The organism is Geodermatophilus sp. SYSU D00705 (assembly GCF_054050135.1).
Map to the genome: position 1 here is coordinate 168,107 of NZ_JBJGYT010000002.1, position 109,585 is coordinate 277,691.

Sequence of the window (109,585 nt, forward strand, 5' to 3'; positions counted from 1 at the left end):
CTGGACGCGGCGGACCGGGCGGCGCTCGGGACGGCGGCCGACCGCTTCCCGCTGTTCGGCTGAGCGCTGCACCGGCCGGTGGCCCCGACCAGGGACACTGGCCGGGTGACCGCCGACGCCGCCGCCCCGACCGCGACCGACGTCCTGGTCGTCGGAGCGGGCCCCGCGGGCGCCGCCGCCGCGGCCTGGGCGGCGCGGGCCGGGCACGACGTGGTGCTCGCCGACGCCGCGGTCTTCCCCCGCGACAAGACCTGCGGGGACGGCCTCACCCCGCGCGCCATGGCCGAGCTCGACCGCCTCGGCCTCGGCGACTGGGCCCGCGGCCACGCCCGCAACCGCGGCCTGCGCGCCGCGGGGTTCGGCCGGGAGTGGCAGCTGCCCTGGCCCGGCGGGGAGTTCCCGGCCCACGGCAGCGCGGTGCCCCGCACCGAGCTCGACGCGCGGATCCGCCGGGTGGCGCTGGACGACGGCGCGACCCCGCTGGAGGGGGCGCGTGCCGTCGACGTCGAGCGGGACGGCGACCGGGTGACCGGGGTGGTCTTCGAGGTCGGCGACGACACGGTGACCGTGGGCTGCCGCCGGCTCGTCGTCGCCGACGGCGCTCGTTCGCCGCTGGGCCGGGTGCTCGGCCGCGAGTGGCACCGGGGGACCGCCTACGGCGTCGCCGCGCGCGGCTACGTGCGGTCCGCGCGGGCGGACGACGAGTGGATCTCCTCCCACCTGGAGCTGCGGGGGGCCGAGGGGGAGTTGCTCTCCGGCTACGGCTGGGTGTTCCCGCTCGGGGCGGCCTCGGGGCAGGTCAACATCGGCGTCGGCACCCTCGCCACCGCCCGCCGGCCGGCCGGGGTGCAGCTCAAGGCGCTGCTGGAGACCTACGCCGACGCCCGCCGGGACGACTGGCGGCTCGACGGGCCCGTGGAGGCACCGGCCTCGGCGCTGCTGCCGATGGGCGGGGCGGTGTCGAACGTCGCCGGGCGGAACTGGGCGCTGATCGGTGACGCCGCCGGCTGCGTGAACCCGCTCAACGGCGAGGGCATCGACTACGGCCTCGAGACCGGCCGTAGCGTCGCCGGGCTGCTCGACGAGGACGACTGGACGGCGGCCTGGCCGGCGTCCCTGCGGCGGCACTACGGGGAGGCGTTCTCCATCGCCCGCCGGCTGGCCGGCCTGCTCACCGTGCCGCGGTTCCTGCCCGCCGCCGGGCCGGTGGGGATGCGGTCACGGGCGCTCATGACCGTCGCGCTGCGGGTGATGGGCAATCTGGTCACCGACGCCGACCGCGACCTCGTGGCCCGCGCCTGGCGGACGGCGGGCCGGCTCAGTGTACGGGTGGACGAGCGGCCACCGTTCAGCTGAGCCGGGGCCCCGGAGGGGTCCCCGGTGACATGGCGGTCCTCCGGACCGCACCGCGACCAGGTGCCGTGCCCCGGTGGCGTCGAGCCGGCCCCGTCCGACGTCGGGGAGCCCTCCGGGCTCCCGCTCCGCCGGACCGCGGCTCACGCCGCGGGTTCCGCCTCGGCTCACGTCCCGTTCGTCTTCGGGGGGTCCTCCGGACCCCCGCTCAGACGAACGGACTGTTGTAGAGGGCGAAGTAGACGGCGATGTAGTGGCAGATCGCGGCCACGATCGTCATCGCGTGGAAGACCTCGTGGTAGCCGAACACCCCGGGCCACGGGTTCGGCTTCTTGATCGCGTAGGTGACGCCGCCGGCCGTGTAGAGCAGGCCGCCGACCGCCAGCAGCACCAGCGAGGTCACGCCGGCGATGTGCAGGATGTCGGTGAGGATGAACACGGCCACCCAGCCGAGGCCGAGGTAGAGCGGCACCCCCACCCAGCGCGGCGCGGTCGGCCAGCTCAGCTTGAGGAACACCCCGGCGAGCGCACCGGCCCAGACCCCGGCGAGGATCCAGTACCCCGTCGGCTGGTCGACGGCCAGCAGGGCGAAGGGCGTGTACGTGCCCGCGATGAACAGGAAGATCATCGAGTGGTCGAGCCGCTTCATGATCTTCCAGCCGCGCGGTGACCAGCGGCGCCGGTGGTACAGCGCGCTGATGCCGAACAGGCCGCAGATGGTCAGGCAGTAGAGGGCCACCGAGAACCCCGAGCGGGCGCCGAGGACCGCGGCCAGGGGCACCAGCACGGCTCCCGCCACGATCGCTCCGAAGAAGGCGAACAGGTGCAGCCAGCCGCGCAGCCGCGGGCGGGTGTCGGGGTGGTCCCAGTCGTCGTCGGCGAAGTCCGCCGCCGTCCAGGTCTGCTCGACGCGCTCGCCCTCCTCGAGGACGGCGCTCACGGCCTGGCCGCGGGGGGCCTGCAACTCGGCGCCGTCCGCCTCGATCCGCACCGGTTCACGGTTGTCGGGGAGAGCGCTCATGACCCGAGGTTACGCAGCCGTAGGTGGACCCGCAGGGGCGCGCACGTGAGCTGCCCGAAGCTCCCGGGGGCCTTTCGTGCAGGTCGCTGACGGGTGCCCGGAGCGCCCGGGCGAGGGGCCTAGGGTGACGCCTCGTGGGGGTTCGGCAGTGGGTGCGTGACGTCCTCACCGAGATCTACGAGCGCCGGCTGGCCCGGGCCCTGGTGGGCGCCGACATCCCCCGCCACGTCGGGGTGATCGTCGACGGCAACCGCCGCTGGGCGCGGGCCATCGGGCTGGAGGACCCCAACGCCGGCCACCGGCGCGGAGCCGACAAGATCGCCGCCTTCCTCGGCTGGTGCGACGAGGCGGGCGTCGAGGTGGTCACGCTCTTCCTGCTCTCCACCGACAACCTGTCCCGGCCCGAGCCCGAGCTCGTCCCGCTGCTGCGGATCATCGAGGGCGTCGCAGAGGACCTCGCCGCGCCCGACCGGCGCTGGCAGCTGCGCCCGGTCGGGGCCCTGGAGCTCCTCCCGGCCGAGACCGTCGCCGTCCTCAAGCAGGCGGAGGAGACCACGCGCGACCGGCCGGGGGCGACGGTCAACCTCGCCGTCGGGTACGGCGGACGGCGCGAGATCGCCGACGCCGTCCGCTCGCTGCTGGCCGAGCACGCCGAGCGCGGGACGTCGCTGGACGAGCTCGTCGGCGTGCTCGACGTCGAGCACATCGCCGAGCACCTCTACACCCGCGGCCAGCCCGACCCCGACCTGGTCATCCGCACCAGCGGCGAGCAGCGGCTGTCGGGCTTCCTGCTCTGGCAGACCGCGCACTCGGAGTTCCACTTCACCGACGTCTACTGGCCCGACTTCCGGCGGGTGGACTTCCTCCGCGCCCTGCGTGCCTACGCCGCGCGGCACCGTCGGTTCGGCAGCTGAGAAACTCCCTGCTCATGGCGGCCCGACCTCTGGACGTCCCCCAGGCCTACGTGGAGCTCGGGCTGCGGTTCGACCGGCTGGAGTCCGGCTTCGTCGACGCCTACACCGGCGACCCGCGCGTCCGGGCCGCGGTGGACGACGAGCCGGCGCCCACCCCGCAGGCCCTGCGCGACCAGGCCCGCGCGCTGCTGGGGGAGCTGGGTGCCTCCGGCCTCCCGGCGGACCGGGCGGAGTTCCTGCGCGGCCAGCTGGTCGGCCTGGAGTGCAGCGCCCGGAAGATGAGCGGCGAGCCGGTGGCCTTCCTCGACGAGGTGGCCAGCTACTTCCAGGTCGAGCTCACCCTCGGCGACCCCGCGGCCTACGCCGCCGCCCACGCCGAGCTCGACGCCCTGCTGCCCGGCAGCGGGACCCTCGCCGAGCGGTACGCGGCGTACCGGCGTCGCGAGGAGTGCCCGCCCGAGCGGCTGGCCGAGGCGGTGCACGCGCTGTCCAGCGCGCTGCGCGACGAGGTCCGCGGGGAGTACGGGCTGCCCGAGGCCGAGACGGTCCGGTACGAGGTGGTCACCGACAAGCCGTGGTCGGGCTTCAACTACTACGAGGGGGACTACCGCTCCCGCGTGGCGATCAACGCCGACCTGCCGCACCGCCTGGGCCAGCTGCCGCACCTGGTCGCCCACGAGTCCTACCCGGGCCACCACACCGAGCACTGCCGCAAGGAGCAGGGGCTGGTCGAGCGGGCCGACCGGGTGGAGCACACCGTCTTCCTGGTCAACACCCCGGAGTGCCTGATGGCCGAGGGGCTGGCCGACCTCGGGGTGCAGGCCTCGATCGGCGAGGGCTGGGGGCCCTGGGCCGCCGAGGTGCTCGGCGACCTGGGGCTCCGCCTCGACGGGCACCTCGCCGAGCGGGTCGCGGCCGCGGCCGCCCCGCTGAACCGGGTGCGCCAGGACGCCGCCGCCCTGCTGCACGACCGGGGCGCCGACGCCGACGAGGTCGTGGCGTACCTGCAGCGCTGGTCGCTGGTGAGCGCCGACCGGGCGCGCCAGCAGCTGCGCTTCCTCACCCACCCGCTGTGGCGGGCCTACATCACCACCTACGTCGAGGGCTTCGACCTGCTCTCGTCGTGGCTGGACGCGCGGCCGGCGGGCCAGCGCGTGGCCGACCGGTTCGTGCGGCTGCTGGACGAGCCGCTGACCCCGGCCGCCGTCACCGCCGAGCTGCGTGCCGCCTGATCGCATGGCGTCCCACGACCCCGAGGAGGCCCGCGACCTGGGCCTGTGGACGGCGGGCTGGCTGGCGGTCCTCCTGGTCGGCGGCCTGTGGTGGGTGGGCGATCTCCGGCTGCAGTGGCCGGTGCTGCTGGTCCCGCTGACCTGGGCGCTGGTCGCCGTCCGCCCCCGCCGGTCGCGCTGATGCGGCTGGTGCGCGTGGTGCCTCGTCAGGGTGACACGACGCCGTTTCGACACGTTCCTGTCACCTCCCGGGCCTAACGTCCGCGGTGGACGACGAGCTCACCTCGTCGTCCACGGGAGGCCCGGTTGGTGCGACAGCGTTCGTCGACCAGAGGGGCCGGTGCCCGGCCCCTGTGCCGGGGCCCGGCCGCCTTCGAGCCGGGGCGCAGACAGCGCCCCACGGGAGTCGACTCGTGACCACTCGCCGCACGTTCGTCCTCGACACCTCCGTCCTGCTCTCCGACCCCGGTGCGCTGCTGCGCCTCGGCGACTCCGACGTGGTGCTCCCGCTCGTCGTGATCGGGGAGCTGGAGGACAAGCGCAACCACCCCGAACTCGGCTGGTTCGCCCGGCAGGCGCTGCGTCTCCTCGACGACCTGCGGGTGACCCACGGTCGCCTCGACGCGCCGGTCCCCGTGGGCGACGAGGGCGGCACCTTGCACGTGGAGCTCAACCACAGCGACCCGTCGGTGCTGCCGGCCGGCTTCCGCAACGACAGCAACGACAGCCGGATCATGGTGGTGGCGCTCAACCTGCGTGCGGAGGGGCGCGACGTCTGCCTGATCACCAAGGACGTCCCGCTGCGGGTGAAGGCGGCGGCGGTCGGTCTGGAGACCGACGAGTACCGGGCCCTGGACGCCGTGGACGCCGGCTGGACGGGGATGGCCGAGCTGTCCCTGGAGGACGACGAGCTGTCGGCGCTCTACGACCAGGGCGAGGTCTACGTGCCGGCGGCGGCCGAGCTGCCCCCGCACACCGGGCTGGTGCTGCTGTCCTCCCGCGGGTCGGCGCTGGGCCGGGTCACGCCGGACAAGCAGGTGCGGCTGGTCCGCGGCGACCGGGAGGCGTTCGGCCTGCACGGGCGGTCGGCCGAGCAGCGGGTCGCGCTGGACCTGCTGCTGGACCCGGAGATCGGCATCGTCTCCCTCGGCGGGCGGGCCGGCACCGGCAAGTCGGCGCTGGCGCTGTGCGCGGGCCTGGAGTCGGTGATGGAGCGGCGGGCGCACAAGAAGGTGGTCATCTTCCGCCCGCTGTACGCCGTCGGCGGCCAGGAGCTGGGCTACCTGCCGGGCAGTGAGGGCGAGAAGATGTCGCCCTGGGCGCAGGCGGTCTACGACACGCTGGGCGCGCTGGTCTCCAAGGAGGTCCTCGAGGAGATCGCCGGGCGCGAGCTCATCGAGGTGCTGCCCCTGACCCACATCCGGGGCCGGTCGCTGCACGACTCCTTCGTGATCGTCGACGAGGCGCAGTCGCTGGAGCGCGGCGTGCTGCTCACCGTGCTCTCGCGGCTGGGCTCGGGGTCGCGGGTGGTGCTCACCCACGACGTCGCCCAGCGGGACAACCTGCGGGTGGGCCGACACGACGGCATCGCGGCGGTGGTCGAGCAGCTCAAGGGGCACCCGCTGTTCGCGCACGTCACCCTGACCCGCTCCGAGCGCTCGCCGATCGCGGCTCTCGTGACTGAGATGCTGGAGGACATCCCGCTCTGAGTGCCCCGCGCCGCCCGGCGCCGCCTCGCGACTCCTGTGGTCTCTCCTCCCCTCTCGCGGTGCAGCAACACCGCGAGAGGGGACGGAAGACCGCAACAGCGCGCTCACGCGGCGCGGGCGCCCCTCGCGAAGGCCCGGCGCAGGCGGACGCCGACCACCGGGGGGCGATCCAGGTCCGCCCACGTCCAGCGGGCCATCTCCCAGCCCGCGTCGCGCATCGCGTCCTCGCGGAGCTTCTCCTCGAACACGACGTCCCCGGGATGCTGCCCCGGACGTAGGGCCCGCCCGTACTTCACCCGGCCGTCGAACTCCGCCAGGGTCCGGTGCTCGTGCCACCCGAAGTCACTCCGGCCGATCAGGTCGCCGTCCAGGTGGTGGACCCGGACCTGGAGATCCGGCGCCGGTAGGCCGAGCCGCCGGATCAGGACACGGCTGCGGCTCTCCCCGACGCTCTCGCTGCGCCCGTCGGCGAACTCCAGCACCCGCGCCGCCCGGCGCACGCCCGGGACAGCGCCCATCCCGGCGAGCCGCGCACGCAGCGACGCGACGGAGACGGCCCCGGCGGCGAGAGCCGCGTCCGCGGTGACCACGGCGGACTCGAAGGGCACGGTCCGGGCGAGGTCCACCACGGTGCGGGACGGATCGGTGACGAGCAGGCCGTCGACCAGGGTGACCTGCTCGTCGGGGAGCCGGGCCACGTGGAGGTGCACGCGCGCGCTCCCGCTGCCCGCCGCGGGCGGACGGCGGATGAGGTGCACCCGAGAGGTGGCCACGCGCCAGAGCGGCAGACCGTGCAGGACGGCGGCCGAGGCGTGGCTGACCACACCGGGGCGACGCAGCCCGGCGACGGTCGCGACCACCCCCGCGCGGTGGCGGTCGACGGTCGCTCCGGCGCTCAGGAATGCGCCGCGCTGGAGGCGTTCCAGGTCGCCACGGCGGACCAGCCGGGCCAGTTCGCCGTCCGAGAGGCCGCCGGCGAGGGCGTCGACCCGGCGGAGCAGGCCGGGCCACGGTTCGGTTTCGCTCACGTCCGGAGCCTCACCCACATCCCGGGCCAGGCGGTTGAGCTGCCGGTTTCTGTGGACAAGGCCCCGGACACCTGCGGTGCCTCGCCCGCTCTTGCGGCGTTGCACGACCGCGAGGGTGTGCGAAGTACCGCAAGAGCGGCGGGGACAGCGGGTCAGGACGCGGGAGGCTCCGGCTCGCGATCCCTCGCCGCCGCCGGGGGACGACGCGGTGTGCCGGCCCAGCGCAGCAGCGCGACCGCCGCCCACGCGGCGCCCAGGCACCACGGCAGCCGGACGGCGACCTGGTCCATGCCGAGGTCGCCGCGCACGCCGAGGACCAGGACGGGCAGGGCGAGGAGCAGCCCCACCGCGAGCACGTCCCAGCGCAGCGGGCTCATCTCCCCGGGGTCTCCAGCCGCTCGCACAGCAGGGAGGCCCACCGGTGCGCGGTGGCGCGGGCGCCGTCGAGGAGGGCCACGGGCGTGGCGGTGCGGCAGAGGACCGCCGCCGGGTCGGCGGTGAGGTCGGTGTCCTGCACCATGAGCGCGTCGACCCGGGCCAGGCCGTCCAGCCAGGGGCCGACGTCCTCGGGCTTGCGGGTGGCCTCGACCACGGCCCACACCCCGGCGGGGGCGAAGACGGCGACCAGCTGCTCGAGCCAGGTGCTGCTGCCGGCGCGCATCGGGGCGTCGACGGCGACGATCGTCAGCGTGCCGGAGCGGTCGATCTCCTGCTTGCGCTCGAGCGCGGCGTCGATGCTGCTGATCCGGTTGCCCTGCGGGGCGAGGGCGGCCAGGTCACCGCGGGAGGCCCACTGCAGGCGCTCGGCGTCCAGCCGCAGGGTGGCGGCCAGCGAGCGGGCGGCGGCGAGGGTCTCGACGCCCGGGCCCACCACGAGCAGCACCTCACCGGGTCCGCTGGGCAGCGCCGGCGGCGTCGGCAGGCCGGCGGCCAGGGCCCCGGTCAGCGCCGCGTACGTGCCGCGCCGGGCCACGTCGGCGGCGAAGTCGCTGCCCAGCAGCCGCTCCGGGACGCCGAGCTCCAGCAGCCGGCGGACGACTGCTTGCTCGGCCGCACCCGGGCCCGGGGGAACCGGGGCGCCGCCGTGCGGGTCCTCGCGGACCGACGTCACGACCATCGGCGCACTGCGGCGCCAGGAGGCGGCCCGCTTGTCGACCGGCAGCCGGGTCACCGTGGCCAGCCCGGAGGTGGCACCCGAGGTGCAGGCGACCTGCCCGCCGGCGCCCGGACGGCGGATCGCCGGCGGCACGGGCGGGCGGGACAGCAGCGGCGGGACGGCGAGGGCGGTGCCCGGCGCCGGCGGCGGCAGCAGCGACAGCGGGGGCAGGACGGTGGTGGCGTCCAGGGGGAGGGGAGCGGGATCGCTCGCGGTCGGGGCGAGCACCTCGGCGACGACCTCCCACTCGTCGGCCTCGGCCTCGGCGTCCACGTAGGCCGGGATGCGGGCGGTGTGCGCCTCCGCGAAGGCGTGGTCGTCGAGGTAGCCGTCGGTGTACGCGTACGCGTCGGCGTCCTGCCCGACGGTCTCCTCGTGCGCCGCCGAGTCCGCGAGCACCCCGCGCAGGAGCTGGGTGAGGGCCGCGTCGGAGGTGTCGTGCGCGAGCGCGGCTCGCAGGACCTCGGCGATCGCCTCCTCGCGGGAGGTGATGGGGCCGGTGCTGAAGTCCGGCTCGTGCACCCAGTCGGGAACGCGCGGCGGCTCCGGCGCGACGGGCGTCGCGGCCGGCGGCACCTCCGCGGCCACGACCGGCTCGGCGACGACCGGCGGCGCGGCGGGCACGTCGGTGGCGACAGGGGCGGCCGACGCGACAGCAGGCGCCGGGACGTCGACCGGCGCCGGGACGTCGACCGGCGCCGGGGCGGCAGCCGGTGCCGGGGCGGCCACGGACGGCCCGGGGGCGGCCGCGGGCGCGGGGCCCCACAGCGTGGCGGAGATCGGGTGCTCGGCGACCACCGGCGTCGGCTCGTCGGCCGGGGCGACGGGAGCCGGCGGCGCGACCGGGACGGACTCGGCTGCCGAAGGCGGGGCGAACGGTGCAGACGCGGCGGTCGCAGGCGGGGCAACGGACGGAGCGGCGGGCGCCACCTCGGCGACCGGCTCCCGTCCCGGGGCCTCCTCGGGGACCTCCGACCAGGCGTCCTCGGCGGCCGGCTCCCACGCGGGTGCGGGCGCCGCGGCGGCGACCGCGGCGATGGCCTCGTCGACCGCCTCGCGCACGTCGACGTCCCCGGCCACCATCTGCGCCAGGGCGGCGGTGAACGGCGAGGGCTCCGGTGCGACGTCCACCCGAGCGGCGGTCCGGCTGGGCGAGGCGGCCCGCGCGGCGGCACGCGCCGGCTCGGGCGCACGGGCGGGTGCACGGGCGGGCTCCGGCGCGGTGGCGCGGGCCGGCGCGGCGGCCGGCCACCCACCGGACCGCGGCGCGCGGCGGTCCGTGGCCGGGCGGGCCGCGCTGCGCGAGTACAGCCCCACCGCCGGCTCGTCGTCCCCGGCGAGCAGCCCGGCGACCTCGTCGACCGGGTCGGGCAGCACCGGGGCGCGGCGCAGGGCGGCCTCGATGCGGGCCGCGGACTCGGCGCGGGAGGCCGGCCGGCGCTCGACGGGGGTGGGCGCGATCTCCTCCACCTCGGCGACGTAGCGCTCGGTGGTGAAGAACCCCATGACCCCGCCGGTGCGGACCCGGCGGATCCCGACGATCCGCACGGAGGAGCCGTACTTCTCGCGGGCGGCGGCGATGGCGGCCTCGCGCGAGGCGGCCTCAACGGACGGCAACGGCACCGTTCACCACTCCCAGTGACTCGATCTGGGCCGTCCGGGAGACCTCCGTGTAGGAGATCACCGGCAGGCGGGGGAGGATCTGACGCATCAGGCGGGACAGGGCGGCCCGGACCTGCGGGGAACACACGAGCACGGGGGCCAGCCCCAGCCGCTCGGCGTCGTCGAGCAGGCCGGTGCACCCGTTGACGAGCGCGTCGACCGTGCCGGCGTCGAGCGCGAGCACCTGACCGGCGTCGCTGTGCCGCACCGCCTCCAGGAGCCGCTGCTCGAACGCGGGCTCGAGGGTCAGCACGTGCAGCCGCTCGTCGGGGGTGACGTAGGGGTGGCTGATCGCCGCGCCGAGCGCCGAGCGGGCGGCCTCGACCAGCCCGTCGACGTCGGTGCCGACCTTCGCCCGCACCGAGAGCGCCTCGAAGATGCGCACCAGGTCGCGGATGGAGACGTTCTCGTCGAGCAGCCCGTGGAGCACCCGCTGGATCTCGCCGAGGGTGAGCAGCGCCGGGGTGAGCTCCTCGACCACGACCGGGTGGGTGCGCCGGACGGTCTCCACCAGCAGCCGCACGTCCTCCCGGCCGAGCAGCTCGGCGGCGTGCTGGCGGACCACCTCGGCCAGGTGGGTGGTGATGACCGAGGAGCGGTCGACGACGGTGGCGCCGGCCATCTCGGCCTGCCGCTGCAGCTCGACCGGCACCCACTTCGCGGCCAGGCCGAACACCGGCTCGCGGGTGGGCTTGCCGGGCAGCCCGTCGAGGGCGTCGCCGATGGCCAGCACAGTGCCGGCCGGCGAGATGCCCTTGGCGGCCGGGACGCCGTTGAGCCAGATGACGTACTGCGAGGCCGGCAGGTCCAGGTTGTCGCGGGTGCGCACCAGCGGGATGACCAGGCCGGTGTCCATCGCGACCTTCCGGCGCAGCGCCTTCACCCGGTCCAGCAGGTCGCCGCCGCGGGCGGTGTCGACCAGGTCGACCAGGTCGAAGGCCACCTCGAGCTCCAGCGGGTCCACCCGCATCTTCTCGGCGATCGCCTCGGGGGAGTCCGGCCGCGGCTCGTCGGCAGCGCCGGCCTGCACGGCGACGTCCGCGTCCTCGGCGGGGGCCTCCTTCATGCGGGCGGCCATGAGCAGGAACAGGCCACCGATGACCAGGAACGGCAGCTTGGGCAGGCCGGGGATGAGGCACAGCGCGATGGCCGCGCCGCCGGCGATCCGCACCGGCTGCTTGAACCGGCCGAGCTGGGCGATCAGGTCGCTGCCCATGTCGCCCTCGGAGGCCGAGCGGGTGACGATGATGCCGGTCGCGGTGGACAGCAGCAGCGCGGGGATCTGCGAGACCAGGCCGTCGCCGACGGTCAGCAGCGAGTACGTGGAGACGGCGTCGCCAGGAGCCATGCCCAGCTGCATGACGCCGATCGCGAACCCGCCGATCAGGTTGATCAGCGTGATGATGATGGCGGCGATCGCGTCGCCCTTGACGAACTTCGAGGCACCGTCCATCGAGCCGTAGAAGTCGGCCTCGGCGGTGACCTCGAAGCGGCGCCTGCGGGCCTGCTCCTCGTTGATCAGCCCGGCGTTGAGGTCGGCGTCGATCGCCATCTGCTTGCCGGGCATGGCGTCGAGGGTGAAGCGGGCGCCGACCTCGGCGACGCGGCCGGCACCGTTGGTGATGACGACGAACTGGATGATCGTGAGGATCACGAAGATCACCAGGCCGACGATCAGCGAGCCGCCGATGACGAAGTGCCCGAAGGCCTCGATGACCTTCCCGGCGTAGCCGTCGGAGAGCACCAGGCGCGTCGAGGAGACGTTCAGCGCCAGCCGGAACAGCGTCGCGATGAGGATCAGCGACGGGAAGACCGCGAAGTCCAGCGGCCGCTTGATCTGCATCGACACCAGCAGGATCAGCAGCGCGGCGGTGATGTTGAAGCCCAGCAGCAGGTCCAGCACCGCCGACGGCAGCGGCACGACCAGCATGAGGACGATGGCCACCACGCCGATGGGGACGGCGGCCTTCGTCAGTCTCTGCACGAGTCAACTCATCGGCAGTTCGGCTTGAGTGGGGCACCGCCGGCCGCGCCGTCCGCCCCACCCGTCACAGGTGTCCCAGCGGGTCAGCCGGCCGGGACCCGCCGGCGGCCGGCCTTGGGGAGGCCCTCGACGTCGGGCGCCTCGAAGCCGGGCCGGTGCAGCCCGCCCCGGACGCCGCGGGCCGACAGCTGCATGACGAAGGCCAGCACCCGGGCCACCGCGGTGAACAGCTGGGTGGGCACCTCCTGGCCGAGCTCGCAGGAGGAGTGCAGGGCCCGCGCGAGCGGGATGTCCTGGACCATCGGCACCCGCGCCTCCGCGGCGCGCTCGCGCAGCTTCGCCGCCAGCTCGTCGGCGCCCTTGGCCACGACCCGGGGGGCGCCGCGCTCGGGCTCGTACCTCAGCGCCACGGCCACGTGGGTGGGGTTGACCAGCAGGACGTCGGCGGTGGCGACCTCGCTCATCATGCGGTTGCGCGACATCGCCAGCTGCGCGGAGCGGCGCTGGCCCTTCACGTGCGGGTCGCCCTCGGACTGCTTGTGCTCCTGCATGATCTCGTACTTGCTCATCTTGAGCTTCTTCATGATCTGCTTGCGCACGACGATGTAGTCGATGACCGCGATGGCCAGGCCGGTCACCGCCACGACGCGGAACATCAGGACGGCGGAGTCGGTGAACGTGGCCGCGATCGCCGACAGCGGCAGCGACCCGGACGACGACACCAGGTTCTGCGCCCGGTCGCTGGTCATGATCACGACGACCGCCAGCGCGACCGTCTTGATCACCGACTTGGCGGCCCCCCACGCGCCGTGGGCGCCGAACATCCGCTTGATCCCGGGGAACGGGTTCAGCTTCGCGAGCGTCGGCTTCATCGACTTGGTCGAGACCGTCACCCCGCCCTGGGCCGCCGTGGCGAGGGCGCCGATGCCCATGAGGGCCAGCGCCATCGGCAGCACCGTCGTCAGGAAGGTGCTCAGCGCCTGGCCGAGCAGGGCGGAGACCGCACTGACCTCCGGGTGGGCGGCGATCCCGCGGACCTGCACGAACAGCTCCGCCACCCCGTCGAAGGCGTTGCCCACGAGCATCGGCAGCAGCACGCTGGCCGCCGCCGCCCCGATCCAGGTGCCGAGCTCCTGGGTCCGGGGGATCTGCCCGTCCTTGCGCGCCTCCTTGAGGCGTTTCGGAGTTGGGTCCTCGGTCTTCTCACCGCCGGGTCCGTCCTGGGCCACGGGTCACCCGCTCCGCAGGGAGACCATGGCCCGCGCCGCGGCGTCCACCAGCGAGTCGAGGGCCGCGGGCAGCAGCGGGAAGGTCAGGCCCAGCAGGGCGAGCGTGAGCATGATCTTCACCGGGAAGCCGAAGGCGAAGATGTTCAGCGCCGGCGCGGCCCGGCTGAGCAGCGCGAGCGCGACGTCGGCGAGCAGCAGCACCGCGACCAGGGGTCCGGCGATCTGCAGCGCGGCCAGGAACATCATCGACAGGGCGGTGATCAGCACCTGGGCGAGCTGGTCGGTGGGCACGCCGCCCCCGACCGGCAGCCCCTCGTAGGAGGTGGCGAACCCGCGGACGATGAGCAGGTGGCCGCCGCTGGTGAACAGCAGCGTGGTGGCCAGCAGGTAGTGCAGGCGGCCGATCGCCCCGGTCGTCGTCATCGACAGCGGGTCGTAGGACGGCTGCATCGTGAAGCCGCCGGAGGTGTCGATGAGGTCGCCGGCGTACTGGACGGCGGCGAACAGCAGCTGGACGACGAAGCCCAGGGCCGCGCCGATGACCACCTCGGTGATCGCGCCGACGACGAGGAAACCGGCCGTCGGCTCGGGCAGCCCGGGGGTGATCCGGCTCAGCAGCGCCACCGACAGCGCCAGGGCCAGCGCGCCCTTCACGGGGGCCGGGATGCTGCGGGAGGCGAACGGGGGCGACAGCAGCACGAAGCCGGCGGCCCGGGCGGTGCCGAGAAGCAGTGCCGCCAGGGTCGTCGCCGGGACCTCGAGGTCCACGGCGGCTACGTCCGGTCGAGCAGGCGCGGGAGCATCTCGAACAGGCCCTGGGTGAAGCTGACCATCTCCGACAGCACCCAGTTGCCGGTCACCAGCAGCGCGATGGCGACCGCGATGATCTTCGGCACGAACGAGAGGGTCTGCTCCTGGATCTGCGTCGCGGCCTGGAACAGGGAGATGAGGAACCCGACCAGGAGGGCGGTCAGCAGGATCGGTGCGGCGATCTTCGCGGCGACCATCATGGTCTGCACCGCGATCTCTGTGACGTCGGCGTCAGTCATCAGCCGTAGCTCCCGACCAGCGCCGTCGTGATCAGCGCCCAGCCGTCGACCACCACGAACAGCAGCAGCTTGAACGGCAGGGACACGATCACCGGCGGCACCATCATCATGCCCATGGACATCAGCGCGGCGCTGACCAGCATGTCCAGCACCAGGAACGGGATGAACACGACCAGCCCGATGATGAAGGCGCTCTTGAGCTCGGAGAGCACGAACGCCGGCACCAGCGTGGTCATGCTGACCGCCTCGCGGTCGGCCGGCGCCTCCTCCCCGGAGAGGCCGACCATCAGCTCGAGCTCGTCCTCGCGGGTGTTGTCGAGCAGGAACTCCTTGAGCGGCACGACGCCGACGTCGTAGGCCTGCGTGACCGACATCTGCCCGTCGAGGTAGGGCTGCACCGCCACCTCGTTGACGTCGCCGAACACCGGCCCCATCACGAACAGGGTCAGGAACAGCGCGAGCCCGGTGAGCACCTGGTTGGGCGGCGCCTGCTGCATGCCGAGCGCGTTCCGGGTCAGCGACAGCACCACGACGATCTTGGTGAACGACGTCACGAGCAGCAGCGCCGACGGCGCGATCGACAGCACGGTGAGCGCCAGGATGAGCGTGACCGTGCTGCTCGGGCTGCCGCCGCCGACGGAGATGTCCACGCCGCCGTCGACGGCGGGGGCCACCGGGGCCGTCGGGGCCGTGGGGGCGGTGGGCGCGGTGGGTGCCGCGGAGGCCGGGTCGGCCAGCAGTGCCAGCAGGACGCCGACCAGCGCTACGAGCAGCAGGACGAGGCCGGCTCGCCGGGCGAAGGGGGCGCCCCGCGCGGGTGTGGGGGCGGAGGTCATCAGCGGCGGACCGTCCGCTCCCGCAGCTGCTGCACCAGCGTCGTCCAGCTGCCGCGGTCGAACACCGACCCGGACAGCGTGCCGGTCGCGGACGCCGGCAGCGGCCGGGCGGCCAGGAGCGACTGGCGCGCGGCGATGGCCTCCTCGACGGTGTCACCGTCGACCTCGGCCAGCAGGGTGACCTGCTCCTCGGTGGCGCCCACGACGAGGACGCGGCCGGCGATGCGGACGACGTTGACCGAGCTGGCCCGGCCCATGCGCTGGCGGGCGACGACCTCGATGAGCCCGTTGCCCTGGCCCAGGCCCCGCTTCTTGGCCAGCCGCGCGGCGAACCAGAGCACCACGCCGATGAAGGCCAGCGACAGGATCAGCCGGATGACCATCCAGGTCATGGGGTGACCTGCCCGATCTCGGAGTGGGCGTCGGTGACGATCTCGCTGATCCGCAGGCCGAAGTCCTCGTCCACGACGACGACCTCGCCGCGCGCGATGAGGGTGCCGTTGACCAGCAGGTCGGCCGGGGCGCTGGCCGCGCGGTCGAGCTCGACGACCTCGCCGGGGTGCAGGGAGAGCAGCTCGCCGACGGTCATGCGGGTGCGGCCGATCTCGACGGTGACCTCCATCGCCACGTGCCGCAGCAGGTCCAGGCTGCCGCGCTGGGTGCGGGGCTGGGGGAGGGTCACCTGCAGCGCGAAGGTCGCCTCGACGGTGCCGTTGCCGGCCAGCAGCGGGACGGCGACGAACATGCCCTTGTCCCGCAGCCCGTCCATCGCGGTGTCGGGGTCCTCGGTGCGCTCGGAGTCCACACGCACCCGGCCGAGCGTGCCGGCGGCCGCCTCGAGGGCCGGGCGGAGCGCTACGGCGACGTCCATGGGGCCGACCGGGGAGTTGGCCAGGGCGTCGACGATCTGCTCGGAGACCACGAGGACGACGTCCCCGCTGACCTCCCCCGACAGGCGGGCCATCACGGCACCGGCGGCCTCGGCCGGCAGCAGCACCGCGTCGGGGTCGCTGACCGGCGTGCCGGGCGTCAGCTCGACGGTGGCCGGCACGTGGGCCGCCGCGGCGCGGGCGGCGGAGGCGACGACGGCGATCACGGTCTCGGAGGCCTGCGAGTGCTCCACGGAGGCGGTCATGCGGTGTCCTTCTGGGCAGCGAGGGGGGTGGGCACGATGGCGGCGGCGAGCCGGCGTCGGTGGTTGCTGGCGATCGCGTAGGCGAACGTCACGTCGTTGGTGGTGACCTCCAGCGGCGCGTCCTGCGGGTGGCGCAGGAGGAGGACGTCGCCGACGGCGAGGGACAGGAGGTCCTCGGAGGAGACCTCGAGCGGGGTGAACCGGACGCCGACCTCGACCGGCACCTGGGTCAGCCGCTCGGTGAGGGCCTCGGTGGCGCGGCGGCGCTTGGCCTGCGCCGACTCCGACAGCTGCGGGGAGGCGGCGTTGTTCAGCGCGGGGGCGAAGGAGGAGAAGGGCAGCACGAGGGTGGCCTCGCCGACCCGGTTGCCCACGGCCATGGTGAACGTCGCGACCATGACGGTGTCCGACCCGGCCGCGGCCTGCGCCAGCTGCGGGTTGTACTCGATCTCGCTGAGCTCCGGCTGCAGGCTGGCGATGTGGGAGAAGGCGGCGACCCACTCCTGCAGCAGCCGGTTGAGCAGGTGGTTGGTGATGGTCGTCTCCATCACCGTCATCGGCCGGTCGGGCTGGTCGGAGGTGCCGGAGCCGCCGAGCATGTGGTCGACGGTGGCCATCGCGATGTCCAGCGGGTAGGCCAGCAGGCCCTTGCCGGCCAGCGGCTCCAGCGTGAACGTGGCGACGAACGAGGGGTTGGGCAGCGTGGCCACGTAGTCGTCGTAGGAGTGCTGCTCGATGCCGATGAGCTCCATCCGCGCGCCGGCGCGGAGCATGGAGGTCAGCACGGTCGTCGCCTGGCGGGCGAAGGCCTCCTGGGCGATCTGCAGGACCCGGACGTGCTCGCGGGAGAGCTTCGTGGGCCGGCGGAAGTCGTAGGTACGGGGCTCTCCGCGCCGGCTGCGCGTGCCCGGTACTGACAGCGGGCCCTGGGCGGGTCCGTTCTCGGGGCGGGTCACCCTCCCCTCATCGGCTGGGAACGACACCGCCCTGACCGGCGCCGCGGGGCGCTGCCGGTCAGGGCGGGCGGGTGTGACGGGTGGTTCGGGTGGGGCGCGGAGCCCCGCGGGTCAGCAGGTCACTGGGTGACGTACTCGGTGAGGTACACGTCCATGACCATCTCGTGGCCGTCGACGGTGTAGGCCTCGACGATCTTCTGCTCGAGGGCCTCCTTGAGCGCGTCCCGGGCACCGACGACGTCGGACGGCTGCGCCTGCGAGTAGGTGGAGATGACCAGGTCGAGGGCCTTGGAGCCGTCGACGCCGGAGCCCCCGTGGCCACCGCCGGCCGCGGACTCGGTCAGCTGCAGGGCGATGCCGACCTTCAGGTAGCCGCCCCCGGCGAGGTTCACCGCGATCGACTCCAGCGGCAGGACCTCCCCGGCCACCGGCTCCTCGGCCGCGGCCTCGCCGCTGCCGGCGAACAGGAAGTAGTACCCCGCCCCGGCCAGGACGAGCACCGCCACCAGGGCGATGACCAGGATCTTCTTCTTGCCGCCGCCCGTGGCCTCGCCGTCCTCGGGGGTCGCCGCCTTCTTGTCCTTCTTGTCCTTCTTGTCCTCAGCCATGGGTCTCCTCCTGGGACGTGCCGGCGGCCAGGCCGGGCAGCAGTTCGTTGGCCTCCGCAGAGGCGGTGGACAGGACGACGACGTCGACCCGCCGGTTGACGGTGATGGCCTCCGGGTCCGACGTCGGCACCAGCGGGCGGGTGTCCGAGTAGCCGTTGGCGGCCATGCGGTCCTGCGGGACGCCGTCGGCGGCCAGGGCGCGGACGACGGTGGTCGCGCGGTAGGCCGACAGCTCCCAGTTGGACGGCCACGGCCCGCCGGGGGTCACCGCCAGGTGGTTGGCGTGGCCCTCGACGCCGAGTTGGTTGGGCAGCTCGCGCAGGGCGGGGGCGATGGCGTCCAGGATCTCCCGGCCGTCGGGCCGCAGCTCGGCCTCCTCGGCGTCGAAGAGGACCTGGTCGGCGACGATGTGCACCACCAGGCCGCGCTCGTCGATCTCGAACCGGGCGGCACCCGCGTGGCCGGAGGCCTCGAGCGCGGTCTCGATCCGCTCGCGGGCGGCGGCCAGCGCGTCGTACTGGGCCTCGGCCTCGGCGGCGACCTGCTGCGACTCGGCCAGCGCGGCCTGGGCCGCGGCGGCGTCGACCTCGGCCTGCGGGACCGTCTGCTGCGGCGGGATGACCGAGGCGATGTCGATCGCGCCGGGCAGCCCGTCGAGCACGGAGCCGTCCGGGGAGGACGCCGGCATCACGCTGATCGGGCCGCCGAAGGCCTCGGACAGGCCGCTGGCCAGCGCGGCGAACTTCTCCTTGTCCACCTGGCTCATGGCGAAGAGCACCACGAACAGCACGAAGAGCAGGGTCAGCATGTCCGCGTAGGACACCATCCACCGCTCGTGGTTCTCGTGCTCCTCCTCCTCGTGCTTCTTCGGCCGGCGGCGGCCGGAACTCACGCCGCCTCCTTGGCGGCCTCACTCGGCGGCACGAGGGAGGTGAGCTTCTGGCGCACCGCGCGCGGGCTGGTGCCGGCCTGGATCTCGGCGATGCCCTCGACCAGCAGCTCCATCTGCGCCGCCTGCAGCTCGCTGACCCGCAGGATCTTGGCGCCCATGGGCAGGAACCAGAAGTTGGCGGCCATGACGCCCCACAGGGTGGCGACGAACGCCGAGGCGATCATCGGGCCGAGCGACGAGGGGTCGTCGAGGTTGGCCATGACGTTCATCAGACCGACGATGCAGCCGACGATGCCGATGGTCGGCGCGTAGCCGCCCATCGCGTTCATGAACTTGGCGGCGACCTTGTCCTCGGCCTTCTTGGCGGCGATCTCGCTCTCGAGGACGCCGCGCAGCTCCTCGGGGTCGGTGCCGTCGATGCCCATCTGCAGGCCGCGCTTGAGGAACGGGTCCTCGATCGCCTTGACCTGGGCCTCGAGCGCGAGCAGGCCCTCCTTGCGGGCCTTCTCGGCGAGGCTGACCAGCGTCTGGATCTGCTCGGTGGCCGGCGGGACCTTGCCCGGCATCAGCGCCATCTTGAACCAGCCGGGCATCTTCTTGAGGTCGGCCATCGTCTGGCTCGACATCGCCGCGCCGAACGTGGCCACGATGACCAGCACGATCGCGGGGAGGAACAGCAGCGAGGTCGGGTCGGAACCCTCCAGCACCATGAAGACCAGGAGGGCGACGAGCGAGACGACGAACCCGATCAGGGTGGCCGGATCCATGGGTCAGCGCTCCTCGCGGGCCGGGAAGGGGACGACGGCGGCGTCCCCGTCGTCCTCCGTCGTGTGCAGCGGCGAGCGGTAGGTGCCGCGGTCCATCTCGTAGGCCGTCGCGAGGATGCTGGCGCGGTACTCGCGGATCTCCACGAGCACCTCGTCCACGCTCTCCGACACGACGTACTTGGTGCCGTCGACCAGGAAGACGACGGTGTCGGGGTGGCCCTCGACCCGTTCGACGAGGTCGGGGTTGAGCGCGAACCGCTCTCCGTTCAGGCGCGTCACACGGATCACGGGTGGTCCTCTGGATCGATCGGAGGGGGACTGGGGGTGCTGTGGAGCGGCACCGCTCTGTGGTGGGTCATCGGCCCCGCGGGCGTGTGCCTTGAGCCGAACGGGTGGCCTCACCCCGCGGGGTGACCTGCGTGGACGCCCCCCGGACGGGCGACGGCCCGGCCCCTCGCGGAGGGACCGGGCCGCGGCGACGTGCTGGAACGGCCTCTCTGCAGGGCCCCGCGCTGAGCCTGCGAAGCGTGGGGGCAGAGAGCGGGAGGGCCCGCCTGCCCCGTCGCCCGCACGCTCGCGGCGGGGTCCTGCAGGCGGGCCGACGGACTAGCGCTTGAGGTTGACCAGGTCCTGCAGGATCTCGTCGGAGCTGGTGATGACGCGGCTGTTGGCCTGGAAGCCGCGCTGCGCGACGATCAGGCCGGTGAACTCCTCGGCCAGGTCGACGTTGGACATCTCCAGCGCGCCGGCGTTGAGGACGCCGCGGCCACCCGTGCCCGGCTGGCCGATCAGCGCCAGCCCGGAGTTGTTCGCGGGCCGGTAGGTGCTGCTGCCGGACTTCTCCAGACCGCCGGGGTTGGCGAAGGTGGCCAGCGCCAGCTGCCCGAGGACCTTGGTCTGCTGGTTGGAGAAGACCCCGGTGATCGTGCCGTCGTTGCCGAGGCTGAACGACTCCAGGACACCGGCGCTGTAGCCGTTCTGCTCGTCCGCCGCCACGGTCGTCGGGCTGCCGTACTGCGTCACGGCGGTGACGTCGATCGTCACCGGGCCGGTCCAGCCGGGCGGGAGGCTGTTCAGGGCGAAGGTCGTGGGACCGGTGAGGTTCCCGCTGCCGTCGAAGGTGAGCGCCACCGGGGCGGTCATGAGGTTGACCGGCGGCGCGGTGGTGGCCGGGGGCACCGGCGTGCCCGGCATGGTGACGTTGACCGTCCAGCCGGTGGCGCCCTTCTCGAAGGTGTAGGAGACGGGCACCTCCTCGCCGAGGTCGTTGTACATGGTGATCGACGTCTCGACCTTCTTGCCGGTCTCGGCGGCCGCGGAGAGGTTGCCCGTGACCGAGCCGCCGATCGCCGGCGCGGGGCCACCGGTCGCCTTGGGGGCGGTGCCCTGGCCGAAGGGGATCATCAGGTTCCCGATGCGGCCGTTCGCGTCGACGACCCCGTTCACGTCCGCCGTCCAGCCCTGCAGGATGCCGCCGCTGTCGGTCATCATGTTGCCCGCCGCGTCGAAGCCGAAGGAGCCCGAGCGGGTGAACAGCTGCTGGTTGCCCACCTGGACGACGAAGAAGCCGTCGCCCTCGATCATGAAGTCGGTGGCGCGGCCGGTGGTCTGCGTGGCGCCCTGGGCCCAGTTCGTGCTGATGCCGGCGACCTTGACGCCGAGGCCGACCTGCGCCGGGTTGCTGCCACCGGCCGAGTCGGTCGGCGCCCCGCCGGCCCGCAGCGTCTGGGACAGGGCGGCCTCGAAGACGGTCGACTGGCTCTTGTAGCCGACGGTGTTGACGTTGGCGATGTTGTTGCCCGTGACGTCCATCTTCGTCTGGTGGGCACGCAGACCGGAGATGGCCGAGAACATGGAACGCAGCATGGAGGGGGCTCCTCGGGTTCGACGCCGGCCCGCCTGGGGACCGGGCGGGCGGGTCAGGACGTGGTGGTCTGGGCGATCTCGGTGATGCGGCCCGTCTCGACGGCGGTGGAGCCGATCATCGCCACCGCGTCGGAGCTGCCCGTGCCGAGCCGCACGGAGGTGACGACGCCGGAGACGCTGGCCCCGGTCGTGTCGGTGTAGGTGACGGTCCGGCCGACGAGCGCGCCGGCGCTGCTGGACCGCTGCAGCGCGAGCAGCGACGCGTTCTGCTCGACCATCTGCTCGAGCTTCTCGACCTGACTGAAGGTCGCGGTCTGCGACATCATCTGGCTGCTGTCGGCCGGGTTGGACGGGTCCTGGTACCGCAGCTGGGCCACGAGGAGCTGGAGGAAGGTGTCCTTCCCCAGCTGGTCGGGCCGGTCGACCGTGGACGTCGGCGGGGGATAGGCCGCTGCGACGCCGCTGATTGCGTCGGGCATGGGTCTGCGTTCTCCGTTCTCAGACGCGGACGTCCACGCCGCGGGACGTGGAGGTCGGGGGAGCGGGGGCCGGGCGGCCCTCACCTGGCTCGGTGGCGCGCGCCCACGACCGCGGCCGGCCGTCGCCACGGTCCTGGCCGCCGGCCTGGTCCCGCCCGGTGTGCTGCTGGGCGGTGGTCCAGGTGCTGCCGGGATCGCGGTCGACGGAGGCGCTGGTGCAGGTCAGCCCGGCGCTCTGCAGGTCGCGGCGGAGGTCGGGGAGGGCGTCGAGGAGCGCGGCCCGCCCGGCCTCGGTCGCGCCGCGCAGGGTCAGGTCGACCGCGCCCTGCTGGAGGGTCACCTGCACCTCGACCTGGCCCAGCGTCTCCGGGGTCAGGACGACGGTCATGGTGTGCACGCCGTCGGGCGCGGTGCGCAGGACGGCGACGTGCCCCGCGACCTGGGTGGCCACCGGCGGCGCGGCGTCCGCGTCGGCCGCCGGCTGGACCACGGTCGTGACCGAGACCGGCGCGGGGCCGGCGGCCGCCGGGCTCGCCGCGCCCGGTGCCGCCGGGGCGGGGGAGTCCTCCCGCGGGCCGGCGCCGGTGCCGGTGTCCGCCGTCGTGCTGCCGGAGGGGGTCGCGGCGGGTGGGGCCGCCACGGCGCCCGCGGTCGGGGCCGGCGGTGTGTCCTCGGCCGCGGGTGCGGAGGCCGGCACGACGACGACCGGCAGGCCGGGCAGCGGGCCGGCGTCCTGTGGCGCGGCGGGGGAGCCGGCCGCGACGGGGCCGCCCGGCACCGGTGCGGTCGCGTCGGCCGCCGGTGCCGGGGTGGGGACCGTGCCGGTCGGCACCGTGCCGCCCGCGAGGGCGGACCCCGCGGGGGCGGCCGCGCCGGGCAGCACCGCCGCGGCCGCGACGGCACCGGGTCCGGCCGCGTCCGGCACGACCGCGCCGGGGACGACCGCGCCGTCCGCCACGACGGGGAGGCCGCCCGCTGGGAGGCCAGAGGTGGCGACGGCGCCGACGCCGGCGGTCCCTGCCGGGGTCGTGGGGGTGGCGGTCCCGTGCAGCAGCAGCCAGAGGCCCGGGGGCATCCCGGTCACCGGCGGCACGGTGCCGTCGGCAGGGGCCGCGTCGGCGGGTGCCGACGTCGTCCCCTCGTCGTCGGGGGTGCCCTCGGCCGGGGCCGCGTCGTCCCGGCCGCCGGGGTTGCCGGCGACCGCGTCGTCCAGGGCCGCGGCGAACTCCTGGCGGGAGGCCGGGTCGGCCGGCGACGAACCCGGGGTGGGCACCGCCGCGGGCGCGGCCGGCATCACGGGGGCTGTCATCGATAGGCCTCCGCCTTGCTCATCACGGACCGGACGTAGTTCTGCGTCTCGGGGTAGGGCGGGATGCCGCCGAAGCGGCTCACCGTCCCGGGGCCGGCGTTGTAGGCGGCCAGGCCCAGCTCGGTGGACCCGAACCGGTCGGTCAGCTGGCGCAGGTAGCGGGCGGCGCCGTCGACGGCGGACGCCGGGTCGAGCGCGTCGACCCCGAGCCCGGCGGCGGTGGCCGGCATGAACTGCATGAGGCCCTGGGCGCCGGCCGGGGAGACCGCCGAGGCGTCGAAGCCGGACTCGGTCGACGCGACCGCCGCGAGCAGCGCCGGGTCCACGCCGTACCGGTTGCCGGCCCGCGTGAACAGGTCGGCGTACGGAACGCCGGACAGCGCCGCGCCGGAGGACGCCGACGCCGTCGCCGCGGCCTGCTCGGGCAGCACCCGGCGGATGACGGTGGGGTTGCCCACCGACTGGACCTTGACCGTCTCGCCCTCCTGCGGCGCGGCGATCATCTTGCCGTCGCCGACGTAGATGCCGACGTGGTCGATGCCGGGGCGGCTGGAGGTGTGGTCGAAGAACACCAGGTCGCCGGGGCGCGCGTCGGCCAGCGAGGCGACGGCGGTGCCGGCGGTGGCCTGCTGCGAGGAGGTGCGGGGCAGGTCGATGCCCAGGTTGCCGAAGACCAGCTGGGTGAACCCGGAGCAGTCCAGGCCCTTCGACGGGTCCGTGCCGCCCCAGAAATAGGGGACGCCGAGGTACTTCTGCGCCTCGGTGACGACCGCCTGCTCCGAGGCGGTACCCGCCCGGCCGGCAGCGGGAGCCGTGGCCGATCCGGTGCCGGTGAGCCCGGCGGCGGAGGCCGCCGAGGCCCAGGCGCCGGCGGACGACGTCTGCACGGGCGCGGCGAAGCGGGCCTGGATCTCGCTGATCCGGCTCTGCACGGCGATCAGTCCGTCCACGGCACCTCCCCGGAGGGGGTGCGGCGGCCCGATCGGCCGGTCACGAGGTCGTCCACGGTCCTCTCCTCGGCAGCCTGCTCCGCGAGTCGCACCGTCTGGAGGTGACGTTCGCGCAACCGCTCCAGGCCCTTGGTCCGCTGCGCCGCCGCCGTCCAGGCCGCGCGCACCAGCGCGGCCTGCTCGGCGGAGGCGGTGGCCAGCGACCGCGCGGCCGCGGCGTCCTCGGCCGCGACCCGGGCGAGCACCATCGAGGCGCGGAAGACGCCGGAGCTCAGGGTGCCGGTCGGCACCGCGGCGGCGAGGGCGTCCTCCGCCTCGGTGGCCCGGCGGTCGGCGTCGGCGGCCGCGCGGGCGGCCTCGGCGGCGGCCAGCGCGGCCGCGCGCTCCTCGACCCGCCGGACCTCGAGCACCGGCTGCAGGCGGAACGCGCGCGCCTTCACCACGCCGCGGTCGGCGCGCTCACGCCGACCTCACGATCCGGTTCAGCCACGCCCACGACTCCTGCGCCGGCGTCAGCTCGCCGGTGGGCTGCTGCAGGAACGACTCGATCGCCGGCGCCAGGTGGCGCGCCCGGTCGACCAGCGGGTCGCTGCCGGCCTGGTAGGCGCCGATCTCGATGAGCTCCTTGACGTCGCGCAGCGCCCCCATCAGCCGCCGCACCTCGCGGGCGTCGGTCATCTGCGCCGGCGGGACGACCGCCCCGGCCACCCGGGAGATCGACTCGAGGACGTCGATGGCCGGGAAGTGGCCCGCGGTGGCGAGCTTGCGGGTCAGCACGATGTGGCCGTCGAGGATGGAGCGGGCGGTGTCCGCGATCGGCTCGTTGTGGTCGTCGCCGTCGACGAGCACCGTGTACAGGCCCGTGATGGAGCCCGTGGCGGCGGTACCGGCCTTCTCCAGCAGCTTGGGCATCATCGCGAAGACGCTCGGCGGGTAGCCGCGGGTGGCCGGCGGCTCGCCCGCGGAGAGCCCGACCTCGCGCTGGGCCATCGCCGTGCGGGTGATGGAGTCCATGAGCAGCAGGACGTCGCGGCCCTGGTCGCGGAAGCCCTCCGCGATGCGGGTGGCGACGAACGCGGCCTTGAGCCGCACCAGCGGCGGCTCGTCGGAGGTGGCGACGACGACGACCGTGCGCGCCATGCCCTCCGGCCCGAGGTTCTCCTCGAGGAACTCCTTCACCTCGCGGCCACGCTCGCCGATCAGCCCGATGACGCGGACGTCGGCGTCGGTGCCGCGGGTGATCTGGGCCAGCAGCGTGGACTTGCCCACGCCGGACCCGGCGAAGATGCCGAGCCGCTGGCCCTTGCCGCAGGGGACGAGGGTGTCCAGGGCGCGGACGCCGAAGGTCAGCGGCTCCTGCACGCGGCTGCGGGCCAGCGGGTGCGGGGTCTCGCTGGCCAGGTCGACGAACTCCAGGCCGGCGCCCAGCGGGGGGCCGCCGTCCACCGGCCGGCCGAGCCCGTCGAGGACCCGGCCGAGCAGTGCCTCGCCGACCGGCACCTGCAGCGGCATGCCAGTGGCGCGGACGGGGGCGCCGGAGTGCACGCCGGACAGCTCGCCGAGGGGCATGCAGGTCAGCCGGTCGCGGGTGACCGCGACGACCTCGCCGAGCAGGCCGCGCGGACCCGGGTTGACCTCCACGAGGTCGCCGACCGAGGCGACGATGCCCTCGACGGACAGCGTGAGGCCCATCGCCCCCACGACCTGGCCGGTGACCTGCGGCCGGGCCGCGGCCCGGGCCCGGTCGAGCAGCCCCGGACCGCTCACGGCGCCAGCACCGCCCGCACCCGCTCCAGCGCCGAGCCCAGCTGGGCGTCGACGCGGGACGGGCCGGTCTCGGCGACGGCGCCGGCCCGCTCCACCGAGAGGTCACCCACGACCCGCACCGTGGCGGGCAGCTCGGCGAGCGCCTCCGCGGGCAGCTCGGCGAGGTCGTCGGGGTGCAGCCGGACGACGACGGGCGCGTCGGCGGGGCAGAGGGTGAGCGCCCGCCGGACCGCGTCGAGGGCGGGGGAGTCGGCGATCGCCAGCTCCCGGCACAGCAGGTCCTCGACCAGGGTCAGCACGATGGAGATGACCGAGTCGCGGACGTCGTCGGCCACCGGGACGGCGGCCGCCTCCAACTGGGCCACCGCCGCTCCGAGGGCGGCGGTGGCCGACACCATGCGGCGCTCCCACCGCGCCTGCACCTCGGCCAGGCGCGCCTCGGCGGCCCGCTCGGCCTCCGCCACGACCGCACCGGCGGCCTGGACGCCCTCGGCGTGGCCGGCGGCGTAGCCCTCCCGGCGCGCGTGCTCCCGCAGCCGGGCCAACTCCTCGGCGTAGACGTCGCCCAGCCGGAAGGAGGCCCGGTTGGCCGGCACCGGCATGTCGGCGGCCCGCCGGATCGTCGTCCGGCGCTCGCCCACGGGCGGCGCCTCCCGCGGCGGCGGGACGGCGCTGCGGTACGGCGCGGCCGCGGCGGCCGAGGCCCCCCGCAGCAGCGACGTCTCCCTGGGGGAGTTGTCAGGCGAGGCCATGGCGTGCCTCCGCGCCGCGGTCCGCTCCTCGCTCGCCGGCGCTCATCGCGCTGACCTCGACGGCCCCTGGACGGGGTCCTCGCTCACGCGACGAACTCATCGTCCCCGCCGCGCGAGATCGTCAGCACGCCCTGCTCCTCGAGCGTGCGGATGACACCGACGACCTTGCCCTGGGCCTCCTCCACGGTCCGCGTGCGGACCGGGCCGAGCAGCTCGATCTCCTCGGCGAGGTTCTCCGCGGCACGCTCGGAGAGGTTGCGGACCACCTTGTCCCGGACGTCGGGGCGGACGCCCTTGAGCGCGGTGGCCAGGTCGTTGGCCTCCACCTCGCGCAGCACCAGCTGCAGCGACCGGTCGTCGATGGACACGATGTCCTCGAACACGAACATCTGGGCCCGCACCTGGTCGGCCAGGTCCGGGTCGGTGCTCTGCAGCCACTCGAGGATCGACCGCTCGGTCGGTCGCGGCGAGCGGTTGATGATCTCCACGAGCGTCTCGACGCCGCCGACGGTGCTCATGTCCTGGTGCGCCAGCAGCGACCCCATGCGCCGGCCGAGCTCCTCCTCGACCAGGCGGACCATCTCGGGAGAGGTCCGGTCCATGGTCGCGATCCGGTGGGCGACCGCGGCCTGCTGCTCCGGGGCGAACCCGGACAGCACCTCGGCCGACTGCGCCGGCGTCAGGTGGGCGAGGACCAGCGCGATCGTCTGCGGGTGCTCGTCCTTGAGGAACGTCACCAGCTGACGGACGTCGGCGTTGCGCAGCGAGGAGAACGGCACCTCGGAGTAGACGACGTTGAGCCGGGACAGGATGCCCTCGGCCTTGTCCTCGCCGAGCCCCGCGGCCAGGATCTCGCGGGCGAAGTCGATGCCGCCGCGCCCCACGAAGCGCTGGGCGGTCATCAGGTGGTGGAACTCCTCGAGGACGCCGTCGACGTCGTCGGGCTCCACCGTGCCGAGCTTCATGAGCTCGCGGGTGATCTGCTCGACCTCCCGCGGGCGCATCTTGGACAGCAGCGCGCCGGCCTCGTCCTTGGACAGCTGAGCGATGAACACCGCGGCCTTGCGCAGGCCCGGCATGGCGACCGGCTGCCGCACGGCCGGCAGCCGCACGGCCGGCAGGACGGCGGTCGGGTCGGCCGGGGTCATCCCGACCATCTGCTCCACGCTGGCGAGGGTCATGACCGCTTCCCGCTCCCGCTCTCGCTCAGCCAGCCGCGCAGCATCGCTGCGACCTCGTCCGGCTTCTCACTGACCATGCTGGCGATCTCCCCCCGCACCCGTTGCCGCTCGGCGGCCTCGAGCTCGGCCTGGGCGTTGTCGACCGGGATCTCCCGGGTGCTCTCGATCCGGATCCGGTCGAGCTCGGCGAGCACGTCGTCGGGCAGGGCGAGGTCCTCGTAGTCCTCGTCGTCCGCCCGGTTGCGGCGCGACCGCAGCCAGACGATGAGCACCAGCAGGGCGATGCCCAGCGCGATGCCACCGGTCTTGACCATCGACCAGAGCTGGGCCTGCTCCTCGGCGGCCTGCACGGCCTCCAGTTCGGCGGCGGCCTGGTCGGCGGCGGTCGTGTCGAACGCCATCGAGGCCACGGTGATGTCGTCGCCGCGGGCGGTGTCCAGCCCGACGGCGTTGCCGATGAGGTCCTCGACCTGGTTCTGGTTCAGGTTGCCCGCGACCGCCTGGTCCATGACCACAGAGACGGTCAGCCGGTTGATCGCACCCGGCGCGCCCTGGACGGTCTCGACGGTCTCGCCGACGGCGTTGTTCGAGGTGGTCGACTCCTTGCTGTACGTGGAGTCGCCGTCGGTGCCGGCGTCGGCGGTGTTCTCCGGGCCCAGCACGCCGCCGACGGTGGCGCCCGTGCCGCTGTACTCCTCGGTGCTGGTGCTCTCCGAGACCGGCGGCGTGCCCTCCTCGTAGGTGTAGGTCTTGGAGGTGGTGTCCCGCTGGCTGAGGTCGAGGTCCGCGCGCACGGACACCTGGGCGTTGCCCGGGCCGAGCACCCGGTCGAGGATGACCTGCGCGTTGCCGGCCAGGCGGTCCTCGTACTCCTGCTCCAGCTGGGACCGGGCGTCGCCGGCGGCGGCGGTCACGCCCTGGCCGGGCGCCGAGAGCACCTGGCCGGTGGAGTCGGCGACGGTGACCTGGTCGGGGTCCATGCCCTCGATGCTCGAGGAGACCAGGTTGGTGACCGCCTGGACCTGCCCGCCGGACAGCGTCGTGCCGGGCGCGAGGTCCAGCAGCACGGAGGCTGTGGGCTCCTTCTCGTCGGAGACGAAGACCTCGTCCTCGGGGAGCGCCACGTGCACCACCGCCGAGCGGACGCCCTCCAGCGCCTCCAGCGTCTTGGCCAGCTCCCCCTCGAGGGCGCGCTGGTAGGACACCTGCTGCTGGAACTCGCTGGTGGTGATGCCCTGCTCCTCGAGCAGCGCGTACCCGGTGTCGGAGCCGGCGGGCAGGCCCTTGCCGCTCATCGACAGCCGCAGGTCGTAGACCTGGTCGTTGGCGACCATGATCGTGCCGCCGCCGTCGGCGAGCTCGTAGGCGACGCCGGACGCGTTGAGCTCGTCGACGATCGCGGACGCGTCGGTCGACGCGAGGTTGGAGAACAGCGGTGCCATCGTCGGTGCGGTCGTCCACCGGACGAAGAAGAACCCGCCGAGGAGCAGCCCGGCAGCCAGCAGGCCGATGACGACCTTCTGGCCGAGGCTGATCGTGGACAGCGTGGAGCGGATGCGCTCCAGCGGTCCGGCGAGGGCGGGGGGCATCAGACCGGCATCCTCATGATCTCGGAGAAGGCCTCAACGGCCTTGTTCTTGACGGTCACGACCATCTCGGTCGCCAACTTCGCCTCGTTCGCGGCGATCATGTAGTCGTGCACGTCCCGCAGGTCGCCGGTGGCGGCCTGGGTGGCCAGCGCGTCGGACGCCGACTGGGTCGACTGCAGCTGGTCCAGCGCGGTGGCCAGGACGTCGGCGAAGCCGGTGCCCGTGGCGGACTGCGTGCCGGTGGTCGCCTCGGTGGCGGCTCCGACGTCCGCGACCGACCCGACGGCGGGGATGGACACGGCGGGGAACGAGATGGCCCCGATCGGCGAGGTCATCAGTTCTTCCCGAGCTGCAGGGCGGCCTGGTAGGCGTTCGTCGCCCGCTCGATGGTCGCGAGGTTCGCCTGGTAGCCGCGCTGGGCCATGATCAGGTTGGTCATCTGCTCCGACAGGTCGATGTCGGGGTACTTCACGTAGCCGTCGGCGTCCGCGAGCGGGTGGTCCGGCTCGTACACCAGCCGGCCCTCGGCGCTGCCGAACTCGGCGCGGGCCGTGCGGACGCCGCCCTCGCCGGAGCCGTAGTCGACGGCCTGGGCGACGATGAAGCGCTCCTGGAACGCGTCCTCGTCGGTCGTCGTGACCGTGTTCAGGTTGGAGATGTTGTCCGAGACGGCGTCCAGCCACTTCCGGTGCGCGAGCATCCCGGAGCCGGCGACGTTGAGGGCGTCGAACATCCCGTCACGCCGTCCGCAGGGCCGTGCGCAGGGTGCTGTACTTGCCGTCCAGCGCATTCAGGGCCAGCTGGTACCGCAGCCCGGTCTCCGTGGCGATCAGCGTCTCGCTGTCGAGCTTCACGTTGTTGCCGTTCGTGTTGGTCGGCTCCAGGGACCGCGCGACCGTGCTGCCGCCGATCGTCGGCGCCGCACCGCTGCTGAGCTGGCTGCGCAGGCTGGACTCGAAGTCGACGCGGCCGGCGAGGAAGCCGGGCGTGTTGACGTTCGCGATGTTGTCGGCGGTGACGCGCTGCCGCTGGGACAGCCCGCTCAGTGCGGCGTGCAGCGTCGTCGCGGTGACGTCGCCGATCATCGGGCGGTCGCCACGTGGGCAGGGCAGGACACGATCGGCCTCCGGGTACGCGGAAGAGACACTCGCGAACGAGTGGGGGGTCCGCCGATCCGTGGCGAGGTTGTGCTGTCCGTGCCCCTGTTCCATCGGCATCCCGCGCCCCAGACATGACCAGATGTCGCCCGCGGGAGTGGCCGCAGTTGGCAGATGGTGTGTGCGGGACGGATGTGACTGCTGGGAGTGGGCAGCCGTCCGCGGGTCCCGGCAACGCGAACGCCCCCGCGGCGCCGGGAGGCGCCGCGGGGGCGGGGGAGTGCGGGGGTGCGGTCTCTAGAGGGCTCGGTCGATGAAGGAGGCGACCGGCCGGGGCGGGCCGTAGGACATCCGGGCGGCGACGTCGCGCTGCCGGCGGGACTGGATGATCCGCTCGACCAGCTCCTCGGCGACGGCCAGTTGGTGCTGCAGCAGCCGGGCGGCACGCTCGCGGAGCTCGTCGGGGAGCGGGCCGAGCCCGGAGGGCGGGATCCAGTCCTTCGCCCGTCGGCCCCAGGCGGCGATCTCCTCGGCCCGGTCCTCGGACACGTCGGCGGCCGCCATCGTGGTCTCGGCGGCGAGGACCTCACCCTCCAGCTCGTCGAGGACGGTCGCCCAGTCGGTGGCCCCCCGGTCGCCGCCGGCCGCCGGGGGACGGGGCGGGGTCATGCGGGGGTCGCGGCGAGGGACGCGGCGGCCTGCCGCCACGCGTCGCGGAGGGGCTCCACGATCTGGCGGCAGGAGGCGACCCGGTTGCGGTCGTGCTTGACGGTGGCGGTGGTCAGCTCGGTGATCAGCCAGGTGTAGAGCGCGGCCAGCCGGGGGCCGCCCTCCCAGACCTCGACGCGCAGGCTCGTGCGCAGCTCGAAGACGATGTCCTGGGCGTGGCGGAGCTGGTTGCCCGCCTCCTCGCGGTCGCCGGCGACCAGCGCGTTCTCGGCACGCTCGAGGTCCAGGGCCAGGCGGTCGTAGAGCATGACCAGCAGCTGCTGGGGCGAGGCGGTGGCGACCGAGTCGCCCAGGTAACGGGCACGCAGGGCGGCGGCTGCACTCATGGGAAGAGGACTCCTGGTTCAGGGGACGGAACGGGGGAGCGGCGGAGCGTGGTCAGTCCGAGGAGGTCGACCACTTGGGCAGGGAGGAGAGCTGGGAGGACAGCCACGAGGACTGGTTCTGCAGCGAGCTCAGCGCGGTCTCCATGGCGGTGAACTGCCGCGTCAAGGTCGCCCGGCGCAACTCCAGCCGCCGGTCCCAGTCCTCGATCCGCTTCTGGAGGTCTTTGGACTGGGCGTCCTGGGTCTCGGTTCGCTTCATCAGCGAGCCAGTCGTCGAGTCGGTGGCGTCCTTGGCCAGCTTCAGCAGCCGCTGGGCGATCCCCGGGACGGCGGCGGTGCCGTTGACCAGCCTCTGGCTGAGCTCCGGGGTGGCCTGAAGGGCGGCCTTGAACGTGTCCGCGTTGAAGACGATGCTGCCGTATCGGTCCAGCTGGAGACCGGCCGCGGCCGCCGAGCCGTCGTCGCCGATAGCGGAGGCCACCGCGTCGAGCACGTCGTTGGCCAGACCCCGCAGGGTGCTGTCGCCCTTGAGCACGGCGAGGGGGCTCCCGCTCGTGGTGCTCGTGTACAGCGAGATCGTGGTCAGGACGTCGTTGGCGGCTTTGACCAGCCCCTGGACGCCGGTGGCGACCGCTTCCGGGTCGCTGGTGACGCTGACGGTGACAGGGCCGCCGGTCTGAGTGACGCTCAGCGTGGTCCCGGGCAGCGCGTTGGTGAAGGTGTTGGTCGGCGATTTTACGTCGTATCCGACCGTGCCGTTGCCAACGGTCAGTCGCGCGTCGGTGCCGGTGGAGAACGCCTGGAAGCCGGCGCCCATAGAGAACCGGGAGCCGTCACCGGTCGCGGTGGAGGTGAGCTGCAAGCGGAATCCGGTGGTCGTGCTGACCGCGAGGGCAGTCACGCCCTTGGCCTGACCGTTGATGGCCGAGACGACGTCGGCCAAGGTGGCGCTCGCGGGGAGGCTGATCGCCTGTGACGTACCCGTGGCGGTGTTCGTGATCGTCACGGGCAGTGTCAGGTCGTAGGTGTCGGTGGGCGCCGCCCAGCTCTTGTCGCTGAGGATCGCGTGGTTTGCGGCGAGGGACGCGACGGTGAACGTGAGGGAGCCGGCGGTGGCCCCAGCAGTAGCGGTGGCGGTCACGCCGCCGCCGGAGCTGGTGGCCTTCACCGCGCCCCAGGTGGTGGCCTTGGTGAGCGCCTCGGCGGCGGTGCGCAGCGCATCGAACTTGGTGTTGACGGCGCGGTAGGCGTCGGCGTCGGCCTTGCTCGCGGTGAGCTTCTGCCTGAGCAGCGTCTGTGGGTTCGCCTCGACCGCCATCAGCTGGTCGATGAGGGAGGCGGTGTCCATGCCCGAGACGAGACCGACGTTCATGCCTGCCACGGTCGGTTCCTCCGGGGTGTGCGTACGGGGGGTGGAGAAGCCGGTGAGGGGGGAGGCCGAGGGCCTCCCCCCTCACCGGGTGGTGCTCAGGTGGTGCGACTCGATCAGCCCAGGAGCTTGAGGATGCCCTGCGAGGCCTGGTTGGCCTGCGCCAGCATCGCCGTACCGGCCTGGCTGAGGATCTGGGTCCGGGAGAAGTTGGTCATCTCCTGGGCCATGTCCGTGTCCCGGATCCGCGACTCGGCCGCGGACAGGTTCTCGATCGAGGTGTTCAGGTTGTTGATGGTGTGCTCGAACCGGTTCTGGATAGCACCCAGATTCGCGCGAGCCGTCGACACGGTGGTGATGGCGCCCTGAACGGTGTTGCTGTCGGTGATCACGGCAGCGCTGACGTCCACCGCCGCCAGCGAGACGGCGATGGTGTCGGCGCTGTCGTAGCCGACCTGGAACGTCGCGGTCGCTGCGGCAGTGGGGAACAGCTCAACACCGTTGAACTTGGTGTTGGTCTGAATGCGACCGATCTCAGTGGTCAGTGCGGTGAACTCGGCCGCAAGAGCCGCCTGAGAATTCGGGTTCTGGGTGCCGTTCTTGTGCTGCACCGCCAGGTCGTTCATGCGCTGCAGCATCGAGTGCACCTCGGTGAGGGCACCTTCCGCGGTCTGGACGACGGAGATGCCGTCCTGCGCGTTGCGGGCGGCGACCTTGAGGCCACCGATCTGCGAGCGCAGGCCCTCGGAGATGGCCAGGCCGGCCGCGTCGTCGGCAGCGCGGTTGATCCGGAAGCCCGAGGAGAGCTTCTCCAGCGACTTGCCCATCTGGCCGTCGGTGACGGACAGATTGCGGTAGGCGTTCATCGCCGCGATGTTGGTGTTGACGCTCAGACCCATGGTGTTCCTCCTTGGAAAGGGGTCTCACTGGTTCACCCGCTGCATCCGTGCTGCGAGCCTTGCCTCCTTGGTTACGGCTGGGACCGGCCGGACCTTGAGGCGAGTCGAAGGGTTTTTCTCGTCGCTGCCTCAGGCGGGGCGGGCGGTGGCCCGCGCGGCCTCGGCCCAGGGGTTGCGGTGGGCCGGCGGCGGCGCCGCGGTGCGGTGGGCGGGCACCGCCGCCGCAGGCCGGGGGGAGGGGAGCGGCGGGGCGTTGCGCCCGGCGACGCGGTCGACGTAGGAGCGCTGCTGGTTGCGGGCGCGGACGCCCCCGTCGGCCGGCACGGCCCGGCCCTCCCACAGTTCGCTCATGGCCGCGTGCAGCAGGGTGAGTGCGCGGGCGCGCATCTGGGAGACGCGCGACAGGGTGACGCCGAGGTCGGCGGCGATGTCGGTGAGCGACTCCCCACCGAAGAAGTTGCGCTCCACGACCTCGTCGAGCCGGTCGGGCAGCGCCCGGATCGCCTCGTGCAGGTAGCGGCTGCGCTCGCTGCGCAGCAGCGCCCGCTCGGGGGACTCGCCGGTGTCGGGCAGGTCGAGGGAGCCGCCGTCGGGCCCGCTGTCGGCGTCGATGCTCACCATCACCGCGCGGTGGACGTCGACCTGCAGCGAGTCCAGCTCCCTGGTGGCCATGCCGAGGCTGGCGGCGAGCTCCTCGCGGGTCGGTGGCCGGCCCAGCGACATGGCCAGGGCGTCCGCGGCGGCGTCGGTGCGCCGGGCGGCGGCCCGCACGCTGCGGCTGGCCCAGTCCCCGGAGCGCAGCTCGTCCAGGACCGCGCCCTGCAGGCGGGCCAGGGCGTACGTGGCGAAGGAGGCGCCCGCCGACGGGTCGAACCGGCGCGCCACCTCGACCAGCGCCACCCGGGCGCAGGAGAGCAGGTCCTCGCGGCTGACGTGGCTGGGCAGCGAGATGCGTGAGGCCACGGCGTTGACGGCGAACGCGGCCAGCGGCAGGTGCTCGGTCACGAGGGTGTCGACGTCCCGGGCGGGGAGGTCCCCGGCGGCGGGGGGCCGCGGGGCAGGGATCCGCTCGGACGCCAGGGCACGCGGTGGTCTCACGTCCCCTTCCTCGGCAGGCCGGGAGGCGAACGGGACCTGGTGCCCGAGGAATCCGTGTCGACTTGAGGACCTCGGCTTGAGGGGGCACGCCCCGGTGCCGATGGCAGTTGCTGAGAACCCGCTGGCAGCACCGAGGTCTGGCAGCCGGGGAGAGCGGAAGGACGGTGAGGGACGTGGACTACCAGCACCTGTCGACGTTGCTCTGGCGGGAACAGGAGCTGCTGGACCTGCTCCTGTTCAAGGCGGAGGAGAAGCAGTACCTGATCGTCACGGGCAAGACGCGCTGGCTGTCGCGCATCGCCCACGAGATCGAGGTCGTCCTCGACCAGCTGCGCACCCTCGAGGTGGAGCGCGCTGCCGCCACCGAGGTCATCGCCGCGCGCCTGGGTGTGGGTGCCAATCCGTCACTGCGCAAGCTCGCCGAGGCCGCCCCCGCGCCGTGGAACGACCTGTTCGGCAAGCACCACGAGGCGCTCCTGGTGCTGGTCACCGAGCTGCGCAGCCTGTCCGACGCCAACCGCGAGCTGATCGCGGGCGGCCTGGCCGCCATCGGGGACGCCCTGCTGTCGGTCAAGGCTCCCTCGGCCGGCACCTACGGCTCCACCGGCCGCAGCGACGAGCGGGCGCACCGCGCGGTCACCCTGGACGGAGCACTGTGAGTTCGTTCTCGGGTCTGAACGCTGCGACGACGGCGCTGTGGGCCGCGCAGCGCGGTCTCGACGTCGTCGGGCAGAACGTCGCCAACGTCAACACCGAGGGCTACTCCCGCCAGCGGGTGTCGCTGCAGGCGATGGGCGGCACCGCCGTCCCCGCCATCTACTCGGTGAGCGACGCCGTCGGCTCGGGCGTCGACTCCGACACGATCATCCGCATCCGGGACGCGTTCCTCGAGGGGCGCGGGCAGGTCGAGTCGGCGCGCACGGCGAGCCTCACGGTCTCCGACGACGTCCTCACCCAGGTGCAGACGGCGTTCCGTGAGCCGGGCGAGAGCGGCGTCCAGAGCATGCTGGCCGACGTGTGGGCCGGGTTCAGCGACCTGGTGAACAACCCGACCGAGCCGGCCGCGCGCAGCCAGGTGCTGGAGCGGCTGGACATCCTGGCCGGCGGCCTGCGCACCACCAGCGCGTCGCTGGACCAGCAGTGGACCCAGACCCGCGACAACCTGCAGGCGCTGGTCGCGGAGGTGAACTCCACCGCGGCGTCGATCGCCGAGCTGAACGCGTCGATCCAGGCGGCCGGCAACCTCGGTCTGCCGGTCAACGAGCTGAGCGACCGCCGTGACGGGCTGGTCCTCTCGCTGGCCAAGCAGGTCGGCGGCACGGCCGTCCCCGACGACGACGGCATGGTGAAGGTCCTCGTGGGCGGCACCACCGTGGTGTCGGGTGGCCGGGCCATCACGGTGCAGGCCGTCGGGGCGGCCGGTCTGGCCGGAGTGGGCTCCGGGGACGACCCGCGCGTCGTCACCGTCCCGGGCGGCACGACGGTGGCCCTTGGGGGCACCGGCGGCGGTCAGCTCCAGGCGCTGACGACGACGATCCCGAAGTACAGCCGGGAGCTCGACGCCGTCGCCCGCCAGCTGGTCACCGCGCTCAACGGCGTGCAGACCACCGGCTACGACACGGCGGGCGCGCCGGGCGAGCCGCTCATGGACGACGGTGCCGGGGGCACGGGTGCCACGGTGACCGCCGGCAACATCTCGCTCCGGCTCACCGACCCGGCGAAGCTCGCCGCGGCCTCGGTGCGGCCCGCTGACCTGGGTGGCGCGGTCTCCGGCGACGGCATCAACGCCGACCGGTTCGCCCAGCTCGGCCTGGCCGCCAACGGCGTCGACGTCAACTACCGGGCCCTCGTCGTCGCCCTGGGCGTGGAGGCCTCCGTGGCCGCCCGCGACCTGAAGGTGCAGACGGTGATCTCCACGCAGGTGGACGCGGCGCGGGAGTCGGTGTCGGGCGTCAACCTCGACGAGGAGATGACCTCCATGCTGTCGTTCCAGCACGCCTACAACGCCGCGGCCCGCATGGTCACCGCGATCGACGAGGCCCTGGACAAGCTCATCAACGGCACCGGCGTCGTGGGGCGCTGATCCTGATGCGCATCACCCACCGGGCCGTCACCCAGACCGCCCTCAACGGCCTCAACAGCAACCTGTCGGCGGTGAACAAGCTGCAGCAGCAGCTGACGTCGGGCAGGCAGATCAGCATGCCGTCGGACTCGCCGACCGGCACCAACAAGGCCATGCAGGTCCGCCAGGAGCAGAGCGCGACCACGCAGTACGCGCGCAACATCTCCGACGGCAAGACCTGGCTCGACGCCACCGACAGTGCCCTGAGCTCGGTCATGAGCCAGGTGCAGCGGGTCCGGAACCTGACCGTGCAGGCCATGAACACCGGCAGCATGTCGGAGACCTCGCGCGAGGCCATCAGCGCCGAGATCGTCGCGCTGCGCGAGAGCCTGCTCGGCATCGCCAACCAGACCATCGCCGGCCGGCCGATCTTCGGTGGCGTGACGACCGGGAGCCGGGCCTACGACACGGCGACCGGCGGCTACGTCGGCGTCGACGGCACCGCGCTGGTACCCGAGGTGGTCGTGCGCCGCCGCATCTCGAGCACCGAGGAGGTGAGGATCGACGTGACCGGCCCCGAGGTGTTCGGCCCCCCCGGCGGTGACCTGTTCGGTCTGGTCGGGAACGTCGCGGACCACGTGACCAGCGACCCGTCCGCGCTGGGGGCCGACCTGACCGCCCTGGACGTCGCGATCGACCGGCTGCTCAGCGCGACCTCGACGATCGGCGCCCGGTCGGCCCGCCTGGAGGCCGCCGGTCAGGTGAACTCCGACCTGCAGCTGACGCTGAAGACCCAGCTGGCATCGGTCGAGGACATCGACATGCCCAAGACGATCATGGAGCTCAACCAGCAGCAGGTCGGCTACGAGGCGGCGCTGCAGGCCACGGCCAAGGTCATCCAGCCCACCCTGCTGGACTTCCTGCGATGACGCTGTCCGCGGTGGCGACGCTCCCCCTGCTGTCGCTCACCGAGGCGCTGCCCGGCTTCCCGGGGCACCGTGACTACGTGCTGGTCACGGCGGACGGCGACGGCCGGCTGTTCTGGCTGCAGTCGATGGCGCCCGAGGGGCCGCGGTTCCTCGCCATCGACCCGGGCATGTACTTCCCGGGGTACGCGCCGGTGCTGCCCCGGTCGGTGCGCGCCGACCTGGAGCTCGCCGACCCGACGGAGGCCCGCGTGTACTGCCTCGTGACGGTCCCGGCCGAGGGGCCGGCGGCGGCCACGGCGAACCTGCGGGCCCCGATCGTGGTCAACCCGGCGAACTGGCGGGCCACCCAGGTGGTCCTGCCGGACTCCACCCATCCGATCCGGCGTCCCCTGCGCCGATAACTGAGGAGGGCGGCGCACCGCCCGGGGCCCGGACGGCGCCCGGCGGTCCCGCCCGGCACCACCGCCAAGGACGGCTCCCACACACACCCATGGAGGGGTACCCATGCTCACTCTCACCCGCAGCGTCGGCGAGACCATCCGCATCGGCGACGACATCGAGGTGCACGTCGTCGAGGTCCGTGGCGGCACGGTGCGCCTGGGGTTCAAGGCCCCGCGGGAGGTGACCATCCACCGCGAGGAGGTCTACCGGCAGATCGCCGAGGCCAACCTGCTCGCGGCCCAGGTCACCGCCGACACGCTCGGCGCGCTCGCCGCGTTCGCCCCCGCGGCGGTCGGCGCGCCCGAGTCGGCTCCCGACGGCGCCGCGACGGAGGCACCCGAGGCCCCGGCGGGCACGCCCGCGGGTCGCGGGAGGGCCGCGGAGGACGCCGCCGGCTGACAGATCTGACCGGGGGATGACCCCCCGCAGCTGGCGAGACCTGCCGAGCACCGCATCGGCCGGTTCCGATCCGCCACCGACACGGGCAAGACCTGCCGAAGAGAAGGCCCGACAACTGCGTTCGGCACAGCGAGTGTTGTGCTGCCTCTTGGCGTTGCATGCGCGAGAGTTGCCCCAAGCACGTCACAGGGGGCGATCACCATGCAACAGAGCGCAGTCACCGCGACCGGCATCGACGCCGGCGACCTCGGCACCGAGTCCGACACCGTGGTCGTGCACGTCCAGCTGCGGCCGCGTCGCGGGTCGACCCGGCGCTGCCTGGCGGCGCTGGCCGAGCTGGCCGGGGTCCACCCCGACGTCTCCTTCGACCTCACGGGGCTGAGCAAGGACGACCGCGTCGTCCGCGTCACCGTCGGCGTGGAGCTCGGCCCGCGCGCCGCGGTCGCCCGGTTCTCGCCCGAGGCGCAGGCGGCGTACGCCTTCGTGAGCGCCATCTTCACGACGCTGTACGACCACATGCCCGTCTACACCGTCGAGCCGAGCGGGGCCGAGCGGGCCGCCGCGGCCGACCTGATGAGCCGCCTGGAGTCGGGGTCGGCCACGCCCGCCGCCGTCCCCGCCCCGCGCCAGCCCCTGCCGGCCGAGCAGATCCCGGCCTGAACCCTCCCCGGGCGCCCTGCGTGGTGCCCGGCGCGGCCACGTCTTCCCCACACAGTCGCCCAGGAGTCCCGGTGTCCGACCGCATCCCCACCTCGTCCGACGTCCCCGCCGCGGCGCGCGGCCGCGCACCCCTCGTCTTCGGCGGCCTCCCCGAGGCCGAGGGCTGGGCCCTCGCCCCGATCACCCCGCGCGACCGGGTGCACTTCCGGGTCGACCGCGAGCTGCCCCTGGAGGAGTTCCGGCGCGAGCTGCCGGACGGCGTCACCGTCAGCTATGACCAGGGCGACGGCCTCTACCGGGTGGACGGCGCGTGCGGCTCGGCGCAGGTGCTGGCCGACTGGGTGCGGGCCTGGTGCGCCGGGCGCGGCTGCACGACGGTGGGCCTGCGGGCGGAGACCGACGTGCGGCGACGGGCCGCCCGCGACCTGCCGCCGGCCTACCTCGACGAGCTGTGCCGCCACTACCTGCCGGTGAGCCTCAAGCGGCTGCAGCGGAACATGAGCACCCTGCGGCTGCACCTGCCCGACCCCGACGACCTCACCCAGCAGGTGAGCGAGTGGATCCTCAAGGCGGTCGGGCAGTACGACGAGACCAAGGGCGTGCCGTTCGGGGCGTTCCTCGCCACGCAGCTGTCGAAGTGGGTGCACGACCTGGGCCGCAACGCCCACGGCCGCACCGCCGCCGACACGGAGAACAAGCAGCAGAAGGCGATCGCGGCCTTCACCGCCGAGCACCAGCGCAAGCCGAGCGAGAAGGAGCTGGCCGCCTACATGGGGCAGAGCGTCGCGACGCTGCGGCGCAACTCGCAGACGGTGGCGACCCTGAACGGGCTGCGCAACCTGCAGTCGCTGGACGGCGGGCCCGAGGGCACCGAGATCATGCTGCCCGACACCAGCGAGGCGCCCGACGAGATCATGGGCGAGGCGGAGCAGACGCTGCTGTCGCACGCGCTGACCGCCGCCTGCGCCCCGGACCCGACCGCGCGGCCGGACCAGCGGGCCGGCCAGCCCAACGTGCTCGGCTGGGCCACCTGGTACCTGACCACCTGGGGTGGCAGGACCAAGACGCAGCTGTCGGCCGACCTGGGCACGTCGGTGCGGAACATGAACGTCCACGCCGACCGCGTCGAGCGCAGCCTCAAGCAGCGGCTCGCCGAGCTCGCGGACTGATCCGTTCCGTCGGGAGAAAAGGGGCGGGGGACGGGTCGAATGCGCCGCCGGCCTGCCGATATCTCCTTCGTGATGGAACGCACGGGTCCCCGCCGCGACGGTGGGACCGTGCCGGGGCGGGACGGCGCCCGATGAGCGCCCTCGCCGCGGGAGAGCCCACCCCTGACGTGCTCCTGCCGCACTGGCTGGCCGCCACCGACCGCGAGCAGCTGGCCGCCGTCGTGCGCCGGGCGCTGGAGGACTCCAGCGTGCACCCGGTCGCGGCGGTGCACCTCGCCGACGTCCTGACCGAGCTGCACGTGGCGGCCGCGCGCGACGCCGTCTGGCCGGCGTCGGCCGCCCGCGTGCGGCGGGTGACCGGCTGGGGCGCCGACGTCCTCCCGGTGCGGCTGTCCGCGCGCGAGCTCGCCAGCGTCCTGGACCTGCCCGCCCTCCCGCCGCCCGTGCGGACCGCGCTCGGCCGGGGCCGCGTGTGACCACCGGTCCGGGCGGGGGCTCCGGCCTGCTGCAGCGGCTGCGCCCCGTGCCGGTGACCGTGGCCGACCTGCGACGGGCGGTGGCCGACGCCGTGCCGCAGCTCCGGACGCCGCGGCTGCGGATCACCCTCGTCGAGGACCGGGTCGACGGCCCGGTGCTCGTGGTCGTGGAGGGCGAGCGGCGCCAGCGGGTGCCGCTGCGCGACCTCGCCGAGGACATGACCGACGCCCGTGTCGCCCCCGGGCCGGACTCCCTGGCCGCGGCGCTCGCCGCCTGGGTCGAGTCGCGGCCCGTGCCGGACACCGCCGCGGCCGAGGCCGGGATCGCCGTCCTGGACTGGACCGACCGGAGGCAGACCGCGATCGGCTGGCGGGTCGTCGTCCGCCGGGGGCGGACCGCCCTGCCCTGGACGCCGTCGGCCGGACTCGGCCCGCGCGAGGTGCACCGGGTGCGGGCGGACGCCGCCCACCGGTCCGCGGCGGTCGCCGGCGAGCTGCGGGTCGAGGGACCGGTGGCGCTGTGGTCCCACCCGGAGGTGCCGCTGCTGGCCTCAGCGGTGCTGGTGCGCCCCGAGCGCCTGCTCGACCGGATCGCCGCGGCGGGCCTGGAGGTGGCCGACCCCCACGTGGTCGTCACCCCGAGCTCCGCGGTGGCGTGTGCCGGCGCGGGTGTCGCCGCCCGCCTCGCCGGGGAGACCGGCGAGGCGTGCGTGCGCCTGCCGTGGCAGCAGCTCGCCCGGCTCCGCTGGCTGTAGAAGGACCTCGTCCCCTCACCGCTCGCGGGCTCGCGGCGAACCTCTGGACGCGGCCGACCGGGTCGGGTCGTCGGCCGGCTCCCGTTCAGCTGAGCAGGCCGAACTCCCAGTGCCAGGGCTCGGGCTTCTCGCCACCGGGCCGGGCCCACTCCGGCTGGACGAACCCGAAGCGCCCCGCGTTCTCCGCCATCCACGTGTTCTGCGCCGTCCCGGCGACGTTGATCCCGCCGCACAGGTCGACCGCCAGCGCCCACCCGTGGTTCGACGTCCCGGGCACGGCGGCCAGGGCCGGCTTGGCGCGGAACGCCGTCACCTGGGCGGCGTGGGACCGGTAGGAGTCGGTGATGCACAGCGCGCGGCCGAAGGCCGCCTCGAAGGCGGTGGCCATCGCCGTGTAACCGGCGGCGGCGTCGCACCGCAGGGAGTGCCCGCGGGCGATCGTGCAGAGCGTGCCCGCCGGGATCCTCCCGTTCGACCAGCCACCCCACGCGGGGCTGACCGGGCCCACGGGCGTCGGGGGCGCGCCGCACGCGCCCCGGCCCGCGGTACCGGCCGGCAGGGCCGGGTTCGGCTCGGCCGGGCCGGGCAGGGTGGCCCGCACCGCGCCGGTGGCGTCGGACAGCGTCCGCACGCCGACCTGGTAGGTCGCGGCCGAGGCGGCGACGACCTGCCCCTCGCCGAGGTAGACCCCGACGTCCGTCCCGCCGTCTGCGAAGACGAGGTCGCCGACCTGGAGCTGGGACAGCGGGACGGCCGCCCCCCGGGTCCACTGCTCGGGAGAGCCGGTGGGCAGCGCGTACCCCGCCAGCAGCCACGCGCCGGCGGCCAGCCCGCCGCAGTCGTAGCCGTCCGGACCGGCGCCGCCGGGCACGTACGGCTTGCCGAGCTGGGCCAGCGCGCTGCTGACGGCCGCCACGGTCTCGGCCGGCAGCACGGTCACCGGCCGGCTGCCGACGACGGCCCACGCCACACCGGGGACCGGCTGGCCGGCGCCGTCGAGGGCGGGGGAGAAGCCGGGCGGCAGCGCCGCCGGGTCGGCCAGGGCGGCCGCCGGCGGCGGCGTGATGCCGGCCGCGGCCAGCGCCCCCAGGTGGTCCTGCCAGCGGCGCAGCGCCTGCTCGTTGGTCTCCTGCTGCGCGCCCGCCGACGGCACGGTGCCGAGTGCGGCCAGCTGGGCGGTGACGTCGGTGCGCAGCCCGCCGCTGTGCGCCCGCACGTCCGCGAGGACGGCCGCGGCCTGCCGCTCCACGGTGGCGACGGCGGCCTGCGCGGTGGCCACCCGCTCGACCGCGATCGCCAGGGCCGCCGCGGCACGGTCGGCCCGGACGACGACCCGCTCCAGGTCCCGCCCGGAGAGCTCCGCCAGCGCCGCCTCGCGCAGCACGTCGGCGGTGGCGGCCGGGTGCCGCACGCTCAACGTGAGGAGGGGGTGCCGCGCCTCGGGAGAGGTCCGGTAGAGCGCCGCGGCGCGGGCCCCGACGTCGGTGCGGGCGGTGGCCACGGCGTCGCGGGCGGCGCGCTCGGCGTCCTGCGCCTGCTGCAGCTCGGCCCGGCGGGCGGCGAGGTCCTGCTGCAGCGCCCGGTAGTGGTTCGCGCCGTCGAGCATCGTGCCCTGCGCGGCCAGCGCCAGGCTGGTGCTGTCGGTGGGTTCGGCCGCGCTGCCGGGAGCCTGCGTCCCCGGGGCCAGCAGGCCGGCGAGGACCGGCAGCACGAGACCGAGGGCGGCCAGCGACACCCGCACCTGCCAGTGGCGACGACCGGCGGGGGCGCCGTCGGGCCGCGCGCGGCCGGTGCCCCGCCGCGACCGCGACCTCGCGCGGGAGCGAACCTTCCGGGCCGGGGGACGCCGCCGGGCGGCACCCGGCCGGCCGGCTGGGGGAGTGGAGCCGTCGGCCCGGGCGGCGAGCGTCGCCCGCAACGCCCGGACCTGCTCGGGAGTGAGCGCGGGACGCGCCGAGGCCGCTGCGGGGCGAGGACGAGTGGCGGGGGCCCGGCCGGCGGGAGTCGTCGTGGTGGCGGGGGTCGTGCCGGCGGTGGCGCGCGGGCCGCCGGTCCGGGTGGCCTGGCGGAGGGCAGCCTGGCGGGCGGTGGCCTGGCGGAGGGCGGCCTGGCGGGCGGCGGCGACCAGCGCCGCCTGGCGTTCGGCCGGCGTGCCGCCGGGACGGGAGCCCCTCGTGCGCGGTGCGGGCACTGCGGATCCCCCGGCGTCCTCGTCGTACGTGGCCGGCTCCGCGATGTGCAGCGGAGCTCTCGGCCGTCGTATCGACGGACGCGGCGGGTGCCCGGAGGGCTCCGGGCGCCGGCGTCACCCCTCCGGGGGAGGGTGGATCGCGGGTGGCACCCGATCGGCGTAGCGGTCAGCGACCGGCGGGGGTGCGCTTGGCGGGGGGCCACCAGCCGCCGTGGTGGTGCTCGAGGGGGATGCGCAGCTCGCCGCCGTCCTCGGTGGAGACGACCAGCTCGACCTGCGCGACGCGGCGGTCGGCGCCGTCGAGGCGGACCACCTCACCGGTGGCCAGGGGGACGGGCGGGAGGGTCAGGTCGTCCTCGGGCGAGGACTCGGCCATGGGACTCCTCCCCGGGAGGCGCGGCTGGACGGTGTTCATGCTGCCCGAGACGCCGAGGTCCCGTCGCCCGGGTGGACGACGGGACCTCGGAGGCCGGTTCTCAGCGGTCGGCGATGTCCACGAACGCCCGCTCGGTCTCGCCGGTGTACACCTGGCGCGGGCGACCGATCTTGGTGGACGGGTCGGCGATCATCTCGCGCCACTGGGCGATCCAGCCGGGCAGCCGGCCGAGGGCGAACAGCACGGTGAACATCCGCGTCGGGAAGCCCATCGCCCGGTAGATCAGCCCGGTGTAGAAGTCGACGTTCGGGTAGAGCTTGCGCTGGATGAAGTAGTCGTCGCTGAGCGCGATCTCCTCCAGCTGGCGGGCCAGGTCGAGCAGCTGGTTGTCCCCACCGAGCTTGTCCAGCACAGCATCGGCGGTCTTCTTCACGATCGCCGCGCGCGGGTCGTAGTTCTTGTAGACCCGGTGCCCGAAGCCCATCAGCTTGACGCCGGGCTCCTTGTCCTTCACCCGCTGCACGAAGCGGTTGATGTCGCCGCCCTCGCGCTGGATGGACTCGAGCATCTCCAGCACCGACTGGTTGGCCCCGCCGTGCAGCGGACCGAACAGGGCGTTGATGCCGGCCGACACCGAGGCGAAGAGGTTGGCGTTCGAGGAGCCGACCAGGCGCACCGTCGACGTCGAGCAGTTCTGCTCGTGGTCGGCGTGCAGCACGAAGAGCATGTCCAGTGCCGCGGCGAGCTCGGGGTCGACCTCGTAGGGCTCGGCGGGGAACCCGAAGGTCATCCGGAGGAAGTTCTCCGTCAGCCCCAGCGAGTTGTCGGGGTACAGGAACGGCTGCCCGACGGACTTCTTGTACGCGTAGGCGGCGATCGTGGGCAGCTTGGCCAGCAGCCGCAGCGTCGAGATCTCGACCTGCTCGTCGTCGAACGGGTCCAGGGAGTCCTGGTAGAAGGTCGACAGGGCGCTGACCGCCGAGGACAGCACCGGCATGGGGTGCGCGTCGCGGGGGAAGCCCTTGAAGAACTGCTTGAGGTCCTCGTGCAGGAGGGTGTGCCGCCGCAGCCGGCAGTCGAAGTCGGCCAGCTGCTGGGCGTTGGGCAGCTCCCCGTAGATCAGCAGGTAGCTGGTCTCCAGGAAGCTGGCCTTGCCGGCCAGCTGGTCGATCGGGTAACCGCGGTAGCGCAGGATCCCGGCGTCACCGTCGATGTAGGTGATCGCCGAGGTGCACGACGCCGTGTTGACGAAGCCGATGTCGAGAGCGACCTGGCCGGTCGTGGCCAGGAGCTTGCTCGTGTCGATGCCGTCCGCGCCCTCCGTCGCGGGGACGACGGGAAGGGGCAGGTCTCCACCGGGATAGCGCAGGGATACGTCGGCGGTGCCGGCGGGTGCGCTCGCTGTCTCGCTCATCAGATGCGCACGCTACTCAATACCGGTCCGTAGGGCACCTGCCGGTCTCGGGGCGGTCAGGCGGAGGAGGGGACGGCCGGCGTCGCGCCGTGCCCCTGTCCCGTGCCCGCGGCGTCCGGGGCCGACCACAGTGGCGAGGCGACCAGCCGTTCCAGCCGGTCGAGGACGCCGTCGGCGAACACCGGCCGGCGGCCCGTCTCGGGGACCCGGAACGGGGCGTCGAGGCGCCGGAGGACGGCGGCGAGCAGGTACGCCCGCATGGTGTCGTCGAACAGCCCCGGCACCCCGACGCGGACCGCCCCCGCCCGGCCGGTCGCGGGGGCCCGCGACCGGCCGGTGCGGCTCAGGGGTGGGTCATCGACAGGACGTCGAGCGCCTCGTCGAGCTGGGCCTCGGTGAGCTTGCCCTGCTCCACGTAGCCGCGCTCCACGACCACCTGTCGGATCGTCTTCTGCTCGGCCAGCGACTGCTTGGCGACCTTGGCGGCCTCCTCGTAGCCGATGTACTTGTTCAGCGGCGTCACGATCGACGGCGAGGACTCGGCGTAGGCCCGGCACTGATCGACGTTGGCGACGATCCCGTCGACGCAGCGGTCGGCGAGCAGCCGGCTGACGTTGGCCAGCAGGCGGATCGACTCCAGCACGTTGCGCGCCATGAGCGGCAGGGTCACGTTGAGCTCGAAGACACCGGTGGTGCCGGCGTAGGTCACCGCGGCGTCGTTGCCGATCACCTGGGCGCCGACCTGGATGACCGCCTCGGGGATCACCGGGTTGACCTTGCCCGGCATGATCGAGCTGCCCGGCTGCAGGTCGGGCAGGAAGATCTCGCCGAGCCCGGTGCGCGGCCCCGAGCCCATCCACCGCAGGTCGTTGGCGATCTTCACCAGGCCGACGGCGATGGTCTTGAACTGACCCGAGGCCTCCACCAGGGCGTCGCGCGAGCTCTGCGCCTCGAAGTGGTTGCGGGCCTCGGAGAGCGGCAGGTCCAGGTCGGCGGCGAGCCGGTCGATGATCGCCGCGGCGAAGCCGGGCGGGGTGTTGATGCCGGTGCCGACCGCGGTGCCGCCCAGCGGCAGCTCGCCGACGCGGGGGAGGGAGGCCTCCAGCCGCTCGACCCCGTAGCGGACCGCCGCGGCGTACCCGCCGAACTCCTGGCCGAGGGTGACCGGGGTGGCGTCCATCAGGTGGGTGCGGCCGCTCTTGACGACCTCGGCGAACTCCGCTTCCTTGCGGGCGAGGGAGGCCTCGAGGTGCCGCAGCGCCGGGATGAGGTCGCGGACGATCGCCTTCGTCGCGGCCACGTGGATCGCCGACGGGAAGACGTCGTTGGACGACTGCGAGGCGTTGACGTGGTCGTTCGGGTGCACCGACGAGCCCAGCGCCTCGGTGGCGAGGGTGGCGATGACCTCGTTGGTGTTCATGTTGCTCGACGTCCCGGAGCCGGTCTGGAAGACGTCGATGGGGAAGTGCTGGTCCCAGTCGCCCTGGGCCACCGCGCCGGCGGCGGTGCCGATCGCGTCGGCGACCTCCTGCGGGAGCACGCCCAGCGAGGCGTTGACCGCGGCGGCCGCGCCCTTGATGGCGGCGAGGGCGCCGATCAGCTCGCGCTCGATGGGCGTGCCGGAGATCGGGAAGTTCTCGACGGCGCGCTGGGTCTGCGCCCGCCACTTCGCCCAGGCGGGGACCCGCACCTCGCCCATGGAGTCGTGCTCGATGCGGTACTCGTCCTGCCCTGCGCCGTCCTGCTGTGGGGCCACGCTGCGCTCCCGGTTCGTGGTGTGTCGGATCAGTGCTCCGCCCGCGACCCTAGAGGGCTCGCGCGGGCCGCTCGGGACGGACGCCGTCCCTGCCGCCCGCACGGGGACGACGGTCCTGGTCGCGGCGGCGGGTGGCCCCTAGCATGCCGACCGGCCGTCCGGCCTCCCTCTGGACCCGAGGACCGCCATGTCCCAGCCGCCGTCGAACCCGCCGCCCGGCGCCCCCGAGCCGCCGGGCGGACAGCCCGGCCGCCGGGGCCCGGACGACGAGGAGACCCAGCAGCTCGCCCCGTCCGGTCCGGACGACACGACGACGCAGCGGCTCGGCGGGGACGGCGGGACGACGCAGCAGATCAGGCCCGGGGACGTGCCGCCGCCCCCGGTTGCGGAACGGCAGGACACCCGGCGGTTCGGCCCGCCGCAGGCCGGTCAGCAGCCACCGGGGTACGGCCCGCCACCGGGCTACGGCGCGCCCCCGGGGTACGGCGCGCACCCGGGGTACGGAGCGCCCCAGGGGTACGGAGCGCCCCAGGGGTACGGCCCGGGACACGGACCGCCGCCCGGGTACGGCCAACCGCCCTACGGACCGCCGCCGGGCTACGGCCGGCAGCCGCCGTACGGGGGGCCGCCCTACGGGCAGGTGCCCTACGGCCAGCCGCCGTACGGGCCGCCCCCTCCCGGCCGCAGCCGGCGGACCGCGGTCCTCGCCGCGGTCGTCGCCGGCGTCGTGGTCCTCGCCGCCGTCGCCGTGGGGCTGTTCTTCCTCCTGCGCGACGACGGCTCCGGCCCCTCGTCGCGGACGACGGAGCCCTCCGCCTCGCCGTCGGAGTCCGCGCCGACCGGGCCCCCGCGCCGGACCGCGACCCCCAGCCGGCCGGTCCCGGCGCCGGCGCCCGCACCGGAGCCCTCCGGTGGACCGGACGTGCCGGCCGGTCGGCCGCCGGGCACCCTCGGCGACGACCCGGCGCTCGACGCCCTGGCCCAGCAGTGCTCCGAGGGCGACTGGACCGCCTGCGACACCCTCTACCTGGAGAGCGGGATCGACTCGGCGTACGAGGCCTACGCCGAGACCTGCGGTGGCCGCAACGAACCCGACCCGGGCGGCTGCGTGGGCCGCTACGCCGAGGGGGCGGCCGGTGGCATCCCGGCCGGCCTGCCGCCGGCCCAGCCGGCCCCGACCGGGATCGGCGACGAGGACGTCCAGCAGGTGGCCGACGGCTGCGAGGCCGGGATCATGGCCTACTGCGACATCCTCCGGCTGGCCACGCTCGACGAGACCGATCCGGCGCTGCGGCCCTACGGCGAGTACGGGCTCACCTGTGGCGGCCGCAACGAGCCGAGCGACACCGCGTGCACAGACCTGTACCCGGCCTGACGACGGTCCCCGCGAGCCGGGCGGTCCACTAGCGTCGGGGCCCGTGAGCACGAGCCCGGACGCCGTCCCCGACCCCGCCCCCGCCGTGCGCGCCTCCGACGCCGACCGCGAGGTCCTCGTCACCCGGCTGCAGAAGGCCCTGGCCGAGGGCCGGATCGACCTGCACGAGTTCGGCGAGCGGGTGGAGGGCGTCTACGCCGCCGTCACGACCGCGGAGCTGGGGAGGTTCGTCGCCGACCTGCCACCGGACGCGCCGCCGCCGGTGGAGATCGTGGGCACCCGCGTCCCCGAGTCGATGACGGCGGTGTTCGGCGACATCAAGCTGGAGGGCACCGCCGACGTGCCGCGGGACGTCTCGACGGTCTTCGGCGACATCCGCCTGGACCGGCGGAACCTGCGCACCGACGCCGACCGGGTCGAGCTGGTGCTCGGCACCGTGTTCGGGGACGTCGACGTGATCGTCGCCGAGGGCGTCGACGCCGAGATCTCCGGCTGGACGGTGTTCGGCGACAAGAGGACCCAGCTCGCGCCGGTGCCCCGGCTGGCCGGCACCCCGCGCGTCGTCGTCCGGGCGCGGACGGTGTTCGGCGATCTCAAGCTGCGCAGCCTGGCGCCGGGGGAGTCGCCGAGCCGCTGGCGGGCGGTCATGGACCGCCTCGCCCAACGGCACCTGCCCCCGCCGCCTCCGCTCCCGCCCCGCCCGCCGGTCTGACCCCGGCCGGACCCGGGCCCGGCCGGGGCCAGAGGCCCGCCGCGAGCTCGCGAGCGGTGAGGGGGGACGGGGTCCTTCGTCAGTTCTCCCGGTCGAACGGCACCGCGGAGTACGCGCGCAGCTTGGCCAGCGAGTGCAGGCTGTCGATGGAGCGGATGGTGCCCGAGCGGGAGCGCATGACCAGCGACTGCGTGGTGCAGCCACCGGCCCGGTACTGCACGCCGCGCAGCAGCTCGCCGTCGGTGATGCCGGTCGCGACGAAGAAGACGTCACCGCGGACCAGGTCGTCGATGTGCAGCACCCGGTCGAGGTCGTGACCGGCCGCGACGGCCTTGTCCCGCTCCTCGTCGTCCTTGGGCCACAGCCGGCCCTGCAGCGCACCACCCATGCACTTGAGCGCGCAGGCGGCGATGATCCCCTCCGGGGTGCCGCCGATGCCCAGCAGCAGGTCGACGCCGGTGCCCTCCCGGGCGGCGGCGATCGCACCGGCGACGTCGCCGTCGGTGATGAACTTGATCCGGGCGCCGGCCTCGCGCACCTCGTGCACCAGCTGCTCGTGCCGCGGGCGGTCGAGGATGCAGACGGTGACGTCCTCGGTCGAGATGCGCTTGGCCTCGGCCACCCGGCGGATGTTCTCCGCGACCGGGACGGTGATGTCGACGACGTCGGCGGCGGCCGGGCCGGTGGCGAGCTTCTCCATGTAGAAGACGGCCGACGGGTCGTACATGGCCCCGCGGTCGGCGACCGCCATGACCGCGATGGCGTTGGGCATGCCCTTGGCCATGAGCGTCGTGCCGTCGATCGGGTCGACCGCGACGTCGCACTCCGGACCGTTGCCGTCACCGACCTGCTCGCCGTTGTAGAGCATGGGCGCCTCGTCCTTCTCGCCCTCGCCGATCACGACGACGCCCTTCATGCTGACCGTGCCGATGAGCGCGCGCATCGCGTCGACCGCGGCGCCGTCCCCGCCGTTCTTGTCCCCGCGCCCGACCCACCGGCCCGCGGCCATGGCCGCCGCCTCCGTGACGCGGACCAGCTCCATGGCCAGGTTGCGGTCGGGAGCCGGACGGTCGGCGCGGAAGGTGCCGCCGTGGGGGGTCAGGGGGCCTTCGGGGAGCGGCAAGGACACGGGACCTCCTGGGAAAGGACCCCGTCCTCCCCGCCCTCGGCAAGCTCAGGGTGGGGCCCGGGACGGGGCACGTACGCGTGGCGGCAGAGCGGGGGAGCAGTGCTGCGATCCTAGGGGAATGACCGGAGCCGGCCCGACGAGCCAGCCCCCCGCCGGGGCAACGCCCACCCCCTCGCCCGCGATCGAGCGGGCCAACCGCATGAGTGCGGCCAACATGATCCGGTCGCTGGTCCCGCTCGTGGTCATCTGCCTGCTGATCGTCGCCTGGGTGACGTTCCGGCAGCCGGACGTGGACCCGGTCCGCGAGGTCGACCCCAGCAGCACCCTCCAGCTGGCGGCGGCCCGCGCCGGCTACCCGCTGGTCGCCCCGGCCGGCCTGCCCGACGGGTACCGGGTCACCAGCGCCCGCACCGACGCCGGCGGCGCCGACGCCGGGGACCCGGTGACCCTCGAGCTGGGCTACGTCACCCCGTCGGAGGAGTTCGCCGGCTACGTGGTCAGCGACGACGCCCGCGCCGACGCGGTCACCGGCGTCCTGGCCGGCGCCGAGGAGGAGGACACCGTCGACGTCGACGGGCAGCCCTGGACCCGGTCGACCACCGCGCGCGGGGAGACGGCGCTGTGGCGCGAGGACGCCGGGGTGACGGTGCTCGTCACCGGCTCCGCGACCGACGACGAGCTGACCGAGGTGGCCGGCGCGGTGCGGCCCTACTCGGGCTGATCACCCGGCGCGGCCGAGGCCAGGCGCTCCCGGGCGCGGTCCAGCCAGTGCTGGCACAGCTCGGCCAGGGCCTCGCCTCGCTCCCACAGGGCCAGCGACTCCTCGAGGGTGAGCCCGCCGGCCTCCAGCTTCCGGACGACGTCCGCGAGCTCCTCTCGGGCCTGCTCGTAGGTCGTCGTCGGCTCGTTCGTCGGCTCGCTCACGGCTGCACATCCTCCCTGTCGACGCGCACCGGCAGCCGGCCGCCCGCGACCCGCACCGTGAGCCGCTCGTCGTCGGCCACCTCGGCGGGGTCGCGGACCAGGGCGCCGTCGGCCCGCTGCAGCACCGCGTAACCACGCTGCAGCGTCGCCGCGGGGGACAGTGCCGCGACCCGCGCGCGGGCGTGCTCCAGGTCGCGCTCGGCGCCCTCCACCCGGTGGGTGAGCGTGCGGCGGGCCCGGGTGCGCAGCGCCAGCACGTCCTCGGCGCGGCCGTCCAGCAGCCGCTCGGGGGCGGCCAGCGCCGGCCGGCTGCGCACGCTGTCCAGCCAGCGTTGCTGCTGGTCCAGCCGGGCGGCCAGCAGGTGCCGGGCGCGGGCCCGCAGGCCGTCGACCAGCCGGCGCTGCTCGCCGATCTCGGGGACCACCCGGTGGGCGGCGTCGGTGGGGGTGGCCGCCCGGACGTCGGCGGCGTGGTCGACCAGCGTGGTGTCGGTCTCGTGGCCGACGGCGGTGACCACGGGGGTGCGGCAGGCGGCGATCGCCCGGACCAGCCCCTCGTCGGAGAACGGCAGCAGGTCCTCCACCGAGCCGCCGCCGCGGGCGACGACGATGACCTCCACGGCCGGGTCGGCGTCCAGCCGGCGCAGCCCGTCGATCACCGAGGCGGCGGCGCTGGGCCCCTGCACCAGGCTGTGGTGGACGGCGAAGCGCACGGCCGGCCAGCGACGCCGGGCGGTGACCAGGACGTCGCGCTCGGCGGCGCTGTCCCGGCCGGTGACGACCCCGACGACGGCCGGCGCGAACGGCAGCGGGCGCTTGCGGGCGGCGTCGAACAGACCCTCGGCGGCCAGCAGCCGGCGGATCCGCTCGATGCGGGCCAGCAGCTCACCCAGCCCCACCGCGCGGATCTCGGTGGCCCGCAGCGAGAAGGAGCCGCGGGCGATGTAGTAGTCGGGCCGGGCCCGCACGATGACCCGGGCGCCCTCGGTCAGCTCCAGGCCCGGCCGGTCGGCGACGTCCCGGGCGCAGGTGACCGGCACCGAGAGGTCGGCCGCCGGGTCGCGCAGCGTGAGGAAGACGGTGGCCGACCCGCGCCGCGACAGCTGGGCGATCTGCCCCTCGACCCACACCTCACCCAGCCGGCCGATCCACTCGGCGACCTTGCGGGCCACCGTGCGGACCGGCCAGGGGGCTTCCGGGGAGGACGGGGCGGTCATGCCCCCGAGGGTGCCAGCAGGCGACGACCGTCCCGCGAGGGGTCAGGCGCCGCGCGGTGCGAGCGGGCTGTTCTCCACGGCCTGCCGGTCCAGCTTCTCCAGCCGGTTGCGCAGCATGCGGAGGTAGGGCTCCCGGGCGCCGTGGGACTCCTCGTAGTCCAGGAGCTCCTGCACGGTCACGGCCTGGTAGCCGCGCAGCCGGCCGCGCAGCTGCGCGACGGTGAAGGTCTCGTAGCCGTCGACCGGCGCCGCGGCCTGGTCGCCGCCGCCCGCCTGCGCGCCACCGGCCTGCTCGCCGCTCGCCTGCTCGCCGCCGGTGGCCGCGGCCACCGGGGTGCCGCCCTCGTCGGTGGCCACCACCGGCTCGGTCCGCTCCTCGGCGGTCTCGCTCCCGGCGCCGCCGAGGGCGTCGTCCACGCGGGCGCCCGCGGCGGTGACGACCTCCTCGCCGCGGCCGGTCGCGTCGGCGTCGGCCGCCGGGGTCGCGGTGTCCGCCGCCGTCGTGGCGCGGCCCTCCCCGGCGCTGGACTCACTGCCGAGCGCCTCGTCGACCCGCGCCTCCTGCTCGGTGACGACGCGGTCGGCCGCGGTGCCCTCGGCCGGCGTCGGCTCGCCGGGGACGGCCTCGGGACCCGGCGCCTCCGGGGCGGCGACGCCCTCGTCGGTCACCGTGCCCTCGACGGTCTCGACCTGGCCGTCCGGGGTCAGGACGTCGACGTCGGTGGCGACGTCCGGCGTCTCTCCCGGCTGTGCGGCGTCGATCGCCGGACCGGCCGTGTCCTCGGCGGCGGTGTCGGCCGCGGCGCCGTTCCCGGTGACCGGGGCCGGCGGCGTGGTCGGGCTCTCCGCGATCAGGTCGGTGTCGACCAGGCCGCCGTCGGTGCCGCCGCCGTCGACCAGGGCGGTGTCGGGGGCCCCGTCGGCCTCCAGGAGCGCGGTCTCCAGCGCGTCCTCGGCGGTGAGCCCGGGCTCGGGCAGCTGCAGCTCGGCCGCCTGCACCTCGTCGGTGATGTCCTGGAGCGCCTCGACGACCTCCTCCGGCGAGGGCTCCGGGGGCAGCCCGGAGACCTCGTCGTCGACGAGACCGGCGGCCTGGTCGGCGACCTCCGCGTCGCCGGCCCGGTCGAACGCCGACGTGTGGACCCGGGTGTCGGACGTCGCCTCGGGCAGGTCGTCGTCGAAGGTGGCCAGCCCGGGCTCGTCCTCGCCCCGGATCCCGGTCAGCAGCTCGTCGCCGCGGGCGACCAGGCCCGCGTAGTGCTGTTGCAGCTTCATCGTGGCCTGCATGGCCAGGCCGAGCACGCGGACCGGCAGCCCCGGCAGCGTCTGCGGGAGCCGGCGGGCCTCGTCGAGGACGGTGGCGGCCAGGCCGGCGACGGCGCGGACGGCCTGGGGGATCTCACGCGACATGCCCCCAGCCTGCCGCAGCCGCTGCCGGTTGGCAGCCTCGTGCCGGCCGACGCCACCCGGACGGGCGCGGGGAGTGGCGGGCGTCTCCTCGCGCGGCCGGGCCGGAGGGCGCCGCCCACCTACCATGGAGCCATGGCTGATCAGCGCGGACGCGTCCTGCTGGCCGATCCCCGGGGTTACTGCGCCGGGGTGGACCGGGCGGTGGTCGCGGTCGAGCGGGCCCTGGAGATCCACGGCGCCCCGGTCTACGTCCGCAAGCAGATCGTCCACAACAAGCACGTGGTGGCCACCCTGGAGCGGCGCGGGGCGGTGTTCGTCGACGAGACCGCCGAGGTGCCCGAGGGCTCGGTGGTCGTCTTCAGCGCCCACGGCGTCTCCCCGGCGGTGCACCAGGAGGCTGCCGACCGGCAGCTGAAGACGATCGACGCCACCTGCCCGCTGGTGAGCAAGGTGCACCAGGAGGCCAAGCGGTTCGCCAAGGAGGACTACGACATCCTCCTGATCGGCCACCGCGGCCACGAGGAGGTCGAGGGCACCGCCGGCGAGGCCCCGGCGCACATCCAGCTCGTGGACGGCGCCGAGGACGTCGCCAACGTGCAGGTGCGCGACCCGGAGAAGGTCGTGTGGCTGTCGCAGACGACGCTCTCGGTCGACGAGACCCTCGCCACCGTCGACCGGCTGAAGAGCCGGTTCCCCGGTCTGCAGTCCCCGCCGAGCGACGACATCTGCTACGCCACGCAGAACCGCCAGCAGGCGGTCAAGCAGATGGCCGGAGAGTGCGACCTGGTGGTCGTCGTGGGCTCGACGAACTCGTCGAACTCGGTGCGGCTGGTCGAGGTGGCACTGGAGGCCGGCGCCCGCGCCGCGCACCTGGTGGACTTCGCCGCCGAGATCGACCCCGCCTGGCTCGAGGGGGTCACCACCGTGGGGGTGACCAGCGGCGCCTCGGTGCCGGAGGTGCTCGTCGGGGAGGTGCTCGACTGGCTGGCCGAGCGCGGCTACCCCGACGTCGAGACGGTCAAGGCGGCCGAGGAGAAGCTGGTGTTCGCGCTGCCGCACGAGCTGCGGGTGCGCCGCGCCGAGCCGGCGGCCGACCCGGCCTGAGGGTCGCCCCACGCACCGCAGACGACGGTGGCCCCCTCCCGTGCGGGAGGGGGCCACTGTCGTGTCGGGGCCGCGCGGCCGCTCAGCGGCGGGCGGCCCACCGGATGAGGGCGACCACGAGCGCGACGCCGGTCGCGACCGCCATGGACGGGAAGCCGCGGATCAGCAGGGTGGCCAGGCCCGCCAGGTTGACCGTCCCGAACACGGCGGTGACGGCGACGGCGGCGACGATGTACACCAGCGGCGGGGCGATCACCATGGTGGTGAGGTCGCGGCGGCGGACCAGCAGGGTGCCCAGCGCGGCGGCGATGGCGAGCGTGCCCAGCGTGAGGACCCCCAGGCCGGCGCTCAGGTAGGAGTCCGCGGCGGCGCCGACCAGCGTGACGACGAGCACGGCGAGGACGGCCGCCCAGCCGCGCAGCCGGCTGCCGCGCTCCGGCTGGTCGGCGGCCGGCCGGCCGGCGGAGCGGGACTCGGCCGGACGCGGGGCGCGGCGGCCGGAGGCGGGCTGGTCCTGGTCGGCCCGCTCCGAGGACCGCGGGCGCTCCTGGCGGCTGCGCTCGACCGGCGGGACGGCGGCCGAGCGGTGCGGCACCGGCGGCCGGGTGGAACGGGCACGGTCGTCCTCGGGGCGCCGGCGCTCGAGGCGGGCCAGGTGCTCGGGCAGCGGGGGGATGTCGGTCGAGCGCATCGGCCCGGCCGGTCGCGCCCGCGGGGGCACCGGCGGGCGGGGGATGCGCGACACGTACTCGGCCGCCTCGGGGCGGGGCGCCCGGGGGCCGGAGCGCATCCCGGACTCCCGCCAGGTGTCGGCCGTGCTCGCCGAGGCCATGGCGCACCTCCCCTTGCTCGTCGGGGGACCCCCGTCGTGGGGTTCCGCTCACGGGCAACGGTAGCCACGGGAGGGGGCCGGTGCCGGGAGGACCGACCGGGGGAGCGCTGTGCAGACCTGCCAAAACGACGGCTCCCGGCGCACACCTGGCGGTGGAGCAGGGACAGCTGTGACGAACCGATACAGACGCGACGGCTGGGACGTCGCCGGCCGGTCAGCCCGTGGTGCCGTCCCGGCCGACGTCGACCCCGGCCGGGCGCTCACCGAGCGGCGGCAGCTCGGCCGGCCGCAGCGTGCGGATCGTCGCCTCCACCGGCGGCGGGGTCGGCACCGGCGTCTCGGAGACGCCCAGGTCGTCGAAGCGGCGGGCGGCGACCAGCACCGACGACTCGTAGGAGCCGACCGTCTCGTTGTAGCGGGTCATCGTCGAGCTCAGCGCCGAACCCAGCCGGGTGAGGTGCCCCGACAGCGTGCTCAGCCGCGCGTGCAGCCGGCGGCCCACCTCGAGCACCTGGTCGGCGTCGCGGGCCAGCCGCTCCTGCCGCCACGAGTAGGCCACCGTGCGCAGCAGGGCCAGCAGCGTGCTGGGGGTGGCGAGGACGACGTCGCGGGCGAAGCCGTACTCCAGCAGCCCGGGCTCGGCCTCCAGGGCGGTGGTGAGGAACCCGTCGGAGGGGACGAACAGCACGGTGAAGGGCGCGGCCGGGCGGAACGCCGTCGGGTAGCGCCGGGCGGACAGGGCGTCGACGTGGGCGCGCAGCTGGCGGGCGTGCGCGGCGATCCGCTCGGCGCGGACCGTGACGTCCTCGGCCTGCACCGCCTCGATGTAGCCGGTGAACGGCACCTTCGCGTCGACGATCACCTGCCGGCCGTCGGAGAGCGTGACCACCAGGTCGGGCCGGACGCCGGCGCCGGCGTCGTTGGTGCCGCTGGGCTGCTCGACGAAGTCGCAGTGCTCCAGGAGGCCGGCCACCTCGACCACCCGGCGCAGCTGCACCTCGCCCCAGCGGCCGCGCACGTGCGGCGTGCGCAGCGCCGTCACCAGCGCCGCCGTCTCCTGCCGCAGCAGCGACGAGGCCTGCCCGACGGTGCCCATCTGCTCGCGCAGCTCCCCGTGCGCGGTGGCCCGGGCCCGCTCCATGCCGGCCAGCAGCCGGTGCAGGTGGTCCAGCGACTCGTGCAGCGGGTCGAGCCCGTCGTCGGCCGGCCGGCGCCGGGAGAGCAGTGCGACGACGCCGAGGGTGGCCGCGGTGGCCAGCAGCGCGCCGAGGAGGAGACCGGTGAGCAGGGAGGCGGCGTCCATGATCGGCGAGCCTGCCGGACGGGTCCGACAGTTCGGGGGAGGCGGGTCAGACGAGGGTGAGGTGGCGCCGGGGTGTCGCGGCCGCCGCCTCGTGGTCGAGCAGCCACCGCTTCACCGGCGTCCCCCAGCGGAAACCGCCGAGGCCGCCGTCGGAACCGAGCACCCGGTGGCAGGGCACGAACAGCGCGGCGGCGTTGCGGGCGCAGGCGTTGGCCGCCGCCCGCACGGCCGAGGGCCGGCCGCACCGCGCCGCGAAGGCGGCGTAGGTGTCCGGCTCGCCGGCCGGCACGGTGCGCAGCACCTCCCAGGCGTCCTCGAGGAACGGACCGGAGCGCTGCCGGACGGGGACGCCGTCGATCGCGGTGACGTCGCCGTCGACGAAGGCGGTCACCGTGTCGAGGACGGGCAGGTGGTCGGCCCGCTCCACCCACGTGGGGCGCAGCGAGCGGTGGACCACCGGGAGCAGCTCGGCGACGTCGTCGGTCCAGCCGCTGGCGAGGACGACGTCGGAACCGTCCGGGGCGGCGGTGACGACGACGGTGAACGGTCCGGGCGGGGTGTCCACGGTGGCGAACCGGGCGGGCTGGGCGGTCATGATGCGCTCCGTTCGGAGTGGGACGGCGGGCGGCGGGTGAACAGGTCGGGGACGGCCATCGCCCACAGGTGCATGACCGCGTACGAACGCCACGGGCGCCAGCGGCTGACGGCCTCGGTGTCGGAGCTGCCGAGTGCCACCAGCGAGCGCCGCAACGCGAGGTCACCGGGCAACCACACGTCGGGGTCGGCCAACCCGCGGAGGGCGACCAGGGCGGCGGTCCAGGGGCCGATCCCGGGCACGGCGCGCAGCGCCCGGACGGCGTCGTCGCGGTCGGCACCCGGGTCGAGGGGCACCGCGCCGTCGGCGAGGGCCGCGGCCAGCGCGTGCACCGTGGCCCGGCGCGCCCCGGTGAGGCCGACGGTGGTCAGGTCGGCCTCGGCCAGCGCGGCGCCCCGCGGGAACACGTGCGTGAGCGTGCCGACCGGCTCGGGCAGCGGCGTGCCGGCCGCCGCCAGCAGCCGGGCGCCGAGGGTGCGGGAACCGGCCACCGAGACCTGCTGGCCGAGCACCGCGCGCACGGCCAGCTCGCCGGCGTCGGGGGCGGCGGGCACCCGGCGGCCGGGGGCGGTGGCGACGAGCGCGGCCAGGGCCGGGTCGGCCCCCAGGACGTCGTCCACCGCGGCGGGGTCGGCGTCCAGGTCGAGCATCCGGCGGCAGCGGGCCACCGCCACCCCGAGGTCCCGCAGCTGCGTCAGCCGCAGTCGTGCGGTCACCCCGGGGGCGCCGGCGGTGGGGGAGAGCCGGACGACGGCCGGGCCGTGCGGCAGGTCGAGCACGCGGGCGTACGTCGTCCCGTCCCACTCCTCGAGGCCGGGGACGGCGTGCGCGCCCAGGAAGAGCAGGACCTCCTCCGCCGGGTAGGGGTCGCGGGCGGCCAGCCGGAGGGTGAGCTCCCCCGGGGCGCCGGAGGGGGCGGCGGGGGCGGTCCGGCGCAGTCCGGTCGGGGTGGTCGCGAAGAGCTCGCGGACGGTGTCGTTGAACTGCCGGATGCTGGCGAACCCCGCGGCGAAGGCGACGTCGGCCATGGGCAGGGTGGTGGTCTCGACGAGCACGCGGGCGGTCTGCGCGCGCTGGGCGCGGGCGAGGGCCAGCGGTCCGACGCCCAGCTCGGCCACGAGCAGCCGGTGCAGCTGGCGCTCGGAGTAGCCCAGCCGGGCGGCCAGGCCGGGGACGCCGGAGCGCTCCACCTCGCCGTCGGCGATCAGCCGCATGGCGCGGGCGACGACGTCGGCGCGGACGTCCCACTCCGGGGAGCCGGGGACGGCGTCGGGGCGGCACCGCCGGCAGGCCCGGTACCCGGCGGCCTGGGCGGCGGCCGCGGTGGAGAAGAAGCTGACGTTGCGGGCCAGCGGGGTGCGGGCCGGGCAGGAGGGCCGGCAGTAGATGCCGGTCGTGGCGACGGCGGTGAAGAACCACCCGTCGAAGCGGGCGTCGCGGCTGGTCACCGCCCGGTAGCACCGCTCGGCGTCGAGGGAGCTCGTCATGCACCGAGCATGGCAGCCGGAGGGGCGGAGGACTGGCGGTTTTCGGACGGGGCCGTCGTCCTAGTGCAGGCGCCCGTCGTCCCGGACGACGCGCAGGTGCGGCCCGGTGCCGACGTCGCCGCGGACGTCGTGCACCTGCGGCAGCCCGGCCGCCCGCCGCACGCGGTTCTCGGGGACGTCGATCGCCGTGGCCAGCGCCGCCGCCAGCCGCTCGCTGACCATGCCCGAGTGCCGGCCGTGCGCGATCCGGGCGATCGTCTCCGGGGCGACCGCCCAGTGCGCCCGCCGGGAGGCGTCCTCGGCGGTCGCGCCCAGCTCGATCAGGCGCCGCTGCACCAGCTGCTGCAGCTCGTTGTCGGCCACCCCGGCAGGCTATGCGCGGACGCGCCGCCGGTCAGCCCGGATCGCCGGACCGGCGGGTCGCCGGGTCAGCGGGGGAGGGCGACCCGGGCGCGCGGAGCGGGAGCGCTGCGGCGCCGGATCCAGCGGGCCCAGGAGTCCAGCGCGGCCGCGAGGAGCACCAGCCCCAGGCCGCCGAACAGGTTGGCCGGGCGCGTCTCGGGCAGCAGCACGGCGAGCAGCAGCGCGGCGGTGCCGCCGACGACGAGCACGCCCGCCGCCGGGCCGGTCCACAGTCCTCGTTCCACGGTCGTTCCCCCCGTCGACCCGCGGATCCCCCGATACGCGGTGAGGTCACGGACGGTAGTGGCTGCCCGTGGCGCTGACCAGGTGTTCTCCTCCTGAGGGGTGGTGGCGGTCACCATCCGTGTGTGCGTGACACCGGGGCGAGGATGGGCCGATGACACAGCCGGAGCCGGACGTCGTCGTCCGCCGGGCGCGCCCGGCCGACGCGGCGGAGCTGGCCGCGGTGAGCCGGGCGGCCATCGAGGGCTCCGCCGCCGGGCACTACACGCCGGCGCAGCTCGCGGCGTGGGCCGCGCGGCGGTCCGACGCCGCGCACGCGCGGTTCGTCGAGACGACGACCGTGCTGGTGGCCGAGGTGGACGGCGTCGTGGCCGGGTTCGCCTCGGTGGCGCTGTCGCCCGTCGACGCGCTGGTGGCGGGGGAGGTCGATCAGCTGTACGTGGCGCCGTCCGCGGGCGGGCGCGGGGTGGCGCGGGCGCTGCTGACGGCGGTGGAGTCCGTGGCGCGGACCGCCGGGCTGGCGTCGCTGGTCACGCACGCGTCGTGGCGGGCGGCGCCGGTGTTCGAGCGCATGGGCTTCCGGCAGGTCGCGGTCGAGAGCGTGACGCTGGACGGCGAGACCCTGACCCGGGCCCGGATGGTCAGGCCGCTGGACTGACCGGCTCTCCCGCCGGCGACGCGTCGGCCGCGGGCGGCAAGGCGCGGGCGAGCAGCTCGACCAGCAGCCGGCTGACCTCCGCGCGGCGCTCCAGCTGGACCATGTGCCCGACCCCCGGGTACACGGCGAGCTCGGCCATCGGCAGCGCGTCGGCGATGACCCGGCTGTGCTGGACCGGGCAGAGCCGGTCGGCGTCCCCGACGACGACCAGCGCGGGCACCTCGGCGAGCGCCGCCAGCGCCCGGACCCGGTCGTGGTCGGAGAAGGTCGGCAGGAAGGCGGCCACGGTCTCGGCGGAGCAGGCGCGGTGCACCTCCCGCGTCATGGCGACGTCCGCGGGGTCGGCGTCCGGACCGAACACCAGCCGCATGGCCGACCCGCCGACCGTGCGCGCCTTCCCGGCGCGCTCGGCGCGGGCGTTGCGCTCGTTGAGCACCGGCAGCACCTTCTTGACCACCCGGGCGACGGGCGCCGGGAGGCCGTACGTGACGGCGTCCATCTGCCCGGAGCTGGTCGCGACGAACGCGGCGGCGACGACGCGGTCCCCGAACAGCTCCGGCCGCTGCTCGGCCAGGGCCATGAGCGTCATCCCGCCCATGGAGTGACCGCCGAGGACGACGGGCCCGGCCGGGGCGACGGCCTCGACGACGCGCGCCAGGTCGCGGCCGAGCTGCTCGATGGTGGCGCGGTCGCGGGCCGAGCGGCCGGAGGCGCCGTGCCCGCGGTGGTCGTAGGTGACGACGCGGAGGTCGGGGCGGGCGTCGAGGAGGTCCCGGACCTGGCCGGCCCACAGCCGGGAGGACTGCACGTAGCCGTGCGCCAGGACGACGGTGGCGCTGGGCTGGTCGGCGCCGAAGACCTCGACGTGCAGCGGGACGCCGTCCTCGGTGGTCACGGTGCGCTCCTGACCGCGCGGCACCGGGACCGGCCGTGACGGGGCGGCGGGCCGGGCAGCGCGGCGGCGGGCGGCCGCTGCGGCGGCGACGGTCAGGCCGGCGAGGGCCACGGTGCGCGTGCGCATCGGCACAGTCTGCCTGCGGGCGAGCCACGTAGGCTGGACCCCCGTGAGTCTCACCATCGGCATCGTCGGGCTGCCCAACGTCGGCAAGTCGACGCTGTTCAACGCGTTGACCAAGAACGACGTCCTGGCCGCGAACTACCCGTTCGCCACCATCGAGCCCAACGTCGGTGTGGTAGGCGTGCCGGACCCGCGGCTGGCGAAGCTGACCGAGCTGTTCGGCTCGCAGAAGACCATCCCGGCCACGGTGTCGTTCGTGGACATCGCCGGCATCGTGCGCGGCGCCTCCGAGGGGGCCGGGCTGGGCAACAAGTTCCTGGCCAACATCCGCGAGAGCGACGCGATCTGCCAGGTGATCCGGGTGTTCACCGACCCCGACGTGGTGCACGTCGAGGGCAAGGTCGACCCGGCCGACGACATCGAGACGATCAACACCGAGCTCGTCCTCGCCGACATGCAGACGCTGGAGAAGGCGATCCCGCGGCTGGAGAAGGAGGCGAGGAAGGACAAGGAGCGCGCCGCGCTGCTCTCCGCCGCCCTCGACGCGCAGAAGGTGCTGGACGAGGGCCGGACCCTGTTCGCCGCCGGCGTCGACCCCGAGCCGCTGCGCGAGCTGACCCTGCTGACCACGAAGCCGTTCCTCTACGTGTTCAACGTGGACGAGGAGGAGCTGGCCAACGAGTCGCTCGTCGCCGAGCTGCGGGCCCTCGTCGCGCCGGCCGAGGCGATCCTCATGGACGCCAAGATCGAGGCCGAGCTCGCCGAGCTGCCCGAGGAGGAGGCCGCCGAGCTGCTCGCCGGCATCGGCCAGGAGGAGCCCGGCCTGCACCAGCTGGCCCGCGTCGGCTTCGCCACGCTCGGCCTGCAGACCTACCTGACCGCCGGGCCCAAGGAGGCCCGCGCCTGGACGATCCCGGTCGGCGCGACCGCCCCGCAGGCGGCCGGCGTCATCCACACCGACTTCCAGCGCGGCTTCATCAAGGCCGAGATCGTCTCCTTCGACCAGCTCGTCGAGGCCGGGTCGATGCAGGAGGCCAAGGCCCGCGGCTGGGTCCGCATGGAGGGCAAGGACTACGTCATGGCCGACGGCGACGTCGTGGAGTTCCGCTTCAACGTCTGACCCCGAGGCCGTCCGGGGCGCGTGTCACCCCAGGCGGTCGAGGACCTCCTGCAGGATGGGTGGGCCGAGCGGCACCACGTCGGGGACCGGTTGCAGCGCCCACGGCGCCGGCTCGGTGTCCTGCGCCTGCGCGGCCATCCGGGCGAGCTGGCGCTCGAAGCCGGCAGGCGTGCACACGAGCAGGTACCGCGCCGGGGCGTCCCGGCGGTTGGCGAGCGCGTGAGCGGTGCCCCGCGGGGCGAAGGCCAGTTGCCCCGCGGTCCGGGCGAGGAGCACCTCGCCGACGCGGAAGACGAGCTCGCCGTCCAGCACGTAGAAGGTCTCGTCGAAGTCGTGGCGGTGCAGCGGCGGTCCAGCGCTGAGGGCCGGGACGGTGTTCTCCACGACGGACACGTGGCCGTCGCTGTCCTCGGCTCGCAGGAGGACGGCGCTGCGGAGGTCGGTGGGCATGGGATTCCTCTCGAGGTCGACGGTGGGCCGCACTCCTCGGCGCCGGCGGGTCCGGGAACGGGACGGGGTCGCCTGTCACATCGCCGCGGTCGGCGCCGTCACAGCACTGACGGTCCGCGGCGGGAGGATGTGACAGGTGAGTGAGGACCCGGCGCGCGCGGAGCTGGCGCTGGCGGAACGGTTCCAGGCGCACCGCGCCCACCTGCGGTCGGTGGCGCACCGGATCCTCGGTTCCACCGACGAGGCCGACGACGCCGTCCAGGAGGCGTGGCTGCGCCTGCAGCGCAACGGGTCCGCCGACGTGGACAACCTCGGTGGCTGGCTGACCACCGTCGTCGGCCGGGTGTGCCTCGACGTGCTGCGCCGCCGGAGCGCGCGCCCCGAGGAGTCGCTCGAGCTCCACCTGCAGGATCCCGAGGGCGGCCTCGATCCCGAGCGTGAGGCGGTGCTGGCTGACTCCGTCGGCCGTGCGCTGCTCGTCGTGCTGGACACGCTGACCCCGCCGGAGCGGATCGCGTTCGTGCTGCACGACCTCTTCGCCGTCCCGTTCGGCGAGGTCGCGGCGGTCCTCGACCGCAGTCCCGCCGCCGTACGCCAGCTGGCCAGCCGCGCCCGGCGCCGGGTGCAGGGTGCAGCGCCGGACGGCGGGGGCGCATCGGCCGCCGGGCGCCGCCAGGAGGTGGTGCAGGCGTTCCTCGTCGCCGCGCGCGGGGGTGACCTCGCCGGACTGCTGGCCGTCCTCGACCCGGACGTCGTGCTCCGGGCGGACGCTGCCGTTCCCGCGCTCGGCGGGGTCGAGCGGCTCGACGGTGGGGAGGCGGTCGCCGGTGCCTTCCTCGGCAGGACGCGGGCTGCGCGTGCCGCGCTGCTCGACGGAGCCGCCGGCGCGGTGTTCGTGTCGGACGGCAGGCTGACCGGGGCACTGGAGTTCGTCGTGACGGGCGGCCGGATCGCCGCCGTCGAGGTCGTCTCCGACCTCGTCGTCCTCGGCGGCCTCGACGTCGTGCTGCTCGAGACCTGAACCCGTCGACCGACACCGCAGCGCCCCGCGGCACCTCGGTGTCTATTGACAATCGATAGGTAAACGTCGAAACTCGATGTTCAGCCGACTCGATGAACGGCATCGATCGGTCGACCGTCGGGGCCTCCCGACCGGCTGCGCCGTCCGCTCCCGAGGGAGGCGGCCGCACCGGCCCGCACCACGACGGACGGGGACAGGGGAGTGGTGCGTGGAGAGCGTCGACGTGCTGGTCGTGGGAGCCGGTCTGGCCGGGTTGCACACGGCCACCCTGCTGGCCGAACGGGGCCACGACGTGCTGCTGGCCGAGCGGCGCCCCACCCTCACCGGCGCGATCCGCACCACGGGGATCTTCGTCCGGAAGACCCTCGACGACTTCCCGCTGCCGCCCGCGTGCCTCGGGCCGCCGATCCGCCGGGTGGTGCTCTACCCGCCGGGTCTGCGCCGCCCGGTCATCCTCGACAGCGCACGCGACGAGTACCGGGTGGGCGACATGGCGCCCCTCTACGGAACGGCGGCCCGGCGCGCCGCCGACGCCGGGGTCCGCATCGAGTTCGGCACCCGCTACGCCGGCCGTCGGCACGGCACGTTCCTCCTGGAACGGCCGGACGGGCCGACCCAGGTGCGGGCGCGGTTCGTCGTCGGTGCCGACGGCGCCCGCTCGCGGGTCGCCCGCGACCTCGGTCTCGACCGCAACGAGCACCTGCTGGTCGGGGCCGAGGAGGTCTTCACGGTGCCGGGCAGCGAGGAGCCGCCGGCGTTCCACTGCGTGCTCGACCCCTCGCTGGCCCCCGGCTACCTGGCCTGGGTGGTCAACGACGGCCGGCACGCGCACGTCGGTGTGGCCGGCTATGCCGACCGCTTCCCCGAGGGCATGCGCCGGGCCCTGGAGCGGTTCGCCTCGACGGCGCCGGGGCTGCCCGGCGTCGACCGGCCGCGCGAGGTGGAGCGGCGCGGGGGACCGATCCCCGTCGGGGGCCTGCTGCGCCGCATCGGCTGTGCCGACGGGCTGCTCGTGGGGGACGCGGCCGGCGCCGTCTCCCCGCTCACCGCGGGCGGCCTCGACCCGTGCCTGCGGCTGTCGCAGCACGCCGCCGCCGTGCTCGACGACGCCCTGCGCAGCGGGCGGCCGGATCCGCTGGCCTCCTACGACGGAGCCACCCTGCGGGCCCGCTTCCGCGGTCGGCTCGTGCTGCGCCGCGGGCTGGCCCAGGTGCGCACCCCCGCCGTCGCGACGGCGGCGTTCGCGGCGTTGCGGACGCCGGTCGGGCGGGCCGCCGCCCGCCGGGTCCTCTTCGGCGATCGGTCCTTCCCCGCACCCTGACGGGCCCCCCGGTGCCAGACTCACCGGGTGTCGTCGCACCGGCTCGTGTTGATCCGCCATGCCGAGGCCGCCTCCGGTCCGGTCGACCTGGAGCGACCGCTGACCGCGCAGGGCGAGCGGCGGGCCGGGGCGATCGGGACCTGGCTGGAGCGGGCCGGGCTGGTGCCGGACCGGGTGCTCGTGTCCCCGGCACGGCGCGCGGTGCAGACCTGGGCGCGGGCGGCCGGCGTCCTGACGTCGGCACCGCAGCCGGCCGTCGACGAGCGGATCCACGACAACACCGTCGAGGCGCTGCTCGCGGCCGTGCGGGAGACGCCCGAGGACGTCGGCACCCTCGTCGTCGTCGGGCACAACCCGGCGGTGGGGGAGTTGGCGAGCGTGCTCGACGACGGGCGCGGCGTCGAGGGGTTCCCGGCCGGCGGGGTCGCGGTGTTCGACCTCCCCGGGGCCTTCTCCGACGTCGCCCCGGGCCCGGCGACGCTGCGCGACCTCACCGTCCCGGAGGGCTGACCACCGGCCGGCGGGCCGCCCTCGAGCAGCCTTGACACGTGGTCTGGAGCACTCCAGCCTCCTCGGTCAAGCGCTCGACCGGGACGTCGCAGGCCGGGCGACCACGACGTCGCGGTCGGCATCTCGAGCGGGCCGGTCGCGGCGCGGACCGCCCCGAGCAGAGAGGTCTCCCGATGGCACTGGACAACCCCTTCTACACGCCCGAGGTCCAGGGGGCGTACGAGCTGCACAGCCTAGGCGAGTTCCGGCTCGACGAGGGCGGGGTCATCCCCGACCTGCAGCTCGCCGTCGCCACCCACGGCACGCTCAACGACGCCAAGGACAACGCGATCCTCATCCCGACCTGGTTCTCCGGGACCCACCAGACGTGGGAACTGGTCTACATCGGGCCGGGCCGGGCGCTGGACCCCGAGAAGTACTTCATCGTCGTGGTCAACCAGATCGGCAACGGGCTGTCGACCTCGCCGCACAACGCCGACGGGCCCAACAGCGCGATCGCCATGTCGCAGTTCCCGAAGGTGCACATCGGGGACGACGTGCGCGCCCAGGAGCAGCTGCTCCGCGAGGTGTTCGGCATCGAGCGGCTGCACGCCGTCGTCGGCGCCTCCATGGGGGCCCAGCAGGCCTGGGAGTGGGCCGTCCGGTTCCCCGAGAAGGTGCAGCGGGTGGCGCCGATCGCCGGCACCGCGCAGAACACCCCGCACGACTTCCTGTTCACGCAGACGCTGCTCGACGTGATCACCGACGACCCGGGCTGGAACGGTGGGGAGTACGAGTCGAACGTCGACGTCGCCCGCGGTCTCGCCCGGCACGCGGACCTGTGGGCGGTGATGGGCCTGTCCACCGAGTTCTGGAAGACCGAGTTCTGGCGCGGGGTCGAGCTGCCGGACGTCACCTGGGACGACGAGTTCGAGTTCAGGGACCGGTTCATCCGCGCGGTGTTCAGCGCGATGGACCCGAACTCGCTGCTCGTCCAGGGCTGGAAGTGGCAGAGGGGCGACGTCTGCCGGAGGGACGCGAGCGACCTCCCGGCGGCGCTGGGGAAGATCACGGCCAAGGTGTTCGCGATGCCCATCGACGAGGACATGTTCTTCCCGGTCCGCGACGTCAAGGCCGAGCAGGAGCTCGTGCCCGGCAGCGAGCTGCGCGTCCTGCACTCGGTCGCCGGCCACTTCGGGCTGTTCGGCTTCGAGGAGTCCTACCTCAAGGAGGTCGACGACAACCTCACCGAGCTGCTGACGACGCCGGTCTGACCGGCGGGCGGACGGCCGCGGGACCCGCGGCCGTCCCGCCTCCCGGGCGCCGCCGAGCTCCGCTCCGAGGGGCCGGCGCCGCCGGATCCGGTTAGCGTGCGGCCGTGACCACCGACGACGGCATGTGGGTCTCCATCGACTACACGGTGGCCTGGGCCCCGACGACCACCTTCAGCCGCGTCTACCACCTCGAGCAGCAGGAACCCCGTGAGGTCACCCGGTGGGTGAGCGAGGGGATCGCGAAGGTCGGGGAGTCCGAGCACCCGTGGCTGCTGGTCGACGCCTGGCGGATGATCCGCGTCGACCAGGTCGTCGCGTTCGGGGTGCGCCAGCTGCCCGGCGAGCCGACCGAGAAGCCGCCCTACGGGTTCGGCGGCCCCGAGTTCGACAGCTGACCCACCGTGGGGTGCGTCACCCGCCCGCCGAGCGGGTAGCCGCCGGTACCGCAGTGTCCAGCGCGGATCCGGCGACGAGGGAGTGCGAGCGATGACCACCAAGGTCGAGAAGTCGATCCAGGTCGACGTACCGGTGAGCACGGCTTACAACCAGTGGACCCAGTTCGAGGACTTCCCCCACTTCATGGGCGGGGTGAGGGAGGTCCGCCAGCTCGACGACCAGCGGCTGCACTGGGTCGCGGAGATCGCCGGGGTGCGGCGGGAGTGGGAGGCCGCGATCCTCGAGCAGGTGCCGGACCAGAAGGTCGCCTGGGCCGCGACGGGCGGCGCGACCAACGCCGGCGCGGTCCGCTTCGAGCCCGCCGGCCCGGGTTCGACGATCGTGTACCTGGAGTTGGAGTACGAGCCCGAGGGCCTCGTGGAGCAGTTGGGCGACAAGCTGGGCATCGTGGGACGCCAGGTCACGAGTGACCTGGAGAGGTTCAAGGCGCTGATCGAGGACCAGGGCTACGAGAGCGGTGCCTGGCGGGGCTCGGTGAACGAGCACCTCGACGTCGGTACGCCAGGTACCGATGCCGCCTTCGGCTCGCACGGAGACAGCGGCAAGGCCGGGGTCTCCGCGAAGAGCGTCATCGCCGGCGCGGCAGCCGTGGCCGGTGCGGCGGCGGGCGTCGCCGCGGCCGCGTCGACGCGCGGCGGGAGCGCGGAGCAACCCGATGAGGTCGGCCAGCCGCAGGAGGTCGCGGTCGTCCCGCAGCCCCCGCCGGACGTCGTGCGGACCGAGGTGCTGGTCGAGGAGTCCGACCCCGAGGGCTACACCACCCGGTCGTCGACGGAAGGTGTCGAGCGGGGCGTCACCGGGACCGACGACGACCCGATGATCGGGGGCGGCAGCCGCTGATCCACCCGTGGTCGGTGGAGGCGGAGCGCCGTCGCCTCCACCGACCGGCGGTCAGGTGCCGCAGAAGGTTCGGTAGGTGCCGAAGTCCTGCGGGGCCGGCGCGGCGTAGCGCGCCAGGCCGGGGCGCTCCTCGAAGGGGTCGGTCACCGCCTCGACGAGCCGGCCGAGCGGGTCGAGGTCGCCGTCGGTCGCGGCGGCGAGCGCCTCCTCGACCAGGTGGTTGCGGGGGATGTAGAGCGGGTTGACCCGGTCCATCGCGTCGGCGTCCGGACCCAGGGCGCGCCAGCGCTCCAGCCAGCCGTCGAACCCGGCGAGGTCGAGGAACAACAGGCGGGCGGGCTCGGCGTCCCCGCGGGCGGCGGCGCCGAGCGTGCGGAAGAACGACGTCCAGTCGACGTGGTCGGCCTGCAGCAGGGGCAGCAGGTCGTCGGCCAGGGCGGCCGCGACCTCGTCGTCCAGACCCTCGGGCAGGCCGAGCTTGGCCCGCATCCCCGCCGTCCAGGCGGCGTCGTACGCCGGGCGGAACGTGCCGAGTGACTCCGTCGCCAGCGCGACCGCCTGCTCGTGGTCGTCGGAGAACAGGGGGAGGAGGGCCTCGGCGAAGCGGGCCAGGTTCCACTCGGCGGCCAGCGGCTGGTTGCCGTAGGCGTAGCGCCCGCCGTGGTCGATCGAGCTGTACACCGTCGCCGGGTCGAAGGCCTCCATGAAGGCGCACGGCCCGTAGTCGATCGTCTCGCCGGAGATCGTCATGTTGTCGGTGTTCATCACGCCGTGGATGAACCCCAGGAGCATCCACTGCGCGACCAGCGACGCCTGGGCCGCGACGACCGCCTCGAACAGCGCACGGTGGGGGTGCTCGGCGTCCGCGGCGGCGGGGTGGTGGCGGCTGATCGCCGCGTCGGCGAGGCGGCGCAGCAGGTCGGCGTCCCCGGTGACGCGGGCGTACTGGAAGCTCCCCACGCGCAGGTGACTGCTGGCGACCCGGGCGAGCACCGCGCCCGGCAGCACGGTCTCGCGGCGGACCGGACGGCCGGTCGCGACGACGGCGAGGGAACGGGTCGTCGGGACTCCGAGCGCTTGCATCGCCTCGCTGACGACGTACTCCCGCAGCATCGGCCCCACCACGGCCAGGCCGTCGGCGCCGCCCCGCGCGAACGGCGTCCGTCCGGAGCCCTTGAGGTGGAGGTCGTGCAGGCGGCCCCGGGAGTCGAGGAGCTCGCCGAGCAGCAGGGCGCGCCCGTCGCCCAGCCGCGGGTTGAACCCACCGAACTGGTGGCCGGCGTAGGCCTGCGCGACCGGGGTGGCGCCCTCGGGCACGTCGTTGCCGACCAGCAGCCGCACGCCCTCGGGGGTGCGCAGCCAGGCCGGGTCGAGGCCGAGCTCGACGGCCAGGGCCTCGTTGAGGACCAGCAGCCGCGGGTCGCGCGCCTCCTCGGCCTGCCACGGGACGGCCATCTCGGAGAACTCGCGGGCGAAGCGGTCGTCGAGGGGGACCGTCGGCGTCGGGGCGATGCTCACGCCCTCGACGGTACGTGCGACGCCGGGATCCGGCGCTCCGTCGCACCCCCGGGACGGCGCTACTGTTCGCGACACTCCTGGCCGCCCGGAAGGGAGCGCGCTCATGGACGTCGGCGCGGACACCCTGCAGAAGGCCCTGCAGGTCAACCTCGACCCCCGCTGGTACGGCACGATCGCCGAGATCGGCGCCGGCCAGGAGGTCGCCCGCTGGTTCTTCCGGGCCGGCGGGGCGGCGGGCACCGTCGCCAAGACGATGTCGGCCTACGACATGGCCGTCAGCGACGCGGTGTACGGGAAGGCCGACCGCTACGTCTCCAAGGGCCGGCTGCAGGCGATGCTCGACCACGAGTTCCAGCTCGACCTGGACCGGCTCGGGGAGGCCCGCGGCGACGAGACGGCGTTCTTCGCCTTCGCCGACACCGTGGTGGCGCGCAGCTACCGCGGCGGGAACGAGTGCCACGGCTGGATGGGCGTGAAGTTCCAGTCCCACCCGCGCGACGAGCCGAGCCAGGTCGTGCTCCACGTCCGGATGCTGGACGACGAGGCCGCGCTGCAGCAGGAGGCCCTCGGCATCGTCGGGGTCAACCTGCTGCACGCGGCGTTCTTCCAGCACCACCAGCCGGAGGCCATGGTCGAGAGCCTGCTCGACCGGCTCACCACCGGCCGCATCGAGATCGACATGATCGAGTTCACCGGCATCGAGTTCCGCGCCGTCGACAACCGGCTCATGGCGCTCACGCTCGTCCAGCTCGGCCTCAGCGGCGCGGCCATGTTCGGCCCGGACCGGCGGGTGCTGCAGCCGAGTGAGGTCCTGCGGAAGAAGGCGATCCTCGTCGAGCGCGGCAGCTTCCGCCCGCCGACGGTGGTCAACATCGACATGCTCGAGGCGGCCCGCGCGGCGTTCGAGACCGACCCCGCGGTCGCCGGTCGCGACATCCTCCTGCTCACCGAGCTGACCATGGCCAACCTCCGCGCCGGCGGGGACGTCGTCGACCGGCGGGACTTCCTCGCCCGCGCCGACCTGCTCGCCGCCTGCGGGATGACGGTGCTCATCTCCGACTACGTCGCCTACCACCGGCTGGCCGCCTACCTCGCCTGGCGCACCGACGGCCGCATCGGGATGGTCATGGGGGTCCCGAGCCTCGCCGACCTCTTCCACGAGGAGAACCACGCCGCCTTGCCCGGCGGGATCCTCGAGAGCTTCGGCCGGCTGTTCAAGAACGACCTGAAGCTCTTCGTCTACCCGATGCTGCGCAACGGCGAGGTCGTCACCGTCGACACCCTCCCCGTCGACGACGACCTCCAGCCGCTCTACGACTACCTCCACCGGCGCGGCAGCTTCGTCGCGCTCACCAACTACAAACCCGACTACCTGCCGATCCTCAGCCGCGACGTCCTGCGGCGGATCCCCACCGACGACCGGACGTGGACGTCGATGGTGCCGCCCGAGGTGAGCGAGCTGATCACGCGGCGCGGCTTCTTCGGCTACCAGCGGGACCGCTGACGCCGGCCATCGCCGGCACCGTTCAGCGGCGTGCCTCGGACGGCGAGCACCCGTACTTCCGGCGGTAGGCGGCGGCGAACCGGCTCGCGCTGGAGAACCCCCAGCGGGCGGCGACGTCGCTGACGGTGGGGGCGGGAACCGCCAGCAGGTCGGCGTGGGCGCGCCGCAGCCGGACGTCGACCAGGTACTCCGTCGGCGTGCAGTCCAGCCACTGGCGGAAGCCCTCCTGCAGCCGCCGGACGCCGGTGCCGGCCAGCGCGGCCATCTCGCCGGCGGTCCAGGGACGGGCGGGGTCCTCGCGGAGGGCGTCCACGACCCGCTTGACGGTGCGCGGCTGGGCCGCACCGCGGCCGTCGGGCGGGCAGCCGGTGAGCAGGAAGCCCGCGGTGAGAGCGCCGGCGAGCTGGTCGCGCACCAGGCTGCTGTCCCCGAACAGGTCCGGTGAGCGCAGGTGGGCCGACAGGCCGGTGACCAGCTGCCGCCACGCCAGCCCCTGCCCGGAGTTGAGGTCCAGCTGGTCCGGGAGGGTCGCCCGCGTGGTCGCGCGGTCGGCGCCGAGGACGCGCTCGGCCTCGCGCTCGAGCCACGCCCGGTCGAACTTGACCCCGAGGACGGTGCAGGTCGCGTCCCAGTGGCTGATCAGCGACGGGGTGTCGGCCCGGAAGACCGTCGCCTGCCCGGGCACCGACGTCACGGGGCTGTGCCGGCCGCGGCTCTCGAGGTGCCCGGTCAGGGGCATGTTGACCTCGTAGGCGCCGGGGTAGTCGCACTCGACGGCGACGTCGGCGCCCCAGCCCACGTGCCCGATCAGCACGTGCCCGAGGTCGAGGGTGCGCAGCGTCAGCCGGGGGTGGGAGGCACCGCCCACCAGCCGCAGCTGGTGCGGGAAGTAGGCCTCGGCCACGACGCGGGAGGCCGCGCCCCAGTCGGAGGGGCCGGGACGCCGCCGTCCGGACATGCGCCGCAGGGTACCTGCGACCGGCGTCACACATCGCCGCGCGATCGGTACCGGGACCGCGCTTCCTGTGTCGCAGGTCACCAGCGGCCTCCCTACCTTTCCCGATCGACCGCGGCCCACCAGTGGCAGCCGAGGAAGACCGGAGGGACCCCATGACGACCGTCCAGCAGCCCGCCACCGCCACCCTGCAGCGCGACCTGTCCTGGCTCGACGAGGTCACGATGACCCAGCTGGAGCGCAACCCCTACCCGGTCTACGAGCGGCTCCGCGCCGAGGCGCCGCTGGCCTACGTGCCGGTGCTCGGCTCCTACGTCGCCTCCACCGCCGAGGTGTGCCGGGAGATCGCGACCAGCCCCGACTTCGAGGGCGTCATCACCCCGGCCGGCGGCCGCACCTTCGGCCACCCCGCGATCATCGGCGTCAACGGCGACGTCCACGCCGACCTGCGCTCCATGGTCGAGCCGGCCCTGCAGCCGGGGGAGGTCGACCGGTGGATCGACGACCTGGTGCGGCCGATCGCCCGCGGCTTCCTCGAGCAGTTCGAGGACGACGGCCGCGCCGAGCTGGTCGCGCAGTTCTGCGAGCCGGTCAGCGTCCGTGCCCTCGGCGACCTGCTGGGTCTCAAGGACGTGTCGTCGGACACGCTGCGCGACTGGTTCCACAAGCTGAACCGCTCGTTCACCAACGCCGCCATGGACGAGAACGGCGAGTTCGCCAACCCCGAGGGCTTCGCCGAGGGCGACGCCGCCAAGGCCGAGATCCGCGCGACCGTCGACCCGCTCATCGACCGCTGGACCGTCGAGCCCGACGACAGCGCCATCTCGCACTGGCTGCACGACGGCATGCCGCCCGGTCAGACCCGGGACCGCGAGTACATCTACCCGACGATCTACGTCTACCTGCTCGGCGCGATGCAGGAGCCCGGCCACGGCATGGCCTCGACCCTCGTCGGGCTGTTCAGCCGGCCCGAGCAGATGGAGGAGGTCGTCGACGACCCGACGCTGATCCCGCGGGCCGTCTCCGAGGGCATGCGGTGGACCTCGCCGATCTGGTCGGCCACCGCCCGCATCTCCACCAGGCCGGTCACCGTCGCGGGCGTGGACCTCCCGGCGGGGACGCCGGTGATCCTGTCCTACGGGTCGGCCAACCACGACACGGGCGTCTACGAGGCGCCGACCGCCTACGACCTGCACCGGCCCCCGCTGCCGCACCTGGCCTTCGGCGCCGGCAACCACGCCTGCGCGGGCATCTACTTCGCCAACCACGTGATGCGCATCGGCCTCGAGGAGTTGTTCGAGTCCATCCCGGTCATGGAGCGCGACACCACCGAGGGCGTCGAGTTCTGGGGCTGGGGCTTCCGCGGCCCGACGAGCCTGCACGTCACCTGGGAGGTCTGAGGTGACGACGACCGGGACGACGACGTGGTCGCTCACCGTCGGCGACCGCCGCGTCGAGTGCGCCCCAGACCAGACGGTGCTCGACGCGTTCCTCCGGGCCGGGGTGTGGATGCCCAACTCCTGCAACCAGGGCACCTGCGGCACCTGCAAGCTGCGCGTCCTCGACGGCGAGGTCGACCACCGCGACTCGCCGCCGGACACCCTGACCGCCGAGGAGCGGCAGGCCGGGATGGCGCTGGCCTGCCAGGCCACCCCGCGCGGGGACGCCGTGGTGAGCGCACCGGCCGGTGACGGCGACGTCCGCGGCACGCACGCCCTGCGCGACCTGGTGGCGACCGTCCGCGCCGTCGAGGACGTCGCCCGCGACACCCGCCGCGTGCTGCTCGGCCTGGACGAGCCGCTGGCCTTCTCCGCCGGTCAGTACGTCGAGCTGGTCGTGCCGGGCAGCGGCGTGCGGCGCCAGTACTCGCTGGCCAACACGCCGGAGGAGGACAAGGTGCTCGAGCTGCACGTGCGGCGGGTGCCGGGCGGCGTGGCCAGCGACGCCTGGCTGTTCGGGTCGGTGCAGGTCGGGGACCGGGTGGAGCTGACCGGGCCGCTCGGGGACTTCGCCCTGCCCGACGAGGCCGACGACCAGGGCGAACCCATGGCCTGCATCGCCGGCGGTACCGGCCTGGCCCCGTTGGTCGGGATCGTGCGGACGGCGCTGCAGCGGCGGCCCGAGCGCGAGATCGTGCTCTACCACGGTGTCCGCGCCGCCGAGGACCTCTACGACGTCGACCGGCTGACCGAGCTCGCGGCGGCCCACCCCGGCTTCCGGTTCGTGCCGGTGCTGTCGGACGAGCCGGACCCCGGGGCGCACCGCACCGGCTTCCCGACCGACGCGTTCGTCGAGGACCTCGCCAGCGCGAAGGGCTGGTCGGGCTGGCTGTGCGGTCCGCCGCCGATGGTGGAGGCCGGGGTCAAGGCGTTCAAGCGTCGCCGCATGGCGCCCCGCCAGATCCACCGCGAGAAGTTCACCCCCGCCGACGCGCTGGGCGCCGAGCCGCCGGAGGGGTGAGGGTGTCGACGGCCGGTGCGGTCGGGGCACCGTGGTCGCAGCCGGCACCGAGGAGCGTCGGGACGTGGACTCCGAATCCGTCCGGGCGACGCTGCAGCGCCACTTCGACCTGGCCCGCACCGACGCGGACGCCGCCCACGAGGTGTACGCCGAGGACGCCGTCCTGGAGTTCCCGCAGTCGGGCGAGCGGTTCGACGGGGTCGCCAGCTTCCGCGAGTGGCGGCGGATCCACCCGTCGCGGTCGACGTCGAGATCGACCGGGAGCTGAGGTCCGCGCCCTGGCCGCAGGATCACTCGCAGGCGACGCCGTCGCCGTCCCGGTCCAGCTTCGGGGCGTAGCCGGGGCTCCCGCGGTACAGCGGGGCAGCCCCTGCGGCCCGGGCCGCGTCGCAGTTGGCGAAGGCGCCCGACGGCGCGGGAGCCGGAGCCGGAGCCGGAGCGGGTGCGGGAGCCGGAGCGGGTGCGGGAGCCGGAGCGGGTGCGGGAGCCGGAGCGGGCGCGGGGCGAGGAGCAGGTGCCGGTGCGGGCACGACCACCGGGGCGCGCGGGGCAGCCGTCGTGGTCACGGGAGCCGGAGCGGGCGAGGGCGACGGGGTGGGTGGGGGCAGCGGCGCGACCACGCCGCCGGGCAGCGGCTCGTCGGGGCAGGAGCTCAGCACGGTGGCGATGGCGTTCTTCTCCGCCTGGGTCATCCAGAGCCCGTAGCCGACCTTGACCGCCACCTGCCGGGCCACGTAGGCGCAGCGGTAGGACCGGTGGGGCGGCAGCCAGGTGGCGGCGTCGCCGTCCCCCTTCTGCATGTTCAGCGGGCCGTCGACGGCGAGCAGGTTCAGCGGGTCGTTGGCGAACGCGGTGCGGCGGGCGGGGTCCCAGCCCTGCGCGCCCTTCTGCCAGGCGTCGGACAGGGCGACGACGTGGTCGATCTGCACGGCGGCGCTGGTCGACTCACCGCGCTGGAAGGCGATGCCGCGACCGGAGTACGGGTCGGCCAGCGAGCCGGTGAGGACCACGCAGTTGCGCGTGCCCGGCTTGAACGCCTCGCCGGTCAGATCGCGGGCCAGGACGTCGTTGCGGGTGTCGCAGCCGTTGCGGTCGGTGTCGACCCAGCCGGAGCCGAACAGGTCCCGGTCGTAGCCGGTCCGCGGTGCGCGGCCCCGCACCTCCACCGCGGCGAGGGCGGCCAGTGCCGAGGTCCGCGCCGCCCCGGTGACGGCGGCCTGCGCGGCCTCGTCGCTGAGCAGGCCGGTCACCGGGCTGGTCGCGGCGCTGCTCGGCGTGGCCTCCGTGGTCTCCGTGTCGAGCAGGGCCCGCTCCGCGGCGGCGATCCGGTCCTCGGCCGGGGTGGGCGAGGCGGTCGCGGACGGGGTGGCCGTCGGTGTCGAGGCGGCCGAAGCCGACGTCGTGGTCGGCGTGCCGGCAGCACCGGCGACGAGCGCGACCACGCCCGCGGCGGCCACCACGCCGGCCACCCTGCGGCTGGCGATGAACGCCCACCGGGCCCGGCCGGTGATGGCCGCACCCCCGCCGAGCAGCAGGGCCACCAGACCGGCCATCAGCAGACCGCCGGCGACGCCGTTGGTGGCGACCCCCGCGGCGACGAACAGCAGGGCCACGGCGGCGGCCACCACGAGGACGACCCGGCGCACAGGCCAGGACGGACGACTGGTCACGAGCTTCCCCCCGAACGGAACCGCGGAGGTCGCAAGCTACGGCCGGGAGGGGGGTCGTCCGCGGGAAGTGGCCCGGGGCACGCCCGCAGTCGACCACCGCCGTCACTCGAGGCACACCAGCCGCGCGGCGGACGACGGTGCCGCGGCCCGGCCCGATCGGGCACCCTCCCCGTCATGAGCGACGCCGCCCGCACCGCCCTGACCGTCTTCTGCTACTGCGTGGCGGCCCTCGCGCAGCTGGCGGCGATCGCGCTCCTCGTCGCGGAGGGGCGGCGGACCGGTGCCGCCCTGCGCCGCTGGGCCGCCGCCGACCCGGGGCCGGTCGCGGTGACGGGGCCCGCCGGGACCACCGCCGTGACCGGCCCGCCCCCGCCGTCCGGGGCGACCGCCGTGACGGGGCCGCGCCCGTCGCCGTCCCTGCCGGCCGTGGACGGTCGCAGCGTGGACGGGCGCGGCGCGGACCGGGTCGCCCTCGTGGACCCGCTGCTGGGCAACCGGTTCGACCGCACCGGCGCCGTCGTCCTCCTGGCCGCCGGGGTCGTCGTCGGCACGATCGGCCACCTCCTCAGCCTCTGAGCGCGGCCGGCAGGGCATCCCCGGAGTGCGCGAACCAGGGGCGGATCGGGGCGTTCCCCGATGGTGTCCGGCACCCCGTCGCGGCGAGGCTCGTGCCATGACATCAGCCGTTCCCCCCACCCCGCCGCCGGTCGACCAGCCCTGGACCCAGCCGCCCGTCCGCACCCTCCGCCGCAGTGGCACCGACCGGATGGTCGGCGGCGTCAGCGGCGGGCTCGCCGAGTACACCGGCATCGACACCGTGCTGTGGCGGGCCGCGTTCGTCCTCGTGACCCTGGCCGGCGGTGCCGGCGTCCTCGTCTACCTGCTGCTGTGGGTGCTGATGCCGGCCGGACCGTTGCCCGCCGGCCAGGTGCCCGGACCGCTCGACCAGCTCGCGATGCGCCTCCACGACGCGGTGACCAGCCGGACGTCGGCGTCGCGCAGCTGAGCCGGGCCGGCGGGCGGAGCGCGCGGTCCGCCGCGCGCCCCGCCGGTCCCGGCGGCCCGCGACGGTGGCACCCTTCCCGTGCAGACGGGCGCCGGCATCGAGGGGCGGCGGGGCCATGACCGAGGAAGCCGTGCGGGCGGTGCTGGAGCACTACCTGAGCCACAGCGCGGCCGGCGACGAGCAGGCCGCGAGCACCATCTACCGCGCGGACGCCGTGCTGGAGTTCCCGCAGTCGGGGGAGCGGTTCGAGGGCGTCGACCACTTCCTGCCGTGGCGCCGCGAGTACCCGGCGCAGGTGGAGTACGAGCTGGACCGCATCCGCGGCGCGGACGACGTGTGGATCGCCGAGCTCCGCATCCGCTACGACGGCGGGCCGTGGCAGCACGCCGTCGACGTCCTCGAGTTCGACGGCGACCTGGTCCGCTACGAGTCGATCTACGTCGCCGAGGGCTGGCCCGCACCGGACTGGCGGGCACCCTGGCGGGCGGCGCCCCCGCGGTCGGCCGAGCCGGACGGAACGGAGCCGGCCTGAGCCGGGCGGGCGGTGCACCCCGCGAATCGCGGTCGGAGCAGCGCCTGGCTACGGTTGCCAGAGCCACAGTGCCCTCACTGTTCGTGGAGCAGCGGTGTCCCGGGTCCGGGTGGGCGGTGGCGGTCGCCGGAGGCAGGAAGGCGGCGTGCACGGAACCGACCCGCACGGGGCAGCGGAGGTGCTGATGTCCATCCACGAACGTCGCCGGCGCACGCACACCGTCGGCACGACGGTCACGAGCGCCGTCGCCGGCTCCGTCGCGGCCGGCTGACCCGCCGCGCGACGGACTCCCTCCCGAGGACACGCATGGACATCCCTGCGATGCGGGCCTGCTTCGCCAAGGCCGCGGCGGCCGGCGACGAGGCCCCCCTGTACTTCTACTCGCACCTGTTCCTGACCCATCCCGAGACCCGGGCGCTGTTCCCCGTCTCGATGGCGCACCAGCGCGACCGGCTCTTCCAGGCCCTCGGCGAGGTCATGGCCCGGGTCGACGACCTCGAGGCACTCGTGCCGATCCTCCAGGAGCTCGGCCGCGACCACCGCAAGTTCGGGACCGTCGCCGCGCACTACCCGGCCGTCGGCGCCAGCCTGCTCGCGACGCTCCAGCACTTCGACCGCGAGTGGGACGACCGGCTCGCCGGGGACTGGACGGCGGCCTACGAGCTGATCGCGAAGGTCATGATCGAGGCCGCCGACGCCGCCGCCGACCAGCCCGCGTGGTGGGACGCCGAGGTCGTCGAGCACGAGCGGCGCACCCTCGACGTCGCCGTCCTGCGGGTGCGGGCGCTCACCGAGTACCCCTACCGCGCCGGCCAGTCGATCTCGCTGGAGTCCGACGCCCGGCCCAAGCTGTGGCGCTACTACTCGCCGGCCAACGCCCCGCGCCCGGACGGGCTCATGGAGCTGCACGTCAAGGCGCGCGACGGCGGCCCCGTCAGCACTGCCCTCGTGCGCCGCGTCGGGGTGGGCGACACGCTGCACCTGGGCCCGCCGATGGGGCACATCGCCTTCGACGAGGAGTCCGACCGAGACCTGCTGCTGGTCGCCGGTGGCACGGGCCTGGCCCCGCTGAAGGCCGTCGTCGACCAGGTCGCCCGCCACGGCCCGCCGCGCCGCGTCGACCTCTACGTCGGGGCGCGGGCCGAGATGTACGTCTACGACCGGGCCGACCTCGAGCGCCTGGACCAGGAGCACCCCTGGCTGACGGTGACCTTCGCCGTCTCAGAGGACAAGGAGTCCACGCTCGAGCAGGGCGACGTCGGCGAGGTCGTCCTGCGGCACGGGCCGTGGACCAGCCGGGACGTGTACGTCGCGGGCCCGGCCGCCATGGTCGAGGACACGACCTCCCGGCTCCTGCAGCACGGGGTGCGGCGGGAACGCATCCGCAGCGAGGTGTTCGCCCCGAGCCGCCTGGGGCCCAGTCTTGACGGAGAGGTGACCGAATGACCACCGGCGAGTACGGGCCCGGGGACGCCGAGCGGCGGCTGACCCCGGCCGACGTCCAGAACGTGCGCTTCTCGCGGGCGCCCATGCTGCACCCTGGCTACAGCGATGCGGAGGTCGACCGGTTCCTCGTCCGGACGGCGGGGGAGCTGGCCCGCCTGCACGCGGAGAACGCCGACCTGCACGACCACGTGGAGCACCTTCAGCAGCAGGTGCGTGAGCAGCAGGAGCAGCTCGCCCGCGCGGCCGCCGTGGAGCCGCCGAGCGAGCAGGCTGTCCGCATCATCGCCACCGCGCAGCAGACGGCGGACAGCTACGTGGCCGAGGCCGAGGACTTCAGCCGGCAGATGACCACCGACGCCCGCGCCCAGTACGAGGAGCAGGTGCGCCGGGCGCGGGAGAACGCCGGCGCGATCATCCAGGCCGCGCAGGAGGCCGCGGCGCGGATGGTCGCCGGCGGGCAGCCCGCGGCCGCGGTCGAGGGGGACGGCGAGCGCGCCACCACCCAGGAGCTCGAGGAGCAGGTGGCCTACCTCAAGGCGTTCGCGCAGGCCTGCCGCGTGCAGCTGCGCTCCTACCTGGAGGCGCTGCTCACCGACGTCGAGACCGAGTGGGGACGCGCCGACCCGGCGTCCCTCCAGCAGCTCCCGCTGCGGACGCCGGCCCAGCGACCGGCCGTTCCCGCGGGGCCGAACGTCGCCCGGGAGGTGCCGCCGGACGACAGCACCAGCGAGAACCCGGCCGTCGGCGGGAACTCCGAGGTCACCACGCGCCGCCGGAGCTGAGCCGTCGCGGGTCAGCCCGCGACGGGGGGCTGGGCCTCCGGCTCCTCGGTCAGCTGCCACGGGCGGACGACGGTGACCAGCACGGCGATCGCCACCAGCAGGGCGCCGACGATGACCGTCCCCATCGCGGCGGCGTCGTTGCCCAGGACGCCGACGAGCGGGGCGACGGAGGCGCCCACCCCGAACTGGACGGCGCCCAGCAGCGCCGCGGCCGACCCGGCCGCCTCGCCGTGGCGGGCCAGCGCGAGCGCGGGGGCGTTGGGCAGCGCGAGCCCGCCGGCGAACAGCACCGCCCACAGCGGCACCACCACGCCGGGCAGCCCACCGGTGCCGGTCGCGGCCAGCACGAGCAGGACGGCGCCGGCGACGGTCCCGGTGACCACACCAGCGACCAGGATCTGGGCCGGCGACCAGCGGCGCAGCGCGACCGGGTTGAGCTGGGTGGCCGCGATCAGCCAGAACGCCCCCGCCCCGAACAGCAGGCCGAACTGCTGCTCGTCGAGGCCGAACTCGCGCTGGTAGACGAACGAGGAGCCGGACACGTAGCTGAACAGCCCGGCCATCGTCAGCCCGGCGACCAGCACCAGGCCCACGTACGTGCGGTCGCGCAGCAGCCCCCGGTAGGTCCGGAGCGTGCCGCGGACGCCGGCGCTGCTGCGCCGCTGCGCCGGCAGCGTCTCCCGCAGCACGACCGCCCCGACGGCCAGCAGCAGCACGCCGTAGAGCGCGAGCAGCACGAAGATGCCCCGCCACGAGGTGAACCGCAGGACCTCGCCGCCGATCGTCGGCGCCAGCACCGGGGCGGCCCCGAGCACCAGGAACAGCCGGGACAGCATCGTGGCCGCGGCCCGGCCCGTGAGCAGGTCGCGGACGACGGCCATCGCGATCACCGCGCCGGCCGCGCTGCCCACGCCCTGGAACACCCGCAGCGTCCCCAGGACGGCGACGTTCGGCGCCACGAGCACCAGCAGGGAGGCCACCACGTAGAGAGCGGTCCCGGCCAGCAGCGGGCGGCGCCGGCCCAGCGCGTCCGAGAGCGGCCCGAGCACCAGCTGGCCCAGAGCCAGGCCGATGAGGGTGCCGGTCAGCGTCAGCTGGATCGTCGCCGACGTCGTCCCCAGGTCGGCGGTGATCGTCGGCAGCGCCGGCAGGTACATGTCGATGGTCAGCGGCCCGACGGCGACGAACGCGCCGAGGACCAGCGTGAACAGGGCCTGCCGCCGCGGCCCCATCGCGGGCGCGGCGGTGCTGGGTGTGGACGGCGCGGTCGTCGTGGTGGTCAACGGGTCCCCCGGCTCGGACGGTTGCGGATGAGGCCCTCGTCGGCCACGTACGTCGGCTGGCAAGGCGGTGCGCCCGCCGTTCATTCCGGGGGCGCCGCACCCGGCGTGTCGAACCGGTCACGTGCGCGAGGATGGGCGCCCACCAGCGCCGACGTCCGCGAGGAGACCGCCGTGACCATGCCCCCAGGAGCGCCGCCGACCGGAGACCAGCCGCCGGCCCCGATGGTCGTGCCGCAGTTCTTCGTCAGGCAGCGGATCACGGTCATGGTCAACCGCTACGAGCTGGTCGCGGCCAACCCCGACGGGTCCGAGGGGCACGTGCTGGCCTTCGCCGAGCAGAAGCGGATGAAGCTCAAGGAGGAGGTGGTCTTCTACGCCGACGCGAGCAAGAGCCGCCCGGTGTTCTCCTTCAAGGCCCGGCAGCGGCTCGACGTCCACGCCGAGCACGACGTCTTCGACGAGTACGGCCGGGCGCTCGGCACCTTCAGCAAGCAGTTCGGCGCCAGCCTGCTGCGTTCGACCTGGACGCTGTGGGCCCCCGGGGTCCAGGCGGTGGGCCAGGAGCGGCGGATGAGCATCGCGATCCTGCGCCGGGTCTGGGACCTCATCCCGTACGTCGGCGACGTGTGGGTGCCCTTCGTCTTCCACTTCGACTTCGTCGACACCGCCACCGGGGCTCCGGTGATGGTCAGCGAGCGCCAGAAGGCCATCCGAGACCGCTACCTCGTGACCGTCCCCGACCCGCGCCTGGACTTCCGCGTCGCCGCCGCGATGGCCGTGGCCCTGGACGCGCTGCAGAGCCGGTGAGCCGGGTGCGGACGGTTGACCGTGTGACGGCCATCACCTAGGTTGCCCTGCGGACGTACCGTCCGGAAACCGCACCTGCGTACGGATGCCGCACACTTCGGCTCCCCGCTGGGCTCTCCTTGGAGGACCGTTGCGCACATCGACCAGGGCCCGCGCCACCTCGCTCGCGGCCGCGCTCGCGCTGATGCTGACCGCCTGCGGCGGGGACTCCGGGGAGGAGGGCTCCGGGGGAGGGGGCGGCTCGGCGTCCGGCACCCAGACCGTCCAGGTCGGGATCATCCCGGTCAGTGACGTGGCGATCCTGCACCTCGGCCAGGAGGAGGGCTTCTTCGCCGACCGGGGGATCGAGCTGGAGTTCAACCTCGGCCAGGGCGGCGCCGCGCTGGTCCCCGCGGTGGTCACCGGCGAGTACCAGTTCGGGTTCAGCGGCATCGTCTCGATCCTGCAGGCGCGCGAGCAGGGCCTCCCGGTCACCGCCATCGCGCCGACGTCGTGGAGCAACGGCGAGGAGGGCCAGCACATCAACGCCCTGATGGCCAGCGACCCCGCGATCCAGGACGCCGGCGACCTGGAGGGCAAGACCGTCGCCCTCAACATCCTCAACAGCCAGGTCGAGACGCTGGCCCGCAACTCGATCGAGGTGGCGGGCGGCAATCCCGACAACGTCAACTTCGTCGAGATGTCCCTGCCCGACGCCGTCACGGCGCTCGGCAGCAACCAGGTCCAGTCCTTCGTCTGCGGCGAGCCGTTCTGCACCCTGGCCCAGGACGCCGGGGCGCGGGTCATCGCGGACAACTGGCTGGACCTGGTGCCCGACGGCATCGGCCTGTCCGGGGTCTACTTCTCCACGACCGACCAGATCGAGGCCGACCCGGAGCTGTTCGAGAACATCCAGGCCGGGATCCTCGAGTCACTCGACTACGCGCAGGCGCACCCCGACGAGTGGCGGGCGCAGATCCCCGAGTACACCGAGATCGACCCCGCGCTGGTGGAGCGGCTGACCATGCCGCTGTTCAAGTCCGACCTGACCGAGGAGGAGTTCCGGGCGGCGCCGGAGAAGGCCCGCGAGTACGCGATCCTCGACCAGGACGTCCCCGCCATCGAGGACTTCTTCTGGGAGTCGCAGAACATCGTCCCCTGACGCTCCACCCGGCGCGGGCGGCGGCTCCGGCCACCGCCCGCGCCGGCGCGTCGCCACCCCGTCCTCGGGCCGCCCTCGGACGCCCCCCGCCCGGCTTCCGCCGGCCGGGAGCGGCGCTGACGCCGGGCCGGCGGCGCCCCGGACTCGGTCTCCCGCCGATCCGAGGAGAGCGCCGACGATGACGTCGACCCAGGCGCCGGAGCAGGTCCCCGCCGTGCAGGCCGAACTGAGCTACCCGGCGGAGGGGTCGACCGTCCTGCGCCGGTTCACCGCACCCGGGCACAGCGTGAACACCGGGCGGTACGAGACGCACGTCGTCCCGATCCCCAACGGCCGCCCCGTGCAGGAGCGCTTCACCGTCGAGGCCAACGGCTTCCGGATCGCCCGCCACGAGAGCGCAGGCCACCGTGCCCCGCCACAGCATCGAGTTCCGCACCTTCGCGTTCTTCGAGTAGGCGCCCTCACGCCAGGTCCAGCGGCGGGGTGTGCGGGTAGCGGACGGTGAACCGGCCCGACACCCGCTCCGCGCCCCGGTACCCGTGGTGGTCCGGCGCCGGCCCCACGGGGCGCCCGGCCGGCAGCAGGCTGCGGTGCTCCAGGTGGTCGAACACCGCCAGCGGGGACGGCGAGACGTCCAGCGCGCGCAGGGAGTCGGCCACCGGGTGGTCGCCCAGCCGCAGCGCACCCGCACCCCCACCGAAGGCCACCCGCAGCCGGCCGGCCATCGGGACGACCGTCTCCAGCAGCCGGCCGCCCAGCGTGGTGTACATGACCGCCGGCCGCCGATCGGGGAGCACCGGCCCCCGGCCGCGGACGGCGAGCTCGAGCACCGTCCTCCCGCCCTCGGCCACCGCCACCCGGCGCACCGTCCGCTGCTCGGCGAAGTCCATGTCGGCCACGAACTTCGGGAAGCCCCACAGCGTGGCCCCGGCGTCCCGGGCCTCGACCGTGGTGACCGGCAGGTGCAGCACGAACAGCGCGAGCCGCCGTCGGGCCAGCGGCACCACCGGGGGCGCCGGCCCGCGGGTCACCACGACGGCGACCGCCACCTCCCCGTAGGGCGCGAGGTGGCCCGCGGGGACGTCGGTGGTGGTGATGGCTCGGTACCGGAACGCCGCCACCGACAGCAGGGCCCGGCCGTCGGCCCAGCGCACCGGCCGCAGGCCGTCCCCGGGCAGGGCGGCGACGACGGCCTCGTACGAGGCGGTGTGCACGGCGGCGAAGCAGGCGTTGTCCGGGTAGCGCAGCGGCAGGGTCAGCGACCGGTCGCCCACGCGCACCTGCGGTGTCGGGCCCGCCCAGGCGTCGGGGTCGCAGGTGCGCACGGTGCCTCCCTCGGGCCGGCCGGTCCCAGGCTGGCGGTCCGCCGCGGGCGCCGTCCAGGGAGCGCGTGCGGCGACCCCGGGCGTGTCGCCGACAGTCCGGGCAGGCTCACCGGGAGTGGTCACCGGGCGGCGGTGGCCGACGTCCGGCCAGGAGGCGGCCCGGTGCCCGACACCGTGTTCTACGTCAACGCGCACGCCGACGACGCCCTCTTCTTCCGCGGGGAGGGGCTGTACACCGACATGCACACGCCGGAGGTCAAGACCGTCCAGGTGCTGGTGACCGCCGGGGACGCCGGGCGCACCGACGGCTGGTGGGAGACGCGGGAGACCGCCTGCCTGGAGGCCATGGCCGGCACGCTCACCCCCGGCCCCGTCACCTCGGCGCGCGTCACGGTCAACGGGCACCGGGTGCAGCGGTACACCGCCCCCACCTGGGTCGTCTACGCCCTGCGCCTGCCCGACGGCAACCTGGACGGCAACGGGTTCCCGGCCACCGGCAACCGGTCCCTCACCAAGCTGCGCAACGGGACGATCGGCTCGATGCCGGCCGTCGACGGCTCCACCACCTACAATGGGTGGGGCGACCTGGTGGCCACCCTCCGCGCGATCGTCACCGCCCAGCGGGGGACGACGGTGCGCCCGTGGGTCAACGCGCCCGACCCCGACCGGGCCACCAGCCCCGGCGACCACCCCGACCACTGGGCCACCGGCGAGGCGGTCCGGGACTTCGCCGCTGCGGCGGGCCTCAACCGGCTGTGGTGGGTCTCCTACGACACCCAGAACCGCCCCGTGAACCTCGCCGGGTACGCCCTGGACATCAAGTGGTTCCCGGTCCGGCTCCACGGCTGGGCGACCGACGACCTGATGGGCGTCCCGCCCAACGCGCAGGAGTGGGCCTGGTGGGGCGCGCGCAGCTACGCGCGGGAGGAGACCGGCTGAGCCGCCCGGTCCCGCGCCAGCCACGCGGTGAGCTCCGCGGCGGGCACGGGGCGCTGGTGGAGGTACCCCTGGACGGCGGTGATCCCGGCCCGCTCCACGAACCGCTGCTGCTCGACGTCCTCCACGCCCTCGGCCACCGACTCCAGCCCCAGCCGGTGCGCCATCTGGGCGATCGCCTCCAGCACCGCCTGGTCGGCGACCTCGGTGGCCGCGCCGGCGACGAAGGACTTGTCGATCTTCACGACGTCGACCGGCAGGCTGCGCAGGGTGGTCAGCGCCGAGTAGCCGGTGCCGAAGTCGTCCACCGCCAGCCCGACCCCCAGCCCGGCGAGGACGTCGAGGGTGAGCTGCACCGACGGCGCGTCCAGCACCGTGGACTCGGTGATCTCGACCAGCAGCTGCTTGGGGGCCAGCGCGTGCGCGGCCAGGCACTCCCGGACGACGGTGACGAAGTGCGGGTGGGCCAGCTGGGACGGGGACGCGTTGACGTGCAGCGACACCCGCTGCCCGCCGTCCTCCCAGGAGGCGGCGTCCGCGCACGCCCGGCGGAGCACCTGTTCGCCGATGCGGTTGACGAGGCCGGTGCGCTCGGCGACGTCGAGGAAGTGCTCGGGCCCGAGCAGCCCGCGGGTCGGGTGCGCCCACCGCACCAGCGCCTCCACGGCGGTGCACCGGCCGTCGCGGGTGGCGACGATCGGCTGGTAGTGCACGACGAACTCGCCCCGGGTCGCCGCGGTGTGCAGCTCGGCCTCCAGCGCCGCCGTCCCGTCCGCGTCGAGCAGGGCGGGGGAGAAGGTCTGCACGCGGTTCTTGCCCGCGGCCTTCGCCGCGTACATCGCGATGTCGGCCTGCTGCACGGCCTCGGTCTCGGACACCCCCGGGCGCAGCACGGCCAGGCCGACGCTGGCGCCGATCTGGGTGAGCCGGCCGTCCAGGCGCGTCGGCGCCGACAGCAGCTCGACCAGGCGCCGGCCGATCCGCTCGGCCTCGTCCTGCTCGGCCCCGCGCAGCAGGACGCCGAACTCGTCGCCGCCGAGGCGGGCGCAGAGGTCCTGGCTGCGCAGGGCGCCCGAGACGCGGGTGGCCACGTGCTGCAGCAGACGGTCGCCGGCGGCGTGCCCGAGCCCGTCGTTCACCACCTTGAAGTCGTCGAGGTCGAGGAAGACCACCCAGGTGTCACCGCAGCGGTCCGCGGCCGCGGAGCGGAGGGCGGCGGTGAAGGCCGACCGGTTGGCCAGCCCGGTCAGCGCGTCGGTGCGCGCCTGCACCTCGAGGTCGCGGTGCGCCTGGCTGGTGCGCATGGCCAGGACCACCTGGTTGTTCAGGGACCGGACCGCGGTGATGGCCTCGGCCGGGACGCCGTCCGGCGAGCCCAGCAGTATGAAGTGTCCCGGTGCGGGTGGCAGCGGCATGCACAGCCACTGGCGGCCGAACCCCGCGGCCGACCTCAGCGCGAGGGGCGCGGGGATCTCGTAGGTCTCGTTGGGCACGTCGCCCGCGGGCAGGACCTCCCGCGGCAGGCGGAGCAGCAGCCGGTCCAGCCCGCCGGTCTGGGCCGCGACCCGCACCAGGTCGGTGCCGTCGTCGTCGGCGAGGAGCAGCGCACGCAGCCCCGGCGTCATCCGGCAGATCTCCTCGACGGCCGCCCAGCCGTGACGCCGGATCTGCATGAGGTCGACGACGCCGAGCAGGTTGTTCCCCAGGTCGAACAGTGCCTGGTCCCGGCCGCGGGTCTGCTCGCGGGCGAACAGGACGAGGGCCAGGTGCCGCGCCCCGACCCCGCTCAGGAGCAGGACCACGAGGGCGGTTCCGACGAACCGCGGATCGGTGGTGGAGAAGTGGCCGGGCAGGGCCCGGGCGACGGCGTTGGTGGCCAGCAGCGCCGCGCTCAGCGTCAGTGCGTACCCGACGACCGGCCGCGTGCGGCCGTACATCACCCGGAACCACACGGCCGGGAAGGCGGCCCCGAAGCCGACGACCGGCGCCGGGCAGGCGAGGGTGAAGGCGACGAGGGTCAGCACCTCGACCACGTCGCGCAGGGGCGTGGCCGTCTGGGTCCGGTAGCGGCGGGACCACGCCAGCAGCAGCGTCGGCGCGCTGAGGGCCACCAGCGCCACCCGCCACGAGCCGGCGCCGGCCAGGGCCGCCGGCGTCGTCACCAGCAGGGAGCACGTCGCGATCCCGCAGAACAGCCAGCGGGTGCGCTGCACCAGGTCGGTGGGCCGGGCCACGAGCCGCCGCGCGCGTCGCCACAGCGGCGCGGCAGCGGTGCTGGTCATGGTCGTCCTCCGGTCGGCGGTTCGGTCCGCTGACCCCATCGACCGGGACGCCGCAGCTCTGGAGACCGTGGCCGCGGTCTCACCCCAGCGGGGGTGCGTGTCCGTGGCGAGGGCAGGGGTAGGCGTGCGGGGTGACCTTCTCGATCGTCGCCCGCGACACGCAGACCGGTGAGATGGGCGTCGCGACCCAGTCGCAGGCGTTCGCCGTCGGCAACAGCGTGCCCTTCGCCCTGCCCGGCCAGGGGGTGATCGCCACGCAGTCGATGGCCGAGCCCATGTACGGGCAGATCGGCCTGGACCTCCTGCGCGGTGGCTTCACCGCCAACGAGGCGCTGACCGCGCTGCGCAGTGTGGACCCGAACCCGGAGCGACGGCAGGTCGCCGTCCTCGACGTCTCCGGCGACCTCGCCGTCTACACCGGCGCCAACTGCGTCGCCGAGGCCGGCCACCTCGTGGGCGAGGGGTGCGTCGCGGTGGCCAACATGGTCACCGCGCCGGAGGTGTGGGAGTCGATGGTGGCGACGTTCGAGACCTCCGACGGGCCGATGGCCCACCGGCTGCTCAGTGCCCTGCGCGCGGCCGAGGACGCCGGCGGCGACCTGCGGGGGCGGCGGTCGGCGGCGATCATGATCGTCCGGTCGGTCACCACGGGCCGGCCCTGGCACGACACCGTCGTCGACCTGCGCGTCGACGACTCACCGGACCCGGTCACCGAGCTCGGGGACCTCGTCGTGCGGCTGGCCCGCTACCACGACGTCGTCCGGGCCTTCCAGCAGGCGATCGGCGGGGACCCGGTCACCGCCGACCGCGTGCTCGAGGAGCTGCGGCTGCCCGATCCGCGCACCGAGCCCGACCACGTGCTCTGGCGCGCCGTCGTCGCGGCGCTGGCCGGCCGGGAGGACGCCGCGCGGGCCCTGCTGACCGACCTCGCCGGGGTCGCCCCGCAGTTCGTGGAGGTGGGCCGCCGCTTCGGCGCCGCCGGGCTGGTGCCGCCCGACCTGATCGAGCGGATCCTGCCGGCGGGACCCCGCACCGACACCCCCGGGGACGTCGACGGTGCGGTGCTGCCCGCCGCGCCCGTCGTGCCGTCGGCCGACCCGGCCGCCGCCGCCGTGTGAGGCCGCTCAGCCGGGCAGGGGGAAGACCAGCAGCGAGCTGGACGCCGTCGCCACCGTCGCCCCACCGGCGTCGCGGACCTCGCCCTCGGCGAAGGCCACCCGCCGGCCGGGCTTGACGACGGTGCCGACCGCGGTCAGCGGCCCGCTGCTGGCGTGCACCGGACGCAGGTAGCTGACCTTGAGCTCGATCGAGGTGTAGCCGGTGCCGCGGGGGAGCGTGGAGTGCACCGCGCACCCGGCGACGGTGTCCAGCAGCGTGCAGACCAGCCCGCCGTGCACGACCCCGATCGGGTTGTAGGCGGACTCGTCGACCGCGCAGCGGAACTCCACCCGGCCCTCGGTCACGGCGACGACGTCCATCGCGAACAGCCGGGCGATCGGCGGCGGGGGCAGGACGCCGTCCCGGATCGCGGTGAGGGTCTCCAGCCCGCTGCGCTCGAGCGCGCCCGCCGCCACGACGAGCGGGTCGTGCCACGTCACGGTGCGCGAGCGGGGCTCGCCCCACGCGGTCGGGGAGGTGGTCGGGATGTCGGTCTGCTCGGTCGTCACCGAGCTAGGTTCGCACATCGAACCCAGACGGTGTGCGGTGGGGCACACGACAGCGGGCGGGGACCCCCGGAGGGATCCCCGCCCGCTGTCGGTTCGGCCCGGATCAGGCCGGGCCGGGCGTCAGCTCTTCGGCCGGGCGCCGGCGCGCAGGGCGCCGAGCAGGTCGTGGTTGAGCCGCGAGATGGTCTCCATCGAGATGCCCTTGGGGCAGGAGGCGGAGCACTCACCGATGTTGGTGCAACCGCCGAAGCCCTCACGGTCCTGCTGGGCGACCATGTTCACCACGCGGTCGTTGCGCTCGGGCTGGCCCTGCGGCAGCAGCCCGAGGTGGGTGACCTTGGCGGCGGTGAACAGCATCGAGGAGGCGTTCGGGCAGGCCGCCACGCACGCGCCGCACCCGATGCAGGTGGCGGCGTCGAACGCGGCGTCGGCGTCCTTCTTCGGCACCGGCACGGAGTGCGCCTCCGGGGCGGTGCCGGTCGGGACGCTGATGTACCCGCCGGCCTGGATGATCCGGTCGAACGCCCGGCGGTCGACGGCGAGGTCCTTGATCACCGGGAACGGGGTGGCCCGCCACGGCTCGATGTCGATCGTGTCGCCGTCCTTGAACGACCGCATGTGCAGCTGGCACGTGGTGGTCTGCTGCGGACCGTGCGCCATGCCGTTGATCATGACGCCGCACATGCCGCAGATGCCCTCGCGGCAGTCGTGGTCGAAGGCCACCGGGTCGTCGCCGGCCTCGATCAGCTGCTCGTTGAGCACGTCGAGCATCTCGAGGAACGACATGTCCGGGGAGATGTCGGCGACCTTGTAGGTGACCATCCGGCCCTTGTCGCGCGGACCGTTCTGCCGCCAGATCCGCAGGCTGAGGGTCATGCCACGCTTCTCGGCCCGCGCGTCCTGCGCGCCGACCGTCGAGTGGGCGCCCTCGTGGGTGACTGTCACTTGTAGCTCCGCTGGGCGAGGTGGACGTACTCGTACTCGAGAGCTTCACGGTGCAGGACCGGCGGAGCGCCTTCCGGCGTCCACTCCCACGCGGCGACGTAGGCGAAGTTCTCGTCGTCGCGCAGTGCCTCACCGTCGGGCGTCTGGCTCTCGGCCCGGAAGTGCCCGCCGCAGCTCTCGTTGCGGTGCAGGGCGTCGATGCACATCAGCTCGGCGAGCTCGATGAAGTCGGCGACGCGGCCGGCGAGCTCGAGGGTCTGGTTGAAGGACTGGCCGTCGCCGGTCACCTTCAGGTTGGTCCAGAACTCCTGGCGGATCTCGGGGATCCGGTCGAGGGCCTTGCGCAGGCTCTCCTCCGAGCGCTCCATGCCGCAGAGGTCCCACATGAGCTTGCCGAGCTCCCGGTGGAACGACGACGGCGTGCGGGTGCCGTTGATGCTCAGGAGCCGCTGCACCTGGTCCTGCACGCCCTGGATCGCCTCGGCCGCCGCGGGGTGGCTCTCGTCGACCGTGTCGAAGGGGGCGTCGGCCAGGTACTCGGTGATGGTCGCCGGCAGCACGAAGTAGCCGTCGGCCAGCCCCTGCATGAGGGCGCTGGCGCCGAGCCGGTTGGCGCCGTGGTCGGAGAAGTTGGCCTCACCGATCACGAACATGCCGGGGATGGTCGACTGCAGGTCGTAGTCGACCCACAGGCCGCCCATCGTGTAGTGGACCGCCGGGTAGATGCGCATCGGCGTCGCGTAGGGGTCCTCGCCCGTGATCTGGGCGTACATGTCGAACAGGTTCCCGTACTTGGCCTCGACCGCCTTGCGGCCCATCCGCTGGATGGCCTCGGCGAAGTCGAGGTACACGCCGAGCCCGCCGGGGCCGACGCCGCGACCCTCGTCGCAGACGTTCTTGGCCTGCCGGGAGGCGATGTCACGCGGGACCAGGTTCCCGAACGAGGGGTAGATCCGCTCGAGGTAGTAGTCGCGCTCGTGCTCGGGGATGTCCCGCGGGTCGCGGGTGTCGCCGCGCTCCTTGGGGACCCACACGCGGCCGTCGTTGCGCAGCGACTCGCTCATCAGCGTGAGCTTGGACTGGTAGTCGCCCTTGACCGGGATGCAGGTCGGGTGGATCTGCGTGTAGCAGGGGTTGGCGAAGTACGCGCCCTTCTTGTGCGCCCGCCAGATCGCCGTGGCGTTGGAGCCCATGGCGTTGGTGGACAGGTAGAAGACGTTGCTGTACCCGCCGGTGGCGAGGACGACGGCGTCGGCGAAGTGGGTGCTGATCTCGCCGGTGACCAGGTCGCGGGCGACGATGCCGCGGGCGCGGCCGTCGACGACGATCAGGTCGAGCATCTCGGTGCGGGCGTGCTGCACGACGTTGCCGGCCGCGATCTGCCGTTCGAGCGCCTGGTAGGCGCCGTAGAGCAGCTGCTGACCCGTCTGGCCGCGGGCGTAGAAGGTCCGCGACACCTGGGTGCCACCGAAGGAGCGGTTGTCCAGCAGGCCGCCGTACTCGCGGGCGAAGGGCACGCCCTGGGCGACGCACTGGTCGATGATGTTGACGCTGACCTCGGCCAGCCGGTGCACGTTGTTCTCGCGGGAGCGGAAGTCACCGCCCTTGACCGTGTCGTAGAACAGCCGGTGCACCGAGTCGCCGTCGTTGCGGTAGTTCTTGGCGGCGTTGATCCCACCCTGCGCGGCGACGCTGTGCGCGCGGCGCGGGCTGTCCTGGTACCAGAACGACTGGACCTTGTAGCCGGCCTCGCCGAGCGTGGCGGCGGCCGCGCCGCCGGCCAGGCCGGTGCCGACGACGATGACGGTCATCTTCCGGCGGTTGGCGGGGTTGACCAGCCGGCCGCGGAAGCGGCGGGTGCTCCAGCGCTCACCGATCGGCACGTCCATGGGTGCCTTGGTGTCGGCGATCGGATCGCCGACGGTGAAGAGGTCGAGAGGCATCGCGGTGGAGCTCCTCAGTCGATGATGTTGAAGAGGACGGAGAAGGGCACGAGCAGGAAGCCGAGGGTCAGCAGCGAGGCGAAGACGATCGCGAACGCGTTGACCGTCTTCTCGCGGCGCCGGTTGCTCTGGCCGAGCGTCTGGGTGGCGCTCCAGATGCCGTGTCGCAGGTGCATGCCCAGCAGGAGCAGGGCGATCACGTAGAAGGCGGTGACGAAGGGGTTGGAGAAGCCGGCGACCAGGCGGTCGTAGGGCGTGGTGTCCCCGCCGTCCGGGTTCACCGTGCCGGTCGTCAGGTCCAGGATGTGGTAGATGACGAAGAAGAAGATGATGACGCCGCCCCAGCGCATGGTGCGCGAGGCGTAGCTCTGGGCCACCGCCTTCTTGGTGACGTAGCCCTGCGGCCGGGCCCGCTTGGCCTGGCGCCACAGGGTGACCGCCGCCCAGATGTGGGCGACGACGGCGGCGAGCAGGACGACCCGGATGATCCACAGCGTGGTCTGCGCCGGCACCGCCGGCTCACCGATGGTCCGGATCCACTCCGAGTAGTGGTTGAACGACTCCCGGCCGGTGAAGGCCTTGAGGTTCCCGATCATGTGGGCGATCAGGTACAGCACGAGGATGATGCCGCTGACCGCCATCACCGCCTTCTTGAAGACCGAATTGGTCTTCGCGGCCTTGGGGGTCCTGCGCTGGGCAGAGTCTGTCACCGTCACCACGTCTGCCAACGCTAGGTCTTTGCCGTCTGGACGGCCAAGTTAACGTGAGGTGACACAGCTCTCGTAAGGCTTGCCTAACCGGCAGATCCCGCTAAGGTGCCTGCGCCGGCGGCTCCGGGGAGGGTCGCGGCACACCCCGTGGGGGGAGGATCACCCCGTGCCTGGACCCACCCGCGGCTTCCTCGGCCGCCGTGCCCGCGACCCCCGGCTGCCTCCCGGCCAGTACGACGCCGGCCGCGACTGGCCGGTGCTGACCGCCGAGCCCACGCCGCGCATCAGCCCCGAGACGTGGAGCATCACCGTCGACGGGCGGGTCGACACACCGACCACCTGGACCTGGGACGAGGCGCACCGGCTGCCGCGGTCGGAGTACCGCGGCGCCATCCACTGCGTCACCACGTGGTCGAAGTTCGACACCTGGTTCGCCGGCGTCAGCGTCGACACCCTGCTCGAGGCGGCGCGGCCGACGTCCGACGCGCACTTCGTCATGGCGACGTCGAAGACCGGCTACACCACCAACCTGCCGTTGGAGGACGTCACCGGCGGCAAGGCCTGGGTCGTCTGGGAGTACGACGGCGGCCCGCTGCCCGTCGAGCACGGCGGGCCGGTGCGGCTGCTCGTGCCGCACCTGTACTTCTGGAAGAGCGCCAAGTGGGTCAGCCGGCTCACCCTGATGCAGCGGGACCAGCCCGGGTTCTGGGAGCAGAACGGCTACCACGACCGCGGCGACCCGTGGCGCGAGCAGCGGTACCAGGGTGACTGAGCTGCCGCACCGCCCGCTGGCGCCCAGCGGCGGCTGGCGGACGGCGACAGTGACCGACGTCCGGCACCCCCTGCCGGACGCCGTCCTGCTGCGGCTCGACGTGGCCGACCGGATCCAGCACATGGCCGGCCAGCACTACGTCGTCCGGCTGACCGCCCCGGACGGGTACACCGCGCAACGGTCCTACTCGGTCGCCTCCGCCCCCGACGACCCGCAGGTCGAGCTCTTCGTCGAGCGGCTGCCGGACGGTGAGGTCTCGACCTTCCTCGCCGACGTCGTGCAACCCGGCGACGAGCTGGAGCTGCGCGGGCCGATCGGCGGCTGGTTCGTCTGGGACGGCGAGATGCCGGCGCTGCTGGTCGGCGGCGGCACCGGCGTCGTCCCGTTCGTCGCGATGCTACGGACCGCGCGGGCACTCGGAAGGACCGACCTGCTCCGCGTGGCCGCCGCCACGCGGACCCTCGCCGGGCTGCCCTACGCCGAGGAACTGGTCGACGCCGGTGCGCTGGTGGTCACCAGCCGGGAGCCGCACGGCATCCGGCCCGCCGGCCGGCTCACCCCCGCCGACCTCGTCCCGCTGTGGGAGCCGGGGCAGACCGCGTACGTGTGCGGGTCGGCGTCCTTCGCGGAGGCGGCCAGCCAGCTGCTGGTGGGCATGGGCGTGCCGGCTCCGGACATCCGGGTGGAGCGGTTCGGCCCCAGCGGCTGAGGACGAGGGCCGTCCCCGCCGCCGGGGGCGGCCGCTACCGGCGCGCCACCTCGGCGAGTGCGGTGCAGGCCTCCCGCTCCAGGGGGAGCACCTCGGCGGCCAGCGCGGCGATGCGGTCCAGCTGGGCCAGGCGGTCGGCCTCGGCCACGTCGAGGTCGCTGGTCATCCCCGCCGCCTCCTGGGCGAGCCGCTGCAGGTCGTCGGTCGCCGCGCTGCCCAGATCCAGCAGCAGCTCCGTGCGCCGCTCGACCAGGGCGCGGTAGGGCGCCATGACGCCGGTGACCGCCTCGTCCGCGATCCGGGCCCACAGCTCCCCGGCCCGCGCGTACAGCCCGGCCGCCTCGGCCGCCGCGGGGTCGTCGAGCACGACCCCGGCCGAGGTGAGGAAGTCGGCGTACAGGGGCCGCATCGCCCCCGGCGAGGAGTGGTCGGTCGTCAGGCAGTCGTGCAGCCGGCGCATCGCCGTCCCGAACGCCGGGCCGCTGCCGAACAGGCGTGCCCAGCCGGTCTTGGTGCGCCGGTCGGCGACGGCGTCGGCCCACCTCGCCAGGCCGCGGAGGCCGAAGTTGCCGGCGAAGGCGTTGGGCATGACGTCCTCGGTGAGGTCGTGCACGGTGACCGCCAGCGCGGCGCGCACCGCCGGCGCGAGCTCGACGGGCGGGCCTCCGGGGTCGACGACAAGGAGGCGGTGGCGGCTCTTGCGGGACGCGGCGCGGGCGGCGGCGAACGCGTCGGCCGGCACCTCGTTGGGCTCGAGACGCTCGTCGTCCAGGAGCACGGTGCCCTCTCCGCGGCCGACCACCGCCACGTCGTAGGGCTCGGCGCTGGCCATGCTGTCGGCCCACACCTGATAGCCGAGCCCGGCCCGGTCGACGGTGCAGATCGGCCTCCGGCCCTCGTCGAGGGCGGCGGCCAGGTCGCGCGCGGCCTTGGCCGGGCTCCCGGTCTCCAGCACGCGGTGCGGCACGCCGGCCCGCTCGAGCGCGCCGGTCAGGAACGGCCGCGGGTGGATCCGCGGCACGATCGTCATCGTCGGCAGCGAGCCGGCGTAGCTGAACGAGAAGTACATGAACCCGATGCCACCGGCCAGGCCGGCGACGGTGGGCTCGTCCAGCGGCTGCCCGTCGTGGGCGGCGGTCACCCCCGCCGCCGCCAGGACGTGGGTGAGCAGCGCGCTGTCGTGGTGCCGGCCTCCGCCGACGTCGGGGCCCGGACGCTCGGGCGAGCCGGTGAGGTGGCGCCGGGCGGTCGTGTACCGCTCGCCGGTGCGGGCCATCCGGGCGCGGACGGCGGCCTTGAGGTGCTTCTGGCGGGTCATCGGTGCTCCTCCGGCGGCGTCGGGCCCCCGACCCCACGCGTCGACGGACCCGGGCCGCAGCGAGGCAGGACCGGTCAGCTGCGTTCCGTGGCCCCGAGGACGTGCATCCCCTCTGCCCTCGCACGGCCGGAGGCGTGGGCAACCGGTCAGAGGGTGCGGCGTGGGGTCCGCCGCCCGGGACGCTACCGGAGGCGGGGAGGCCGCGGGACGGCGCCGCTGCCCCGGCGGCCCGGTGCCCGCGTCGGGGCGACCGGGGCCTCAGCGCGAGAATCGTCGCCATGCACTCCGAGGTCTCCCCGATCGCCACCGTCGACGAGGAGCTCCGCGCGCAGCTGCTCACCTGCTGGACCGACGTGAGCAACGCCGGGGGAGCGGTCGGCTTCGTCCCGCCGGTGACGGCCGAGGAGGTCGCGCCGGTGCTCGACGCGGTCGTCGGCCGGGTGCACGAGGGGCGCGAGGTCGTCGCCCTCCTCCGCGTCGACGGCGAGGTCGCGGGGTTCGCCGTCCTGTCGCTGTCGCTGAGCCCGCTGCGCCGGCACTGGGCCACCGTGCTGCGCGTGCAGGTGCACCCGAGCCGGCAGGGCCAGGGGCTGGGGCGGGTCCTCATGACCGGCGTCCACGACATCGCCCGGGCCCGCGGCCTGGAGTTCCTGCACCTCACCGTGCGCGGCGGCACCGGCATCGAGGCGTTCTACGAGGGGCTCGGCTACCGGCAGTTCGGCCGGATGCCCGGCGCGATCCGCGTGGCCCCCGGCGACGACCGCGACGAGATCCACCTGACCTGCCGGCTGTAGCCGTCCCGCCGCGCGCGCCGGCTCAGGCCAGCGGGTCGCGGCCGCCGATCGTCCCCTCGGCCGACAGCAGCCCGAACCGGGCGAAGAGCTCCTCGGCGTACCAGCCCTCCTCCGCCGTCCGCCGGACGACGGCGACGTGCGGCGCCCGCTCGTGGGCGAAGGCGTTCAGCGCGGCGGGGGAGTCCCAGACGCTGACGGTGCCCTGCAGGCCCAGCGGTGCCTCCCCGACCCCGAGGGCGAACCGCAGGCCGGGGCTGGCGTGCAGGTCGGCCGAGACCGGGGGCACGGCCCGCCAGAAGGTCAGGGCCTTGCGCGGCCTGAGCCGGGCGCGGGTCACCGCGGCGACCGGCCCGTCCCACCGCTGTGGCCACGGTCGCCCGAAGGGCTCCTCGCCCGACCACCGGCCGCGGGCGGTCAGCGGCCGCAGCCGGGCGGTCCACTGCTCGTCGGCGATCCGCCGCCACCGCGCGACGACCGGCCCGGCCTCGAAGGCGTCGGCCGCCCGCGCGTCGTCCCACACGGCCAGCAGCGCCCACCGGCGGGGATCGGCGTCCCGGAGGGTGAAGGTCCGCCCGCTCCCGGTGCCCAGCAGCTTGGCGAACCGCAGGCCGGGGGTGCGGCGCAGCGGACGCCGGTCGGCGGCCATCCGCAGCAGGGCCGCGGGCACCGCGCGCCCGGGGACGCCCCACACGTGGAGGGTGGTCACGCGCCGGCTCGTCACGTGCCGATCCTCCCCGAGGGCGTGTGCCGCCGCGCGGCGCCGGGGTAGGGGGTGGACGCCGCCCGCAGCCCCCGGGCGAGGGGTGCACGGGAGGAGAGCGACGTGGCGCAGTCGGTACGCGAGGAGCTGGGCGAGACCGACGCCCCGGCCGAGGACCAGGTCGCCCGGGCCTTCGACCGGATCGTCGACGAGGGGGCGCAGCGGCTGCACCGCTCGTGGCGCGAGGTCCTGACCACCGGCCTGGCCGGGGGGCTGGAGGTCGCCACCGGTGTGGTGGCGATGCTGGCCGTCTACGCGGAGACCGGCAGCCACCTGCTGGCCGGCCTGGCGTTCGGCATCGGCTTCGTCGCGCTCATGCTGGCCAAGAGCGAGCTGTTCACCGAGGGGTTCCTCGTGCCGGTCACCGCGGTGGTCGCGGGCCGGGCCGGCGTGGCACAGCTCGGCAAGCTGTGGGCCGGCACGCTGGTCGCCAACCTGGTCGGCGGCTGGGTGGTCATGTGGCTGGTCGTGCACGCCCTGCCCGAACTCGGCGCCACCGCGGTCGAGTCCGGCCGGGCCTTCGTCGACGCGCCGCTGGACCTGCGGGCGGTCTGCCTGTCGCTGCTGGCCGGCGCGTTCATCACCCTGATGACCCGCATGCAGCACGGCGCCGACTCCGAGGCCGGCAAGCTCGCGGCCGCCGTCGCCGGGGCCTTCCTGCTCGCCGGCCTGGTGCTGTTCCACTCGATCCTGGACTCGCTCATCCTCTTCGGCGCCCTCCACGCCGGCGCGCCCTACGGCTACGGCGACTGGCTGGCCTGGTTCTGGTACACGACCCTGCTCAACGTGGCCGGCGGCCTGCTGGTGGTCACCCTCCTGCGGCTGGTGCGCAGCAAGGAGCTGATCGAGCGGGAACGAGCGGCTGCCCGGGCCTGAGGACACCGTCCCGCCGAGCCTCCCGCGTGCGCGGCCCCCCGCTCGCCATGCTGTCGCTCGTGATCCAGCTCGACGGCCTCACCAAGCAGTACCGCGACCGGGTCGCCGTCGACGGACTCACCGTGCGCATCCACCCCGGCCGGGTCACCGGCTTCCTCGGGCCCAACGGCTCGGGCAAGACGACGACGATGCGCTGCGTGCTCGGGCTGACCCGGCCCACCGCCGGGACGGCGACCGTGCTCGGCGTGCCCTACCGGCAGCTGGACCACCCGATGCGGCGGGTCGGTGCGCTCGTCGACCCCCGGGCCCGCCACCCCGGGCGCACCGCCTACCAGCACCTCGCGGTGCTCGCGCAGAGCAACGCGCTGCCGATGCGGCGGGTCGACGAGGTGGTCGGGCTCGTGGGGCTCGACAGCGTCGCGCACGAACGGGTGCGGGGCTTCTCCCTCGGCATGGGCCAGCGGCTGGGCATCGCCGCGGCGCTGCTCGGCGATCCCGAGGTGCTCCTGCTCGACGAGCCGGTCAACGGCCTGGACCCGGAGGGCATCCGCTGGGTGCGCGAGCTGTTGCGCAGCCTGGCCGACGAGGGCCGCACGGTGCTGGTGTCCAGCCACCTGATGAGCGAGATGGAGGACACCGCCGACCACCTCGTCGTCCTCGGCCGCGGGCGGCTGCTGGCCGACGTCTCGATGGCCGACCTGCTCGGCGCGCACGCCGCCGTCCGGGTGCGCAGCCCGGAGGCGCCGCTGCTGTCGACGGCGCTGCGCGACGCCGGCGCGCACGTGACGCTGGAGCTCGACGGCGCGCTGCGGGTGGAGGGCCTCGACGCCGCCCGGGTGGGGGACGTCGCCTTCGCCGCGCGGGTCCGGGTGCACGAGCTCACCCGGGTCGTGGCCTCCCTGGAGGCGGCCTACCTCGAGCTGACCGGTGGGGACGTCGAGTACCGGGCCGGTGTGGCGTGAGGGCGACCGTGCCGGTGCGGGCGGTCCTGCGCAGCGAGTGGACCAAGCTGCGTTCGGTGCGCTCCACGTGGTGGTGCACGGTCGTGTACCTCGTCGTCGTGGCCGCGTTCGGCTGGCTGGCCGCGGCCAGCACCCCCACGTCGGTGCGCCCGGAGCTCGCGGTCGGCGTGGCGATGACCGGCTTCGGCTTCGGTCAGCTGGTGCTGGTCGTCCTCGGCGTCCTGTCGGTGTCGGCCGAGTTCGCGACCGGGGCCGCCCTGGTGTCGCTCACCGTGGTGCCGCGCCGGACGCGGCTGCTGGTCGCCAAGACCGTCGTCGTCGCCGCGTGGGCGGCCCTGCTCACCGCGGTGCTGGCCTTCGTCTGCTGGCTGGCGGCGCGCACGCTCACCGCCGTCCCGGGCGGCGTCCCGCTGGGGGACCCGGACGTGCTGCGCCCGCTGGCGCTGCAGGTCGCCTCCGCCGTGCTGGTCACGGTGCTCGCGGTCGGCCTGGGAGCGGTGCTGCGCGCCACGGCGGGCGGGGTCGGGCTGGGGGTGGCGCTGGTCTTCGTGCTGCCGCCGGTGCTGGCCCTCTCCGGGGGTGTGCTCGCGTCCCGGGTGTCGCAGAGCCTGCCGGCGTTGCGGGTGGGGGAGGACGCGTTCCTCGCCGTCCCCACGGCCTGGCCGGTGGGCCTGGTGGTCTGCGGTGCGTGGGCGCTGGGGGCCTGGGCGATCGGCGCGGTGCTGCTGGAGCGCCGCGACGTCTAGCCCCGGGCGGCCGCCCGGATCGCCGACAGGTACCGCGCGGTGGCCAGCCGCTGGACCACCGTGCTGACCGGGCCGCCGAGGCGGGCCAGCGGTGAGGCCAGCCGGGCGAACACCCGCAGGCTGAAGACGACGTCGCCGCCGGGCTCGCGCCGGACGAGGAAGGCCTCCTCCCCGCTCTCCGGGTGCCCGGGCAGGGTGCCGTAGGCGAAGCCGCGCTCGTCGCCGACCGTCTGCGCCCACACCACCCGGCAGGGGATGTCGTAGCCCAGGCGGGGCCGGCCGGCGGTGAGGACGACGACGGTGCCGGGCTCGGACGCCGGTCCGGTGGCCCGCACCCGCAGGCCCACGCCGCGCTGCGCCCGCCAGTCGAACACCGCCGCGACGGCCCGCTCGAACACCGCGTCGCCGCGGCCCACCACGACCGAGCGCTCGACGTGGTCGTAGCCGGCGGGCAGCGCGGCGTCCCGCGTGGCGCCCACGTCGGGATAGGTGAACGGCGCGGCGGCCAGGGCGGCGGGGTCGGTCGCGCGGAGGAGTGCCACGCCGTGCAGTCTCCCCGGCGGGACCGCCGGTAGGGTCGCGGCCACTGTGCTGCCCGCCGTCACCGCCACCCGCTACGTCACCCCGCTGCGCGAGGGTGGCTCGCTGCCGGGGCTCATGGAGGCCGACGACCTCGGCACCTACGTGGTCAAGTGGCGGGCCGCCGGGCAGGGCGTGAAGGTCCTCGTCGCCGAGGTCGTGTGCGGCGAGCTGGCCCGGGCGCTGTCGCTGCCGGTGCCCGCGCTGGTCACCGTCGACGTCGCACCCGAGCTGGCCGTCGGCGAGCCGGACCCCGAGGTGCAGGAGCTGCTGCAGCGCTCCGCCGGGCGCAACCTGGGGCTGGACTACCTGCCCGGCGCCCTGGACTTCGAGGCCGGGGTCGCGTCGGTGGAGCCGGAGCCGGCCGGCCGGGTGCTGTGGTTCGACGCCCTCATCGGCAACGTGGACCGGTCCTGGCGCAACCCGAACATGCTGTTCTGGCACGGCCGGCTGCAGCTGATCGACCACGGCGCGGCGCTGACCTTCCACCACCACTGGCCCGGTGCCGCCGCCGCGGTCGCCCGGCCCTACGACGCCGGCCAGCACGCGCTGGTCGACTGCTCGCCCGACGTGCGGGCCGCCGACGCCGCCCTCGGGCCGCGGGTGACCGCCGAGCTGCTCGCCGGCGTGCTGGCCCAGGTGCCCGACGAGTGGCTCGAGGGCCCCTCGCCCGACGAGGCGCCGGACGCGGTCCGCGCCCGCTACGCCGACCAGCTGCTGTCCCGGCTGGCCGCGCGCGACGCCTGGCTGCCGCCGCTGCTGGCCACCGCGGCCGCCGGTGGCACCCGCCGCCGCCGGACGGTGGGGGAGAACCGCCCGTCGTGGTTGGGGCCGCCACCGCCCGAGGGGATCACCCAGCGATGAGCCGGGACACCTTCGAGTACGCCGTCCTGCGGGTGGTGCCGCGGGTGGAGCGGGGGGAGTCGCTGAACGCCGGCGTCCTCGTCTACTGCCGGCAGCGGGACTACCTCGGCTCGCGGGTGCACCTCGACGTCGAGCGGCTGCACGCGCTGGACCCGACCGCGGACGCCGACGCGATCCGCCGCGCCCTGCAGGTGGCCGCCGACGTGTGCGCGGCCGACCCGGTGGTGGGCGCCGCCGGCCGGGAGGCCCTGGGGGCGCGGTTCCGCTGGCTGACCGCGCCGCGCAGCACGGTGGTCCAGGCCGGGCCGGTGCACACCGGCCTCACCGCGGACCCTGACGCCGAGGCCGACCGGCTGCTGCGGCTGCTGGTGCTGCCCGTGGAGGGCTGACCCCGTACCGGACCGACGTGAACGGCGGGTGTCCTGCTCCTTCACGGAGTGCTCGCCCGGAGGCCACCGTGCGGACGTCCCGGCTCCATACCGTCCGGGGGTCGCCGCCCACAAGAGCCCGAGGACCCCGATGCCGGACACGTCCGACGCCCGCCGCCGTCTCTTCCTGCCGCTGCTGGACTCCGTCCGTCACGGCAGCCGCAGTCACGCCACCTGCCACTACAAGTGCGGCAACGCCTGTGACGTGGCGGTGCCCAACCAGACCGACAACCCGACGTTCGAGTCCGTCGTCCGGACCGCCATCAGCCGCCGGGACCTGCTCAAGGTGGCCGGGACGGGTGCCCTGGTCGTGGCGGCGGCCCCGCTGTTCCCCGAGCCGGCGGCGGCCGCGCCCGGCCGGCAGGGGACCCGGGGTGGCGGTGCCCTGACCTTCGAGCCGGTGCAGCAGAACCTCGAGGACGAGCTCGTCGTCCCGGCCGGCTACGGCTACGCCGTGGTCATGCGCTGGGGCGACCCGGTCGAGAAGGGCGCGCCTGACTTCGACGTCGACGCCCAGACGCCCGAGGCCCAGGCCCGGCAGTTCGGCTACAACTGCGACTACATCGGCTTCCTGCCGCTGGACGGCGACGACGGGAACCGGTTCCTGCTGGTCGTCAACCACGAGTACACCAACGAGCAGCTGATGTTCACCGGGGTCGCCAGTGAGTCCGCGCCGACCGACGAGGTGCAGAAGCGCATCGCGATGATGGCGCACGGGATCTCCGTGGTGGAGGTCGAGCGGCACGGGCGGACCGGCGAGTTCCGGCCGGTCCGCAACGGGGACCGCAACCGGCGGATCACCGCGGTGACCCCGATGGAGCTCACCGGGCCCGCCGCCGGGTCGGAGTACCTGAGGACCTCGGCGGACCCCACCGGGCGGCGCGTCCTCGGCACGCTCAACAACTGCGCCGGGGGCATGACGCCGTGGGGCACGACGCTGCACGGCGAGGAGAACTTCAACCAGTACTTCGGCGCGGTCACCGCGGTGACCGAGAGCGCCGCCGAGCCGCGCCTGCGCCGCTACGGCATCACCCCCGACAAGCCCGCCGGCCGCCGCTGGGACCTCGTCGACCCCCGCTTCGACGTCAGCCGGGAGCCCAACGAGCCGAACCGCTTCGGCTGGGTGGTGGAGGTCGACCCCTACGACCCGGACTCCACGCCGAGGAAGCGCACCGCACTCGGCCGGTTCAAGCACGAGGGCGCCAACGTGCAGATCGCCGAGGACGGCCGCGTGGTCGCCTACTCCGGCGACGACGAGCGGTTCGACTACATCTACAAGTTCGTCTCGAGGAAGCGGTACCGCGCCGGTGACAGCCGGGCCGCCCGCGCCCACAACCTGACGCTGCTCGAGGACGGCGATCTCTACGTCGCCCGCTTCACCGGCGACTCCGGGGCGATCGACGGGAGCGGGAGCCTCCCGCCCGACGGCGGGTTCGACGGCACCGGCCGGTGGATCCCGCTGGTCCGGGACGGGCGGTCGATGGTCCCCGGCAAGGACGTCGCCTGGGTGCTCACCTTCACCCGGCTCGCCGCCGACCGGCTCGGCAAGGCACTGGACGCCAACGGCGACCTCGTCACCCCGGAGACCGTGGTCGACCCCGCCCAGGTGCCGACGAAGATGGACCGGCCCGAGGACGTCCAGGTCAACCCGGTCAACGGGCTGGTCTACGTGGCCCTGACCAACAACTCCAACCGCACGACGGCCGACGAGGCCAACCCGGTCGCGCGGTCGTTCGCCTTCGACGCCGCGAAGGGGACGTACGACGAGCAGCCGGGCAACCGCAACGGCCACGTCATCGAGTGGCAGGAGACGAACGGGATCGCGGGCGACACCTTCGCGTGGCGCGTCTTCCTCGTCGCCGGTGACCCCAGGAAGCCGGGGACGTACTTCGCCGGCTTCGACCCGTCCCGGGTCAGCGCGATCTCCTGCCCGGACAACCTGGAGTTCGACCCCGCCGGCAACCTGTGGATCTCCACCGACGGCACCGTGCTGTCGAGGGTGAACCAGGCCGACGGCACCGTCGGCGGCACCAACGACGGGCTCTTCGCCGTGCCGACCGCCGGGCAGGAGCGCGGGCACCTCAAGGCGTTCCTGACCGTGCCCGTCGGTGCCGAGTGCAGTGGCCCGCTGATCAGCCGGGACGCCAAGTCGGTGTTCGTGTCGGTCCAGCACCCCGGCGAGATCACCGGGTCGACGCTGGACACCCCGGCGAGCACGTGGCCGGACCGGTCGACGCGGCGGCCGTTCCCGCGGCCCAGCGTGGCCGTCGTCTACCGGCAGGACGGCGGCCGGGTCGGCAGCTGAGCCGGCCGGGCTGCGCCGAGCGCGGCGCGGGGACCACTCCCGACCAGTGGTCCCCGCGCCGTCTCTCGTCGGTCGGCGCGTGTAGAGCTGCCCCATGGAGATCGCCGCCGTGGCCGTGAGCGCCACCGACCTGTCCCGGGCCGTCGCCTTCTACCAGCTCCTGGGCTTCGCGTTCCCGCCGCTGGAGCCGGGCTCGCTGCACGTGGAGGCCGAGGCGGGTGTCCGACTGATGATCGACGCCGCCTCGCTGGTGGAGGAGCTGCACGGCGAGCCGCCGCGGCCGGGGAACGTCTCCGGGTTCGCGCTGCTGTACGGCTCCCCGGGTGAGGTGGACGACGTGGCCGCCCGGGTCGCCGACGCCGGCCACCGGGTGGTCACGCCGCCGTGGGACGCGCCGTGGGGCCAGCGCTACGCGACGGTGGCCGACCCCGACGGGTACTCGGTGGACCTGTTCTGCCCGCTGCCGTGAGGTTCAGCCGGGGAACAGCGCGTCGACCCGCCGGGCCAGCTCGACGTCGAGCTCGGTGACCCCGCGCGCGGAGTGGGTGACCAGCGTCAGGTGCAGGGTGCGCCAGCGCAGGTCGACGTCGGGGTGGTGGTCCATCTCCTCGGCGACGAAGCCGATGCGCACGAGCGCGGCGACGGCGTCCGGGAACCCCCGCAGCTCGACGCTGCGGCGCAGCCCGTCGCCGTCCCCCGACCACAGCGGCAGTCCGGAGAGGGCGGCGGCGAGCTCGTCGGGGGACAGGCGCGGCGGTGGTGGCACGGCGCCCATCCTGCCGTGCTGGAACGGCCCTCGTCCCAGGGGTCCGCGGCCCGCGGAGCGTGGCGTGGGGTGGGACGAGGTCCCTCTACAGGTGTAGGCCGCACTCGGTCTTGCCGCGGCCGGCCCAGCGGCCGGCACGCGGGTCCTCGCCCGGGGCCACCGGGCGGGTGCACGGTGCGCAGCCGATCGAGGCGTACCCGAGCTCCTGCAGGGGGTTGACCGGCACCTGGTGCTCGGCGATGTAGGCGTCGACGTCGTCCTGGGTCCAGGCGGCGAGCGGGTTGACCTTCACCATGCCGCGCTTGGCGTCCCAGTCGACGACCCTGGTGCCCGCACGGGTGGCCGCCTCGTCGCGGCGGACGCCCGAGCCCCACGCCGTGTAGCCGGCCAGCGCCTGCGCCAGCGGCTGCACCTTGCGCAGCGAGCAGCACAGGTCGGGGTCGCGCTGGTGCAGCTCGGGGCCGTACGCGGCGTCCTGCTCGGCGACCGTCTGCGGCGGCTGCACGTTCACCAGGGTGATCGGCAGGACGCCGCTGATCCAGTCACGCGTGCCGATGGTCTCGGCGAAGTGGTACCCGGTGTCGAGGAACACCACGTGCACGCCCGGGACCGCTCGGCTCGCCAGGTGGGCCAGGAGTCCGTCGGCCATGGACGACGTGATCGCGAAGTCGTCGCCGAAGGTCTCGCCGGCCCAGCGCAGCACGGCGAGGGCCTGCTCGACGGGGTCGGCGATGCCCTCGAACCGGGCGTCGGCCTCCGCGGCGAGCTCGGGGGTGGCGGCGATCGCGGTCGTCATGGGTGGCGCACTCCAGTCCCGGTCAGCCGGACGGTGAAGGTCCGCAGGCACGCGGCGCAGTGCCACGAGCCGTCGTCCCCGTGCGGGGTCAGCTCCTCGTCCCCGCAGTACGGGCAGAAGAACACCGGCAGCTGCCGGGTCCTTCCCCCTGTCGGCTCCTCCTCCATGTCAGAGCAGCCAGGCTTCCTCGGCGCGCGCGACGTAGGCCGCGAAGCGCTCGCCCGGCTCGCGCCGCTCGAGGTAGCCGCGCAGCACCCGCTCGCAGTAGTCGGCGGTCTCGGCCTTGGTCACCTTGTGACCGCGGAACTTGCGGCCGAAGGCGGCCTCGGTGCCGAGGTGGCCGCCCAGGTGCACCTGGAAGCCCTCGACCATCTCGCCGGAGTCGTCGCGCACCATCGAGCCCTTGAAGCCGATGTCGGCGGTCTGGAAGCGGGCGCAGCTGTTCGGGCAGCCGTTGACGTTGATGCCGATCGGCTCGTCGAAGTCCGGCAGCCGCTTCTCCAGCTCCGCGTAGAGGTCCTGCGCGTGCTGCTTGGTCTCGACGATCGCGAGCTTGCAGAACTCCAGGCCGGTGCAGGCCATGGTGCCGCGGCGGAAGGCGCTCGGGCGCACCAGCAGGTCGTGCTCGGCCAGCGCGGAGACCAGGTCCTCGACCCGCTCGTCGGGGACGTCGAGGATGACCATCTTCTGCTGGGTGGTCGTCCGGGTCCGGCCCTGCCCGTACTCGTCGGCGAGGTCGGCGATCCGGGTCAGCAGGGTGCCGGTGATCCGGCCCGTGCGCAGGGCGAACCCGACGGCGTTGGCGCCGTCCTTCTGCCGGGCGACGCCGACGTGGTCGCGCTGCTCGTGCTTCGGCGGCGCGGCCGCCGGGCCGTCGGGCAGCGGCTGGTGGAGGTACTCCTCCTCGAGCACCTGCCGGAACTTCTCCGGGCCCCAGTCGGCCATCAGGAACTTGACGCGGGCGCGGTTGCGCTGCCGGCGGTAGCCGTAGTCGCGGAAGATCGAGGTGCAGGCCGCCCACACGTCGGTCACCTGGTCGGGGCGGACGAAGACGCCGACCCGCTGGGCGAACATCGGGTTGGTCGACAGCCCGCCGCCGACCCACAGGTCGAAGCCGGCCTCGCCGGCCTCGTTGCGCACGCCGACGAAGGAGACGTCGTCGATCTCCGGCTCGGTGCAGTGGTCGACGCACCCGGACATGGACGTCTTCCACTTGCGCGGCAGGTTGCTGAACTCGGGGCTGCCGACGTACTTGGCCACCGTCTGCGCCATCACGTCGCTGGCGTCGAGGACCTCGTCCTCGAGGACGCCGGCCAGCGGGCAGTTGAGCATGCCGCGCGGGGTGTCGCCGCAGGCCTCGGTCGTGGTGAGGCCGACCGCCTCGAGCCGCCGCCAGATCTCCGGCACGTCCTCGATGCGGATCCAGTGGTACTGGATGTTCTGCCGGTCGGTGACGTCGGCGACGTCGCGGCCGAACTCGGTGCTGATGCCGCCGATGGTCCGCAGCTGCGCGCTGGTCAGCGACCCGCCGTCGGTGCGCACCCGCATCATGAAGTAGGAGTCCTCGAGCTCCTCGGGCTCGAGGACGGCGGTCTTGCCGCCGGGGATGCCCTGGGCCCGCTGGGTGTAGAGGCCCATCCAGCGCATCCGGCCGCGCAGGTCGCCGGCGTCGATGCCGTCGAAGCCGGTCGCCGCGTAGATGTCGAGGATCCGCTGGCGGACGGTGAGGCCGTCGGCGTCCCGCTTCATCCGCTCGTTCGGGTTCAGCGGCTCCCGGTAGCCGAGCGCCCACTGGCCCTGGGCACGCTGGGGCCGGTTGCTGGTGCGGGCGGGGCCCGTTCCGGGGGAGGCAGTCACGAGGGCACTTCCTTCTGCGCCGTCCCGTCCGGCGCCGGGACCGGGGCGGGGAGGGCGCTGGCAGATCGGAGGGCGCAGCGGATGCTGCGCAGGGAACCGGGTGTCAGCGCGCGGGGCGACAGACCGCGCTGCTCACCAGCGCCAGATCGATGTGACGGCGCGCGACGAGGAGCAGTCCGCGATCGGTCACGCCGCCCATGGTCCCACATCCAGGAGGAGTGGCGGGGTGTGACTCAGGATACTGTCGCGGGCTCGCCGTCCATCGCCGCGCGGATGCGGGCGACGGACTCCTCCAGCGGGGTGACCGACGTGTCGATGACCAGCTCCGCCCGGGCGGGGGGCTCGTAGGGGTCGTCGATGCCGGTGAAGCCGGGGATCTGCCCGGCCCGCGCCCGTGCGTAGAGGCCCTTCACGTCGCGCCCCTCGCAGACCTCCAGCGGCGTGGACAGGTGCACCAGCACGAAGCGGCCCTGCTGCTCGACCAGCGCCCGGGCCTCCTCGCGGGCCTTCTCGTACGGCGCGATCGCGGCGACGACGACGGTGCCGCCGTGCTTGACCACCTCGCCGGCGACGAACCCGATGCGCCGGATGTTGAGGTCGCGGTCCTCGCGGGAGAAGGAGAGCTCGCTGGACAGGTGGGTGCGCACGACGTCGCCGTCCAGGACGGTCACCGGCCGCCCCTCGGCCTCGAGCGACGCGACGAGCGCGTCGGCGATCGTGGACTTCCCCGCGCCGGACAGCCCGGTCAGGAAGACGGTGACGCCCCGGCGGTGCGCAGCTGACATGCCGCCAGTCTCCCGCAGGCCCCGGTGGGGACGGCGACCCGGCCGGGAGCTACTCGCCGGGCGGCTCGCTGAAGGAGCGCCACGCCTCCTCCAGGGCGGTGAGCTCGGCGACCGGTCCGGGCAGCTTCCCCGCGACGACGTCGGCGAGGGTGACCTCCTCCAGCACCCGGCGGTAGGCCTCGCGGGCGGCCACCCAGACCGAGGCCAGGCACTGGGCGGCACCGGGGTACTCGACGTCCTCCGGGCGCTGGCCGTGGACCTCGGCGAGGAAACCCTGCTCCACCCGCATGACCCGCGCGACCGACACCTCCTCGGGGGGCAGTGCCAGCCGGTAGCCGCCCTCCCGGCCGCGCTGGCTGGTGACCAGCCGGGCGTGCTGGAGGTCGCCGAGGATGGACTGCAGGAA

General features: G+C 74.5%; 120 protein-coding genes (2 of these 120 cut by a window edge). 51 read left to right on the forward strand and 69 right to left on the reverse strand.

The window, feature by feature from the left end:
• Both ACI78Q_RS02260 and ACI78Q_RS02265 read left to right on the forward strand, forming a co-directional pair.
• A protein-coding gene (locus ACI78Q_RS02260) for a maleylpyruvate isomerase N-terminal domain-containing protein (protein WP_456921689.1) crosses the window boundary here: on the forward strand, positions 1-63 show its 3' end. Its footprint begins 603 nt before the window's first position; the window shows 63 of its 666 coding nt (coding positions 604-666); its start codon lies off the left edge, out of view; it ends in the stop codon at positions 61-63.
• Between the two features lie 42 nt (positions 64-105).
• On the forward strand, positions 106-1,356 hold the full coding sequence (locus ACI78Q_RS02265) for a geranylgeranyl reductase family protein (protein WP_456921690.1): 1,251 nt from the start codon (positions 106-108) through the stop codon (positions 1,354-1,356).
• Between the two features lie 205 nt (positions 1,357-1,561).
• On the opposite strand, the gene trhA is transcribed toward ACI78Q_RS02265, so the two are convergent.
• Entirely contained in the window at positions 1,562-2,374 is an 813-nt protein-coding gene (gene trhA / locus ACI78Q_RS02270; RefSeq protein WP_456921691.1) for a PAQR family membrane homeostasis protein TrhA, read from the reverse strand.
• Positions 2,375-2,508: 134 nt separating this feature from the next.
• Between trhA and ACI78Q_RS02275 the strand changes: the two genes are divergently transcribed.
• The 4 genes from ACI78Q_RS02275 to ACI78Q_RS02290 all read left to right on the forward strand — a co-directional run bounded on the left by ACI78Q_RS02275 (position 2,509) and on the right by ACI78Q_RS02290 (position 6,229).
• Positions 2,509-3,288 (forward strand): isoprenyl transferase, encoded by a 780-nt coding sequence (locus tag ACI78Q_RS02275; protein WP_456921692.1) that lies wholly within the window; start codon positions 2,509-2,511, stop codon positions 3,286-3,288.
• 14 nt (positions 3,289-3,302) lie between these two features.
• On the forward strand, positions 3,303-4,520 hold the full coding sequence (locus ACI78Q_RS02280) for a DUF885 domain-containing protein (protein WP_456921693.1): 1,218 nt from the start codon (positions 3,303-3,305) through the stop codon (positions 4,518-4,520).
• Between the two features lie 4 nt (positions 4,521-4,524).
• Positions 4,525-4,701: a hypothetical protein gene (locus ACI78Q_RS02285; RefSeq protein ID WP_456921694.1), complete on the forward strand. Its 177-nt coding sequence runs from the start codon at positions 4,525-4,527 to the stop codon at positions 4,699-4,701.
• Between the two features lie 232 nt (positions 4,702-4,933).
• Positions 4,934-6,229, forward strand: a complete 1,296-nt coding sequence (locus ACI78Q_RS02290; protein WP_456921695.1) for a PhoH family protein — start codon at positions 4,934-4,936, stop codon at positions 6,227-6,229.
• Positions 6,230-6,333: 104 nt separating this feature from the next.
• Here the strand turns inward: ACI78Q_RS02290 and ACI78Q_RS02295 are convergent, their stop codons facing one another.
• The 32 genes from ACI78Q_RS02295 to ACI78Q_RS02450 all read right to left on the reverse strand — a co-directional run bounded on the left by ACI78Q_RS02295 (position 6,334) and on the right by ACI78Q_RS02450 (position 34,942).
• The gene (locus ACI78Q_RS02295; protein WP_456921696.1) at positions 6,334-7,257 is read right to left on the reverse strand and encodes a type IV toxin-antitoxin system AbiEi family antitoxin domain-containing protein; all 924 of its coding nucleotides are present in this window, start codon (positions 7,255-7,257) and stop codon (positions 6,334-6,336) included.
• Between the two features lie 152 nt (positions 7,258-7,409).
• The gene (locus tag ACI78Q_RS02300) at positions 7,410-7,634 is read right to left on the reverse strand and encodes a hypothetical protein (RefSeq protein ID WP_456921697.1); all 225 of its coding nucleotides are present in this window, start codon (positions 7,632-7,634) and stop codon (positions 7,410-7,412) included.
• Complete coding sequence (locus ACI78Q_RS02305; protein ID WP_456921698.1) at positions 7,631-10,036, reverse strand: hypothetical protein; 2,406 nt, start codon at positions 10,034-10,036, stop codon at positions 7,631-7,633. The genes ACI78Q_RS02300 and ACI78Q_RS02305 overlap by 4 nt, the downstream gene beginning before the upstream one ends.
• Positions 10,017-12,059 (reverse strand): flagellar biosynthesis protein FlhA, encoded by a 2,043-nt coding sequence (gene flhA / locus ACI78Q_RS02310; RefSeq protein ID WP_456921699.1) that lies wholly within the window; start codon positions 12,057-12,059, stop codon positions 10,017-10,019. The genes ACI78Q_RS02305 and flhA overlap by 20 nt, the downstream gene beginning before the upstream one ends.
• 83 nt (positions 12,060-12,142) lie before the next feature.
• Complete coding sequence (locus ACI78Q_RS02315; RefSeq protein WP_456921700.1) at positions 12,143-13,288, reverse strand: EscU/YscU/HrcU family type III secretion system export apparatus switch protein; 1,146 nt, start codon at positions 13,286-13,288, stop codon at positions 12,143-12,145.
• Between the two features lie 3 nt (positions 13,289-13,291).
• Positions 13,292-14,056, reverse strand: coding sequence for a flagellar biosynthetic protein FliR (fliR, locus tag ACI78Q_RS02320; RefSeq protein WP_456921701.1), 765 nt, complete (start codon positions 14,054-14,056; stop codon positions 13,292-13,294).
• A 5-nt stretch (positions 14,057-14,061) separates the two neighbouring features.
• Positions 14,062-14,337, reverse strand: a complete 276-nt coding sequence (fliQ, locus tag ACI78Q_RS02325; protein WP_456921702.1) for a flagellar biosynthesis protein FliQ — start codon at positions 14,335-14,337, stop codon at positions 14,062-14,064.
• Positions 14,337-15,173 carry a flagellar type III secretion system pore protein FliP gene (fliP, locus tag ACI78Q_RS02330; protein ID WP_456921703.1) on the reverse strand — a complete coding sequence of 279 codons (837 nt, stop codon included), beginning with the start codon at positions 15,171-15,173 and terminating at the stop codon, positions 14,337-14,339. The genes fliQ and fliP overlap by 1 nt, the downstream gene beginning before the upstream one ends.
• Positions 15,173-15,565 carry a FliO/MopB family protein gene (locus tag ACI78Q_RS02335; protein ID WP_456921704.1) on the reverse strand — a complete coding sequence of 131 codons (393 nt, stop codon included), beginning with the start codon at positions 15,563-15,565 and terminating at the stop codon, positions 15,173-15,175. Before ACI78Q_RS02335 ends, fliP begins: the two co-directional genes overlap by 1 nt.
• Positions 15,562-16,308, reverse strand: coding sequence for a flagellar motor switch protein FliN (gene fliN / locus ACI78Q_RS02340; protein WP_456921705.1), 747 nt, complete (start codon positions 16,306-16,308; stop codon positions 15,562-15,564). The genes ACI78Q_RS02335 and fliN overlap by 4 nt, the downstream gene beginning before the upstream one ends.
• Positions 16,305-17,264, reverse strand: a complete 960-nt coding sequence (locus ACI78Q_RS02345; protein WP_456921706.1) for a flagellar motor switch protein FliM — start codon at positions 17,262-17,264, stop codon at positions 16,305-16,307. Before ACI78Q_RS02345 ends, fliN begins: the two co-directional genes overlap by 4 nt.
• Positions 17,265-17,383: 119 nt before the next feature.
• Positions 17,384-17,872 (reverse strand): flagellar basal body-associated FliL family protein, encoded by a 489-nt coding sequence (locus ACI78Q_RS02350; protein ID WP_456921707.1) that lies wholly within the window; start codon positions 17,870-17,872, stop codon positions 17,384-17,386.
• Positions 17,865-18,764 carry a flagellar motor protein MotB gene (locus ACI78Q_RS02355; RefSeq protein ID WP_456921708.1) on the reverse strand — a complete coding sequence of 300 codons (900 nt, stop codon included), beginning with the start codon at positions 18,762-18,764 and terminating at the stop codon, positions 17,865-17,867. Before ACI78Q_RS02355 ends, ACI78Q_RS02350 begins: the two co-directional genes overlap by 8 nt.
• Positions 18,761-19,531: a flagellar motor protein gene (locus ACI78Q_RS02360; RefSeq protein WP_456921709.1), complete on the reverse strand. Its 771-nt coding sequence runs from the start codon at positions 19,529-19,531 to the stop codon at positions 18,761-18,763. Before ACI78Q_RS02360 ends, ACI78Q_RS02355 begins: the two co-directional genes overlap by 4 nt.
• 3 nt (positions 19,532-19,534) lie before the next feature.
• Positions 19,535-19,819: a flagellar FlbD family protein gene (locus ACI78Q_RS02365; protein ID WP_456921710.1), complete on the reverse strand. Its 285-nt coding sequence runs from the start codon at positions 19,817-19,819 to the stop codon at positions 19,535-19,537.
• Positions 19,820-20,137: 318 nt separating this feature from the next.
• On the reverse strand, positions 20,138-21,397 hold the full coding sequence (locus ACI78Q_RS02370) for a flagellar hook protein FlgE (protein WP_456921711.1): 1,260 nt from the start codon (positions 21,395-21,397) through the stop codon (positions 20,138-20,140).
• Positions 21,398-21,450: 53 nt separating this feature from the next.
• On the reverse strand, positions 21,451-21,876 hold the full coding sequence (locus ACI78Q_RS02375; RefSeq protein WP_456921712.1) for a flagellar hook capping FlgD N-terminal domain-containing protein: 426 nt from the start codon (positions 21,874-21,876) through the stop codon (positions 21,451-21,453).
• Positions 21,877-21,895: 19 nt separating this feature from the next.
• Positions 21,896-23,185 carry a flagellar hook-length control protein FliK gene (locus ACI78Q_RS02380; RefSeq protein ID WP_456921713.1) on the reverse strand — a complete coding sequence of 430 codons (1,290 nt, stop codon included), beginning with the start codon at positions 23,183-23,185 and terminating at the stop codon, positions 21,896-21,898.
• Positions 23,182-24,135 (reverse strand): NlpC/P60 family protein, encoded by a 954-nt coding sequence (locus tag ACI78Q_RS02385; RefSeq protein ID WP_456921714.1) that lies wholly within the window; start codon positions 24,133-24,135, stop codon positions 23,182-23,184. Before ACI78Q_RS02385 ends, ACI78Q_RS02380 begins: the two co-directional genes overlap by 4 nt.
• On the reverse strand, positions 24,123-24,575 hold the full coding sequence (locus ACI78Q_RS02390) for a flagellar export protein FliJ (protein ID WP_456921715.1): 453 nt from the start codon (positions 24,573-24,575) through the stop codon (positions 24,123-24,125). The genes ACI78Q_RS02385 and ACI78Q_RS02390 overlap by 13 nt, the downstream gene beginning before the upstream one ends.
• A 19-nt stretch (positions 24,576-24,594) precedes the next feature.
• Complete coding sequence (locus ACI78Q_RS02395) at positions 24,595-25,902, reverse strand: FliI/YscN family ATPase (RefSeq protein WP_456921716.1); 1,308 nt, start codon at positions 25,900-25,902, stop codon at positions 24,595-24,597.
• On the reverse strand, positions 25,899-26,654 hold the full coding sequence (locus tag ACI78Q_RS02400; RefSeq protein WP_456921717.1) for a FliH/SctL family protein: 756 nt from the start codon (positions 26,652-26,654) through the stop codon (positions 25,899-25,901). The genes ACI78Q_RS02395 and ACI78Q_RS02400 overlap by 4 nt, the downstream gene beginning before the upstream one ends.
• A gap of 83 nt (positions 26,655-26,737) precedes the next feature.
• Positions 26,738-27,835 (reverse strand): flagellar motor switch protein FliG, encoded by a 1,098-nt coding sequence (gene fliG / locus ACI78Q_RS02405; protein ID WP_456921718.1) that lies wholly within the window; start codon positions 27,833-27,835, stop codon positions 26,738-26,740.
• Positions 27,832-29,424, reverse strand: coding sequence for a flagellar basal-body MS-ring/collar protein FliF (gene fliF, locus ACI78Q_RS02410; RefSeq protein WP_456921719.1), 1,593 nt, complete (start codon positions 29,422-29,424; stop codon positions 27,832-27,834). The genes fliG and fliF overlap by 4 nt, the downstream gene beginning before the upstream one ends.
• Positions 29,424-29,759: a flagellar hook-basal body complex protein FliE gene (gene fliE, locus ACI78Q_RS02415; protein WP_456921720.1), complete on the reverse strand. Its 336-nt coding sequence runs from the start codon at positions 29,757-29,759 to the stop codon at positions 29,424-29,426. The genes fliF and fliE overlap by 1 nt, the downstream gene beginning before the upstream one ends.
• Positions 29,759-30,157, reverse strand: coding sequence for a flagellar basal body rod protein FlgC (gene flgC, locus ACI78Q_RS02420; protein WP_456921721.1), 399 nt, complete (start codon positions 30,155-30,157; stop codon positions 29,759-29,761). The genes fliE and flgC overlap by 1 nt, the downstream gene beginning before the upstream one ends.
• Before the next feature lie 4 nt (positions 30,158-30,161).
• Positions 30,162-30,509: a flagellar basal body rod protein FlgB gene (gene flgB / locus ACI78Q_RS02425; protein WP_456921722.1), complete on the reverse strand. Its 348-nt coding sequence runs from the start codon at positions 30,507-30,509 to the stop codon at positions 30,162-30,164.
• Between the two features lie 309 nt (positions 30,510-30,818).
• Entirely contained in the window at positions 30,819-31,190 is a 372-nt protein-coding gene (locus tag ACI78Q_RS02430) for a hypothetical protein (RefSeq protein ID WP_456921723.1), read from the reverse strand.
• Positions 31,187-31,576, reverse strand: a complete 390-nt coding sequence (gene fliS / locus ACI78Q_RS02435) for a flagellar export chaperone FliS (RefSeq protein ID WP_456921724.1) — start codon at positions 31,574-31,576, stop codon at positions 31,187-31,189. The genes ACI78Q_RS02430 and fliS overlap by 4 nt, the downstream gene beginning before the upstream one ends.
• Positions 31,577-31,628: 52 nt before the next feature.
• Positions 31,629-32,948 carry a flagellar filament capping protein FliD gene (gene fliD, locus ACI78Q_RS02440; protein ID WP_456921725.1) on the reverse strand — a complete coding sequence of 440 codons (1,320 nt, stop codon included), beginning with the start codon at positions 32,946-32,948 and terminating at the stop codon, positions 31,629-31,631.
• A gap of 113 nt (positions 32,949-33,061) precedes the next feature.
• The gene (locus ACI78Q_RS02445) at positions 33,062-33,844 is read right to left on the reverse strand and encodes a flagellin N-terminal helical domain-containing protein (protein WP_456921726.1); all 783 of its coding nucleotides are present in this window, start codon (positions 33,842-33,844) and stop codon (positions 33,062-33,064) included.
• 129 nt (positions 33,845-33,973) lie between these two features.
• Positions 33,974-34,942, reverse strand: coding sequence for a sigma-70 family RNA polymerase sigma factor (locus ACI78Q_RS02450; protein WP_456921727.1), 969 nt, complete (start codon positions 34,940-34,942; stop codon positions 33,974-33,976).
• A gap of 173 nt (positions 34,943-35,115) precedes the next feature.
• On the opposite strand from ACI78Q_RS02450, the gene ACI78Q_RS02455 reads away from it, so the two are divergent.
• The 9 genes from ACI78Q_RS02455 to ACI78Q_RS02495 all read left to right on the forward strand — a co-directional run bounded on the left by ACI78Q_RS02455 (position 35,116) and on the right by ACI78Q_RS02495 (position 41,833).
• Positions 35,116-35,601 (forward strand): flagellar protein FlgN, encoded by a 486-nt coding sequence (locus ACI78Q_RS02455; RefSeq protein ID WP_456921728.1) that lies wholly within the window; start codon positions 35,116-35,118, stop codon positions 35,599-35,601.
• Positions 35,598-37,025 (forward strand): flagellar hook-associated protein FlgK, encoded by a 1,428-nt coding sequence (gene flgK / locus ACI78Q_RS02460; RefSeq protein ID WP_456921729.1) that lies wholly within the window; start codon positions 35,598-35,600, stop codon positions 37,023-37,025. Before ACI78Q_RS02455 ends, flgK begins: the two co-directional genes overlap by 4 nt.
• Positions 37,026-37,030: 5 nt before the next feature.
• Complete coding sequence (gene flgL, locus ACI78Q_RS02465) at positions 37,031-37,933, forward strand: flagellar hook-associated protein FlgL (RefSeq protein ID WP_456921730.1); 903 nt, start codon at positions 37,031-37,033, stop codon at positions 37,931-37,933.
• A gap of 11 nt (positions 37,934-37,944) precedes the next feature.
• Positions 37,945-38,334 carry a flagellar assembly protein FliW gene (gene fliW / locus ACI78Q_RS02470; protein ID WP_456921731.1) on the forward strand — a complete coding sequence of 130 codons (390 nt, stop codon included), beginning with the start codon at positions 37,945-37,947 and terminating at the stop codon, positions 38,332-38,334.
• Positions 38,335-38,437: 103 nt separating this feature from the next.
• Entirely contained in the window at positions 38,438-38,773 is a 336-nt protein-coding gene (gene csrA / locus ACI78Q_RS02475; protein ID WP_456921732.1) for a carbon storage regulator CsrA, read from the forward strand.
• Between the two features lie 201 nt (positions 38,774-38,974).
• Positions 38,975-39,433, forward strand: a complete 459-nt coding sequence (locus tag ACI78Q_RS02480; protein WP_456921733.1) for a hypothetical protein — start codon at positions 38,975-38,977, stop codon at positions 39,431-39,433.
• A 71-nt stretch (positions 39,434-39,504) separates the two neighbouring features.
• Positions 39,505-40,602, forward strand: a complete 1,098-nt coding sequence (locus ACI78Q_RS02485) for a flagellar biosynthesis protein FliA (protein WP_456921734.1) — start codon at positions 39,505-39,507, stop codon at positions 40,600-40,602.
• 131 nt (positions 40,603-40,733) lie between these two features.
• Entirely contained in the window at positions 40,734-41,078 is a 345-nt protein-coding gene (locus ACI78Q_RS02490; protein WP_456921735.1) for a hypothetical protein, read from the forward strand.
• A complete protein-coding gene (locus ACI78Q_RS02495) occupies positions 41,075-41,833 on the forward strand; it encodes a hypothetical protein (protein ID WP_456921736.1) in 759 nt (252 codons plus the stop codon). Before ACI78Q_RS02490 ends, ACI78Q_RS02495 begins: the two co-directional genes overlap by 4 nt.
• Positions 41,834-41,918: 85 nt before the next feature.
• On the opposite strand, the gene ACI78Q_RS02500 is transcribed toward ACI78Q_RS02495, so the two are convergent.
• From ACI78Q_RS02500 to ACI78Q_RS02520, 5 genes are all read right to left on the reverse strand, one after another.
• Positions 41,919-43,568, reverse strand: coding sequence for an NlpC/P60 family protein (locus ACI78Q_RS02500; protein ID WP_456921737.1), 1,650 nt, complete (start codon positions 43,566-43,568; stop codon positions 41,919-41,921).
• Positions 43,569-44,190: 622 nt separating this feature from the next.
• Positions 44,191-44,400, reverse strand: coding sequence for a hypothetical protein (locus ACI78Q_RS02505; protein ID WP_456921738.1), 210 nt, complete (start codon positions 44,398-44,400; stop codon positions 44,191-44,193).
• 100 nt (positions 44,401-44,500) lie between these two features.
• Complete coding sequence (locus ACI78Q_RS02510) at positions 44,501-45,814, reverse strand: citrate synthase (protein WP_456921739.1); 1,314 nt, start codon at positions 45,812-45,814, stop codon at positions 44,501-44,503.
• A gap of 56 nt (positions 45,815-45,870) precedes the next feature.
• On the reverse strand, positions 45,871-46,098 hold the full coding sequence (locus ACI78Q_RS02515; RefSeq protein ID WP_456921740.1) for a hypothetical protein: 228 nt from the start codon (positions 46,096-46,098) through the stop codon (positions 45,871-45,873).
• Between the two features lie 59 nt (positions 46,099-46,157).
• On the reverse strand, positions 46,158-47,570 hold the full coding sequence (locus ACI78Q_RS02520; protein WP_456921741.1) for a class II fumarate hydratase: 1,413 nt from the start codon (positions 47,568-47,570) through the stop codon (positions 46,158-46,160).
• 187 nt (positions 47,571-47,757) lie between these two features.
• On the opposite strand from ACI78Q_RS02520, the gene ACI78Q_RS02525 reads away from it, so the two are divergent.
• The gene (locus tag ACI78Q_RS02525) at positions 47,758-48,945 is read left to right on the forward strand and encodes a hypothetical protein (RefSeq protein ID WP_456921742.1); all 1,188 of its coding nucleotides are present in this window, start codon (positions 47,758-47,760) and stop codon (positions 48,943-48,945) included.
• Between the two features lie 43 nt (positions 48,946-48,988).
• Positions 48,989-49,657: a DUF1707 domain-containing protein gene (locus ACI78Q_RS02530; RefSeq protein WP_456921743.1), complete on the forward strand. Its 669-nt coding sequence runs from the start codon at positions 48,989-48,991 to the stop codon at positions 49,655-49,657.
• Between the two features lie 79 nt (positions 49,658-49,736).
• Here ACI78Q_RS02530 and glpX read toward each other — a convergent pair whose 3' ends face one another.
• Positions 49,737-50,786: a class II fructose-bisphosphatase gene (glpX, locus tag ACI78Q_RS02535; protein ID WP_456921744.1), complete on the reverse strand. Its 1,050-nt coding sequence runs from the start codon at positions 50,784-50,786 to the stop codon at positions 49,737-49,739.
• A 118-nt stretch (positions 50,787-50,904) separates the two neighbouring features.
• Between glpX and ACI78Q_RS02540 the strand changes: the two genes are divergently transcribed.
• On the forward strand, positions 50,905-51,507 hold the full coding sequence (locus ACI78Q_RS02540; RefSeq protein WP_456921745.1) for a DUF4245 domain-containing protein: 603 nt from the start codon (positions 50,905-50,907) through the stop codon (positions 51,505-51,507).
• On the opposite strand, the gene ACI78Q_RS02545 is transcribed toward ACI78Q_RS02540, so the two are convergent.
• From ACI78Q_RS02545 to ACI78Q_RS02555, 3 genes are read right to left on the reverse strand one after another with little or no spacing between them, the layout of a single operon-like run.
• On the reverse strand, positions 51,495-51,710 hold the full coding sequence (locus tag ACI78Q_RS02545) for an exodeoxyribonuclease VII small subunit (RefSeq protein ID WP_456921746.1): 216 nt from the start codon (positions 51,708-51,710) through the stop codon (positions 51,495-51,497). The genes ACI78Q_RS02540 and ACI78Q_RS02545 overlap by 13 nt on opposite strands.
• On the reverse strand, positions 51,707-52,927 hold the full coding sequence (gene xseA, locus ACI78Q_RS02550) for an exodeoxyribonuclease VII large subunit (protein WP_456921747.1): 1,221 nt from the start codon (positions 52,925-52,927) through the stop codon (positions 51,707-51,709). The genes ACI78Q_RS02545 and xseA overlap by 4 nt, the downstream gene beginning before the upstream one ends.
• A gap of 42 nt (positions 52,928-52,969) precedes the next feature.
• A complete protein-coding gene (locus ACI78Q_RS02555) occupies positions 52,970-54,337 on the reverse strand; it encodes a hypothetical protein (protein WP_456921748.1) in 1,368 nt (455 codons plus the stop codon).
• Positions 54,338-54,469: 132 nt separating this feature from the next.
• On the opposite strand from ACI78Q_RS02555, the gene ACI78Q_RS02560 reads away from it, so the two are divergent.
• Positions 54,470-55,441: a 4-hydroxy-3-methylbut-2-enyl diphosphate reductase gene (locus ACI78Q_RS02560; protein WP_456921749.1), complete on the forward strand. Its 972-nt coding sequence runs from the start codon at positions 54,470-54,472 to the stop codon at positions 55,439-55,441.
• An 82-nt stretch (positions 55,442-55,523) separates the two neighbouring features.
• Here ACI78Q_RS02560 and ACI78Q_RS02565 read toward each other — a convergent pair whose 3' ends face one another.
• From ACI78Q_RS02565 to ACI78Q_RS02590, 6 genes are all read right to left on the reverse strand, one after another.
• Entirely contained in the window at positions 55,524-56,273 is a 750-nt protein-coding gene (locus ACI78Q_RS02565; RefSeq protein ID WP_456921750.1) for a DUF6542 domain-containing protein, read from the reverse strand.
• A 214-nt stretch (positions 56,274-56,487) separates the two neighbouring features.
• Positions 56,488-57,576 (reverse strand): DNA recombination protein RmuC, encoded by a 1,089-nt coding sequence (locus tag ACI78Q_RS02570; protein ID WP_456921751.1) that lies wholly within the window; start codon positions 57,574-57,576, stop codon positions 56,488-56,490.
• Positions 57,577-57,622: 46 nt separating this feature from the next.
• The gene (locus tag ACI78Q_RS02575; protein WP_456921752.1) at positions 57,623-58,171 is read right to left on the reverse strand and encodes a methylated-DNA--[protein]-cysteine S-methyltransferase; all 549 of its coding nucleotides are present in this window, start codon (positions 58,169-58,171) and stop codon (positions 57,623-57,625) included.
• Complete coding sequence (locus tag ACI78Q_RS02580; RefSeq protein WP_456921753.1) at positions 58,168-59,658, reverse strand: AlkA N-terminal domain-containing protein; 1,491 nt, start codon at positions 59,656-59,658, stop codon at positions 58,168-58,170. Before ACI78Q_RS02580 ends, ACI78Q_RS02575 begins: the two co-directional genes overlap by 4 nt.
• 60 nt (positions 59,659-59,718) lie before the next feature.
• Positions 59,719-60,021, reverse strand: coding sequence for a hypothetical protein (locus ACI78Q_RS02585; protein WP_456921754.1), 303 nt, complete (start codon positions 60,019-60,021; stop codon positions 59,719-59,721).
• 65 nt (positions 60,022-60,086) lie between these two features.
• Entirely contained in the window at positions 60,087-60,305 is a 219-nt protein-coding gene (locus tag ACI78Q_RS02590; protein WP_456921755.1) for a hypothetical protein, read from the reverse strand.
• Positions 60,306-60,457: 152 nt separating this feature from the next.
• On the opposite strand from ACI78Q_RS02590, the gene ACI78Q_RS02595 reads away from it, so the two are divergent.
• Positions 60,458-60,961: an N-acetyltransferase family protein gene (locus tag ACI78Q_RS02595; RefSeq protein ID WP_456921756.1), complete on the forward strand. Its 504-nt coding sequence runs from the start codon at positions 60,458-60,460 to the stop codon at positions 60,959-60,961.
• Here ACI78Q_RS02595 and ACI78Q_RS02600 read toward each other — a convergent pair.
• Entirely contained in the window at positions 60,945-61,982 is a 1,038-nt protein-coding gene (locus ACI78Q_RS02600; protein WP_456921757.1) for an alpha/beta fold hydrolase, read from the reverse strand. The genes ACI78Q_RS02595 and ACI78Q_RS02600 overlap by 17 nt on opposite strands.
• Before the next feature lie 43 nt (positions 61,983-62,025).
• On the opposite strand from ACI78Q_RS02600, the gene ychF reads away from it, so the two are divergent.
• Complete coding sequence (ychF, locus tag ACI78Q_RS02605) at positions 62,026-63,099, forward strand: redox-regulated ATPase YchF (protein WP_456921758.1); 1,074 nt, start codon at positions 62,026-62,028, stop codon at positions 63,097-63,099.
• A 24-nt stretch (positions 63,100-63,123) separates the two neighbouring features.
• Here ychF and ACI78Q_RS02610 read toward each other — a convergent pair whose 3' ends face one another.
• Complete coding sequence (locus ACI78Q_RS02610; RefSeq protein ID WP_456921759.1) at positions 63,124-63,549, reverse strand: cupin domain-containing protein; 426 nt, start codon at positions 63,547-63,549, stop codon at positions 63,124-63,126.
• Between the two features lie 136 nt (positions 63,550-63,685).
• On the opposite strand from ACI78Q_RS02610, the gene ACI78Q_RS02615 reads away from it, so the two are divergent.
• The 6 genes from ACI78Q_RS02615 to ACI78Q_RS02640 all read left to right on the forward strand — a co-directional run bounded on the left by ACI78Q_RS02615 (position 63,686) and on the right by ACI78Q_RS02640 (position 68,950).
• A complete protein-coding gene (locus tag ACI78Q_RS02615) occupies positions 63,686-64,570 on the forward strand; it encodes a sigma-70 family RNA polymerase sigma factor (protein ID WP_456921760.1) in 885 nt (294 codons plus the stop codon).
• A 208-nt stretch (positions 64,571-64,778) separates the two neighbouring features.
• Positions 64,779-65,891: an NAD(P)/FAD-dependent oxidoreductase gene (locus tag ACI78Q_RS02620; protein ID WP_456921761.1), complete on the forward strand. Its 1,113-nt coding sequence runs from the start codon at positions 64,779-64,781 to the stop codon at positions 65,889-65,891.
• A gap of 27 nt (positions 65,892-65,918) precedes the next feature.
• Positions 65,919-66,401, forward strand: a complete 483-nt coding sequence (locus ACI78Q_RS02625; RefSeq protein WP_456921762.1) for a SixA phosphatase family protein — start codon at positions 65,919-65,921, stop codon at positions 66,399-66,401.
• Between the two features lie 173 nt (positions 66,402-66,574).
• A complete protein-coding gene (locus tag ACI78Q_RS02630) occupies positions 66,575-67,654 on the forward strand; it encodes an alpha/beta fold hydrolase (RefSeq protein ID WP_456921763.1) in 1,080 nt (359 codons plus the stop codon).
• Positions 67,655-67,758: 104 nt separating this feature from the next.
• Positions 67,759-68,049 carry a hypothetical protein gene (locus ACI78Q_RS02635; protein WP_456921764.1) on the forward strand — a complete coding sequence of 97 codons (291 nt, stop codon included), beginning with the start codon at positions 67,759-67,761 and terminating at the stop codon, positions 68,047-68,049.
• A gap of 91 nt (positions 68,050-68,140) precedes the next feature.
• Positions 68,141-68,950 carry an SRPBCC family protein gene (locus tag ACI78Q_RS02640; protein WP_456921765.1) on the forward strand — a complete coding sequence of 270 codons (810 nt, stop codon included), beginning with the start codon at positions 68,141-68,143 and terminating at the stop codon, positions 68,948-68,950.
• Positions 68,951-69,001: 51 nt separating this feature from the next.
• Here ACI78Q_RS02640 and ACI78Q_RS02645 read toward each other — a convergent pair whose 3' ends face one another.
• Positions 69,002-70,468 (reverse strand): protein adenylyltransferase SelO, encoded by a 1,467-nt coding sequence (locus tag ACI78Q_RS02645; protein ID WP_456921766.1) that lies wholly within the window; start codon positions 70,466-70,468, stop codon positions 69,002-69,004.
• Positions 70,469-70,571: 103 nt separating this feature from the next.
• Here ACI78Q_RS02645 and ACI78Q_RS02650 point away from each other — a divergent pair, with 103 nt between their 5' ends.
• Positions 70,572-71,972 carry a TonB-dependent receptor gene (locus ACI78Q_RS02650; protein ID WP_456921767.1) on the forward strand — a complete coding sequence of 467 codons (1,401 nt, stop codon included), beginning with the start codon at positions 70,572-70,574 and terminating at the stop codon, positions 71,970-71,972.
• A gap of 22 nt (positions 71,973-71,994) precedes the next feature.
• Here ACI78Q_RS02650 and ACI78Q_RS02655 read toward each other — a convergent pair whose 3' ends face one another.
• Positions 71,995-72,930 carry an AraC family transcriptional regulator gene (locus tag ACI78Q_RS02655; protein WP_456921768.1) on the reverse strand — a complete coding sequence of 312 codons (936 nt, stop codon included), beginning with the start codon at positions 72,928-72,930 and terminating at the stop codon, positions 71,995-71,997.
• Positions 72,931-73,082: 152 nt separating this feature from the next.
• On the opposite strand from ACI78Q_RS02655, the gene ACI78Q_RS02660 reads away from it, so the two are divergent.
• The 3 genes from ACI78Q_RS02660 (at position 73,083) to ACI78Q_RS02670 (ending at position 75,655) form a co-directional block, all read left to right on the forward strand.
• On the forward strand, positions 73,083-74,327 hold the full coding sequence (locus ACI78Q_RS02660; RefSeq protein WP_456921769.1) for a cytochrome P450: 1,245 nt from the start codon (positions 73,083-73,085) through the stop codon (positions 74,325-74,327).
• 1 nt (position 74,328) lies between these two features.
• Complete coding sequence (locus ACI78Q_RS02665) at positions 74,329-75,387, forward strand: 2Fe-2S iron-sulfur cluster-binding protein (protein WP_456921770.1); 1,059 nt, start codon at positions 74,329-74,331, stop codon at positions 75,385-75,387.
• A 64-nt stretch (positions 75,388-75,451) separates the two neighbouring features.
• A complete protein-coding gene (locus tag ACI78Q_RS02670; RefSeq protein ID WP_456921771.1) occupies positions 75,452-75,655 on the forward strand; it encodes a hypothetical protein in 204 nt (67 codons plus the stop codon).
• 22 nt (positions 75,656-75,677) lie between these two features.
• On the opposite strand, the gene ACI78Q_RS02675 is transcribed toward ACI78Q_RS02670, so the two are convergent.
• Positions 75,678-77,057: a GmrSD restriction endonuclease domain-containing protein gene (locus tag ACI78Q_RS02675; RefSeq protein ID WP_456921772.1), complete on the reverse strand. Its 1,380-nt coding sequence runs from the start codon at positions 77,055-77,057 to the stop codon at positions 75,678-75,680.
• A gap of 174 nt (positions 77,058-77,231) precedes the next feature.
• Here ACI78Q_RS02675 and ACI78Q_RS02680 point away from each other — a divergent pair, with 174 nt between their 5' ends.
• From ACI78Q_RS02680 to ACI78Q_RS02705, 6 genes are all read left to right on the forward strand, one after another.
• Complete coding sequence (locus ACI78Q_RS02680) at positions 77,232-77,633, forward strand: hypothetical protein (protein WP_456921773.1); 402 nt, start codon at positions 77,232-77,234, stop codon at positions 77,631-77,633.
• 97 nt (positions 77,634-77,730) lie between these two features.
• The gene (locus ACI78Q_RS02685) at positions 77,731-78,063 is read left to right on the forward strand and encodes a PspC domain-containing protein (protein WP_456921774.1); all 333 of its coding nucleotides are present in this window, start codon (positions 77,731-77,733) and stop codon (positions 78,061-78,063) included.
• A gap of 115 nt (positions 78,064-78,178) precedes the next feature.
• On the forward strand, positions 78,179-78,595 hold the full coding sequence (locus ACI78Q_RS02690) for a nuclear transport factor 2 family protein (RefSeq protein ID WP_456921775.1): 417 nt from the start codon (positions 78,179-78,181) through the stop codon (positions 78,593-78,595).
• Between the two features lie 145 nt (positions 78,596-78,740).
• Positions 78,741-78,866 carry a hypothetical protein gene (locus ACI78Q_RS02695; RefSeq protein WP_456921776.1) on the forward strand — a complete coding sequence of 42 codons (126 nt, stop codon included), beginning with the start codon at positions 78,741-78,743 and terminating at the stop codon, positions 78,864-78,866.
• 35 nt (positions 78,867-78,901) lie between these two features.
• On the forward strand, positions 78,902-80,041 hold the full coding sequence (locus tag ACI78Q_RS02700) for a globin domain-containing protein (protein WP_456921777.1): 1,140 nt from the start codon (positions 78,902-78,904) through the stop codon (positions 80,039-80,041).
• Entirely contained in the window at positions 80,038-80,823 is a 786-nt protein-coding gene (locus tag ACI78Q_RS02705; protein WP_456921778.1) for a DivIVA domain-containing protein, read from the forward strand. The genes ACI78Q_RS02700 and ACI78Q_RS02705 overlap by 4 nt, the downstream gene beginning before the upstream one ends.
• Before the next feature lie 11 nt (positions 80,824-80,834).
• Here ACI78Q_RS02705 and ACI78Q_RS02710 read toward each other — a convergent pair whose 3' ends face one another.
• Entirely contained in the window at positions 80,835-82,106 is a 1,272-nt protein-coding gene (locus ACI78Q_RS02710; protein ID WP_456921779.1) for a multidrug effflux MFS transporter, read from the reverse strand.
• A 177-nt stretch (positions 82,107-82,283) separates the two neighbouring features.
• Here ACI78Q_RS02710 and ACI78Q_RS02715 point away from each other — a divergent pair, with 177 nt between their 5' ends.
• Together ACI78Q_RS02715 and ACI78Q_RS02720 are read left to right on the forward strand one after the other, a co-directional pair.
• Complete coding sequence (locus ACI78Q_RS02715; protein WP_456921822.1) at positions 82,284-82,913, forward strand: hypothetical protein; 630 nt, start codon at positions 82,284-82,286, stop codon at positions 82,911-82,913.
• Between the two features lie 130 nt (positions 82,914-83,043).
• Positions 83,044-84,054 carry an ABC transporter substrate-binding protein gene (locus ACI78Q_RS02720; protein ID WP_456921780.1) on the forward strand — a complete coding sequence of 337 codons (1,011 nt, stop codon included), beginning with the start codon at positions 83,044-83,046 and terminating at the stop codon, positions 84,052-84,054.
• A 461-nt stretch (positions 84,055-84,515) separates the two neighbouring features.
• Here ACI78Q_RS02720 and ACI78Q_RS02725 read toward each other — a convergent pair whose 3' ends face one another.
• On the reverse strand, positions 84,516-85,379 hold the full coding sequence (locus ACI78Q_RS02725; protein ID WP_456921781.1) for an acetoacetate decarboxylase family protein: 864 nt from the start codon (positions 85,377-85,379) through the stop codon (positions 84,516-84,518).
• Between the two features lie 162 nt (positions 85,380-85,541).
• On the opposite strand from ACI78Q_RS02725, the gene ACI78Q_RS02730 reads away from it, so the two are divergent.
• On the forward strand, positions 85,542-86,318 hold the full coding sequence (locus tag ACI78Q_RS02730) for a hypothetical protein (protein WP_456921782.1): 777 nt from the start codon (positions 85,542-85,544) through the stop codon (positions 86,316-86,318).
• Here ACI78Q_RS02730 and ACI78Q_RS02735 read toward each other — a convergent pair.
• A complete protein-coding gene (locus ACI78Q_RS02735; RefSeq protein ID WP_456921783.1) occupies positions 86,294-88,597 on the reverse strand; it encodes a putative bifunctional diguanylate cyclase/phosphodiesterase in 2,304 nt (767 codons plus the stop codon). The two genes, ACI78Q_RS02730 and ACI78Q_RS02735, sit on opposite strands and share 25 nt — an antisense overlap.
• 131 nt (positions 88,598-88,728) lie before the next feature.
• Here ACI78Q_RS02735 and ACI78Q_RS02740 point away from each other — a divergent pair, with 131 nt between their 5' ends.
• On the forward strand, positions 88,729-89,715 hold the full coding sequence (locus tag ACI78Q_RS02740) for a DUF1028 domain-containing protein (protein WP_456921784.1): 987 nt from the start codon (positions 88,729-88,731) through the stop codon (positions 89,713-89,715).
• A 6-nt stretch (positions 89,716-89,721) separates the two neighbouring features.
• Here ACI78Q_RS02740 and ACI78Q_RS02745 read toward each other — a convergent pair whose 3' ends face one another.
• The 4 genes from ACI78Q_RS02745 to ACI78Q_RS02760 form a co-directional block, all read right to left on the reverse strand.
• Positions 89,722-90,264 carry a PaaI family thioesterase gene (locus tag ACI78Q_RS02745; protein ID WP_456921785.1) on the reverse strand — a complete coding sequence of 181 codons (543 nt, stop codon included), beginning with the start codon at positions 90,262-90,264 and terminating at the stop codon, positions 89,722-89,724.
• 120 nt (positions 90,265-90,384) lie between these two features.
• On the reverse strand, positions 90,385-91,209 hold the full coding sequence (locus tag ACI78Q_RS02750; protein WP_456921786.1) for a succinate dehydrogenase/fumarate reductase iron-sulfur subunit: 825 nt from the start codon (positions 91,207-91,209) through the stop codon (positions 90,385-90,387).
• Complete coding sequence (locus tag ACI78Q_RS02755; protein WP_456921787.1) at positions 91,206-93,152, reverse strand: fumarate reductase/succinate dehydrogenase flavoprotein subunit; 1,947 nt, start codon at positions 93,150-93,152, stop codon at positions 91,206-91,208. The genes ACI78Q_RS02750 and ACI78Q_RS02755 overlap by 4 nt, the downstream gene beginning before the upstream one ends.
• A 14-nt stretch (positions 93,153-93,166) precedes the next feature.
• Positions 93,167-93,862, reverse strand: coding sequence for a succinate dehydrogenase cytochrome b subunit (locus ACI78Q_RS02760; RefSeq protein ID WP_456921788.1), 696 nt, complete (start codon positions 93,860-93,862; stop codon positions 93,167-93,169).
• Between the two features lie 166 nt (positions 93,863-94,028).
• Between ACI78Q_RS02760 and ACI78Q_RS02765 the strand changes: the two genes are divergently transcribed.
• Both ACI78Q_RS02765 and ACI78Q_RS02770 read left to right on the forward strand, forming a co-directional pair.
• Positions 94,029-94,634 (forward strand): sulfite oxidase-like oxidoreductase, encoded by a 606-nt coding sequence (locus ACI78Q_RS02765; RefSeq protein WP_456921789.1) that lies wholly within the window; start codon positions 94,029-94,031, stop codon positions 94,632-94,634.
• Positions 94,627-95,343: an FAD-binding oxidoreductase gene (locus tag ACI78Q_RS02770; protein ID WP_456921790.1), complete on the forward strand. Its 717-nt coding sequence runs from the start codon at positions 94,627-94,629 to the stop codon at positions 95,341-95,343. The genes ACI78Q_RS02765 and ACI78Q_RS02770 overlap by 8 nt, the downstream gene beginning before the upstream one ends.
• Before the next feature lie 34 nt (positions 95,344-95,377).
• On the opposite strand, the gene ACI78Q_RS02775 is transcribed toward ACI78Q_RS02770, so the two are convergent.
• Positions 95,378-96,661, reverse strand: a complete 1,284-nt coding sequence (locus tag ACI78Q_RS02775) for a BtrH N-terminal domain-containing protein (protein WP_456921791.1) — start codon at positions 96,659-96,661, stop codon at positions 95,378-95,380.
• A 278-nt stretch (positions 96,662-96,939) separates the two neighbouring features.
• Here ACI78Q_RS02775 and ACI78Q_RS02780 point away from each other — a divergent pair, with 278 nt between their 5' ends.
• Entirely contained in the window at positions 96,940-97,455 is a 516-nt protein-coding gene (locus ACI78Q_RS02780) for an N-acetyltransferase family protein (protein ID WP_456921792.1), read from the forward strand.
• Between the two features lie 22 nt (positions 97,456-97,477).
• Here the strand turns inward: ACI78Q_RS02780 and ACI78Q_RS02785 are convergent, their stop codons facing one another.
• Positions 97,478-98,176, reverse strand: a complete 699-nt coding sequence (locus ACI78Q_RS02785) for a monooxygenase (protein WP_456921793.1) — start codon at positions 98,174-98,176, stop codon at positions 97,478-97,480.
• A 102-nt stretch (positions 98,177-98,278) separates the two neighbouring features.
• On the opposite strand from ACI78Q_RS02785, the gene ACI78Q_RS02790 reads away from it, so the two are divergent.
• Genes ACI78Q_RS02790 through ACI78Q_RS02800 form a run of 3 tightly spaced genes read left to right on the forward strand, consistent with a single transcriptional unit; the run spans position 98,279 to position 100,799 of the window.
• On the forward strand, positions 98,279-99,091 hold the full coding sequence (locus ACI78Q_RS02790) for a formate/nitrite transporter family protein (protein WP_456921794.1): 813 nt from the start codon (positions 98,279-98,281) through the stop codon (positions 99,089-99,091).
• A gap of 59 nt (positions 99,092-99,150) precedes the next feature.
• Complete coding sequence (locus ACI78Q_RS02795) at positions 99,151-100,053, forward strand: ABC transporter ATP-binding protein (RefSeq protein WP_456921795.1); 903 nt, start codon at positions 99,151-99,153, stop codon at positions 100,051-100,053.
• The gene (locus tag ACI78Q_RS02800; protein ID WP_456921796.1) at positions 100,050-100,799 is read left to right on the forward strand and encodes an ABC transporter permease; all 750 of its coding nucleotides are present in this window, start codon (positions 100,050-100,052) and stop codon (positions 100,797-100,799) included. Before ACI78Q_RS02795 ends, ACI78Q_RS02800 begins: the two co-directional genes overlap by 4 nt.
• Here the strand turns inward: ACI78Q_RS02800 and ACI78Q_RS02805 are convergent.
• Positions 100,796-101,341, reverse strand: coding sequence for a DUF1990 family protein (locus tag ACI78Q_RS02805; RefSeq protein ID WP_456921797.1), 546 nt, complete (start codon positions 101,339-101,341; stop codon positions 100,796-100,798). The genes ACI78Q_RS02800 and ACI78Q_RS02805 overlap by 4 nt on opposite strands.
• Positions 101,342-101,387: 46 nt before the next feature.
• Here ACI78Q_RS02805 and ACI78Q_RS02810 point away from each other — a divergent pair, with 46 nt between their 5' ends.
• From ACI78Q_RS02810 to ACI78Q_RS02825, 4 genes are all read left to right on the forward strand, one after another.
• On the forward strand, positions 101,388-102,242 hold the full coding sequence (locus ACI78Q_RS02810) for a HipA family kinase (RefSeq protein WP_456921798.1): 855 nt from the start codon (positions 101,388-101,390) through the stop codon (positions 102,240-102,242).
• Positions 102,239-102,631 carry a DUF3037 domain-containing protein gene (locus tag ACI78Q_RS02815; RefSeq protein WP_456921799.1) on the forward strand — a complete coding sequence of 131 codons (393 nt, stop codon included), beginning with the start codon at positions 102,239-102,241 and terminating at the stop codon, positions 102,629-102,631. Before ACI78Q_RS02810 ends, ACI78Q_RS02815 begins: the two co-directional genes overlap by 4 nt.
• A gap of 130 nt (positions 102,632-102,761) precedes the next feature.
• Entirely contained in the window at positions 102,762-104,975 is a 2,214-nt protein-coding gene (locus ACI78Q_RS02820; protein ID WP_456921800.1) for a PhoX family protein, read from the forward strand.
• A 94-nt stretch (positions 104,976-105,069) separates the two neighbouring features.
• Complete coding sequence (locus ACI78Q_RS02825; RefSeq protein ID WP_456921801.1) at positions 105,070-105,444, forward strand: VOC family protein; 375 nt, start codon at positions 105,070-105,072, stop codon at positions 105,442-105,444.
• A 3-nt stretch (positions 105,445-105,447) separates the two neighbouring features.
• Here the strand turns inward: ACI78Q_RS02825 and ACI78Q_RS02830 are convergent, their stop codons facing one another.
• From ACI78Q_RS02830 to ACI78Q_RS02855, 6 genes are all read right to left on the reverse strand, one after another.
• Positions 105,448-105,750 carry a 4a-hydroxytetrahydrobiopterin dehydratase gene (locus ACI78Q_RS02830; protein WP_456921802.1) on the reverse strand — a complete coding sequence of 101 codons (303 nt, stop codon included), beginning with the start codon at positions 105,748-105,750 and terminating at the stop codon, positions 105,448-105,450.
• Between the two features lie 76 nt (positions 105,751-105,826).
• Positions 105,827-106,537, reverse strand: a complete 711-nt coding sequence (locus ACI78Q_RS02835) for a phosphoadenylyl-sulfate reductase (protein ID WP_456921803.1) — start codon at positions 106,535-106,537, stop codon at positions 105,827-105,829.
• Positions 106,534-106,704, reverse strand: a complete 171-nt coding sequence (locus ACI78Q_RS02840; RefSeq protein ID WP_456921804.1) for a hypothetical protein — start codon at positions 106,702-106,704, stop codon at positions 106,534-106,536. The genes ACI78Q_RS02835 and ACI78Q_RS02840 overlap by 4 nt, the downstream gene beginning before the upstream one ends.
• A gap of 1 nt (position 106,705) precedes the next feature.
• Positions 106,706-108,394, reverse strand: a complete 1,689-nt coding sequence (locus tag ACI78Q_RS02845) for a nitrite/sulfite reductase (protein ID WP_456921805.1) — start codon at positions 108,392-108,394, stop codon at positions 106,706-106,708.
• 233 nt (positions 108,395-108,627) lie between these two features.
• On the reverse strand, positions 108,628-109,179 hold the full coding sequence (gene cysC, locus ACI78Q_RS02850; RefSeq protein ID WP_456921806.1) for an adenylyl-sulfate kinase: 552 nt from the start codon (positions 109,177-109,179) through the stop codon (positions 108,628-108,630).
• A 49-nt stretch (positions 109,180-109,228) separates the two neighbouring features.
• Positions 109,229-109,585, reverse strand: partial view of an RrF2 family transcriptional regulator gene (locus tag ACI78Q_RS02855; protein ID WP_456921807.1) — the 3' portion only. It continues 117 nt past the right edge of the window; 357 of the gene's 474 nt are visible here — the last part of the coding sequence; the start codon falls outside the window, past its right edge; the stop codon is at positions 109,229-109,231.

What these genes read in the sequence shown, in the direction of transcription:
- trhA (WP_456921691.1), bottom strand. Translation starts at nt 2,374, where the DNA reads ATGAGCGCTCTCCCCGACAACCGTGAACCGGTGCGGATCGAGGCGGAC.
- ACI78Q_RS02280 (WP_456921693.1), top strand. Translation starts at nt 3,303, where the DNA reads ATGGCGGCCCGACCTCTGGACGTCCCCCAGGCCTACGTGGAGCTCGGG.
- ACI78Q_RS02285 (WP_456921694.1), top strand. Translation starts at nt 4,525, where the DNA reads ATGGCGTCCCACGACCCCGAGGAGGCCCGCGACCTGGGCCTGTGGACG.
- ACI78Q_RS02300 (WP_456921697.1), bottom strand. Translation starts at nt 7,634, where the DNA reads ATGAGCCCGCTGCGCTGGGACGTGCTCGCGGTGGGGCTGCTCCTCGCC.
- fliQ (WP_456921702.1), bottom strand. Translation starts at nt 14,337, where the DNA reads ATGACTGACGCCGACGTCACAGAGATCGCGGTGCAGACCATGATGGTC.
- fliP (WP_456921703.1), bottom strand. Translation starts at nt 15,173, where the DNA reads ATGACCTCCGCCCCCACACCCGCGCGGGGCGCCCCCTTCGCCCGGCGA.
- ACI78Q_RS02335 (WP_456921704.1), bottom strand. Translation starts at nt 15,565, where the DNA reads ATGACCTGGATGGTCATCCGGCTGATCCTGTCGCTGGCCTTCATCGGC.
- fliN (WP_456921705.1), bottom strand. Translation starts at nt 16,308, where the DNA reads ATGACCGCCTCCGTGGAGCACTCGCAGGCCTCCGAGACCGTGATCGCC.
- ACI78Q_RS02350 (WP_456921707.1), bottom strand. Translation starts at nt 17,872, where the DNA reads ATGGCTGAGGACAAGAAGGACAAGAAGGACAAGAAGGCGGCGACCCCC.
- ACI78Q_RS02360 (WP_456921709.1), bottom strand. Translation starts at nt 19,531, where the DNA reads ATGGATCCGGCCACCCTGATCGGGTTCGTCGTCTCGCTCGTCGCCCTC.
- ACI78Q_RS02370 (WP_456921711.1), bottom strand. Translation starts at nt 21,397, where the DNA reads ATGCTGCGTTCCATGTTCTCGGCCATCTCCGGTCTGCGTGCCCACCAG.
- ACI78Q_RS02375 (WP_456921712.1), bottom strand. Translation starts at nt 21,876, where the DNA reads ATGCCCGACGCAATCAGCGGCGTCGCAGCGGCCTATCCCCCGCCGACG.
- ACI78Q_RS02380 (WP_456921713.1), bottom strand. Translation starts at nt 23,185, where the DNA reads ATGACAGCCCCCGTGATGCCGGCCGCGCCCGCGGCGGTGCCCACCCCG.
- ACI78Q_RS02400 (WP_456921717.1), bottom strand. Translation starts at nt 26,654, where the DNA reads ATGGCCTCGCCTGACAACTCCCCCAGGGAGACGTCGCTGCTGCGGGGG.
- fliG (WP_456921718.1), bottom strand. Translation starts at nt 27,835, where the DNA reads ATGACCCTCGCCAGCGTGGAGCAGATGGTCGGGATGACCCCGGCCGAC.
- fliF (WP_456921719.1), bottom strand. Translation starts at nt 29,424, where the DNA reads ATGCCCCCCGCCCTCGCCGGACCGCTGGAGCGCATCCGCTCCACGCTG.
- fliE (WP_456921720.1), bottom strand. Translation starts at nt 29,759, where the DNA reads ATGACCTCGCCGATCGGGGCCATCTCGTTCCCCGCCGTGTCCATCCCC.
- flgC (WP_456921721.1), bottom strand. Translation starts at nt 30,157, where the DNA reads ATGTTCGACGCCCTCAACGTCGCCGGCTCCGGGATGCTCGCGCACCGG.
- flgB (WP_456921722.1), bottom strand. Translation starts at nt 30,509, where the DNA reads ATGATCGGCGACGTCACCGCGACGACGCTGCACGCCGCACTGAGCGGG.
- ACI78Q_RS02430 (WP_456921723.1), bottom strand. Translation starts at nt 31,190, where the DNA reads ATGACCCCGCCCCGTCCCCCGGCGGCCGGCGGCGACCGGGGGGCCACC.
- fliS (WP_456921724.1), bottom strand. Translation starts at nt 31,576, where the DNA reads ATGAGTGCAGCCGCCGCCCTGCGTGCCCGTTACCTGGGCGACTCGGTC.
- fliD (WP_456921725.1), bottom strand. Translation starts at nt 32,948, where the DNA reads ATGAACGTCGGTCTCGTCTCGGGCATGGACACCGCCTCCCTCATCGAC.
- ACI78Q_RS02445 (WP_456921726.1), bottom strand. Translation starts at nt 33,844, where the DNA reads ATGGGTCTGAGCGTCAACACCAACATCGCGGCGATGAACGCCTACCGC.
- flgL (WP_456921730.1), top strand. Translation starts at nt 37,031, where the DNA reads ATGCGCATCACCCACCGGGCCGTCACCCAGACCGCCCTCAACGGCCTC.
- csrA (WP_456921732.1), top strand. Translation starts at nt 38,438, where the DNA reads ATGCTCACTCTCACCCGCAGCGTCGGCGAGACCATCCGCATCGGCGAC.
- ACI78Q_RS02480 (WP_456921733.1), top strand. Translation starts at nt 38,975, where the DNA reads ATGCAACAGAGCGCAGTCACCGCGACCGGCATCGACGCCGGCGACCTC.
- ACI78Q_RS02490 (WP_456921735.1), top strand. Translation starts at nt 40,734, where the DNA reads ATGAGCGCCCTCGCCGCGGGAGAGCCCACCCCTGACGTGCTCCTGCCG.
- ACI78Q_RS02505 (WP_456921738.1), bottom strand. Translation starts at nt 44,400, where the DNA reads ATGGCCGAGTCCTCGCCCGAGGACGACCTGACCCTCCCGCCCGTCCCC.
- ACI78Q_RS02510 (WP_456921739.1), bottom strand. Translation starts at nt 45,814, where the DNA reads ATGAGCGAGACAGCGAGCGCACCCGCCGGCACCGCCGACGTATCCCTG.
- ACI78Q_RS02525 (WP_456921742.1), top strand. Translation starts at nt 47,758, where the DNA reads ATGTCCCAGCCGCCGTCGAACCCGCCGCCCGGCGCCCCCGAGCCGCCG.
- ACI78Q_RS02540 (WP_456921745.1), top strand. Translation starts at nt 50,905, where the DNA reads ATGACCGGAGCCGGCCCGACGAGCCAGCCCCCCGCCGGGGCAACGCCC.
- xseA (WP_456921747.1), bottom strand. Translation starts at nt 52,927, where the DNA reads ATGACCGCCCCGTCCTCCCCGGAAGCCCCCTGGCCGGTCCGCACGGTG.
- ACI78Q_RS02555 (WP_456921748.1), bottom strand. Translation starts at nt 54,337, where the DNA reads ATGTCGCGTGAGATCCCCCAGGCCGTCCGCGCCGTCGCCGGCCTGGCC.
- ACI78Q_RS02560 (WP_456921749.1), top strand. Translation starts at nt 54,470, where the DNA reads ATGGCTGATCAGCGCGGACGCGTCCTGCTGGCCGATCCCCGGGGTTAC.
- ACI78Q_RS02565 (WP_456921750.1), bottom strand. Translation starts at nt 56,273, where the DNA reads ATGGCCTCGGCGAGCACGGCCGACACCTGGCGGGAGTCCGGGATGCGC.
- ACI78Q_RS02570 (WP_456921751.1), bottom strand. Translation starts at nt 57,576, where the DNA reads ATGGACGCCGCCTCCCTGCTCACCGGTCTCCTCCTCGGCGCGCTGCTG.
- ACI78Q_RS02575 (WP_456921752.1), bottom strand. Translation starts at nt 58,171, where the DNA reads ATGACCGCCCAGCCCGCCCGGTTCGCCACCGTGGACACCCCGCCCGGA.
- ACI78Q_RS02580 (WP_456921753.1), bottom strand. Translation starts at nt 59,658, where the DNA reads ATGACGAGCTCCCTCGACGCCGAGCGGTGCTACCGGGCGGTGACCAGC.
- ACI78Q_RS02595 (WP_456921756.1), top strand. Translation starts at nt 60,458, where the DNA reads ATGACACAGCCGGAGCCGGACGTCGTCGTCCGCCGGGCGCGCCCGGCC.
- ACI78Q_RS02600 (WP_456921757.1), bottom strand. Translation starts at nt 61,982, where the DNA reads ATGCGCACGCGCACCGTGGCCCTCGCCGGCCTGACCGTCGCCGCCGCA.
- ACI78Q_RS02610 (WP_456921759.1), bottom strand. Translation starts at nt 63,549, where the DNA reads ATGCCCACCGACCTCCGCAGCGCCGTCCTCCTGCGAGCCGAGGACAGC.
- ACI78Q_RS02630 (WP_456921763.1), top strand. Translation starts at nt 66,575, where the DNA reads ATGGCACTGGACAACCCCTTCTACACGCCCGAGGTCCAGGGGGCGTAC.
- ACI78Q_RS02640 (WP_456921765.1), top strand. Translation starts at nt 68,141, where the DNA reads ATGACCACCAAGGTCGAGAAGTCGATCCAGGTCGACGTACCGGTGAGC.
- ACI78Q_RS02650 (WP_456921767.1), top strand. Translation starts at nt 70,572, where the DNA reads ATGGACGTCGGCGCGGACACCCTGCAGAAGGCCCTGCAGGTCAACCTC.
- ACI78Q_RS02655 (WP_456921768.1), bottom strand. Translation starts at nt 72,930, where the DNA reads ATGTCCGGACGGCGGCGTCCCGGCCCCTCCGACTGGGGCGCGGCCTCC.
- ACI78Q_RS02660 (WP_456921769.1), top strand. Translation starts at nt 73,083, where the DNA reads ATGACGACCGTCCAGCAGCCCGCCACCGCCACCCTGCAGCGCGACCTG.
- ACI78Q_RS02680 (WP_456921773.1), top strand. Translation starts at nt 77,232, where the DNA reads ATGAGCGACGCCGCCCGCACCGCCCTGACCGTCTTCTGCTACTGCGTG.
- ACI78Q_RS02685 (WP_456921774.1), top strand. Translation starts at nt 77,731, where the DNA reads ATGACATCAGCCGTTCCCCCCACCCCGCCGCCGGTCGACCAGCCCTGG.
- ACI78Q_RS02690 (WP_456921775.1), top strand. Translation starts at nt 78,179, where the DNA reads ATGACCGAGGAAGCCGTGCGGGCGGTGCTGGAGCACTACCTGAGCCAC.
- ACI78Q_RS02700 (WP_456921777.1), top strand. Translation starts at nt 78,902, where the DNA reads ATGGACATCCCTGCGATGCGGGCCTGCTTCGCCAAGGCCGCGGCGGCC.
- ACI78Q_RS02705 (WP_456921778.1), top strand. Translation starts at nt 80,038, where the DNA reads ATGACCACCGGCGAGTACGGGCCCGGGGACGCCGAGCGGCGGCTGACC.
- ACI78Q_RS02715 (WP_456921822.1), top strand. Translation starts at nt 82,284, where the DNA reads ATGCCCCCAGGAGCGCCGCCGACCGGAGACCAGCCGCCGGCCCCGATG.
- ACI78Q_RS02735 (WP_456921783.1), bottom strand. Translation starts at nt 88,597, where the DNA reads ATGACCAGCACCGCTGCCGCGCCGCTGTGGCGACGCGCGCGGCGGCTC.
- ACI78Q_RS02755 (WP_456921787.1), bottom strand. Translation starts at nt 93,152, where the DNA reads ATGCCTCTCGACCTCTTCACCGTCGGCGATCCGATCGCCGACACCAAG.
- ACI78Q_RS02775 (WP_456921791.1), bottom strand. Translation starts at nt 96,661, where the DNA reads ATGACCCGCCAGAAGCACCTCAAGGCCGCCGTCCGCGCCCGGATGGCC.
- ACI78Q_RS02780 (WP_456921792.1), top strand. Translation starts at nt 96,940, where the DNA reads ATGCACTCCGAGGTCTCCCCGATCGCCACCGTCGACGAGGAGCTCCGC.
- ACI78Q_RS02815 (WP_456921799.1), top strand. Translation starts at nt 102,239, where the DNA reads ATGAGCCGGGACACCTTCGAGTACGCCGTCCTGCGGGTGGTGCCGCGG.
- ACI78Q_RS02820 (WP_456921800.1), top strand. Translation starts at nt 102,762, where the DNA reads ATGCCGGACACGTCCGACGCCCGCCGCCGTCTCTTCCTGCCGCTGCTG.
- ACI78Q_RS02825 (WP_456921801.1), top strand. Translation starts at nt 105,070, where the DNA reads ATGGAGATCGCCGCCGTGGCCGTGAGCGCCACCGACCTGTCCCGGGCC.
- ACI78Q_RS02830 (WP_456921802.1), bottom strand. Translation starts at nt 105,750, where the DNA reads ATGGGCGCCGTGCCACCACCGCCGCGCCTGTCCCCCGACGAGCTCGCC.
- ACI78Q_RS02835 (WP_456921803.1), bottom strand. Translation starts at nt 106,537, where the DNA reads ATGACGACCGCGATCGCCGCCACCCCCGAGCTCGCCGCGGAGGCCGAC.
- ACI78Q_RS02840 (WP_456921804.1), bottom strand. Translation starts at nt 106,704, where the DNA reads ATGGAGGAGGAGCCGACAGGGGGAAGGACCCGGCAGCTGCCGGTGTTC.
- cysC (WP_456921806.1), bottom strand. Translation starts at nt 109,179, where the DNA reads ATGTCAGCTGCGCACCGCCGGGGCGTCACCGTCTTCCTGACCGGGCTG.